This is a genomic window from Saprospira grandis str. Lewin, assembly GCF_000250635.1.
Lineage (GTDB): Bacteria > Bacteroidota > Bacteroidia > Chitinophagales > Saprospiraceae > Saprospira > Saprospira grandis.
The window spans coordinates 3,486,885-3,602,227 of record NC_016940.1; the positions used below are offsets into that span (position 1 = coordinate 3,486,885).

At 46.2% G+C, this 115,343-nt stretch carries 95 protein-coding genes, 3 tRNA genes and 3 pseudogenes (2 of these 101 cut by a window edge); 55 read left to right on the forward strand and 46 right to left on the reverse strand.

The features are described 5' to 3' along the window. The 7 genes and pseudogenes from SGRA_RS15375 to SGRA_RS15405 all read left to right on the forward strand — a co-directional run. Positions 1 to 314 (forward strand): annotated as a pseudogene (locus SGRA_RS15375) (IS256 family transposase) (its annotated part extends 364 nt beyond the left edge of the window); the annotation flags it as partial. Positions 315 to 524: 210 nt separating this feature from the next. Beyond that, a complete protein-coding gene (locus SGRA_RS24145) occupies positions 525 to 1,229 on the forward strand; it encodes a hypothetical protein (RefSeq protein ID WP_015693697.1) in 705 nt (234 codons plus the stop codon). Positions 1,230 to 1,596: 367 nt separating this feature from the next. After that, positions 1,597 to 4,332, forward strand: a complete 2,736-nt coding sequence (locus SGRA_RS15385) for an N-6 DNA methylase (protein ID WP_015693699.1) — start codon at positions 1,597 to 1,599, stop codon at positions 4,330 to 4,332. A 4-nt stretch (positions 4,333 to 4,336) separates the two neighbouring features. Then, complete coding sequence (locus SGRA_RS15390; RefSeq protein WP_041329712.1) at positions 4,337 to 5,281, forward strand: hypothetical protein; 945 nt, start codon at positions 4,337 to 4,339, stop codon at positions 5,279 to 5,281. A 133-nt stretch (positions 5,282 to 5,414) separates the two neighbouring features. After that, the gene (locus SGRA_RS15395; protein WP_015693701.1) at positions 5,415 to 6,860 is read left to right on the forward strand and encodes an IS4 family transposase; all 1,446 of its coding nucleotides are present in this window, start codon (positions 5,415 to 5,417) and stop codon (positions 6,858 to 6,860) included. A 248-nt stretch (positions 6,861 to 7,108) separates the two neighbouring features. Further along, entirely contained in the window at positions 7,109 to 7,594 is a 486-nt protein-coding gene (locus SGRA_RS15400; protein WP_015693702.1) for a hypothetical protein, read from the forward strand. 117 nt (positions 7,595 to 7,711) lie between these two features. Then, the gene (locus SGRA_RS15405; RefSeq protein WP_015693703.1) at positions 7,712 to 8,131 is read left to right on the forward strand and encodes an RNA-binding S4 domain-containing protein; all 420 of its coding nucleotides are present in this window, start codon (positions 7,712 to 7,714) and stop codon (positions 8,129 to 8,131) included. A gap of 226 nt (positions 8,132 to 8,357) precedes the next feature. Here SGRA_RS15405 and SGRA_RS15410 read toward each other — a convergent pair whose 3' ends face one another. Together SGRA_RS15410 and SGRA_RS15415 are read right to left on the reverse strand one after the other, a co-directional pair. Then, on the reverse strand, positions 8,358 to 8,999 hold the full coding sequence (locus tag SGRA_RS15410; protein ID WP_015693704.1) for a carboxypeptidase-like regulatory domain-containing protein: 642 nt from the start codon (positions 8,997 to 8,999) through the stop codon (positions 8,358 to 8,360). Positions 9,000 to 9,084: 85 nt separating this feature from the next. Next, a complete protein-coding gene (locus SGRA_RS15415; protein WP_015693705.1) occupies positions 9,085 to 9,459 on the reverse strand; it encodes a YraN family protein in 375 nt (124 codons plus the stop codon). 113 nt (positions 9,460 to 9,572) lie between these two features. On the opposite strand from SGRA_RS15415, the gene SGRA_RS15420 reads away from it, so the two are divergent. Genes SGRA_RS15420 through SGRA_RS15435 form a run of 4 tightly spaced genes read left to right on the forward strand, consistent with a single transcriptional unit; the run spans position 9,573 to position 12,749 of the window. After that, the gene (locus tag SGRA_RS15420; protein WP_015693706.1) at positions 9,573 to 10,565 is read left to right on the forward strand and encodes a bifunctional phosphoglucose/phosphomannose isomerase; all 993 of its coding nucleotides are present in this window, start codon (positions 9,573 to 9,575) and stop codon (positions 10,563 to 10,565) included. A 29-nt stretch (positions 10,566 to 10,594) separates the two neighbouring features. Next, on the forward strand, positions 10,595 to 11,323 hold the full coding sequence (gene lipB, locus SGRA_RS15425) for a lipoyl(octanoyl) transferase LipB (protein WP_015693707.1): 729 nt from the start codon (positions 10,595 to 10,597) through the stop codon (positions 11,321 to 11,323). Continuing rightward, entirely contained in the window at positions 11,313 to 11,705 is a 393-nt protein-coding gene (locus SGRA_RS15430; RefSeq protein WP_015693708.1) for a hypothetical protein, read from the forward strand. The genes lipB and SGRA_RS15430 overlap by 11 nt, the downstream gene beginning before the upstream one ends. Before the next feature lie 6 nt (positions 11,706 to 11,711). Continuing rightward, entirely contained in the window at positions 11,712 to 12,749 is a 1,038-nt protein-coding gene (locus tag SGRA_RS15435; RefSeq protein WP_015693709.1) for an RluA family pseudouridine synthase, read from the forward strand. Between the two features lie 196 nt (positions 12,750 to 12,945). On the opposite strand, the gene SGRA_RS15440 is transcribed toward SGRA_RS15435, so the two are convergent. The 9 genes from SGRA_RS15440 to SGRA_RS15480 all read right to left on the reverse strand — a co-directional run bounded on the left by SGRA_RS15440 (position 12,946) and on the right by SGRA_RS15480 (position 23,779). Next, positions 12,946 to 13,653 carry a methyltransferase domain-containing protein gene (locus tag SGRA_RS15440; RefSeq protein WP_015693710.1) on the reverse strand — a complete coding sequence of 236 codons (708 nt, stop codon included), beginning with the start codon at positions 13,651 to 13,653 and terminating at the stop codon, positions 12,946 to 12,948. Further along, positions 13,640 to 14,806 carry an NAD(P)/FAD-dependent oxidoreductase gene (locus SGRA_RS15445; protein WP_015693711.1) on the reverse strand — a complete coding sequence of 389 codons (1,167 nt, stop codon included), beginning with the start codon at positions 14,804 to 14,806 and terminating at the stop codon, positions 13,640 to 13,642. The genes SGRA_RS15440 and SGRA_RS15445 overlap by 14 nt, the downstream gene beginning before the upstream one ends. 10 nt (positions 14,807 to 14,816) lie before the next feature. Beyond that, positions 14,817 to 15,182, reverse strand: coding sequence for a CoA-binding protein (locus tag SGRA_RS15450; RefSeq protein WP_015693712.1), 366 nt, complete (start codon positions 15,180 to 15,182; stop codon positions 14,817 to 14,819). A gap of 288 nt (positions 15,183 to 15,470) precedes the next feature. Beyond that, positions 15,471 to 16,499, reverse strand: coding sequence for a uroporphyrinogen decarboxylase (gene hemE / locus SGRA_RS15455; protein ID WP_015693713.1), 1,029 nt, complete (start codon positions 16,497 to 16,499; stop codon positions 15,471 to 15,473). Next, complete coding sequence (ppk1, locus tag SGRA_RS15460; protein WP_015693714.1) at positions 16,486 to 18,573, reverse strand: polyphosphate kinase 1; 2,088 nt, start codon at positions 18,571 to 18,573, stop codon at positions 16,486 to 16,488. The genes hemE and ppk1 overlap by 14 nt, the downstream gene beginning before the upstream one ends. 1,141 nt (positions 18,574 to 19,714) lie before the next feature. Further along, positions 19,715 to 20,164, reverse strand: a complete 450-nt coding sequence (locus tag SGRA_RS15465) for a 5' nucleotidase, NT5C type (RefSeq protein WP_015693716.1) — start codon at positions 20,162 to 20,164, stop codon at positions 19,715 to 19,717. Position 20,165: 1 nt separating this feature from the next. Further along, on the reverse strand, positions 20,166 to 21,959 hold the full coding sequence (locus SGRA_RS15470) for an ABC transporter ATP-binding protein (protein WP_015693717.1): 1,794 nt from the start codon (positions 21,957 to 21,959) through the stop codon (positions 20,166 to 20,168). Between the two features lie 9 nt (positions 21,960 to 21,968). Next, on the reverse strand, positions 21,969 to 22,280 hold the full coding sequence (locus SGRA_RS15475) for a hypothetical protein (protein WP_015693718.1): 312 nt from the start codon (positions 22,278 to 22,280) through the stop codon (positions 21,969 to 21,971). Positions 22,281 to 22,504: 224 nt separating this feature from the next. Further along, positions 22,505 to 23,779 (reverse strand): aspartate kinase, encoded by a 1,275-nt coding sequence (locus SGRA_RS15480; RefSeq protein WP_015693719.1) that lies wholly within the window; start codon positions 23,777 to 23,779, stop codon positions 22,505 to 22,507. Between the two features lie 411 nt (positions 23,780 to 24,190). Between SGRA_RS15480 and SGRA_RS15485 the strand changes: the two genes are divergently transcribed. The 4 genes from SGRA_RS15485 (at position 24,191) to SGRA_RS15500 (ending at position 25,800) form a co-directional block, all read left to right on the forward strand. Next, complete coding sequence (locus tag SGRA_RS15485) at positions 24,191 to 25,357, forward strand: OmpA family protein (RefSeq protein ID WP_041329716.1); 1,167 nt, start codon at positions 24,191 to 24,193, stop codon at positions 25,355 to 25,357. Positions 25,358 to 25,463: 106 nt separating this feature from the next. Continuing rightward, positions 25,464 to 25,555 (forward strand) — tRNA-Ser (locus tag SGRA_RS15490). 20 nt (positions 25,556 to 25,575) lie between these two features. Continuing rightward, positions 25,576 to 25,650, forward strand: a tRNA-Pro gene (locus tag SGRA_RS15495). A gap of 61 nt (positions 25,651 to 25,711) precedes the next feature. Then, positions 25,712 to 25,800 (forward strand) — tRNA-Ser (locus SGRA_RS15500). Positions 25,801 to 25,849: 49 nt separating this feature from the next. On the opposite strand, the pseudogene SGRA_RS24160 reads toward SGRA_RS15500, so the two are convergent. From SGRA_RS24160 to SGRA_RS15515, 3 genes and pseudogenes are all read right to left on the reverse strand, one after another. Beyond that, positions 25,850 to 26,388, reverse strand: a pseudogene (locus SGRA_RS24160) (DUF4276 family protein). A 7-nt stretch (positions 26,389 to 26,395) separates the two neighbouring features. After that, positions 26,396 to 27,466, reverse strand: coding sequence for an AAA family ATPase (locus tag SGRA_RS15510; RefSeq protein ID WP_187288170.1), 1,071 nt, complete (start codon positions 27,464 to 27,466; stop codon positions 26,396 to 26,398). A gap of 201 nt (positions 27,467 to 27,667) precedes the next feature. After that, positions 27,668 to 27,883 carry a hypothetical protein gene (locus SGRA_RS15515; RefSeq protein WP_002656709.1) on the reverse strand — a complete coding sequence of 72 codons (216 nt, stop codon included), beginning with the start codon at positions 27,881 to 27,883 and terminating at the stop codon, positions 27,668 to 27,670. 99 nt (positions 27,884 to 27,982) lie between these two features. Here SGRA_RS15515 and SGRA_RS15520 point away from each other — a divergent pair, with 99 nt between their 5' ends. After that, the gene (locus tag SGRA_RS15520; protein WP_015693725.1) at positions 27,983 to 28,315 is read left to right on the forward strand and encodes a hypothetical protein; all 333 of its coding nucleotides are present in this window, start codon (positions 27,983 to 27,985) and stop codon (positions 28,313 to 28,315) included. A gap of 59 nt (positions 28,316 to 28,374) precedes the next feature. On the opposite strand, the gene SGRA_RS19590 is transcribed toward SGRA_RS15520, so the two are convergent. The 5 genes from SGRA_RS19590 to SGRA_RS15545 all read right to left on the reverse strand — a co-directional run bounded on the left by SGRA_RS19590 (position 28,375) and on the right by SGRA_RS15545 (position 33,870). Next, entirely contained in the window at positions 28,375 to 29,529 is a 1,155-nt protein-coding gene (locus tag SGRA_RS19590; RefSeq protein WP_081477754.1) for a PDDEXK-like family protein, read from the reverse strand. Positions 29,530 to 29,612: 83 nt separating this feature from the next. Next, positions 29,613 to 30,239 (reverse strand): hypothetical protein, encoded by a 627-nt coding sequence (locus tag SGRA_RS15530; RefSeq protein WP_015693727.1) that lies wholly within the window; start codon positions 30,237 to 30,239, stop codon positions 29,613 to 29,615. A 159-nt stretch (positions 30,240 to 30,398) separates the two neighbouring features. Beyond that, entirely contained in the window at positions 30,399 to 31,658 is a 1,260-nt protein-coding gene (locus tag SGRA_RS15535) for a T9SS type A sorting domain-containing protein (protein ID WP_015693728.1), read from the reverse strand. 312 nt (positions 31,659 to 31,970) lie between these two features. Next, positions 31,971 to 32,822: a ComEA family DNA-binding protein gene (locus SGRA_RS15540; RefSeq protein ID WP_015693729.1), complete on the reverse strand. Its 852-nt coding sequence runs from the start codon at positions 32,820 to 32,822 to the stop codon at positions 31,971 to 31,973. A gap of 148 nt (positions 32,823 to 32,970) precedes the next feature. Then, entirely contained in the window at positions 32,971 to 33,870 is a 900-nt protein-coding gene (locus SGRA_RS15545) for an Rpn family recombination-promoting nuclease/putative transposase (RefSeq protein ID WP_041329959.1), read from the reverse strand. A gap of 418 nt (positions 33,871 to 34,288) precedes the next feature. On the opposite strand from SGRA_RS15545, the gene SGRA_RS15550 reads away from it, so the two are divergent. Beyond that, positions 34,289 to 37,687 (forward strand): DEAD/DEAH box helicase family protein, encoded by a 3,399-nt coding sequence (locus tag SGRA_RS15550; protein WP_015693731.1) that lies wholly within the window; start codon positions 34,289 to 34,291, stop codon positions 37,685 to 37,687. Between the two features lie 582 nt (positions 37,688 to 38,269). On the opposite strand, the gene tnpA (SGRA_RS15555) is transcribed toward SGRA_RS15550, so the two are convergent. Continuing rightward, positions 38,270 to 38,698: an IS200/IS605 family transposase gene (gene tnpA, locus SGRA_RS15555; RefSeq protein ID WP_015693732.1), complete on the reverse strand. Its 429-nt coding sequence runs from the start codon at positions 38,696 to 38,698 to the stop codon at positions 38,270 to 38,272. Between the two features lie 523 nt (positions 38,699 to 39,221). Between tnpA (SGRA_RS15555) and SGRA_RS15560 the strand changes: the two genes are divergently transcribed. The 3 genes from SGRA_RS15560 (at position 39,222) to SGRA_RS15570 (ending at position 42,773) form a co-directional block, all read left to right on the forward strand. Continuing rightward, positions 39,222 to 40,727 carry a type I restriction-modification system subunit M gene (locus SGRA_RS15560; RefSeq protein ID WP_015693734.1) on the forward strand — a complete coding sequence of 502 codons (1,506 nt, stop codon included), beginning with the start codon at positions 39,222 to 39,224 and terminating at the stop codon, positions 40,725 to 40,727. A 215-nt stretch (positions 40,728 to 40,942) separates the two neighbouring features. Continuing rightward, a complete protein-coding gene (locus tag SGRA_RS19595) occupies positions 40,943 to 42,037 on the forward strand; it encodes a restriction endonuclease subunit S (protein WP_015693736.1) in 1,095 nt (364 codons plus the stop codon). A 337-nt stretch (positions 42,038 to 42,374) separates the two neighbouring features. Then, positions 42,375 to 42,773, forward strand: a complete 399-nt coding sequence (locus tag SGRA_RS15570; protein WP_015693738.1) for a hypothetical protein — start codon at positions 42,375 to 42,377, stop codon at positions 42,771 to 42,773. Between the two features lie 524 nt (positions 42,774 to 43,297). Here SGRA_RS15570 and dnaE read toward each other — a convergent pair. After that, positions 43,298 to 46,828: a DNA polymerase III subunit alpha gene (gene dnaE / locus SGRA_RS15580; RefSeq protein ID WP_015693739.1), complete on the reverse strand. Its 3,531-nt coding sequence runs from the start codon at positions 46,826 to 46,828 to the stop codon at positions 43,298 to 43,300. 535 nt (positions 46,829 to 47,363) lie between these two features. Here dnaE and SGRA_RS15590 point away from each other — a divergent pair. The 8 genes from SGRA_RS15590 (at position 47,364) to SGRA_RS23455 (ending at position 55,045) form a co-directional block, all read left to right on the forward strand. After that, the gene (locus SGRA_RS15590) at positions 47,364 to 48,944 is read left to right on the forward strand and encodes a leucine-rich repeat domain-containing protein (protein ID WP_015693741.1); all 1,581 of its coding nucleotides are present in this window, start codon (positions 47,364 to 47,366) and stop codon (positions 48,942 to 48,944) included. A gap of 114 nt (positions 48,945 to 49,058) precedes the next feature. Further along, positions 49,059 to 50,444: a DUF1800 domain-containing protein gene (locus SGRA_RS15595; protein WP_015693742.1), complete on the forward strand. Its 1,386-nt coding sequence runs from the start codon at positions 49,059 to 49,061 to the stop codon at positions 50,442 to 50,444. 10 nt (positions 50,445 to 50,454) lie between these two features. Beyond that, a complete protein-coding gene (locus tag SGRA_RS15600) occupies positions 50,455 to 51,651 on the forward strand; it encodes a DUF1501 domain-containing protein (RefSeq protein WP_015693743.1) in 1,197 nt (398 codons plus the stop codon). Between the two features lie 629 nt (positions 51,652 to 52,280). Further along, positions 52,281 to 52,772: a hypothetical protein gene (locus SGRA_RS15610; RefSeq protein WP_015693745.1), complete on the forward strand. Its 492-nt coding sequence runs from the start codon at positions 52,281 to 52,283 to the stop codon at positions 52,770 to 52,772. Positions 52,773 to 52,909: 137 nt separating this feature from the next. After that, complete coding sequence (locus SGRA_RS15615; protein WP_015693746.1) at positions 52,910 to 53,191, forward strand: DUF2158 domain-containing protein; 282 nt, start codon at positions 52,910 to 52,912, stop codon at positions 53,189 to 53,191. 43 nt (positions 53,192 to 53,234) lie between these two features. After that, positions 53,235 to 54,056: a hypothetical protein gene (locus SGRA_RS15620; protein ID WP_015693747.1), complete on the forward strand. Its 822-nt coding sequence runs from the start codon at positions 53,235 to 53,237 to the stop codon at positions 54,054 to 54,056. 46 nt (positions 54,057 to 54,102) lie between these two features. Continuing rightward, positions 54,103 to 54,816, forward strand: a complete 714-nt coding sequence (locus SGRA_RS15625; protein ID WP_015693748.1) for a tRNA1(Val) (adenine(37)-N6)-methyltransferase — start codon at positions 54,103 to 54,105, stop codon at positions 54,814 to 54,816. Positions 54,817 to 54,871: 55 nt separating this feature from the next. Continuing rightward, entirely contained in the window at positions 54,872 to 55,045 is a 174-nt protein-coding gene (locus SGRA_RS23455) for a DUF6435 family protein (RefSeq protein WP_015693749.1), read from the forward strand. On the opposite strand, the gene SGRA_RS15630 is transcribed toward SGRA_RS23455, so the two are convergent. Further along, positions 55,042 to 56,868 (reverse strand): hypothetical protein, encoded by a 1,827-nt coding sequence (locus tag SGRA_RS15630; protein ID WP_015693750.1) that lies wholly within the window; start codon positions 56,866 to 56,868, stop codon positions 55,042 to 55,044. The two genes, SGRA_RS23455 and SGRA_RS15630, sit on opposite strands and share 4 nt — an antisense overlap. A gap of 534 nt (positions 56,869 to 57,402) precedes the next feature. On the opposite strand from SGRA_RS15630, the gene SGRA_RS15635 reads away from it, so the two are divergent. After that, positions 57,403 to 57,795 (forward strand): hypothetical protein, encoded by a 393-nt coding sequence (locus tag SGRA_RS15635; protein ID WP_015693751.1) that lies wholly within the window; start codon positions 57,403 to 57,405, stop codon positions 57,793 to 57,795. A gap of 5 nt (positions 57,796 to 57,800) precedes the next feature. After that, positions 57,801 to 58,871 (forward strand): HU domain-containing protein, encoded by a 1,071-nt coding sequence (locus tag SGRA_RS15640; RefSeq protein WP_015693752.1) that lies wholly within the window; start codon positions 57,801 to 57,803, stop codon positions 58,869 to 58,871. Here SGRA_RS15640 and SGRA_RS15645 read toward each other — a convergent pair. The 3 genes from SGRA_RS15645 to SGRA_RS15655 all read right to left on the reverse strand — a co-directional run bounded on the left by SGRA_RS15645 (position 58,840) and on the right by SGRA_RS15655 (position 62,084). Then, positions 58,840 to 59,364: a shikimate kinase gene (locus tag SGRA_RS15645; RefSeq protein WP_015693753.1), complete on the reverse strand. Its 525-nt coding sequence runs from the start codon at positions 59,362 to 59,364 to the stop codon at positions 58,840 to 58,842. The genes SGRA_RS15640 and SGRA_RS15645 overlap by 32 nt on opposite strands. 229 nt (positions 59,365 to 59,593) lie before the next feature. Further along, on the reverse strand, positions 59,594 to 60,976 hold the full coding sequence (locus SGRA_RS15650) for a hydroxymethylglutaryl-CoA reductase, degradative (protein WP_015693755.1): 1,383 nt from the start codon (positions 60,974 to 60,976) through the stop codon (positions 59,594 to 59,596). Positions 60,977 to 61,058: 82 nt separating this feature from the next. Next, a complete protein-coding gene (locus tag SGRA_RS15655) occupies positions 61,059 to 62,084 on the reverse strand; it encodes a beta/alpha barrel domain-containing protein (RefSeq protein ID WP_015693756.1) in 1,026 nt (341 codons plus the stop codon). Between the two features lie 254 nt (positions 62,085 to 62,338). On the opposite strand from SGRA_RS15655, the gene SGRA_RS15665 reads away from it, so the two are divergent. The 10 genes from SGRA_RS15665 (at position 62,339) to SGRA_RS15725 (ending at position 79,496) form a co-directional block, all read left to right on the forward strand. Beyond that, on the forward strand, positions 62,339 to 63,607 hold the full coding sequence (locus SGRA_RS15665) for a pentapeptide repeat-containing protein (protein WP_015693758.1): 1,269 nt from the start codon (positions 62,339 to 62,341) through the stop codon (positions 63,605 to 63,607). A gap of 1,520 nt (positions 63,608 to 65,127) precedes the next feature. Continuing rightward, positions 65,128 to 66,354, forward strand: coding sequence for a hypothetical protein (locus tag SGRA_RS15680; protein ID WP_015693761.1), 1,227 nt, complete (start codon positions 65,128 to 65,130; stop codon positions 66,352 to 66,354). A 20-nt stretch (positions 66,355 to 66,374) separates the two neighbouring features. Beyond that, positions 66,375 to 66,659 carry a DUF4212 domain-containing protein gene (locus tag SGRA_RS15685; protein ID WP_015693762.1) on the forward strand — a complete coding sequence of 95 codons (285 nt, stop codon included), beginning with the start codon at positions 66,375 to 66,377 and terminating at the stop codon, positions 66,657 to 66,659. A 25-nt stretch (positions 66,660 to 66,684) separates the two neighbouring features. Continuing rightward, on the forward strand, positions 66,685 to 68,505 hold the full coding sequence (locus SGRA_RS15690) for a sodium:solute symporter family protein (protein ID WP_041329721.1): 1,821 nt from the start codon (positions 66,685 to 66,687) through the stop codon (positions 68,503 to 68,505). 343 nt (positions 68,506 to 68,848) lie between these two features. Next, entirely contained in the window at positions 68,849 to 69,046 is a 198-nt protein-coding gene (locus tag SGRA_RS15695) for a hypothetical protein (RefSeq protein WP_015693764.1), read from the forward strand. After that, positions 69,043 to 71,730 (forward strand): sensor histidine kinase, encoded by a 2,688-nt coding sequence (locus SGRA_RS15700; protein WP_015693765.1) that lies wholly within the window; start codon positions 69,043 to 69,045, stop codon positions 71,728 to 71,730. Before SGRA_RS15695 ends, SGRA_RS15700 begins: the two co-directional genes overlap by 4 nt. Further along, on the forward strand, positions 71,727 to 72,095 hold the full coding sequence (locus SGRA_RS15705; RefSeq protein WP_015693766.1) for a response regulator transcription factor: 369 nt from the start codon (positions 71,727 to 71,729) through the stop codon (positions 72,093 to 72,095). The genes SGRA_RS15700 and SGRA_RS15705 overlap by 4 nt, the downstream gene beginning before the upstream one ends. Before the next feature lie 228 nt (positions 72,096 to 72,323). Then, positions 72,324 to 74,225: an acetate--CoA ligase gene (gene acs / locus SGRA_RS15710; RefSeq protein ID WP_015693767.1), complete on the forward strand. Its 1,902-nt coding sequence runs from the start codon at positions 72,324 to 72,326 to the stop codon at positions 74,223 to 74,225. 582 nt (positions 74,226 to 74,807) lie between these two features. After that, positions 74,808 to 77,090 carry an OmpA family protein gene (locus SGRA_RS15720; protein ID WP_015693770.1) on the forward strand — a complete coding sequence of 761 codons (2,283 nt, stop codon included), beginning with the start codon at positions 74,808 to 74,810 and terminating at the stop codon, positions 77,088 to 77,090. A gap of 123 nt (positions 77,091 to 77,213) precedes the next feature. Next, complete coding sequence (locus tag SGRA_RS15725; protein ID WP_015693771.1) at positions 77,214 to 79,496, forward strand: OmpA family protein; 2,283 nt, start codon at positions 77,214 to 77,216, stop codon at positions 79,494 to 79,496. 84 nt (positions 79,497 to 79,580) lie between these two features. Here SGRA_RS15725 and SGRA_RS15730 read toward each other — a convergent pair whose 3' ends face one another. After that, on the reverse strand, positions 79,581 to 81,026 hold the full coding sequence (locus SGRA_RS15730) for an IS4 family transposase (RefSeq protein WP_015693772.1): 1,446 nt from the start codon (positions 81,024 to 81,026) through the stop codon (positions 79,581 to 79,583). A gap of 294 nt (positions 81,027 to 81,320) precedes the next feature. Between SGRA_RS15730 and SGRA_RS15740 the strand changes: the two genes are divergently transcribed. Continuing rightward, a complete protein-coding gene (locus tag SGRA_RS15740; protein ID WP_015693774.1) occupies positions 81,321 to 81,941 on the forward strand; it encodes a 3'-5' exonuclease in 621 nt (206 codons plus the stop codon). Here SGRA_RS15740 and rffA read toward each other — a convergent pair. The 3 genes from rffA to SGRA_RS15755 form a co-directional block, all read right to left on the reverse strand. Then, on the reverse strand, positions 81,922 to 83,061 hold the full coding sequence (rffA, locus tag SGRA_RS15745; RefSeq protein ID WP_015693775.1) for a dTDP-4-amino-4,6-dideoxygalactose transaminase: 1,140 nt from the start codon (positions 83,059 to 83,061) through the stop codon (positions 81,922 to 81,924). The genes SGRA_RS15740 and rffA overlap by 20 nt on opposite strands. Positions 83,062 to 83,293: 232 nt before the next feature. Next, positions 83,294 to 83,917 (reverse strand): NAD(P)H-dependent oxidoreductase, encoded by a 624-nt coding sequence (locus tag SGRA_RS15750; protein ID WP_015693776.1) that lies wholly within the window; start codon positions 83,915 to 83,917, stop codon positions 83,294 to 83,296. Positions 83,918 to 83,946: 29 nt separating this feature from the next. After that, entirely contained in the window at positions 83,947 to 84,657 is a 711-nt protein-coding gene (locus tag SGRA_RS15755) for a pirin family protein (RefSeq protein WP_483475596.1), read from the reverse strand. Positions 84,658 to 85,249: 592 nt separating this feature from the next. Here SGRA_RS15755 and SGRA_RS15765 point away from each other — a divergent pair. From SGRA_RS15765 to SGRA_RS15800, 6 genes and pseudogenes are all read left to right on the forward strand, one after another. Then, a complete protein-coding gene (locus SGRA_RS15765; protein ID WP_015693779.1) occupies positions 85,250 to 85,948 on the forward strand; it encodes a hypothetical protein in 699 nt (232 codons plus the stop codon). A gap of 372 nt (positions 85,949 to 86,320) precedes the next feature. Beyond that, positions 86,321 to 86,725, forward strand: a complete 405-nt coding sequence (locus tag SGRA_RS15775) for a hypothetical protein (RefSeq protein ID WP_015693781.1) — start codon at positions 86,321 to 86,323, stop codon at positions 86,723 to 86,725. A 624-nt stretch (positions 86,726 to 87,349) separates the two neighbouring features. Next, positions 87,350 to 88,470, forward strand: a pseudogene (locus SGRA_RS24335) (IS3 family transposase). A 131-nt stretch (positions 88,471 to 88,601) separates the two neighbouring features. Continuing rightward, the gene (locus SGRA_RS15790) at positions 88,602 to 89,384 is read left to right on the forward strand and encodes a hypothetical protein (protein ID WP_015693782.1); all 783 of its coding nucleotides are present in this window, start codon (positions 88,602 to 88,604) and stop codon (positions 89,382 to 89,384) included. A gap of 117 nt (positions 89,385 to 89,501) precedes the next feature. Next, positions 89,502 to 89,915: a DUF6896 domain-containing protein gene (locus SGRA_RS15795; RefSeq protein ID WP_015693783.1), complete on the forward strand. Its 414-nt coding sequence runs from the start codon at positions 89,502 to 89,504 to the stop codon at positions 89,913 to 89,915. A gap of 163 nt (positions 89,916 to 90,078) precedes the next feature. After that, positions 90,079 to 90,522 carry a hypothetical protein gene (locus tag SGRA_RS15800; protein WP_015693784.1) on the forward strand — a complete coding sequence of 148 codons (444 nt, stop codon included), beginning with the start codon at positions 90,079 to 90,081 and terminating at the stop codon, positions 90,520 to 90,522. Here the strand turns inward: SGRA_RS15800 and SGRA_RS15805 are convergent. Together SGRA_RS15805 and tnpA (SGRA_RS15810) are read right to left on the reverse strand one after the other, a co-directional pair. Then, positions 90,511 to 91,320 (reverse strand): IS3 family transposase, encoded by an 810-nt coding sequence (locus SGRA_RS15805; RefSeq protein ID WP_041329494.1) that lies wholly within the window; start codon positions 91,318 to 91,320, stop codon positions 90,511 to 90,513. The two genes, SGRA_RS15800 and SGRA_RS15805, sit on opposite strands and share 12 nt — an antisense overlap. Next, positions 91,317 to 91,616: an IS66 family insertion sequence element accessory protein TnpA gene (tnpA, locus tag SGRA_RS15810; protein WP_015691370.1), complete on the reverse strand. Its 300-nt coding sequence runs from the start codon at positions 91,614 to 91,616 to the stop codon at positions 91,317 to 91,319. Before tnpA (SGRA_RS15810) ends, SGRA_RS15805 begins: the two co-directional genes overlap by 4 nt. Positions 91,617 to 91,708: 92 nt before the next feature. Here tnpA (SGRA_RS15810) and SGRA_RS15815 point away from each other — a divergent pair, with 92 nt between their 5' ends. Beyond that, entirely contained in the window at positions 91,709 to 91,972 is a 264-nt protein-coding gene (locus tag SGRA_RS15815) for a hypothetical protein (RefSeq protein ID WP_041329726.1), read from the forward strand. A 663-nt stretch (positions 91,973 to 92,635) separates the two neighbouring features. Here the strand turns inward: SGRA_RS15815 and SGRA_RS15825 are convergent. Both SGRA_RS15825 and SGRA_RS15830 read right to left on the reverse strand, forming a co-directional pair. Next, on the reverse strand, positions 92,636 to 94,075 hold the full coding sequence (locus SGRA_RS15825; protein WP_015693788.1) for a NupC/NupG family nucleoside CNT transporter: 1,440 nt from the start codon (positions 94,073 to 94,075) through the stop codon (positions 92,636 to 92,638). 211 nt (positions 94,076 to 94,286) lie between these two features. Beyond that, positions 94,287 to 95,408, reverse strand: a complete 1,122-nt coding sequence (locus tag SGRA_RS15830; RefSeq protein ID WP_015693789.1) for a chorismate mutase — start codon at positions 95,406 to 95,408, stop codon at positions 94,287 to 94,289. 327 nt (positions 95,409 to 95,735) lie between these two features. Here SGRA_RS15830 and SGRA_RS15840 point away from each other — a divergent pair, with 327 nt between their 5' ends. Then, a complete protein-coding gene (locus tag SGRA_RS15840) occupies positions 95,736 to 96,500 on the forward strand; it encodes a cyclase family protein (RefSeq protein ID WP_015693790.1) in 765 nt (254 codons plus the stop codon). Positions 96,501 to 96,536: 36 nt separating this feature from the next. On the opposite strand, the gene SGRA_RS15845 is transcribed toward SGRA_RS15840, so the two are convergent. The 3 genes from SGRA_RS15845 to rpe all read right to left on the reverse strand — a co-directional run bounded on the left by SGRA_RS15845 (position 96,537) and on the right by rpe (position 99,127). Continuing rightward, entirely contained in the window at positions 96,537 to 97,277 is a 741-nt protein-coding gene (locus tag SGRA_RS15845) for a hypothetical protein (RefSeq protein WP_015693791.1), read from the reverse strand. A 49-nt stretch (positions 97,278 to 97,326) separates the two neighbouring features. Further along, a complete protein-coding gene (gene fmt / locus SGRA_RS15850; RefSeq protein WP_071823207.1) occupies positions 97,327 to 98,265 on the reverse strand; it encodes a methionyl-tRNA formyltransferase in 939 nt (312 codons plus the stop codon). 196 nt (positions 98,266 to 98,461) lie between these two features. Next, a complete protein-coding gene (rpe, locus tag SGRA_RS15855; protein ID WP_015693793.1) occupies positions 98,462 to 99,127 on the reverse strand; it encodes a ribulose-phosphate 3-epimerase in 666 nt (221 codons plus the stop codon). A gap of 113 nt (positions 99,128 to 99,240) precedes the next feature. On the opposite strand from rpe, the gene SGRA_RS15860 reads away from it, so the two are divergent. Beyond that, positions 99,241 to 100,224: a potassium channel beta subunit family protein gene (locus tag SGRA_RS15860; RefSeq protein WP_015693794.1), complete on the forward strand. Its 984-nt coding sequence runs from the start codon at positions 99,241 to 99,243 to the stop codon at positions 100,222 to 100,224. A 497-nt stretch (positions 100,225 to 100,721) separates the two neighbouring features. Here SGRA_RS15860 and SGRA_RS15865 read toward each other — a convergent pair whose 3' ends face one another. Continuing rightward, a complete protein-coding gene (locus SGRA_RS15865) occupies positions 100,722 to 101,909 on the reverse strand; it encodes a PepSY-associated TM helix domain-containing protein (protein WP_015693795.1) in 1,188 nt (395 codons plus the stop codon). A 34-nt stretch (positions 101,910 to 101,943) separates the two neighbouring features. Beyond that, positions 101,944 to 102,564 (reverse strand): hypothetical protein, encoded by a 621-nt coding sequence (locus SGRA_RS15870; RefSeq protein ID WP_015693796.1) that lies wholly within the window; start codon positions 102,562 to 102,564, stop codon positions 101,944 to 101,946. A gap of 372 nt (positions 102,565 to 102,936) precedes the next feature. On the opposite strand from SGRA_RS15870, the gene SGRA_RS15875 reads away from it, so the two are divergent. Both SGRA_RS15875 and SGRA_RS15880 read left to right on the forward strand, forming a co-directional pair. Continuing rightward, positions 102,937 to 103,545, forward strand: coding sequence for a DUF4254 domain-containing protein (locus SGRA_RS15875; protein ID WP_015693797.1), 609 nt, complete (start codon positions 102,937 to 102,939; stop codon positions 103,543 to 103,545). Positions 103,546 to 103,547: 2 nt separating this feature from the next. Then, positions 103,548 to 104,588 carry a glycosyltransferase family 9 protein gene (locus SGRA_RS15880; protein ID WP_015693798.1) on the forward strand — a complete coding sequence of 347 codons (1,041 nt, stop codon included), beginning with the start codon at positions 103,548 to 103,550 and terminating at the stop codon, positions 104,586 to 104,588. Between the two features lie 45 nt (positions 104,589 to 104,633). On the opposite strand, the gene SGRA_RS15885 is transcribed toward SGRA_RS15880, so the two are convergent. Further along, positions 104,634 to 105,260 carry a peroxiredoxin-like family protein gene (locus SGRA_RS15885; RefSeq protein ID WP_015693799.1) on the reverse strand — a complete coding sequence of 209 codons (627 nt, stop codon included), beginning with the start codon at positions 105,258 to 105,260 and terminating at the stop codon, positions 104,634 to 104,636. 849 nt (positions 105,261 to 106,109) lie between these two features. Here SGRA_RS15885 and SGRA_RS15895 point away from each other — a divergent pair. The 3 genes from SGRA_RS15895 (at position 106,110) to SGRA_RS15905 (ending at position 108,701) form a co-directional block, all read left to right on the forward strand. Further along, positions 106,110 to 106,838: a DUF4412 domain-containing protein gene (locus SGRA_RS15895; protein ID WP_015693803.1), complete on the forward strand. Its 729-nt coding sequence runs from the start codon at positions 106,110 to 106,112 to the stop codon at positions 106,836 to 106,838. 35 nt (positions 106,839 to 106,873) lie between these two features. After that, positions 106,874 to 107,587 (forward strand): hypothetical protein, encoded by a 714-nt coding sequence (locus SGRA_RS15900; protein WP_015693804.1) that lies wholly within the window; start codon positions 106,874 to 106,876, stop codon positions 107,585 to 107,587. A 100-nt stretch (positions 107,588 to 107,687) separates the two neighbouring features. After that, positions 107,688 to 108,701, forward strand: a complete 1,014-nt coding sequence (locus SGRA_RS15905; protein ID WP_245538568.1) for a hypothetical protein — start codon at positions 107,688 to 107,690, stop codon at positions 108,699 to 108,701. A 59-nt stretch (positions 108,702 to 108,760) separates the two neighbouring features. Here the strand turns inward: SGRA_RS15905 and rpsP are convergent, their stop codons facing one another. From rpsP to SGRA_RS15940, 7 genes are all read right to left on the reverse strand, one after another. Continuing rightward, entirely contained in the window at positions 108,761 to 109,258 is a 498-nt protein-coding gene (gene rpsP / locus SGRA_RS24275; protein ID WP_041329963.1) for a 30S ribosomal protein S16, read from the reverse strand. 275 nt (positions 109,259 to 109,533) lie between these two features. Next, positions 109,534 to 109,833 (reverse strand): rhodanese-like domain-containing protein, encoded by a 300-nt coding sequence (locus SGRA_RS15915; protein ID WP_041329731.1) that lies wholly within the window; start codon positions 109,831 to 109,833, stop codon positions 109,534 to 109,536. Between the two features lie 13 nt (positions 109,834 to 109,846). After that, complete coding sequence (locus tag SGRA_RS15920; protein ID WP_015693808.1) at positions 109,847 to 110,545, reverse strand: DUF4230 domain-containing protein; 699 nt, start codon at positions 110,543 to 110,545, stop codon at positions 109,847 to 109,849. A gap of 311 nt (positions 110,546 to 110,856) precedes the next feature. Continuing rightward, positions 110,857 to 111,360 carry a hypothetical protein gene (locus SGRA_RS15925; RefSeq protein WP_015693809.1) on the reverse strand — a complete coding sequence of 168 codons (504 nt, stop codon included), beginning with the start codon at positions 111,358 to 111,360 and terminating at the stop codon, positions 110,857 to 110,859. Then, positions 111,350 to 112,195, reverse strand: a complete 846-nt coding sequence (gene mreC, locus SGRA_RS15930; protein ID WP_015693810.1) for a rod shape-determining protein MreC — start codon at positions 112,193 to 112,195, stop codon at positions 111,350 to 111,352. The genes SGRA_RS15925 and mreC overlap by 11 nt, the downstream gene beginning before the upstream one ends. 105 nt (positions 112,196 to 112,300) lie before the next feature. Continuing rightward, a complete protein-coding gene (locus SGRA_RS15935) occupies positions 112,301 to 113,335 on the reverse strand; it encodes a rod shape-determining protein (RefSeq protein ID WP_015693811.1) in 1,035 nt (344 codons plus the stop codon). Between the two features lie 529 nt (positions 113,336 to 113,864). Beyond that, positions 113,865 to 115,343, reverse strand: partial view of a T9SS type B sorting domain-containing protein gene (locus tag SGRA_RS15940; RefSeq protein WP_015693812.1) — the 3' portion only. Its footprint extends 9,039 nt past the window's final position; only the last 1,479 of its 10,518 coding nucleotides appear in the window; its start codon lies off the right edge, out of view — the gene reads right to left on this strand; the stop codon is at positions 113,865 to 113,867.

The following is a 115,343-nucleotide window of genomic DNA, read 5'->3' on the forward strand; positions in this document are numbered from 1 at the left end:
TTGAAGAAAAATGGGGTGATCGCTATCCTTACATCATTAAATCTTGGGAGAAAAACTGGGACAATCTCACTGTCTTTTTATACTATCCTCAAGAAATCAGAAAGCTTATTTATACCACAAATATTATTGAAGGCTTTAATGCTGGCCTGAGAAAATATACCAATAACAAACGCTCATTTCCAAATGATGCTGCGGCCATAAAATCTATCTATTTAGCCGCTATGCAAATTCAAAAACGATGGAAGGTCAAACGAGCTGGTTGGACCAAAGTTTTCAGCCAGCTTTGTGTCTGTTTCCCTGACCGGGTCATCTAAATTTTACCACTCGCCTCCTAGTCTCTATTGACCAAATTTTATTCTGATACACAAAATCCTGAACAGTCCCCAGATAGCGGCGCAGCCGCCATGGCCGAAGGACAAATAGCCCAACAAAACCTTTACGCCCTATTCTGCAGCTGCAAAACGGCATCCTACAGTTGCGCTAAGCTATTCGCAATTTGTGAAACGGCAATTGTAAAACGGGTTATGCTATTCGCAATTTGTGAAACGGCAATTGTAAAACGGGCTATGCTATTCGCAATTTGTGAAACGGCAATTGTAAAACGGGCTATGCTATTCGCAATTTGTGAAATGGCAATTGTAAAGCGGGGGATGCTATTCGCAATTTGTGAAATGGCAATTGTAAAGCGGGGGATGCTATTCGCAATTTGTGAAACGGCAATTGTAAAGCGGGGGATGCTATTCGCAATTTGTGAAATGGCAATTGTAAAGTGGGGGATGCTATTCGCAATTTGTGAAATGGCAATTGTAAAGCGGGGGATGCTATTCGCAATTTGTGAAATGGCAATTGTAAAGTGGGTTATGCTATTCGCAATTTGTGAAATGGCAATTGTAAAGCGGGGGATGCTATTCGCAATTTGTGAAACGGCAATTGTAAAGTGGGGGATGCTATTCGCAATTTGTGAAATGGCAATTGTAAAGTGGGTTATGCTATTCGCAATTTGTGAAATGGCAATTGTAAAGTGGGGGATGCTATTCGCAATTTGTGAAACGGCAATTGTAAAGTGGGGGATGCTATTCGCAATTTGTGAAATGGCAATTGTAAAGTGGGGGATGCTATTCGCAATTTGTGAAATGGCAATTGTAAAGCGGGGGATGCTATTCGCAATTTGTGAAACGGCAATTGTAAAGCGGGGGAGGGACTGTTCAGAATTTTGTGTATCCGAATAAAATTTTGAGAGGGACTGTTCAGGATTTTGTGTATTAGAATAAAATTTGGGCCTTTAGCTAGTTAGGATTTGGCCGATAGTCGCCTAGGGGCTTGTCCCTAGGCAGCAAAAAGGGCATACACAAAATTTTCTACAGGCCCATATAGCAGGCGGCGCAGCCGCCATGGCCGAAGGCCAAACGGCCTAGCGATGTGCAGCAGTGCGGCGCAGCCGCAGACCAAGGCCGTCAGGCCGCAGGGCCGAGCGAATAGCGAGCTGCAGAACGTAGCGCCTGCCGCAGGCAGGAGGCCCCAAAACAAGAAGAAGATAGATGTTAATAAAAAACCCTATATTTAGAGACACACTATAACAGACAAGCCAAAATACCTATGGAATCTATCAACTTTGATCAAATACAGATCTCTTCGGGCTGGACGCCCAGTAGCAAGGAGGAGCTAGAAAACCAATTGGACAACCTATTTAGTAGTAGTTTGGATGCTTTGCGAGGGACCTGGGACCTGAGCAACTCGGCCAATGTCTTGCTGAGCCTTATCTTTTATAAGCGCCTGATTTGTCTACAAGAAGAAGGCGAATTGGCCTTCATTAAGATTTCGGAAAAACAACGGCAGATCCTACACAATTTTAGGCAGCAGTTGGCCCAAAACAAACAGCAGGCCTTTGGCGATTTGCGAGATGCCCTGGTGGCGATTTCTAGGGCCAACCCCTCTTTAGAAAATATTTTTGCCCCCCTAATGGTGGCCCTACAAGACAAGGCCGATGCCCAGCATCTGGCCCGAGTATTTGGCCTATTGGAACAGGTCGATTTTTCGCTCAAGCAGTTTTCTATTGCGCAGTTTGGGGCCTTCTTTAATAAGAGCCTGAGCCGAGCGGCCCAAAGAAGGGGCAAGGCGGGCGGTAGCGCCACTACGCCGCTTTTTCTCAATAAACTCATGGCCCTTTTGCTCTCTCCCAAATCGGGAGAATCGGTCTATGAGCCTGCGGCGGGACAGGCCGCTAGCCTAGTGGCCCTTTTGCAAGAAGCCAGCTCCCTAAATATTTTGGCCCAAGAGGTCGATCAAATTACCTGGGCCTTTTGCAAAATGAATTTGCTCATGAATGGGGCCTATGAGGCCGTGGTGGAGCAAAATAATAGCCTGCTTCACCCGCCCCAACCCCCTCAGCAATTTGATCTGGCCCTGGCCAATTTCCCCTTTGGCGAAGAAATCGATCTGCGAGCCGTTAAGCATCGATCTTATGTCAAACTGCCCCTAGATGTGGGCCAAGAAGAGACCGATTGCAACAGCCTTTTTGTACAATTGATGTTGGAGCAACTCAATGAGAATGGGCGAATGATTGCCGTTTTGCCCATGCGGGCCCTCTTCAAAGAGCGGCAAGAGCGCCGTTTGCGAGAGTACTTGCTTCGCCGCGATGTGGTGGATGCCGTGATTACCCTGCCGCCTGGCCTGCTCTATGCCAGCCAAGCGCCCATTTGCCTGCTCTATTTGCACAAAAATAAGCCCGCCAAACGCAAGGGGAAAGTCCTTTTTATCAATGCTTCACAACTGCAACCCACCTCCAAGAGTCGGGTGCGCCATCGTTTGGAGAGTCAGCAAATTGCGGCCATCGTTTCGGCTTATCATAGCTGTGGAGAGAAAGTGCCGCAGGAGCTAGCCGGCTATGTGGTGAGCAAAACGGTAGAGCAACTGCTCGAGCAGCGGGCCAATCTGAATGCCAAGCGCTATGCGGCCCCCTTTATTCAGGAACTAGAGGCCTTGGCCGATCAAAATGCCTTGGTCAAGGTACAAGAAGTGATGGCGGGAGAGTTGCCAGCGCTTTGGGTGCATAAAAAAGAGCAGCAGTTTCATGAATACCCCTTTGTGAGTAGTCGAGATTTGGCCCTGCAGTTTGCCGATTATCAGTTGGCCCTGCCCAAACTTTGTCCCTTTGGCGAACAGGAGGAGGAAGAAGGGCGGATCTTGCAGCATTCGGCCTTTTTGGTCAATCGGAAAGGCAAGCGCTTGCGAGCCAGCTATTTTGAGTATACTGGCCAAGCCATTATTGTCAGCAAATCGGTGCTGGTTTTTGATTTGCAGCAAAAGAAGATCAACAAAGAATACTTTTTGGTCCAATTGCATCAAAAGCTGTTTTTGGCCCAGTTCAATATGTTTAGAACCGATCATGAAGCCTTGCAGATATCGGAGCGGGAATTTGGCCAATTGCAAATGCCTTTGCTCAGCCTAGAGGAGCAAATCAAATTGGTCCAAGAAACCAAATGGTCTTTGCTCAAAGAAGAAGAGCATAAGGTGGAAACCCTGCGCAGCCGCCTCAATCTGGATAAGCAAACGGCCCAAAACCGACAAATGCGCATTATTTCCTCTTTGCAGCATGAACTAGGCAATCGTTTGCCCGCTATTTTGACCGAGCTCAAAAATATTAAGGACTTTCTAGGCGATAAAATTGAGGAGCAAACGCCCCTGAGCTGGAGCGATTCTATTTATCCCCTTTTTGAGGGCGAAGAAGCCGAAGAAGAGGACCAATTGGGTAAGGTGGTGCGCAAAATTGAGAAACAACTCATTTATACCATCAATAGCATTGATGCGGCTAGCAACATCATCTCGGCCGATAAGGAGCGCATGCAATTGGAACATCTATTGTTGCGCGACTTTTTAGAGGATTGGGCCCAACTTTATGCCCAAGAAAAACAGTTCTCTATCCAAATTGAGGTAGAAGACGATGAAAGAGGCCGAGAATTGCCCATTGCCACCCTCATCGACCGAGCACAACTGGCCACGGCCCTGAGCAATTTTGTAGAAAATGCCCGCCGCCATGGCTTTTCTAAGGATAAAAAACATCTGATCCGCTTTTCTGTTTCTTTGCTAGAGGAACAAGAAGAAGTATTGATAGAATATAAAAATGATGGAAAAGCTTTCCCAAATTCTTTTACCTTTGAGGATTTTGTCTCCTACGGCAATTATGCCGGCGATACTGGACATTCGGGTATCGGGGGCTACCTCATCCACCAAATTATTGAGAATCATGAGGGCAGCCTATACTATAAGGAGCAAATAGATAAACGCGACCCCTTTAAGGTGCAATTTGATATTATTTTGCCCTACAGAAAATAAGAATATGAGTAAAAAACGCCGCCGACCAATACAGGTTTTAATGATTGATGACGATCAACAATTTGCTAGCCCCTTTATTAAGCGGGCCCGCAAGTATCAGGTCCTCATTACCAACAAAACAAACTTGCAAGAGGGCCTACACGAGCTACAAAATAACAGTAAATATCAGGCTGTTATTCTAGATGGCAAGGCGCCTATTCATCCACAACAAGCCAAAGGAACCGAGGCTGAAAACTTTGTGCATGAGGCCATTATGCGCCTCCGAGAGATGGAGCTGCGCCAAGAACGCCCCCTGCCTTTTTGCGTGCATACGGCCTGGAAAGTGCAGCTAGAGCCTAGCCTGCGCCAAAGGGCCGCCCTATTCGACAAAAAGAAAACGGCCGTAGATGAAGACGAAATGCAAGCCCTTTTTGAGTTTCTGCATCAGGAGGTGGGCCAACTAGAAAATAGCAAAATCAAACAGCAGTATCCCGAGGTCTTTGACTTTGCCGACCGCTATCTGGACCAAGAAGATGTTTCGCTCTTGCTCAGCATCTTAGCCGATAAATCAATGGCTAAAAGAGAGCAAATGCTGGAGCGACTGGCCTTTGTCCGCCGCCTAGAAGAGTCTATTCTCAACGTCTTTTGCCGAGAGGCCCTCAAGGTCGATCCGCTGCTATATGGAATGGATGGACAAAGCCGAACCAAAGACCTGATCGAGCTCATTAAGGTCCGAAAACTGGCCCCTATGCACGTCTCTTTTCTGACCTATATCATTTATGCCACCCTCAGCAGTATTGTGCAGCATAAAGCCCCAGAATCTAGTGAGTATTACAATTATCCGATCACGCCTTATACCGTCAAAACCTTTATCAATGGGCTTTTAGACATTATTCTCTGGGTAAAGGATAGTATCGAAAATGGCTTGAGAGAAGGCAGTATTATGCACGATTTTCAACCCCCTCGATAAGGATTTGGGGCCTCCGCTGCGGCTTCGCCTTGCGGCGCTATGTTGCAGGGCTTGGGTTGACCCACTTTTAAAAATAAGCTTAAATTAGCTCTAAATCAAGATTTATATGGACAGTACAAATGTATCTTCATTTATGTTAAATAAGCAATCAGTAAGAGTATGTTATAGATTAGTAGAGAGTCTAAAAAATAATCCTAACCCACATTTAACAAATGTAGCAAAAACTGATGCAGACCGTAAGGCTTTCATGAGGTTGTTATCAAACAAAAATCTTACTGAGGAATACATTCAATTTGAGTTTATTGGCAAAAGTAGGGAGTCTATGAAGGTGGTTGAAGAAAAGCTTCTGGCCTTTCACGACACCTCTGAAGTTGTACTGAACAAGCAAAGAAATAGACTAACCGACAAAGAGGGTTTAGGCCCTGGAGGTCGGGAAACAAATTTGTCTGTATTTCTTCACATGGCTCTACTATATGGTCGAGAAAGCTTTCATTATCATGGCTTAGGAGGTATTCAGCTTTATAATCGATATAAAAATAGAGTAACTTGTAAGGAGGCTGAAAATAGAAATACGGGTCATTTTAGAGGTGAAATTACGAGGTGGAAAATAAATGTAGAAGAGACAGAATCTGCGTTAAAAATAATTAACGACCTAATTGATATTTTACATGTTTGTGATCGAGAAGGAGATGTTTATCCTATGATGGAAAGTTTTTTCAGACAGCATATTAAGTTCTTGATTCGGTCTCGAACAGATAGACGAGCAACGATTTGGGAGGATGGCAAAAAGATTCCATTATGTGATGTCTTTGAACATTATCCAGCAGACTTTGAGACGACAGAAACGGTCAAGAGTAGCCGTAAAAAACTTAACGGGAAGAAGCTAGTTATTCGATCTAAAAAAGTGACTTTTGCCGTTCCCAAATCTTGTAAGTATGTTCTTGGCGAACCAAAGCCTAAGTCAATGACAATCAATGTTATTGAGGTTTTTGAAAAGGGCAAAGGTTTTTCAAAATCTGCCGCTAGAAAAAGAAGCCGAACAAAAAAAGATCATGATGATAAAACCATCAGTTGGCGCTTACTCACAAATGAAGAAATCAACAGCGAAGAAGAGCTCTTAGAGCTTGTTCTTTGCTACCGCAAGAGGTGGTTAATTGAAACATACTTTAAATATTTAAAATCAGATGGCTTTGATATTGAAAATATATGTTTGAAAACAGGTAAAGCTATCCGCAAAATGATACTTATGGCAATCAGTGCATCTGACAAGGTCCTTAAGCTTAAAGAAGCTGGACTTAACCAAGATAATGAGACTCCAGCAACCTCTATTTTCACAGAAGATGAAGTAGAAGTCTTAGATCTTATATTTAAACAATATCTAAAAGGCGAAAGCCAAAGCCCTTCTTTGCGCAATCCATTCACCTCTAAATCAATAGCTTGGGCCTATTGGATCATAGCGAGGTTGGGCGGATTTAATGGCGCAGTGAAGAAAACTAGGCATGCCGTATCCGTCAAAAAAATAGGACTAGGATTAGAGAGATTCATATTTATGTATGATGGATATCGATCCCTAAATTGACACCGCTATAAAAAGTGGGTCAACCCAAGGTTGCAGGGCTCGCAGGTCTGCTCGGCCCTTCAGGCTTCACTTCGTTTCGCCTTCGGTCTGGCCTTCGGCCACCCCTTCACAGCGCTAGGCCGCTCCACCGTTTTTTTTGCTTTGGGCGCTTTTCTTCGGCGGTTAATAGAAAGAGCTGGTTATATGTGTATTTTAAGTAAAAATAAAGGTTGTTCTTTTTGAGTCTACCCCCGATTAAAATAAATCCTATGAAAACTATAGTTGGATTAACACATCTCTTGATTGGATTTTCTCTTCTACTAACTGCCTGTACCAATGAAAAGAGGACTCCTGTAGAGAAAGAGGATTGGCATTGTTGTACGTTTATAACTGATATGCCTTCATACAGTTCTGAGGAGGGGGAGTCATTTAGTCATCTTTTAGAAATAGAGAATTATTCTCCAGAAATGTTCGATCAGATTCCATTTATAGAAATTGCAAAAAAATATGTAGATAGCTGCACTCATCATTTACCCATTAAGGGGATCACCTTTTTGATTGATTTGTCGGAAATGAGGGCTATGGGGCAACATCCAGCCAATTATGACTATTTGATTCCTTATTTAGTTGAAAATGATGGCTATATACTAAACCTTTTTTTTGATCTTGATTCTGACACATTTAAGATAAAAAGTGCATTTTTATACGAAAATAGAGACTTTATACCTTATGAAATACCAGGAAATATTAAATAGGGCTGCTAGCCGTTACTTAGTTTTTGCATGAAGCTGCTGGCCAGAAAAATTTGGACAAATGGAACCATCTTTTTAGTTTCCCTTGTTAGAGCTGCTGAAAAAAAGTAAAATTAAATCATGGATAAGGTAAGAGTAGATAAGTGGTTATGGTCGGTCCGTATTTTTAAAAGCCGAACTTTGGCCAGTAATGCCTGCAAAAAGGGGCATGTACGTGTAGATGGGCAAATTCTAAAGCCCTCTTCTTTTGTGAAAAGAGGCGATTTGTTGGAGGTCCGAAAAAACAACTTCAATATGCGCTTTAAGGTGGTCGATCTGATCGAAAAGCGGGTATCGGCCAAATTGGCAGAGCCTTGTTATGAGGACCATACGCCAGAAGAAGAGCTCAATAAATTTAAGGCTTGGTTCATGAATGGCCGAGCGGCAGAATTTAGAGAAAAAGGCGCTGGCCGTCCCACCAAAAGAGATCGCCGCCAAATTGATGGCTTTAAAGAAGGCGATAGCATGCTAGAACAATTGGACTGGGAAGAGGAGGAATAAGCTTTCTCTTGGACCATAAAAAGCCCGATCTACCTTTGTAGATCGGGCTTTTTTATCTTGGCCCCAAGGGCAGCGCTTGGGCTGTGGGGCTGTCCCCACAGCATCGGCCTAGGGATGGTAACTAGTGGCCGCAGGCCAGACCGAAGCGCGCAGCGCTGAAGGGCCGAGCGAGCAGCGAGCTAGTGCACAGCCCGGCCGCCGCAGGCGGCAGGCCCCAAAAAATAAACTACTTATCCTTCTTCTTAAACTGCTTGAAGAATTGGGCCCAAGCCATGGGGTTGAGGACGGGCATAGCCTGCTGTTGTCCCTGATAAGAATAGCTGCTGGCTTGTTGGCGGAGGTAAAGCGAGGCATTTTCTCGGCCATCCATATCCATTTCTTCCTGCATGGCAAGTAGTTGTTGGCGGCTGAGCTTGCCCTCGGCCAAAGCCTGAAGATTTTGGGCTTGGGTGGGTTGCATGGCTAAAAACTCTGCTCTAAAGTTGTTGCGATCGGGCCAAGGGAAAACCAAAACCTCCGCCATATTGATATCCTCGGTTTCTAGTTGGACCACAATAGAGCGATAGAGGCCCTCAAAATCTTCGGGGATCGTAATTTCTTGGGTCGCAAAGCCTACAGCCGAAAACTGCATCGTTTCGCCCTTTTTGACCACAATAGAAAACATACCGTCCATATTGGCATAGGTACCGCGCAGGCCATTTTCTACGGCCACCGTGGCAAAGGGAATCGGGGCCACCTTTCCGTTGGGGCCAGGCGTAATCACAATACCCGTCACCTCAACAATATCATCGACCGAAAGCGGCTGGGCTTGGCTCAACTGAGGCAGGGCGAAAAGAAGAAGGGGGAGAAAAGAAAGCAAGTATTTCATGCGTTTTATATTTAGTAAGTCTTAATGATCAAATTGGAGAAGCTGCTTAAAGGTCCTCTGCCAAAGCAACGCTAATTTGCACTTTTTAGTTGGTCTTTCCATCCCAGATAGGGAAAAAAGCGTCTTCAAAATGTTTGATGGCTTCATGGGCCGAAAGCTGAATGGCAATCACATCAAAACGGATTTCCTCCTCATAGTTTTGAGCATGCATATAGGCTGCAGCTGCCTCAAAAAGAAGCTGTTGCTTTTTGGGGGTAACGGCTAATTCGGGTGGACCAAAAGCGGCGTTTTTTCGGGTTTTGACCTCTACAAAAACAAGGATATTCTCCTTAAAAACAATCAGGTCTATTTCGGCCCGCCCATAGCGCCAGTTTTTTGCCTTTAACTGATAACCTTGCTTCAAAAGGTATTCTAGAGCCATCTTTTCGCCCAAGATGCCTATCTTGTGATGTTTTGCCATAATTTTTTTATCTTTCGCAGCTTTGACAAGCTGCACCGCAATAGAAGTAGTATACTAAAACATACGATATATACATAGCTTGAAAGGGCTATTAACAAAATCTTGAAATTATCATGATGAATGAACTAATCAAAAACTTTGGCGCTCAGTTGACGGAGGCCATTGCAATCGGCGAGAATATAACATTAACTGCTCCTAAGCAGGAATTGCGCAATATTGTGGTTGTGGGAATGGGCGGCTCTGGTATTGGGGCCAACTTTGCCAAGGAATTCACGGCAGAGGAGCGTCCTTTGCCCATGGAAGTGGTTAAGGGCTATGATTTGCCCAATTATGTCAATCCCCATAGCTTGGTCATTTGCTCTTCTTTTTCGGGCAATACCGAAGAGACCCTAATTGGCCTAGAGGCAGCGATTGCAAAAGGGGCCAAAATTGTTTGTGTCAGCTCTGGGGGTAAAATGAAAGCCTTGGCCGAAGAGCATGGATTAGATTTCGTTCAATTGCCACATGCGGGTAGTCCTCCCCGCGCTTGTTTGGGCCTTTCTTTGGTGCAGCAGCTATTTATCCTAAAGTTCTTTGGTTGTGCCAAGGCCGAGCGCATCGAGCAGCTCAAGCAAAGTATCCTTTTGCTAGAAAAAGAGCAGGCCGACATCATGGAGAAGGCCAAGAAAATGGCGCAGTTCATGAGCGGCAAGTTTCCCGTTCTCTATACCCATGATCGTATGGGATCTGTTGTTTTGCGCCTGCGTCAGCAGCTCAATGAAAATGCAAAAATCCTTTGCGGCCATCATCTAATTCCCGAAATGAACCATAACGAATTGGTAGGCTGGCGTAAACAAGAGGGCGATTTTGCTGTCTTGATTTTTAGAAGCAAGTTTGAGCATGAGCGCAATCAAGCCCGTATTAAAATCAATAAGGAAATCATTAACCACTATACCCAAACCTTGATCGAGATCAAACTTAAGGGCGATAGCTTGATTGAAGAGGCTATGTATGCGGTACATTTGGGCGACTGGATCTCTTGGGAGCTTTCTGTTTTGCGCCAAGTAGATGCCACCGAAGTAAAAGTGATTGATTTCCTAAAAGGAGAATTGGCCGGCCAAGCCTAAATAATAAGCTGGTCCAAAAAACAAGCAAGATGAGCAAGAACGTAAAAGTAGAAGAACTCGGCCGCATCAATTATGAGGAGGCCTGGGCCTACCAAACCGAACTTTTCAATGCCTGCATTGATCGTAAAAAGCGACAAAGAGCAGGGGAGGAGCTAGAGCAGTTTGGCCATTTTCTATTTTGTGAACACCCCCATGTCTATACCCTAGGCCGAAATGGCAAAGAAGCCCATTTACTACTCGATGAGGCGGGCTTGCAAGCCCATGAGGCCAGTTTTGTGAAAATTAACCGGGGGGGAGATATTACTTATCATGGCTTGGGCCAAATTGTGGGCTACCCCATTTTGGACCTCGATTGCTTTTTTACCGATATTGGCCGATATATCCGCAGTATCGAAGAAATGGTGATCCGTACACTGAAAGATTATGGCATTACCGCCGGCCGCATCAAAGGTGAGTCTGGCGTCTGGCTAGATGAAGATGGCCCCAATGCCCGCAAAATCTGCGCAATTGGGGTGCATCTGAGCCGCTGGGTGACGATGCACGGCTTTGCCTTTAATATCAATACCGATATGAGCTACTTCGGTCATATCATTCCCTGTGGTATCCAAGATAAGGGCGTGACCTCCCTGGCCCAAGAATTGGGACGGCCCGTAGCAGAAGAGGAGGTCAAAAGTTTGCTTTCTCGGCATTTTGCAGATATCTTTGCAGCCGAATTAGATTTTAGCCTAGCGCCAAATTTACTACAGCATGAAAAATGATATTCCCATTAAAAAAGTAGAAGGGGTGGGCCTCGCTATTGTTCCCGCTGCCGACGGCTTTTGGGATGTCTACCTACTTAACCTCAAAAAAGAACCCATCAAGCAGTTGATCGTCTCGGCTAGAGGCTATGGCCGCCTAAATGATAAGGAGGTGGAAACCGCCAATATCCGATACTATTTTGAGGAGGTACCCCCAGGCTCGTTCCAAAAAATTGAACCCCTGCACAAAGATCTCGTGCAAATGGCCAATGAATATTGGATCAGCTTTTTATGGAAGGATTATATGTACGACCGAAAGTACGTCTTTGTGGCCGGTAGTATTCAGGCCGCTTACTTTACACATATTCCCATTCTTGACGAATTGGGCGTTTTAATCAAGTAAAAATTTATGGACCCTAAAGAGGAAAAGGAATTCGAGGATGAACCCTTGTTCGATTGGTATGAGTATAAAGCCGATCCCGGACAGGAACCCATGCGATTAGATAAGTTTCTGATGCAACGCATGGAGCGCATGACCCGATCTAAGGTGCAACGTGGTATCGAGGCCGGCTATGTGACGGTAAACGATAAGGAAGCCAAAAGCAACCAAAAGATTAAGCCACATGACTTAATTAAGGTGCGCTGGCGCCGCGCTCGCCCAAAAGGAGAGGTGATCGCCCAAGATATTCCCTTAGATATTCGCTATGAAGATGAGGAGGTCCTCATGGTCTACAAACCCGCTGGCATGGTGGTCCACCCCGGTGTGGGCAATTATACCGGCACCCTCGTCAATGCCCTCGCCTGGCACTTTAAAGATTTGCCCCAAGGCAATGGTAGCTACCCCGGCCTGGTGCACCGTATCGATAAATTTACTACGGGAATTCTGGTGGTGGCCAAAACCGAAGAGGCGATCCAACATCTCTCCAAGCAGTTTTTTAATCACACTATTAAACGGAAATATCGCGCCCTAGTCTGGGGCGATGTAGAGGCCGAAGAGGGAACAATCACTGGCCATATTGGCCGCGATCCCAAAAATCGCAAACGCTTCTGTGTGCATGAAGATGAGGAATACGGTAAACATGCCGTGACGCATTATAAGGTCCTCAAACGCTTTGGCTATGTGACTTTGGTCGAATGCCAACTGGAAACAGGACGGACCCACCAAATTCGCGTGCACATGAAGCATATTGGCCACCCGCTCTTCAATGATGAGCTCTATAATGGTAACCGCATCGTCAAAGGAACGATCTTCAGTAAGTACCGACAGTTTGTCGAGAATTGCTTCAAAATCCTTCCTCACCAAGCCCTACACGCTTATTCTCTGGGCTTTGAACATCCCAAAACAGGAGAGGAAATCTATCTGGAAGCCCCGCTGCCCGATTATTTCCAACAAGCCCTAGATAAATGGGAAAAATATACCGAGGGCCGTTTTAAGATTTATGACTAGATCTTTTCTCCCTCACTAATCGCAGTAGAATTTCTATTCTGCTGCGATTTTTTTTTGGGGCCTCCTGCCTGCGGCAGGCGCTACGCTGCGGGGCTCGCAGGTCTGCTCGGCCCTTCAGGCTTCACTTCGTTTCGCCTTCGGTCTGGCCTTCGGCCACCCCTCCGCATCGCTAGGCCAAATGGAAGTCCTTCGCTTCCTATTTCCACCAAAGTATTTTGTGCCTAAAGGCCCAAGCCCAAGCCAAACGATAGTTCCGATAGCCCAAGCGCCCTAGCCGCTCCCGCCACTCTCGACCCAAAAAAGATTTCTGAATGGAAAGCAGTCCATCATAACGGACCATCGGACTAGCGCCCAACAGTTTTGTCACTAAACGAAAGAGAAAATGGGCCAATTTCGAGCGCTCTAAATCATTGACAATGCCGCCCCATTGGGCCTGCGCCTTTAGCTGTAGGAGCAGACGGTCCAAGGCTTCTTCCTCAAAATGATGCAGAAAGAGGGCGCAATGGGCCACATCAAATTCTAAGGTCGCAAATTCTTCCCCAAAAACATCAAGTTGGGCATAACGGATTTCTGGAAAATCACTGGACCACAAACGGGCTTGCTCCAAACAGTAGGCATTGGCATCTATCCCCAGCAAATCTAAGCGGTAGCCTTTTTTTCGGCCCCAAAGGGCAAAGGCGCGCAGGGCATCACCGCCCCCGCAACCCAGATCCACCAAGCGCAAAGGCTTTTCTTTGGGCCAAGTTTGCAGCAGTTGGGCCAAGGCGGCCTGACTAATCGCCAATCCCCCCAATAGTTTATTCACCCAGGCAATTTGCTCCAAAGTGGCCTTGAGCTCTGGCCCCTCCATCTCCAAATCATCCATGATTTCTTCTTTCTCCGACCGCTGTTTAAAGTAGAGCATTCCAAGGCGTTAATGGACGGCCATGCGTCCAGCGAATAATTGTCTTTTGCATAAAGGGCAAGCCAGCAAATAGCTGCACGCCCAAATTGGACCAAAAGGGGCGGCCAAAGAAATGTTGCAGCTTTCGCCCCGCCTGCAACCTCAAGCTATAGTTTTTCTGCCAAGCCGCCGCATATTGGGCCAAAAATTCAGCTTGACTCAGTTGGCCCTCCAAATATTGGGGCACTAAGGCTTGCATAATGGCCGCAGAACCTATGGCCATGGCCATCCCATTGCCCGAAAGCGGATAGATCAGGCCCGCAGCATCGCCCAACATGGGCAGCCCTTGCTCTACCAAAGGTTTGGGCCTAAAATAAATATTGCTAATGCTCAAGGGCCGAGAAAAAATGGGCCTAAACTCCCGAAACGCTTGCTCTAAATAAGGGTTTTGCCCCAAAATAGTACGCTCCAACTCCTTGATGCTACCCGCCCGCTTGAGCTGGACTTGCTCCACCAAATAACAAAGGTTGATTCGGCCATCTTCTACTCTAGATAAGCCGCAATAGCCCCCCTCAAAGTTGTGCAGGGCCACCAAATCTTCCGGGAAATCGCCCTCATAATGGCATTTGACGGCCATAAAGCCCGCCCGCTCTTGCATGAACCCCCGCTCAAGCTGCCGATCAACTAAAGAGCGCTTGCCTTGTGCGCCCAGGACCATTGCGCCTCGGTATTGCTGCCCTTGCTGGCTGTGGAGCAGCCAGTTTTTTGGTCCAATTTCTTGCAGTTGATTGACTTTTTGCCCCAGCGCAAATTCTACCCCCGCCGCCAAGGCCAACTCATAGAGCTTTTGGTCCATCCGATGACGAGACAAACCAAAACCTCCTAAAGGCAAAGTAGTTTGGACCTGCTTCCCCTTTAAGGAGCTTAGGGCAAAACGCCGAATATCAACGGCTCCATGAGCAAAAGGATCAAAGCCCAAGCTGTTGAGGTAGGGCAGTACCTCCTTAGAGATGTATTCCCCACAAACTTTGTGAAAGGGATACTCCTTTTGCTCAATGAGCAGGACCTTTAGCCCTCTTTTGGCCAAAGGAAGGGCGCAGCAGAGGCCAGCAAGACCTCCACCAATGAGGATGACATCATAAAAAGGAGTGGGGGATGGGGAAGATAGGGCCACAGCTTAGGGGTTAGTATTGGTCCAAGTTAATTAAGACAAGGGTACAGGCCGCCATGATTTCCGCTTGGGGCAGAGCCGCTTGCAGACGTTGTTGGAAGGCGGGGTTTTCTGTTCCTGGATTAAAGATAATGCGCTTAGGGGCCAAGGCAACAATCTGCTCAAAGTATTCTTCTTGCAGCTCTGGGCGGAGATAAAGCGTAATGCTATCTACAGCCAAATCGGCTGGAATGCTAGTTAAAATATCTAGCTCTCCAGCGGTTTTTCCCGCTCTGTAGCCCAAGGGATAAACGGTTTCTCCAATGGCTAAAAGGCGGCGGGCGGCCTCATAAGCGTAGCGGTCGGGCTTGCTAGAGGCCCCAATAATTAAGGTACTCATTCTATTTTGGTTTAATGATAGTAATGAAAGGAAATAGCGCCCTAAAAGTTTTGAACCGCCGCCCTTTTTGGTCCTATTGCAGGGGACAGGCGGCGAAGCCGCCGCAGGCTGAGGGGCTGTAGCAGGGCCGCCGAAGGCGGCAGACCCAGGCGGCAAAGCCGCCGCAGGGCCGAGCAGACCTGCGAGCTGCGCAATGGCCCGACCCGCCCGCAGGGCGGGGCAGCCCCAAAAAAAAGAAGTTGTAAACCTACAACTTCTTCTTCTTCGCTTCCATAAAGGCAAAATGGCCTAGTAGCGGAAATTTTTCACGGTATCGACAAAGACCTTGACATTGTCTAGGGGCGTATCGGGATAAACGCCATGGCCAAGGTTGGCAATATGGTGCGGACCAAAATCCTTGAGCATTTGAGTGGCTTGGGCCTCAATGGTTTTGGGGTCGGCATAAAGGGCGCAGGGGTCCAAAAGCCCTTGCAAAACCTGATGCTGACCAAGTTCTTCCCGCAATTGCTTGGGGTTTTGGGTCCAGGTACAGCCCAAGACCGAAGCCGAAGTGGCCGCCATTTGTGACATAGAGTGCCAGGCGCCTTTGGCAAAAATCGTTACGGGAACGCTGCTGCTCAAGCCCTCGGCGATGCGGGCCATATAGGGCAAAGAAAAGGCGCGGAAATCGGCTGGGCGAAGCACGCCGGCCCAAGAATCAAAGAGTTGGATGAGGTCGGCTCCAGCGGCTACCTTTTTCTTGAGGTAGGCCAAAGTCGTATCGGTAATCTTTTGCAAAAGCAGATGGGCTAGCTCTGGCTCTTGGTACATGAGCTTTTTGGCCTTAGAAAAGGTCTTGCTACCTTGGCCTTCAATCATATAGCAAAAAATGGTAAAGGGCGCACCGGCAAAACCGATCAAGGGGACCCGACCATCTAGCTCTTTCTTGGTGATTTTTAGGGCCTCATAGACATATTGTAGCTCCTCGGCAGCGGCATCGCCAACCAACAATTGCTCAATATCTTTGGCGCTTTCAATTGTTTTAGGAAAGCGAGGTCCTTTCTTTTCGACCATCTCATAAGGGAGGCCCATGGCTTCGGGAATAACGAGAATATCGGAGAAAATAATGGCGGCATCTACCCCTAGTTCATCTACGGGTTGGATGGTGACCTCTGCGGCCAATTCGGGCCGTTCGACCAACTCCTTAAAGCCAGAAAGACTATTGCGGATGGCGCGGTATTGAGGCAAAATGCGTCCAGCTTGACGCATCAGCCAAACGGGCGGACGTTCTGTGGCTTCGCCTTTGGCCACCCGGAGAAACAAATCATTTTTTAGCATGCTGAGAAGCTTCTAGTTGTTTTTTATAATAGGCATAGACCTCTAACTGCGAGCGAAAGGGCCTTTGACCTTCATCAATTTTGTAATGGTTGGACAGCTTGGGGTCCAAGATTCGGGCTTTGACATTGTCTTTGAGCTGCAAATTTAGAAAATCTTTAATTTCTTCTTGCAAGCCCTTGTCATAAATCGGAAAAGCGCACTCAATTCGGTAATATAAATTGCGCGTCATCCAGTCGGCAGAAGATAAATAGATCTTGTCCTCTCCCGCATTATGAAAATGATAGATCCGAGAGTGCTCTAAAAAGCGATCAACAATAGAGATGGCCCGAATGTTTTTGGAGTAGCCCTCGATGCCCGTCTGCAAACCGAAAATCCCCCGAACAATAAGGTCGATCTTTACCCCCGCCTCGCTGGCCTCATAGAGTCGGCGAATCATGCGGTGGTCTTGCAGACTATTTAGCTTTACGGTAATTCGGGCTTCTTGGCCTGCCTGGGCCAGCTCTATTTCTCGGTCAATCATGGCATAGATGTTTTTCCGCATCCGAAATTGCCCCACCAAGAGGTGTTTAAAGGGCTTTTTGGGCAGCTCGCCATGTTCTAAATAGTTGAGGACTTTATCGACCTCTTTCGTAAGTCGTTTATCTTTGGTAAAAAAGCCATAATCTTCATAGAGGCGGGCGGTGCCCTCATGAAAATTGCCCGTACTGAGGTAGCAGTAGTCTTGTAGTTTACCTTTTTCTTCTCTAGAAATAGATAGAATTTTGGAGTGCACCTTGAGTTCGGGCAGACTATATTTTACGATAGCGCCCCATTTCTCTAGTTTTTCGGCCCAATCCAGATTGGCTTCTTCATCAAAGCGGGCTTTGACCTCCACAAAGACCATTACCTCTTTCCCTTCTGCAATGGCCGAGCGCAAAGCCGCAATGATTTGCGAATCTTTGGCCACCCGATACTGCAAAATCCGAATGCGTTTGACATCGGGATCATAGGCGGCCTGCTCTAATAACTTAATGACGTAATTGTAGCGCTGATAGGGGTAATGCACCAAATGGTCCCCTTCACTAATGCAATCAAAAAGGACCTGCGCCTTAGATAAGGTAGGATGTTTTAGCGGGGGCAAGGGCTCATCTTGCAGATGCTGTAGCCCAAAGTTGGGAAACTGAAAAAGGTCAAAGTTGTTGTGATAACGGCCCTCGGGTTGGAGGTCGCTGCTCTTCACGCTAAAGGCTTGCATCAGAAAGCGCAACAAATTGGCGGGCATATTTCGGTCATAGACAAAGCGGGTGCTGGCCCCAATATTTCGCTTGTTCAGCCCCTTGCGGATCTTCTCAATCAGATCGCCCGAATATTCATCTTCGAGGTACATTTCTGCATCTCGGGTCATCTTGAAAGAGTAGCTGTTTTCTATACTATAGCCCGGAAAAATCCGAGGCAGGGCATAGCGCACAATATCATCCAACATGATGATCAAGCGCTCGTTTTCTTGCTCGGAGGGCAAGACCAAAAAGCGAGGGAAACGATGAGAGGGGATGCGCACCACGGCATAACGAGGGGTCCGCCCTTTGGTCCCCAATTCTACCCCCAAATAAAGGGCATTATTGATCAGGAAGGTCCGAATCTTATGCTTGACAATCAGCATGGGCTGCAGATAGGGGATCAGCTTTTCTTCAATGTATTTATCCAGAAAATCGGTCTGGGTTTTCTTCAAATCGGCCTCCTTGACCAAATGAATATTGATGGCGGCCAAAAGGGGCAAGATGTGTTTCTGATAAATTTCGGTAAACTCTAGTTGTTGTTGCCGCACGGTTTCATTGATGCGGTCCAAAACTTCTTCTGGCGGAAAGTCAATGGCCTTTTTGGTCCGCTTGCCCAAGCGAATTAGGCTCTTGATCGAGGCCACCCGCACCCTAAAAAACTCATCCAAATTAGAGGAGTAAATCGCTAAGAATTTAATGCGTTCAAAAAGAGGAACCGAAGGGTCTTTGGCCTCTTGTAACACCCGATAATTAAAGGCCAACCAGCTCAAATCGCGGTTGCTGTACGGAAAGTTTTCATCTGTTCTGATCGTTGCCATAACCCAAGTTGTCTGTCTGTTGTTTGTAAAATCGCTTTGCCTACAAATATAGAAACTTGAGGGATAGATTCTGGAATCTGCTTTTTTTTCTTCTCGATTCTATCCTTTTTTTGGGGCCCGCGGCCGGCTAGGCCTTTGGCCTAGGTCGGCCGCCGCTATGCTGCGCCGCTCGCAGGTCTGCTCGGCCCTGCAGCCCTGCGGGCTTTGGTCTGGCCCTTCGGGCCACGGCTGCGCAGCGCTGGGCCAATTGACTCTTGGCCTTTAAGCAGAAAGTCAGCGCATTTTAGCCGCTCAAAATAGAAGCGTCTTCATAATTTAAGCGCTAAGCGCCTCTGGCTAAACAGTAGTAGGGGAGTCCCCGAAAAAAGCAATAGGACAATTTAGATGCCCCCACAGTTAAATGTAACGATCCAGACGGCTGTGGGGAATCCCCACAGTTAAATGTAACGATCCAGACGGCTGTGGGGAATCCCCACAGTTAAATGTAACGATCCAGACGGCTGTGGGGAATCCCCACAGTTAAATGTAAGGATCCAGATGGCTGTGGGGAATCCCCACAGTTAAATGTAACGATCCAGATGGCTGTGGGGAATCCCCACAGTTAAATGTAACGATCCAGATGGCTGTGGGGAATCCCCACAGTTAAATGTAAGGATCCAGATGGCTGTGGGGAATCCCCACAGTTAAATGTAAGGATCCAGATGGCTAGGGGGAATCCCCACGGCTAAATGTAACGATCCAGATGGCTAGGGGGAATCCCCCAGCTTAAATGTAACGATCCAGATGGCCAGGGGGAATCCCCCAGCTTAAATGTAACGATCCAGATGGCCAGGGGGAATCCCCCAGCTTAAATGTAACGATCCAGATGGCTAGGGGGAATCCCCCAGCTTAAATGTAAGGATCCAGATGGCCAGGGGGAATCCCCCAGCTTAAATGTAAGGATCCAGATGGCTAGGGGGAATCCCCCAGCTTAAATGTAAGGATCCAGATGGCTAGGGGGAATCCCCCAGCTTAAATGTAACGATCCAGATGGCTAGGGGGAATCCCCTAAAGCCAAAAAAAGTCCGCAATACAAATTGTACTGCGGACTTTTGTTTCTTGCGATTATCTTTCGCCATAAAAAGAAGTCATTTAGAGCTCTCTAGACCTTTGTTCTCAGATAGGCCACTACTTTTTCCCAATCTTCAAAGGGTGTTTGGCCAAAATGGATATGTTCTCCGCCAAAGCGATCGGCACCATTCTTTAGGCGGTCATCAATAAGGAAGTGGCCCTGATTGAGCTGCTTATTATGAGAGAGAATAAGGCGTTTGTGGGCATTTTGGCCCAGATGTTTTTTCACCCAGAGCAGCTTGTCTGACCAAGCCGAGGGGTTTTCCCAAGGAGCGGTAGACAATAAATAGGCATCAAATAATTGGCTGAGCTCTTCAAAGGCGGCCAAAGCTCCTGATAGGGGCTGCATGAGGGAAAAAATACCGGGTACCTCATCTAGGCGGCCCTCATATTGGGCCAAGGTATCGGCAGAAAGCTGGGCAAAGGCCGAGGGAAAATCCACCAGCACATTGTCCATATCAAAATAAAGGATCTTTTTCATCTTAATCGGTTTGATTGACGCTATAGGCCGTTTCCACTAGGTCACGGTAAAAGCCATCGGTTTTCTGCATTAGGGTTTGGTGATCGCCCATCTCCATTTTTCGTCCTTTATCGAGGACCAGAATTTGGTCGGCATGTTGAATAGTCGACAGGCGGTGGGCAATAATAATAGAGGTTCGTTTGGCAATCAATTTCTCAATAGCATACTGTATGATGCCTTCTGTTTCGGGATCAATAGCCGAGGTGGCCTCATCTAAGATCAAAATATCGGGATCAAAAACAAGGGCCCGAACAAAAGAGATCAGTTGCCGTTGGCCCATAGACAAGGTGGCGCCTCTTTCCATCACCTGATAGTCATAGCCACCGGGCAGGCGCTCAATAAACTCATGGGCCCCAATCATTTTGGCGGCGGCAATCACCTCTTCCTTACTAATACTTTCCTCTCGCAGGCAGATATTTTCATAGACCGAGCCTGAAAAGAGAAATACATCTTGTAGCACAATAGCGATGCGGCTACGCAGGCTACTGAGCTCATAATTCCGAATTTCGGTATCATCAATAAAGATTTGGCCCTTATGGATATCGTAAAATCGGTTAATGATATTGATAATCGTGGTCTTTCCGGCGCCCGTACTCCCTACAATAGCCATCGTTTGGCCTGCGGGCAGCTCAAAGCTGAGTCCTTTCAGAATCCATTTCTCTACTTCTTCGGCTTTTTTATCTTGTTCATAAGAAAAGTGGACCTCATCAAAGCGGATGCTACCAGCCAACTTCTCTACCTTTTGCTCGCCATTATTCTGGATCTGTTTGTTGCTATCAATGAGGTTAAAAACTCGATTGGCGGCCACCAGTCCCATTTGCAGGGAGTTGAATTTATCGGCCAGCATCCGAACGGGGCGGAAAAGCATGCCCAGATAGAGCGGAAAAGCCACTAGCACCCCAATACTTACCTCTTCACTAAGGACCGATTGGGCCCCATACCAGACCATGAGGCCCAAAGAAGCTGCCGAGAGAATCTCGACCATAGGGAAGAAGATCGCATAATAAAAAATAGAGCGAATGTTGGCCTCCGTATAGCGTTTATTGATTGCATCAAACTTTTTGAGCTCTTGCTGTTCGGCATTAAAGATCTGAACGATGCGCATGCCCGTGATGCGTTCCTGCAAAAAGGCATTCATCTTAGACACCTCCGTTCGTACGCTTTCGTAGGCCTTTTTCACGGCCTCCTTAAACCAATAAGAGCCCCAGATGAGCAGGGGCAGGGTAGTTAGGCAGACCAAAGTGAGGCTCCAGCTAGAATAAAGCATAATGCCCAGCACAAAAATGAGGGTCAAAACATCGGCAACAATTGTAATGGCACCTTGAGAAAAGACCGTATTGATCGTTTCAATATCATTGATAGTGCGGGTGGTAGAGTTACCGATTGGCGTGCGGTCAAAGTAGCTTAGCCGCAGGCTATTGATATGTTTAAAAACCCGCAATCGCAGGTCCTTAATTACGGATTGGCCCAAAAGGCCAGTAATATAAGTAAAGAAATATTGCAGGGCGCCTTCAAAGAGTAAGACTCCAAACAAAAGGCCTACTATCCAGAGTAGACCTTGATAATTGCCGGCAAGAATATATTGATCCACACTCAATTGGACCAAATAGGGCCTGAGGATGGCCAGAGGGGCCAAGACAATAGAGAGGGTTGCGGCGGTAATAAAAATAAATCTGTAGGGGCGGACCAACTTGAGCAGCCGAAAGAACAGCTGACGGTCGGCATAATTGCCCCTTTCTTGATTAGCGTTAGACATGCAGTTGGTTTAGCGAATATGCACAATTTCATCATAAACACGGAGAGACTTCAAAAGGTTGAAGTCCTGTTCGCTTTTACAAATGAGCTGCAAACCGATAAATTTCTGATTTTCGTGTTGGTTAATAAAGTCCATTTTCAGGACCTCTTCAATTTCCCAGCTGCCCAGCTCTTTGCCCAGCTTGGTCACTAGTTGCATACCGGCCTGAACCTGGCCTTCTTCTACATCGCCCAGAATGACGATGCGAAGTTTTTTTAGAAATCCGTAGACCACACGAACGCGGAAGCGGTTTGCTGTGGGTTTAGCTTGTTTTTTAGACATAAGGTTGTTGTTTAGTAGTTGTTTTTTTTGGGGCTGCCCCAGCGCGGAGCGCTGGGTCGGGCTGTGTCAGGGCTCGCAGGTCTGCTCGGCCCTGCGGCGGCTTTGCCGCCTGGGTCTGGCCTTCGGCCCCCCTTATCCATCCCTCAGCCGATAGGGCAAGGTGGGCACTGAGGGGCCGAGCCCCTCAGGAGAGCGGGCGCAAAGCGCCCGTCCTGCCTAAGTCATTAGGACCAGTTGGTCTCTGCGGCAATGAGTAGTTGGCTGGTGCAGCCAATATGCTCTTCGAGTAAAATTTCTTTATTTTCTCTAAGCATATTGAGGGCTTCATCGGTTTGGTGGCGCAGGCTAATCAGTTGGAGATCGCTGCGCAGTTCGGTCATATAGGCTTGGGCCAGTTCCTCGAGCAGGCCGCCTAGCTTTTGGGGTTCATAATTGATACAGACCGAAAAAGCCAGGGCGGTATTTTGGGTCATATTGACCTTAATACGGTGTTTTGCAAAGCTAGCAAAGAGGGCCGAGAAGCGGGCTTCATCTACAAAATGAAAATCTTTGGCCTTAATTTTTAGTAGGGCTTGATTTTTTTTGACCACAAAAATCGGCGGGTATTGTTCGACCTCTTCGGCAGAGACCAGGCTTCCTCTTTCTTGGGGTTGGACAAAGGACTTTACCCAGAGGGGAATATTTTTATTTTGGAGGGGGCGTAATGTTTTGGGGTGGATCACTTGTGCCCCATAATAAGTCATTTCTATGGCCTCGGCATAAGAGATATTATCGAGTTGGATGGTATTATTAAAGATGCGGGGGTCTGCATTGAGCAGGCCGGGCACATCCTTCCAGATGGTTAGTTCTTGGCTATTGAGGCAAGAGGCAAAAATAGCGGCGGTATAATCGGAGCCTTCACGGCCCAGGGTGGTGGTGAAATTCTCGCTACTACTGCCGAGAAAGCCTTGCGTAAGGACCAATTGATTTTGGAGTAGGGGGGGGACGATCTTTTGGATGCGGTTTTGGGTTTCGCTCCAATCCACTTGAGCGTCGCGATAATTGTTATCGGTGAGGATACAATCGCGGACATCCAGCCAATGTGTTTTTAGTCCTTCTTCATTGAGGTAGGCGGCAAGGATGCTAGTAGAGAGTAGTTCGCCTAGAGAGACAATCTGGTCATATAGGTAATCATAGCCATCTTGGGGTTCTTCTTCAAGGATCCATTCTACATCGACAAAAAGGTCATTGACCTCATCATAGATAGGGTGTTGGGGGTTATTGAAAAGGCCTTGGAGTAGTTCTAAATGTTGTTGGCGGACGGCTTGGAGCAGAACCTCTGCTTGGCCTGTTTGTTGCACATAAGCCAGCACTACTTTCTCTAGGGCGTTGGTTGTTTTTCCGGAGGCGGAGACGACGACCAATAGATTTTCTTGTTGATATTGGCGAAGGATTTGGACCACATTTTTGATTGCGGGCACATCTTTAATAGAAGCGCCACCAAACTTGAAAACAGGCATAAGGGCAATTTATTAAATAAGGTAAAACTTGTACTTATCTACTTTAGGTAAAGTGTATAAGGCAAAGACTGCTTGATCTGTTTGCAAAAGTACAATGAACTAGGCTAAAAACTAGGCATCTTCTAGTTGAAATGCTAATTTTACGCAGCTGGGCCTTAAAAACGGCTATCTATGCGGAGGAAAGGGCCTAATATTATTATGCCTTAAGTTGCTTTCAGCTTTCATCTGAGGAGTGTAAAAGCGGAGGAGGAGCATTTGGCCTAGCGATGCGAAAGGGGGCGGCGAAGCCGCAGACCAAGGCCGTTAGGCCGCAGGGCCGAGCAGGCTTGCGAGCCCTGAAGCGTAGCGCCGCAAGGCGAAGCCGCAGCGGAGGCCCCTAAAAAAAAGAAAAAATAGACCAAAAAATAATATATGAATCGATCGACATTAGTGGCTTTAGCATTAGTTGCATTTTGCGGCATGTTAGGGGCTCAGACAGAAATCATTTATTTGGAGAACCCTTCATTTGAGGACGAGCCACGGCCGGGTTGGCAGCCTAGGGGCTGGATAGACTGTGGATTTGCGGGAGAGTCGCCGCCCGATGTGCAGCCCTTTGGGGGATTTGGCGTGACGCAGGCGGCGCATGATGACAACACCTATTTGGGGTTGGTGGTGCGAGACAACAAGACCTGGGAAGCGGTGAGTCAGCGATTGGCACGGCCGATACGGGAGGGGCAATGTTATCGTTTTAGCATATACTTGGCACGGTCGGCGCAGTATGTGAGTCCGACCAAGCGCAAGCCCAATGAGTTGACCAACTTTAACAAGGGGGCGATATTGCGGATATATGGGGGGAACTCTCCGCGGGAGAAGGCGGAATTATTGGCCAGTAGTGATATGGTGAGTCATACGGATTGGCGGCCCTATAAATTTGAGTTTACGCCTAAGAAAAGCTATCGATACTTTGTGTTGGAGGCCTATTATAAGACGCCGACTATGTTTTACTACAATGGGAACTTGTTGTTGGACAATGCCTCGGAGATTTACAGTTGTGAGATTCCGGAAGAAAAGCCGGACAACCCCATATTGGCCCAGGTAGATCCGGAGGAAAAGAAGACCAATGTCAAGCCCTCGCCCAAGGAAGAGCCGGTATTGCCGGAGGCGAAAGAGGAGCCTAAAGAGGAGGTAAAAGAAGTGGATCGTGGGGACTTCAAGGGAGATTTGAAGGCGGAGGATTTGGCCTTGGGGGATAAATTCCGTTTGGACAACCTTTATTTTCAGGCGGATTCATCGAGCATTACGCCTGCGGCGGCATTGGAATTGAATGAATTGGTAGCCTTTATGAAAAAGAACAAAGGCGTATCGATAGAAGTGGGGGGGCATACTAATGGCTTGCCCACGCATGACTACTGCGACAAACTATCGCGGGCTCGGGCCAAGAGCATTTCGGCTTATTTGACGGCCAAGGGTGTAGATCGTCGACGGATCAGTTATCGGGGATATGGTAAGCGCAAGCCCATAGCGGATAATGAGACTCGGGAGGGGCGGAAGCGCAACCAGCGGGTAGAAATAAAAATTACAAAATTGGAGAGGAACTGACTCTTTGATTAACAATATATTAGCGAGCCTCCTTAAAAAAGGGGGCATTTTTTTTGCAAAAAGGTTTGGACAAATCAGAAAGCCGTCTTATATTTGCAACGCACTCGGAGGAATGGGTGAGTGGCTGAAACCACCAGTTTGCTAAACTGACGTACTTCGAAAGGGGTACCGCGGGTTCGAATCCCGCTTCCTCCGCCAGATTTTGGCTTTGGCCAATTCGGGGTTTGGCGCAGTTCGGTTAGCGCGCCTGCTTTGGGAGCAGGAGGTCACAGGTTCGAATCCTGTAACCCCGACAAAAAGGTCCTAATTATCGTAGAGATGATTGGGGCCTTTTATACTAAGTTTATGATATATGGAGGAATGGGTGAGTGGCTGAAACCACCAGTTTGCTAAACTGGCGTACTTCGAAAGGGGTACCGCGGGTTCGAATCCCGCTTCCTCCGCTGCGAAAAAAACCCGACTACTGGGAAGTAGTTGGGTTTTTTTGTGGGTTTAGCTATTTTCGATAGCTGCTATCCAGTGATTAAATCGAGTACATTTTTGTCTAATTTGATTTAGCGTAATATGTTCGGCGATCATTGGACCATAAAGTGTCTTTTGGTATCCTTTAATATAGTAAAGAGGTCGTCAAAAGTTTCTATATTATTAAACAGGAGTCCTTCAAATTCATGAAGTTGGTAGTAGGGGATAAAATTTTGATTTAATGGATCAGGGATATCATTTTTCATTTCCTGTTCTAAGAAATCCATTCGTTGATATTTATCATTGATTTCTTTTGCTTCTATTCAGGCGGGGTAATTATAGCTATCTGGAATTCCGTAGTAGTCTATGAGGGTAGTGACAATTGCGTTTTGGTGTAGATAGTTTTGAATTTCTTTTTTTAGGGTTCCCCATTTAACGATACCTCCTTTAGAAGCTTTGATTAAGGGGGAGTCGATGTAGATATTTTTGGGCAAAAAATAGGGTTGTAGAATTTCTCTACAAAATTCAAGTTCTGTTGGTCCTTCGCAAATAATAATAACTCGTTTCATAGAAAGTTTACTTATTGGGTTGTCCACTAGAGAGGATATTTCTTTGCCATAATTCGCCTAGGCCATAATCTTCCAGCCATCTTTCTAGTTCTTGGGAGTCAAGTCGATTAAATTGGCTTTCGCCATTTACTAAATCGACAGTGATAATATCTTCAGGTAGAAAGTGATTTACTAAATCGCTAGATTGTGTGGCAAGAATAACTTGAATATCTCTAGCTGCAGCGCTTTTAATCATTCCTGCAAGTTTTGCTATAGCGAAGGGGTGTAATCCTAGCTCAGGTTCGTCAATAATGATCGAAGAAGGTGGTTCGGGCTGAAGGAATAGGGTAGTGAGAGCAATAAAGCGAATGGTGCCATCAGATAAGTCGTTGGGGCCATAAATGGTATCTGAAAATTTACTTATCCATTGGAGGCGGATATAATTGTTAGGATTAGGATTAAAATAGAAGTCGGCAAAAAAGGGGGCAATACTTTGGATTGTTTTTACAATTCTGTTGTATACTTTTTTGTGATTCTCATGGATGTGGTATAGAAAAGCAGAAATATTTTCCCCTTCCGAGTAGAGGAAATAGCTGTCATTTTCAGTATGAGCCATTTGTGTAAAAGGGGAGCTTTTAGCTGTGTCATGGAAATGATATTTCCTATATGAATTGAGGTAGTTGATAACATGCTTTGCTCTGAAATTATCGGTAGTTTTTATAGCGGCTTCTGTAGCATGATTGGCAATGTTCCAACTTTTTTTGCCTTGATATAGCAAATATTCATCTTGAAACACAAAGTTTTCCCCGCCGTTTTTTATTCGAACGGAGTAACCATTTTGTTCTTGATCGAAACTGATTTCAAATCTTATCTCATCTGTATTTTTTGCGCCATTAAAAAGGAGTTTATTGGCTCCTCCTTTTAGGTTTACATATTGTGTTAGCTTTCTTTGGTATAAATTGCTTAGAAACTCAAAGAATGTAAGAAAGTTACTCTTTCCTGCACCATTGGCTCCGATGAAAATATTGATAGGGGCCAGGTCAAGCTGTATGTTTTTTATAGACTTATACCCTTTTATTTTTATGAAATCCATTGCCATGGCAGTTGCATATAGTTTTTTGAGAAAAAAGAATGTTATGCAATGTAGATTTTTTAGGCGGGGATCAAGCTATGTTTGCTTAAAATAGTATTGGGCCTAATGTTAAAGGAGAAACAGAAAAAACAGTTGAGTACTACATTTTGCAAGGAATACTAATGTAGGGATTTAATGGCTATTTTCATACTGAAAATTCATTTGGGGTTAACGTATGCTTTCCCAGTCGGCCAGTATTTTTATAAACTTCAGGCGGAGTTCTTCTAGCTCTGGATCATATCTTTTGCGAGAATCTAATTGATACAATCCTAGATCAACATCTATTGCTGTGGCAAACTCATCAATTTCCGTTTCATCGTAATAGTCTTCTCCCCAAATCATATCGGCGAGGCGGTTGATGTCTGTGGCAATTTTTTTTAGCATGGGCTTGTTGTTTTTTGGGCTAAGCCTTGGTAGAATAATTGTATTTTGTTGAATCAATGGCTGAGCAAGGAGCTTTTGTGGCCAATAAAACAATTGACTATGGAATTTGTGAATTTGCAGCCCCTTCAAACTAATTATAAGGTAAAAGAGGGGCAGGAACTAAGGTATAGTTTCACTCAACATAGCTCTGTAGGCAATACTGGCGAGTTTGAAATTGTGGATCCCTGCATCATTGAATTTAAAGAGAAAATTGTAGACTATAAACTGAAAATTGATGAAAGCGCCGGGGAGATCCGGCCTACTGGTGGCGATGAGGCCAGGGCTACTTTTATTTTTGTGGCCAAAAAGAAGGGAAAGACGAAGTTGAAGATTAAGCAGCTTTTTCGGGGGGCAGTGATAGAGGAGTATGTGATGAAAGTGGTGGTGGAGTGATGGGATTTTGTGTTTGTACAGACTTAAATCTATTGGGCTCCTTCTTTTTTAATGCCTAGCTAATCTACCAAATCCTCTTTTATCTTATCTAAAAAAGCCTCTGTCGCTCTTTTCTCCTGAGCAATCAATTCTTGAACAAAGGAGTCGAGCAAATCTACATCACTACCAAGTTCCAAAATTTTCTTGATATCTAGATTTTCATATTTTTCTCCCGATTTGAAACCCTTCGGGGTAAACCAACCTATATGATGTTCATTTGGATTGAATTTAATTTCTGATTCCTTCATGATGTCTTGATAACGCAGACCTAAGGCTGAATTACTGACATTTCTATCCCCTTCATACAAGCTATACCCAATATATAAACCATCTTCATCTTCATCCCAATAAACCTTAATATGACAGCCATTCTTCAATTGATATTTGTTGTTTTTACGATTAAATTGTTCCGTAAATCGTGTTTTAAAACTAGTCTCTGATTCCTTAATTAAAGTTTGAAGCGTATGATAACTTAGATCAATAGCTTCTGCATATTCTGGATTCTTGATAATTAGTTCTTTAATGTCATCTTTCATTGTTGTTATTGAGGTTTGGTTAGTTAGTCGTTTTAAAAGATTGATATATTGAGCTATTGTTTCACGAATAATGGGTAGAGCTACAGCTTCTTTCCTACAGCTTTCTAGCCATAAAATAATATCATGTTTATAGGATATTATCTTGTAATTCTCAGAATCGAGGGACCTATCTGTCGGATCTTCTCCAAATAGATTTAAGTAATACAAACGAGCTGTAGGGTCGAAATTATGATAACGCAGAAGCTGATTTTTCTGATCTTCAGCATAGATTTTGTTCTCAATAATAATTCTCTTGTTATCTGCATCTGTGATGACAATATCAATTCGCCCCCCTTCTGTTTTATCATCATTCAGAAACCCAGCAAACTTCTCAACTTCAACAATAGCTGACTTAGAATCAAAATTTTGAATGCTCTCTTGTTCCAAAAAAAGTCTAAGGAATTTATCTTCCTGTCCATGAGTTCCAGATGGATTAAGGAATTCGGCTAGTATTGAAGAATGTAGACGAACTTCTTTCTTATGTAATTTAAGTGTCTCAAAGATATTGAAGTTTTCCCCCAATAACCTAGACATTTTTTTATAATGTCTAGACAAATGACTGACTTGACTAAAGAACAATTCTACTTTTGCAATATTCATATAAAATGAGTCCAATAATTAAAGATGTAATGTATCTAAAAATTCAATAACAACTTTTAAAAAAGCCGCTAAGCTTGGCAGAATTAGCGATAAAATAAGACTACCCCCCCCACAACCGCCTCAAAGCGAGCTTTCAAATCACTATATTTTACAGCCTTCAGCCCCAGTTTTTTGAGGCGAGCCAGCGACAAACTCTTTTGAGGACCTAGTTCTTTATCCAAAAGGGAAGTTGGAGCCAGATAAAAACACCATTGGTCCATATCCAGCGGGTTGATTGTTGCTTGATCCTTATGATCCAACAGGCAGAAAATATAAATATCTGCCTGCCTTTTGTATGTTTCCGAGTAATTTCCATCCTGCAGCAGCCCTTTAGTAGGTGCAATTCCAAAGCTAATACTAGATAGCTTTTTCTGCGCCCATGCTTGGATATAAGCAGCAGATTTCACCTCAATTTTGACCTTCCCTTTTTCTGTTTGGGTTTCAAAATCATAGGCATCCCACTCTAAACGGCTAGGGGAATTTATGTCTAGCGCCATTTTTACAATGAATTCCGCCAGAATGCCTCTAGTTCGGTTCTCTATTAAGTTCGATTGATTCCATTTCCAGAAATCAAGCAGCTTAAATGCTAAGGATTTGGAGTTGGCTAGAAAAGCGGTATCCTCTTCTAAGTTAGGGGGAGTATAGTCTGTTTGGTAGGTTTTTTTGTTCATTTGAGTGGGGGATATAGTTAAGGGATAAGGCGCTTTTCTATTTATTATGGAATAGAGTATAAGATAGTCATCCTTCCTATAAAAACAAAGTCCAGCGGTTAGAGCAAAAAAAAACGCCTAGCTCTCACTAGGCGTTTTTTATACTTTTCACTAAGCAATCTATCTAAAAATTACTTTCCGTTCCAAACGCTGCCCATTTTCTAGTTGCAGACGCAGAACATACAAACCTGCAGGCAATTGCTGACGCTGAATCTCAATTTGCTGAGCGGGCGTTTCGGCCCACTGACGCAACTGACGTCCCTGAAGATCATAGAGCGAGAGCTGTAGCTGCCCCGCTGGCCAGTTGTTGAGGCGAAGGAATACCCGCTCTTGAGCAGGATTAGGAAAAACTTGGCCTTCTACCAAAGGCACCGAAAGTTCGTCTACTCCAGCCGCCAAACCACAAACCTCATTGTGCAAAAACAAAAAGCTGTTGTCAAAAACAGAGTCTTGCCATGTAGGCACATTAGGCCCACCAGACATATAACTAACGTGGTCGTTGCTATTCGGAATGGTAATCAACCCATTGGTCAAGCCCAAATCATTGGCCTTTTGCGTAATCGTTTCGCTGCCCTCTACATAGACAATGTCCACGCTGAATCCCCCTGCACTAATAGAGGCATAACCAGGACCATAAGGCACTACATCATCGCCATCATCATGCACCGAAAACACGGGCGGGTCGTTGGCATCCATCCAACTCGTACGAGCCAAAGCACCAGAATAGTTAATTACAGCATGAATCTCAGAAGAATACTGATAGTTAGAAGAACTGTTGCCTTCTAAGCCACCATTATTCTGAATAATCGTGTCAATATGAGCCGGAATGGGATCCGTAGCATCTACAAAACCCGCTTGCATGGCCGTAATTGCCCCCGCAGAAACACCTCCCGCAAAAATATAGTTGGTGTCAATCTGATAAGGGTTGCCATTGGCCGCATCTTCCCGCAATTTACGGACAGAGGCTTTCATGTCGCCCATTGCCTTGATGGCCACATCCAAAAAGTCAAAAGAGTCCGGAAGTGAAGTAAATGGCCCATCATACAAACGATAATCAATGGCTACAGCCACATAGCCCTGCTGCGCCGAGTAATGGCAAAGACTAGCCAATTGCTCCCGATCGCCAGAAATAAAGCTGCCCCCAAAGGCCCAAATAATAGCCGGCCGATTGCTGATTTGATCATTCGCCGGATAATAAATATCCATATACAATTGCTGTGTATCGCCATTAAAGGTAATATTCTCCCCAAATTGTACCGCCAAAGCCGTGTCAATATCAGTGAAGATCAATTCCCGATAACGCTGCCCATCACAGCCGTTTTGAGCCATCAGGCTCGACCCAAAAAACAGGGCCATAAAGAAGTAAATTAGCTTTTTCATAAAATATGATGTTGTTGGTTACTGCAATACAGCAATATTACAAAAAAAATTCTTTTGTAAAATTATTGTTAAGCCGCAAGCTCTCCTCAATATCACTTAGTTTGAAGAACTAATATTTATTTTTTGGGGCCTCCGCAGCAAAGCTGCGGCGGTTACTCCCTTCGGTCGTCGAACTGCGGCCTAAAGGCCTTGTTGTCGCTTTGGGGCTCGCAGGTTTGCTCGGCCCTGCGGCGCTTGCAGCGCCTGGGTCTGGCCCTTCGGGCCACCCCGCCGCATCGCTAGGCCAAATGGAATTCCTAGACTTCAAGCAGCTTACCAACTCAAATAAGGCAATAAGCGTTCGTAGTTTCCACTCCCATCATCAAACTCAAAAAAGGTTTGTAGTACATGCGGACCATCAAATGGTTCTTGCTCTTCTCGCCAACGAACAATCGCCTTGGCTTGCTTCCAATTTAAGTAGGGGTGGCTTTTTAGTTCTTCCTCTGTAGCTGTATTCAAGTTGATTTTCTTAATATTATGCGGCCGGCAATGTAGCTTCCCCTTGATTTTTTGGTAGGTAGAATCAGGTAAACCATAAAGCTCGGCTACTTGCTCTACCTTATAAAATCCCCCCAAGGCTTTTCTAAATTTTACAATTCTTCGGGCATAGCCTGGCCCAATTCCACGCAGCTCTTGCCAGTCTTGCTCATTGGCCGAATTGATCTCTAAACGATCAAACTTAGGCCGCCTTTTCTGCCTTTTCTTTTTTCGCTTGTAGGGCACAAAATTAGCTGGCCGCTCTGGCAACTGAATATAGGGCCTTAGGCGAATATAATCTGTACTGTCTAAGGTGTAAATTTTGGCCAAATCTTCTTTGTAGCGATACTTTCCCCCCTTAGACCGATAGTTAATTATGGACCTAGCTGTCCTCGCCGATAAGCCCAGTTGCTCTAGCTCCTCTTGCTCTGCCAAATTAGGGTCAAATGGAGCCAATACAATTTCTTCTGGGGCCAGACTGTCTACTTTGTCTTGCTCCAAAAGTAAAACTTCCATCTTTAATGGTGGCTCTGAATTAGGCCGCCAATACAAATAACTATTGAGCCCAAAGAAAAATAAAATCAAGATAATTAAGGTCAGGGCCGCAACCCGCTCTGAACGACTGTAGTAAAAGTAATCTTGTAACATAGATGAGAGAAATTGAAGGTGACAAAATCGCTCATTTTGTTTTGGCCCTTAAAGATAAGATTTAAGGTTGTAAACGCAAATTTATTTTAGCGTAGTGGAAAAGAAAAAGCTTGAACCTCAGCAGATTCAAGCTTTCTATTGTTTAGGGCTAATCCTCTAGCCAGTTTTTGATTTGTTCTAGAGAGCAGCCCGTAATTTGGGCAATTTGTTCTAGGGCTAAATTGGCCGCTTGCATTTGTTTAGCCATGGCTTTTTTGGCGGCTAATGCGCCTTTTTCCTCTCCTTTTTTTAGTCCTTCTTCCAGGCCCTCTGCTCTGCCTTGTTCTAGGCCCTCTTCTAGGGCGGTATCAATTGCATTTTTAATATCTCGATGCTTTTTGAGGGAGACCTCATAATTTTGGCGCTCCTCAATAGAGTAGCTGGCAATTTCGGCGGCATGGAAAAGCCCAGTGAAAATGCGCTCTTGCAAGGCCGCTGGCCGATCTTCTAATTTGGCCAAATAACGGAAAAGATAAAGCCATTTATCCTGTAGATCTTCTAGCTCATCTAGGGTTTTAGTGAAATTAGGCAGCTCGATATAAATATAGGTAAGGTCTTCAAAGAAAAGCTCTTTATCTTGGTCCTTGAGCTGTACATAGCGAATCACTCGATTATGCGGGTTGGGCTGATTGATCTTAAAATCAAGAATACAGATCGTATAAATGGGCCAAAGCTTAAAATTCCAATCGCCCCTTTCAGATTGTTCTTGAATGGCGAAGGTGCTATAAAAAATAGAGCGATCGATGAAGTGATTTTGCTTACTGCGTTGCAGCTCAATAATAAACTGCTCGCCTCGGCTGCTGGTGCAATAGATATCAAAAATAACTTTTCGGTCCAGAAAGCTGGAGGGTAGGCGTTCGCTAGGGAGATATTCGAGATCCTCCACCTGATGCTTTTCGGGCAGCAGCTGATTGAGAAAATGGATGAGTAGCTCCTTATTGGCGGCCTCGCCAAAAAGCTTCTTAAATCCAAAATCGGTGAGTGGATTGATATAGCGATCCTTGATCATCTTTTTTTCTTCTTTTCCCAAAATTAAGATATTTAAATGAGGTGGTAAAAAAATGCAGTGCTAAAAACTGCGTATACCACTAACTATAAAGACTAAAAACTAAATAGTCAACAGTTTAATACACTTAAATTGAAATTTGGGCCAAATTTGCGGTTTGGGGGCGCGAAGCGCCTGGCCACTGTGCAGTAGGGGACGGCCTAGCGATGTGCAGCAGTGGCCCGCAGGGCCAGACCAAAGCGGCGCAGCCGCTGCAGGGCCGAGCGAATAGCGAGCTGCGAAACGTAGCGCCCGCCGCAGGCGGGAGGCCCCAAAACATAAAAAAAAATATTAGATTCTAGATAGGCTGGACAAAAGTCAGTTTTATTTGTAGTTCTTGATACATTTTAATTATTTTCAGGGCAGAACAAAACAGACAAACATGAGTAATTTCCACTTCCTCAAAAAGGAATGGCCCCAGCTCTATACCCAAGCAAGAGAGGCCGAAAAACACCTATTAACCGCTCCTCGGACGGCTGCTTTTTATAGCCGATTGACTTTAGAATTAACGGTTTATTGGCTTTATGACCATGATGAAGATTTGGGTCAGCGCTATGCCGATGAAACCCTTTTTGGTCTTTTGCAAAAGCCCAGTTTTAAGCAAATGCTGCGGCCTTCTATGCAGCGGGACCTCGATTATATTCGCAAAATTGGCAATGCGGCTGCCCATAGCGCCCAGGCGGTCAGTGGAGAAGAGGCCAAAGAAGCCCTAAAAAATGTTTTTCGCTTTATGAATTGGCTGGCCCGAAGTTATTCGGCCAATGAAGCTATGCCCATTCACAGCTGGTCCGATGAGCATTTGCCCCTAGGCGGAAGCGCCCAAAAGGAACTGAGCCGAAAGGAATTGGCCAAACTAGAAAAAAGCTTTGAGGAGAAACAAAAAACTATCCTCAAGGAGCTCGAGCGGCTCAAGAAAATTGAGGAGGAAAACCAGCGATTAAAAGAAGAAAACGCACAGTTTAAGGCGCAAAAAGAACGCAACCGCGCCAATATGCTGAAAAAAGGCGAGGAACCTGGTCTAGCTCCAGAAGTGCGGACCGAAAAAGAAAGTCGCGAACTCTATATTAACCAGATGCTGCGAGAAGCGGGCTGGAATCTCAAGGACCATCGACAAGTTGTTGAAGAATATACCATTCATGAGATGTATCCTGGCCGTAAGGGCTATGCCGATTATGTATTCTTTGATGAAAAAGGATTGCCCCTAGCTATTCTCGAAGCCAAATCCATTACGAAAGACCCCGAAAAAGGGAAGGAGCAGGCCAAACTATATGCCGATGCCCTAGAACGAAATACAGGCCGTCGTCCCATTATCTTTTTGAGTAATGGCCTCGAAACCACAATCATCGACGATCAATTTTATAAGGCCGAACGCCGAATTTTGGGCTTTTATAGCCGAGAAGAGCTAGAGAGTCTACACTATAAGCACAAAAACAGAAAAGCCATTGAAAGGGTAGGGCCCGACCCCCAGATTGCGGGCCGCCCCTACCAAATGCAGGCCGTGCTCAGTGTGAACCAAGCCCTAGAAAACCGAGAGCGGGCGGTGCTTTTATCTATGGCCACAGGTAGTGGAAAAACCCGTACGGCTGCCGCTTTAGCTAAGGTCCTTTTTGAAAATAACTGGGCCAAACGGATCCTCTTTTTAGCCGACCGCCGCACTTTAGTCAAACAAGCCCAGCATGCCTTTAAAGATCATCTAGAAAACTACAGCAGCATTAGCCTGCTCGATAAAAAGGAAGAAGGGGAGGAGCATGCCCGCTTGGTTTTTTCGACTTATCCCACTATGCTCAATTATCTGAATAGAACAGAGGAGCGAAAATTTGGCATTGCCCAATTTGATTTTATTGTGGTGGATGAGGCCCACCGTTCGGTCTATAAAAAGTACAAGGCCATCTTTGATTATTTTGATGCAATTTTAATTGGTCTAACGGCTACGCCCCAAGATCAGGTAGATCGCGATACCTATCAACTCTTTCATTGTCCAAAGAATAATCCCACCTTTGAGTATCCGCTTCAAGAGGCCGTAGCGGCCAATTATCTGGTTCCGCCCATCATTATAGATGGTAGCACTCAAATTACTACAGAAGGGGTGCATTATAAGGACCTCAGTCCCGCCGAAAAAGAAGAGTATGAAGATAGTTTCATGAATGAAGAAGAGGAGGAAATGCCCGAATCTATCGCCAATAGCGAGCTAGATGTTCGACTCTTTAATGCCCCCACAGCCGATAAAATCCTCCATCTCTTGATGGAAAAGGGCCTCAAGGTAGAGCAAGGCGATAAACTGGGGAAAACTATCATCTTTGCCAAAAATATTAAGCATGCTAAGTTTCTCAAAAAGCGCTTTGATTTGCTTTTTCCGGCTCAGGCCGACTTAGCCGAAACCATTTATGGCAGTAAGGACCATGTAGAATCGCTTTACGATCGTTTTAAAGACCCCAGACAGCTTCCCCAAATTGCCATTTCGGTAGATATGCTCGATACGGGGGTAGATGTGCCCGAAATTGTCAATCTGGTCTTCTACAAAAAGGTCCGTTCTCATGCCAAGTTTTGGCAGATGCTGGGGAGGGGAACTCGTTTATCTCCCGACCTCTTTGGTCCCGGCCAAGACAAAACCTTCTTTTACATCTTTGATGTTTGCGATAATGTGAGCTTCTTCGAAGAGAGTTTTGAGAAGGGCCAAGGCAGCCGCAGCCCCTCTATGGAGGAGCGGGCCTATAAGCTTAAACTAGAAATTGCCCAAGCTCTCAATCATCTAGATTATCAGGATGATGAACGCTTTTTGGCCCATCAAAAGGCCCTAAGAGATGAGGCCTGGCAGGCCCTCATGGCCCTAGACCAACACCAAATTGAGGTCAAAGCCATTTATCCGCTCTACAAAAAGTATGAGCAGCGCAGCCGCTGGGATCAGCTCAACAGAAAAGATCTGAAGGAGATTGTCGAAGAATTGGCCCCTATTGCCGCGCAGGTAGATCAGGATAGCGATCTAGGCGCTCGCCGCCTTGATCAAATGATTTGGCAACTGCAATTGCTTTTCCTGAAAAATAAAGACCGAAGCAAAAAGGCCAACCGCCTGCGCGAAAGCCTCGATCTGCTGGCCCAAAAAGGCAATATCAAACAGATTCGAGAAAAAGCGCCACTCATCAAACAGTTGCGCCAGCTCGGCGCTATTGAGGCCCTCGATTTTTGGGGCCTAGAGGAGGCCCGCCTAGAACTGCGGGAACTGCTCCGCTTGCTCGATAAAAAGCAAAAACAAGCCATTTATAGCCATTTTGCCGATGAGCTGACTGGAGCCGAAGATAGAGAAATGCAAGGCTATGGCGGCTACTCCGAGCCCTATAAACAACGACTCTACCGCCTACTGACCGAAAATAAGGAGCAGCTTTATCTACAAAAGCTGCATAGCAATCAGCCCCTAACCCTAGCCGAGGTAGAAGCCCTAGAACGCTTTATCCTCGAGCAAACCCAGGGCAAAAAAGAAGAGCTGCAAGCCGAACAAGGCGAGCTCTCTTTGGGCCGATTTATCCGCTCGATTATTGGGCTAGACCCCGCCGCCGTCCAAAGCACTTTTGCCGATTATCTGCAAGAACAAAAATGGAATGCCCAACAACTGGCCTTGGTCCAATTGATTGTGCAGCATTTTGTAACCAATGGCTATTTGCAACCCGAAGATATTACGGGCGAGCCCTTCAATCGCCATGGCAATTTGGTCGACCTCTTCGGTGGGCATGTTAAAGGCCTAGTAGAGCTGATTAAAGCCATAAATAAGAATACGGAGCCAGCTTAGCGGGAAATCGTCCCCCTTTCGACGCCTAGGGACAAGCCCCCCTTTCTGCGCCTAGGGACAAGCCCCTAGGCTACCTTTTCAGACAGCCCTCTAAAGAGGGCCTTTGGATGCAGCTCTCTTCGCTACAATGATTTAGCAAGGAAATACAAACAATTGAGGCCCTTTAGGGCTGACTCCATTGGATTAGCCTAGGGGCTTGTCCCTAGGCGACTAGCTGCGGCCTTTGGATGCAGCTCTCTTCGCTACAATGATTTAGCAAGGAAATACAAACAATAGAGGCCCTTTAGGGCTGACTTCATTGGATTAGCCTAGGGGCTTGTCCCTAGGCGACTAGCTGCGGCCTTTGGATGCAGCCCCTCTTCGCTATAATGACTTAGCAAGGAAATACAAACAATTGAGGCCCTTTAGGGCTGACTTCATTGGACTAGCCTAGGGGCTTGTCCCTAGGCGACTACCTACAGCCTTTGGATGCAGCTCTCTTCGCTACAATGATTTAGCAAGGAAATACAAACAATTGAGGCTCTTTAGGGCTGACTCCATTGGATTAGCCTAGGGGCTTGTCCCTAGATGACTATCGGCAGTTCATCTTACACCATATCGACTTTTTAAAAGCTTTAGTTCTAATTCAAAATCTCTTGTCTCATGATGTTTCTTTTGATTGAGAATGTAGTTTACCAATAGATTGATATTTTTGGGGTCTACAGAAAAAGCAGCATATCCTGCCTGCCAATAAAAATTAGCTACAAATAAAGGCTCTCCTTTTATCCAATAACTAGACTTTGATTTTAATGTTTCTAGATATGCGCTAAGAGCTATTTGCTTAGATAAATTACACAAAATATGAAGGTGGTCAACACTGCCTCCTATTGCTAAAATAGGAGAATCCATATCTTTACTTAACGCAATTATTTTTTGATGTAAAAAAAGCTCGATTTCTGGCAAAATCCATGGCTGCCTATATTTAGTTGTAAATATAATGTGGATGTAATTCTTCACTAATGATTGTCCCATGAAATTGTTGTTTAAAGTATAGCAACTAGCTAGTTAGCAAGTATTTACTTAGCCTCAATATAGGTAACTTACAGATAAAACTATTTTAATAAACAAATTTTTAACGAAAGATGTATTGGGAATGTCTCTAGGCGATTATGGCCTCCCCCTTTCTGCGCCTAGGGACAAGCCCCTAGGCTACCTTTTCAGACAGCCCTCTAAAGAGGGCCTTTGGATGCAGCTCTCTTCGCTACAATGATTTAGCAAGGAAATACAAACAATAGAGGCCCTTTAGGGCTGACTCCATTGGATTAGCCTAGGGGCTTGTCCCTAGGCGACTACCTACAGCCTTTGGATGCAGCTCTCTTCGCTACAATGATTTAGCAAGGAAATACAAACAATAGAGGCCCTTTAGGGCTGACTCCATTGGATTAGCCTAGGGGCTTGTCCCTAGGCGACTAGCTGCCCCCCCACAAAAACCCCCCAACAAAAAAAACATCCCAACAAAAAACTTCCTATATTTCCCCCTCACAAAAATAGCTTTATGATTACTGGAGAATTACGCAACGATATAGATAAAATTTGGAATTACTTCTGGTCGGGTGGGGTGACCAACCCCGTGACCGTGATCGAGCAACTGACTTACCTGATGTTTTTGCAGGAACTCGATAACCGCCAAAATGCACAAGACCAACTGGCCGCCCTCTTTGGCGAAGGCTATGAGAAAAAGGTCTTTTTTGAAGAGGATCAAGAAAGCCTCCGCTGGTCCAACCTCAAGGAGATGACCCCAGAAGCCCGCTTCGAAAAGATGCGCGATGAGGTTTTTCCCTTTATGCGAGAAGAACTCTCTCAAGGAAAGTCTAAGGAGAATGTCTCGATTTTTGCCCGATATATGCAAAATGCTAGCTTCATGATCCCCTCCGCTAAGTTGCTGGATCAGGTGGTGTTGGCCCTTTCTTCGGTCAATTATAAGGACTCAGATACCAAGGGTGACCTCTATGAATATCTCTTGTCTAAACTCTCTTCGGCTGGGAAAAATGGGCAGTTCCGCACGCCCCGACATATCATCCGCCTGATGGTGGATATGATGCAACCCAATGTACAAGATACCATTTGCGACCCCTCGGCGGGTACTGCGGGCTTTTTGGTGGAGGCCGCCGATTATGTCCGCAAAAACCATCAAGAGGCCTTGGTCAAAAGCGAAAACCAGGCGCATTTCCGCAGCAAGATGTTCTCGGCCCTAGAGTTTGACCCCACTATGGTCCGTGTGGGCGCCATGAACCTTTTTGTGCACGGCATCGAGCAGCCTTTGTTGCGCGATATCAATGCGCTTTCGCCCCGAAATGCCGACCTAGAAGAGAGTTGCTCGCTCATCCTCGCCAATCCGCCTTTTAAGGGGACGGTGGACAAGGATGATTTGGATGAGGAACTGACGAAGGTAGTCAAAACAAAGAAGTCGGAGTTGCTCTTTTTGGCCCAAATTCTTCGCCTACTCAAAAATGGCGGTAGAGCGGCGGTCATTATCCCCGATGGCGTCCTCTTTGGCAGCAGCAAGGCCCATAAGGAAATCCGCAAGCAGTTGGTGGAAAATCAGGAGCTACAGGCCGTTATTTCTATGCCTTCGGGCGTTTTCAAACCCTATGCGGGGGTCAGCACGGCCATCCTAATTTTTACCAAAACCAATGCGGGCGGCACCGATAAGGTCTGGTTCTACGATATGCAGGCCGATGGCTTTTCGCTAGATGATAAGCGGCAGTTTTTGGGCAAAGAGGGCCAAGCCCAGAGCCATGAAGAGAATAACCTGCCCGATATTTTGCAACGCTGGGCCAAGCTGGAAGAGGAGGACAACCGCAGCCGTACCGATCAGTCCTTTATGGTGCCCCTTGCTGAGCTACAAGAAAATGATTATGATCTCTCGATCAACCGCTATAAGGAGATTCAGTATGAGGCGGTGGCCTATGATCCGCCCCAAGAGATTATCCAAAAGATTCAGCAGGATTTACAAAGCAGCCTAAAAGAACTTTCTGATTTGCAGCAGCTTTTAGATTAGTTTTTTTTGGGGCCCGCGGCCGCCCTTCAATTTGGGGCGGCCGCCGCTATGCTGCGGGGCTCGCAGGTCTGCTCGGCCCTGCGGCGGCTTCGCCGCCTGGGTCTGGCCTGACGGCCACCCGCTCCGCAGCGCTGGGCCAACGGCCCTGTCGGGCCCAAGGGGGCTGCGCCCCCTTGCTGCTGAGGCCCAATTGTTTAGCCAAATAAATCAAAGAAATGAAGAAGAGAGATTGGAAAAAGGTAAAGCTGGGGGATTTAATGCTGAAGCGAAATAAGTCTGTAAATCCTGCAAAGTTTAAAGAGGAGTTTTTTGAGCTATATAGTATACCCGCTTATTCCACAGAACAAGCTGAAATAATCCAGGGCAGTAGCATAGGTTCGTCCAAAAAAACTGTAGAGGAAGATGATGTATTACTGTCTCGTATTGTTCCACATATACAGCGTTGTTGGATTGTACCTGAGAAAAAAGAGTTAAGACAAATTGCTTCTGGAGAATGGATAGTTTTTAGATCAGAAAAGGTGCTTTCAAATTATTTGCGCTTCTTTCTACTATCAAAGCCATTTCATAAAAGGTTTATGGGAACTGTAAGAGGTGTAGGAGGCTCTTTAATGAGGGCAGACCCTAAACAAGTTGCAGATTTCCAAATCCCCCTTCCCCCCTTAGCAGAGCAAAAGGCCATAGCGGCCCAGCTCGATCGGGCGGATAAGCTACGGCAGGCCTTGGCCCAAAGCCTAGCGGATTATGATCGTTTGCTGGCGGCCAGCTTTCTGGATATGTTTGGGGATCCTGTGCTCAATCCTAAGGGCTGGGAGGTTGTGAAGTTTACAGATGTAGTTGTTTTAAAGAGGGGGTTTGATTTACCATTGAAGTCTCGTATAAAAGGTAAATATCCTATTATAGCATCTAATGGTCCTTTAGATTACCATAATGAATACAAAGTTAAGGGGCCTGGTGTTGTTACTGGACGTTCTGGTACGATAGGAAATGTATTTTATATTGAGGATGATTACTGGCCTCTTAACACTTCACTGTATGCAGAGGATTTAAGAGGGAATAATCCAATATACTTATACTTTTTATTACAGTTTTTTAGATTAGATCGCTTTAAAAGAGGGTCTGGAGTTCCAACACTTAATAGAAATCTTGTTCATCGAGAAAATTTATTTAATGTTCCACTCTCTTTACAGCAGCAATTTGCGCAATTGGTAGAGCGGATAGAGCGGCAAAAGGCGCTCATTCAGTCGGCCCAGCAATCGGCGGAGGATTTATTTGGGGCCTTATTGCAGGCCTACTTTTATGAGGGAAAATAGGATAGACATGCAGGAGGTCCAAACCGAGGGGTTTGGGCCTTTTTTGTTGCCTGCGGCCCCTTCCTGCGCCTAGGGACAAGCCCCTAGGCTAGCTTTTTCAGACAGCCCTCTAAAGAGGGCCTTTGGATAAGGTTCTTCTCTGCTATAATCATTTATCAAGACCTTATACATCAATAGTTGAGGCCCTCGCAGAGGGCTGACTCCATTAGATTAGCCTAGGGGCTTGTCCCTAGGCGACTATTGGCCAAATCCTAACAAGCTAAAAGCCCAAATTTTATTCTAATACACAAAATCCTGAACAGTCCCTACAGTCTCCCTGAACCAGTTCGGTCTGGGGGTGAACCAGTTCGGTCTAGAGGTGAACCAGTTCGGTCTGGAGGTGAACCAGTTCGGTCTAGAGGTGAACCAGTTCGGTCTGGAGGTGAACCAGTTCGGTCTGGAGGTGAACCAGTTCGGTCTGGAGGTGAACCAGTTCGGTCTGGAGGTGAACCAGTTCGGTCTGGAGGTGAACCAGTTCGGTCTGGAGGTGAACCAGTTCGGTCTGGAGGTGAACCAGTTCGGTCTGGGGGTGAACCAGTTCGGTCTGGAGGTGAACCAGTTCGGTCTGGGGGTGAACCAGTTCGGTCTGGAGGTGAACCAGTTCGGTCTGGGGGTGAACCAGTTCGGTCTGGAGGTGAACCAGTTCGGTCTGGAGGTGAACCAGTTCGGTATTTTACCGAACTTTTGCCCTTTTTGATTTTGTTACATTATTTTCATTTTTAACAATTTCCTAACAATTGGGGCAAAAATCCCTATTTCTGCAGCCTAAAGGCCGCAGGGCCGAGCTGTAGGTTGAAACCTACAGCCAATTAACGAATGCATTTTAATATAGTATGGAGGGTTAAAACCCTCCATAAATAAACATCTTTTGGGCTGTTAAAAGCTGTGAAGATGATCAGGGCGTATAGACCAGAATGGGAATGAGTTAATTGTATGAGGGTTTCAACCCTCATACATATATCATTGCGTAGCAATACCAAAGGTTGTCTGGCTGTAGGTTTCAACCTACAGGCCCAGATAGCAGGCCCGAAGGGCCGCAGGCCTAGCGATGTGCAGCAGTGGCCGTCAGGCCAGACCCAGCGGGCTAAGCCCGCGCAGGGCCGAGCGAGCAGCGAGCTGCGGAACGTAGCGCCGCAAGGCAAAGCCGCAGCGGAGGCCCCCAAAAAACAAAAACGCCTGAGCAAGTCGCCCAGGCGTTTTTTCTTAAATCGTCTAGCTCTCCTAAGAACTCAACTTATACTCTAGCCCCAATTTTTTCAGAGCATCCACAAAGGCGTCATCGGCACTAATGCGGCGATTTTTGGACAGTAGTGTAAGTTTTAGCCGTTCTTCTAGGTCCAGCAAATTGACCTCCAGCTCTTGTTCGCCGGGGTGTTTGCTACAGACATAATCCAGTTGTTCCATCAGTTGCTCATTGAGTTGTTGGATGGGCAAATTGATGGTCACCCCACGGATTTTCTCCTCAGAAACGGCATCCATCAGGCGGATTTCATTGATGCGGAGCTCAAACTCATGCGGATTATTCCAGCGGGGTTGATATTTCCCTTTGATATAAATGACGGCATCCAGATTGAGCAGATGGCGGAACTTCAGGTAGTTTTCGCCAAAAAGGCCCATGCGGTAGCGGCCCGTATAATCCTCTACGGTAACAAAGGCAAAGGATTTCCCTTTTTTAGAGACTCGATGCTCTACCTCATCTACGATTCCGCCAATGGCCATTTCTCGGTTTTTGTATTGGTCCATCTCATTGATGGGCTTACAGAGTCGCTGCACGGCTAGTTTGTAGTCATCTAGCGGATGGCCCGAAAGATAGAAACCGGCCACCTCTTTCTCCTTTTTCAGGCGGGTCAACAAGGGCCAAGGATCGGCCTCGGGGACCTTGGGTGGGGGCATGCTTTCCTCCATGGCGGTGGCGCCAAAAAGCGACTGACTAAAGTCGTTTTTCTGCTTCTGAAAGGCGTTACCATACTTAATCACGGCCTCCAAATAGCTTTGGCGCTCATCATAGGGGGCAAAATAAGCGGCTCGAGGCAGGCCAAAGGCATCCATGGCGCCGCCCAAGACCAAACTTTCAAAGCATCGGCGGTTGGCAGCCCGCAGATTGATGCGCTGGGTCATATCGACCAGATCCGTGAAAGCCGCTTCTTCTCTGGCTTCCAAAATAGCTTCTACGGGGCCTTGGCCCACCCCCTTTAGGGCCGAAAGCCCAAAGCGGATGCGCCCCTTGGGGGTGGCATAGAAGTCGAGCTTACTTTCATTGACATCTGGCCCCAGAACATCTACGCCCTGCGCCTTACATTCGGCAATGAAGAAACTCACACTCTCCATATTATCCTTGTTGTGGGAAAGGACCGAAGCCATAAATTCCGCAGGATAATGCGCTTTGAGGTAGGCCGTCTGAAAGGCCACAAAGGCATAGCAGGTAGAATGCGATTTATTAAAGGCATAAGAGGCAAAGGCCTCCCAGTCTTGCCAGATCTTTTTGAGGACATCCTTGGGGTGGCCCCGTTCTACTCCGCCTTTTTCAAACTTGGGAAACATCTGATCAATGAGCTTTTTCTTCTTTTTTCCCATCGCTTTACGCAGGGTATCGGCTTCGCCCTTACTAAAGCCAGCCAATTTCTGCGAAAGCAACATCACTTGCTCCTGATAGACGGTAATTCCATAGGTTTCGGCCAGATATTCTTCCATATCGGGCAAATCGTAAACAATGGGTTTGCGGCCATGCTTCCGATCAATAAATTCGGGGATATACTGCAAGGGCCCCGGACGATAAAGGGCGTTCATGGCAATAAGATCCGCAAAGGTGGTGGGCTCCAAGGCCCGCATATGCTTTTGCATACCCGCGGATTCATACTGGAAAATCCCCACAGTTTCTCCTCGCTGAAAGAGCTCATAGGTTTTGGGGTCATCCAAGGGCAGTTCATCGGGCTCTATGTCTACGCCATGGTTTTCCTTAATCATGGCCACGGCATCTTTGATGATGCTCAGGGTTTTGAGGCCCAAAAAGTCCATCTTGAGCAAGCCGGCATCCTCGGCCACGGAGTTGTCAAACTGCGAGACCAGGAGGTTAGAGTCCTTGGCTACGGTCACCGGGACGTAGTTGGTAATATCGTCGGGCGTAATCACCACCCCACAGGCGTGAATGCCCGTACTTCGGATAGAGCCCTCTAGCTTTTTTGCATTGCGGATCATCTCGCCAATAGTGTCTTGGCCTGCGGCCAATTGGCGGAACTCCTCGGCCTGGGCTTTTTCATCACTATTGAGCTTGCCCAATAGCTTGGGATCTACCCCATCTTTGCCCAATACCTTTTTGAGGGTGGCGCTCAGATGAGAAGGGAAGGTCTTGGCCACTCGATCCACCTCGGGCAGGGGCACATCCATTACTCGACCCACATCTCGCAAAGAAGAGCGGGCCGCCATAGAGCCATAAGTAATAATTTGGGCCACTTGGTTTTGGCCATATTTATCAATGACGTACTGAATCACTTTCTCCCGACCCACATCATCAAAGTCAATATCAATATCGGGCATAGATACCCGACTCGGATTGAGGAAACGCTCAAATAGGAGGTCGTACTTAATGGGGTCCACATTGGTAATCCCCACACAATAGGCCACGGCAGAACCCGCAGCAGAACCCCGACCTGGCCCCACCGATACCTTTAATTCTCTGGCTACGGTGGTAAAATCTTGCACAATTAGGAAGTAGCCAGGATAACCCGACTGCCGAATCACCTCCAGCTCAAAGTCCAAACGTTCCTTAATGGCAGGCGTGATGCTTCCATAACGACGCTTGGCGCCCTCATAGGTCAAATGCCGCAGATAATCATCCTGCGTCTTAAACTCTTGGGGCAGGGGGAAGGCCGGCAAAAGGACATCTCGGGCCAGCTTGAGCTTGTCAATTTTGTCATAGATTTCCATGGTGTTCGCAATCGAATCGGGCCGATCTAAGAACAAGTTGTTCATCTGCTGCCGACTCTTAAAATAGTAGTCAGAACTGGAAAACTTAAAGCGTTTTTCATCCTGTACCAAAGAGCCCGTATTGATACAAAGCAACATATCGTGGGCGGTCCAATCGTCTTCTTCTACATAATGAGAGTCGTTGGTAGCAATGACTTTTACATCGTATTTTTTGGCAAACTTCAAGAGCTGCTGATTGATGTCTTCCTGGCTAATGCCCAGACCATCAATATTTTCTAGCCCTCGGTGTCTTTGGATTTCAATGTAGAAATCCTCCCCAAAAAGGTCGAGCCACCACTTGAGTTTTTGCTCGGCCTCCTCCACTTTGCCGTGCATAATGGCTTGGGGAATCTCGGCCCCAATACAGCAGCTAGTGGCAATCAGGCCCTCATGATATTTTTCAATCAGCTCCTTATCAATTCTAGGGAATTTGGAGTAGAGCCCTTCAATAAAGCCCAGCGAACAAAGCTTGGATAGGTTTTGATAGCCCTGCTGGTTTTTGGCCAATAACAACTGATGAAAACGGCGGTCTCGCTCGCCTTTGGCCTTAGAAAAACTGCGGCGATGCCGGTCTTCTACCAAATAAAATTCACAGCCGACAATGGGTTTTAGGTTTCGTTTTTCGGCCTCGGCCACAAACTTAAAGGCCCCAAACATATTTCCATGGTCGGTCAAAGCTACGGCTTTCATCCCATCTGCAGCCGCCTTATCCATCATCACCCCAATGTTCGAAGCCCCATCGAGCAAAGAAAATTGCGTATGACAATGTAGATGTACAAAATCTTCCATCCTTCCTATTTTTTTGAGTGCTACACAACATACAAAAGCACATTTGGATGGCCAAAGGCTTGCAACTTTTTGTTTTTTTTATGCCTTCAGACTTGATTTCTTCCTTTTTTTGGCTTTCTATTTTTCGGTTTTTTTTGGGGCCCGCGGCCAGCAAGCTGGCCGCCGCTATGCTGCGGGGCTCGCTCTTCGCTCGGCCCTTCAGGCTCCACTTCGTTTCGCCTTCGGTCTGGCCTTCGGCCACCCCTCCGCAGCGCTGGGCCGCTCATCCTGAGTTCTTGCTTTTGGGCTGTTTTCTTCGGCGGCTGGGCCTTGCTCCAAGAAATGGCCGAAGGCCATTCGGCCTAGGGGCCTGAAAGGGTGGCCGCAGGCCAGACCGAAGCCCGAAGGGCTGAAGGGCCGAGCAGACTTGCGAGCCCTGCAAGGGCCCGGCCGCCAAAGGCGGCAGGCCCCAAAAAAATAAAAAGAGATGAACTAAAATGCAGAAGGTGTAGTTTTCGACCCTTTAAAACATGGCCAAAAGGCTAAAAAAGATCAGATGAAAAAAATATTACTTATTAGTTATTGTCTTTCTTTGTCTATGTATTTGTTTGGACAGGAAAAGCCCGTTATTCTCTTTTTACTTGATGACCCAATGATTGAAAAAACGGAGGAGATTCAGGCAAAAATTGAGGCACAGTCTCTTTCTTTTGAGCTAGATACGATTCTGTATAGTACTGAGTTGTTTAAAGAACATTTTTTGGGCAAAAAAGGGGATCGCTTTTATCTAATGAATTTTGCTGGCCAACAATACCTATTTGCAGAAGATTTGGCCCAGGCAGATACGGCCACAGAAGCCCTTATTTTGCGGGAGCCAATGGATTTTCCCAAGGAAATTGGGCAGCTCAAAAATTTGAAGTATTTGCAACTCAACCTCAATGGAGATATGGGGGCCGAAATTGGCCAATTGCAAGAATTGCAGACCCTTCAGCTTTGGCAAAACCAAGGCGGGCGCTTTTCTTCGGCCATCAGAAAGCTACCAAAACTCGAAAACTTGATACTTTCGGGCTGCTCTACTTTGCCTTGGCCGCTTTATCAGCTTAAATCTCTGAAAAAACTAAGCATTGAGCTCAATACAGAAATAACTTTGTCTAGAAGCATCAATCAATTGAGCCAATTGGAGGAGCTCTCTTGGACCTACAGCAGTTTGGAGCGTTTGGATGGAAATATGGCGATATTCAAAAGGCTTAAACGCCTTAATTTAGAGCGGAATAGTTTGAATAGTCTTCCCCCTACAATTGGAACTTGGAAGAATTTGAGGGAGCTGAGGCTCTCCGAAAATAATCTAGAAACTTTGCCCAAGGCCATCGGGCAATGCCAAGCCTTGGAGCAGCTGATTATTCAGGATAACGCTTTGGCGACTTTGCCCGAAAGTATGGGCCAACTTAAGCAGCTCAAAACCTTAGCATTGCAAGGAAACCAATTGGAGCGCCTGCCCGCTGGCCTTATGCAGGCAGAGGCTTTGCGCATTTTGCGTTTGGGGGATAATCAGCTTAGGCAATTGCCCGAAGAGATAGGAAATTTAAAGCAGTTGAAGGTCCTTAACTTGGGGGAAGATCCCCTTTCGGAGGGGAACCAATTAGTGAGTCTACCCAATAGTTTGGGGCAGCTGCAGCAGTTGGAAGAGTTGATCGTGAACAACAATAGACTAAGCAGCTTACCCAAGAGCCTGGGAAATTGTCAATCAATACGAAAAATAGAGTTAATCAATAATCAATTGAGGACTTTGCCTAGCAGTTTTGGACAGCTTGAAAAACTAGAGGTTTTGCTTTTAAGAGGAAATCGCCTCCAAGCCTTGCCCGATAGTTTGTCTGGGCTCCGCTCGCTAGAATGGTTAGATCTGTCTAACAATAACCGCTTGAGGGCTCTACCTGAAGATATAGGAAGGCTAGATCAGTTAAAAAATCTCGATATTTCTGGAACGGGAATTAAGCATCTGCCCAAAAGTATAGAAAATTTATATTCACTGGAGTTTCTAGTTATCCATAAAGGACAAATTTCAGAAGAAGAGCTAAGGCGGATTCATAAGTCTCTGCCTTCCTTAACGACTTATCTCGTTGAAAAAGAAAATCGACTTTAATGTAGCCTAGGGCGGAGATTTTTCTCCGCCCTTTTTTTATGCCCTTCCCAAAATTGGCACAAAATAAGGTAAGCTTATGGCCAAAATGGACCTACCCTCAAAATAGAGAACCGCATGAAAGCAACAGAAAAAATAAAGCACCTTCATCTTCGGGCGGGCTTTGGCCTGCGGCCCGAAGAATGGGCCAAAAAAAGAAAGGAACCCCTAAACCAACAAATAGACGCCCTTTTCAAACAGACAGAGGCCCAGCCTTTTCGAGCCCTAGATTTCCCCTTTCCCAAAGATCCCAAAAGCCTGAGCAAGAAAAAACGCAGAGAACTGCGCAAAAAGTCGAGAAAACTCCGCAATCAGGTCAATAACCAATGGATAGAGCGGATGATTCGGCCCAAAAAGGAGAGTCCTTTACTCGATAAAATGGCCTTGTTCTGGCATGGGCATTTTGCCTGCGAGCCTAAATTGCATCATCATGCAGAGGAGTATTTGGCGGCCATTCGGCAGCATGCCTTGGGCAATTTTAAGGATTTGCTTCTGGCGGTCTCCAAATCTACCGCCATGATTTTGTACCTCAACAATCAGCAAAATCGCAAGAAAAAACCCAATGAAAACTTTGCCCGAGAACTGATGGAGCTCTTCACTTTGGGGCGGGGCCATTATAGCGAGCAAGATATTAAGGAATCGGCTAGGGCCTTTACGGGCTGGCATTGCAACGCTCAAAAGGCCCAATTTAAGTTCAAGGAGCGGCAACATGATGCGGGCAGCAAAACCTTTATGGGCCAAACAGGCAATTTTGCTGGGGAGGACATCATCAATATCATTTTGCAGCAAAAGCGCTGCGCCGAATTTCTGGCCGAAAAGCTCTACGCCTTTTTTGTCAATGAGCGAAAGCCCAATAAAAAACATATTTCGGCCCTAGCCGATACGATATATAATAGCCAATACGATTTGCAAACCGCTTTGCGCTTTTTGTTTTCAGCCGATTGGTTTTATGATCCTAAGCATTTAGGCGCCAACATTAAGAGCCCCGTCCTTTTGCTGGTCCAATTGGCCCGCATTCTGGACCTTCGGGCAGAAAACGAGCTAGCCTGGCTCCAACCGCAGCAGGCCTTGGGCCAACTGCTCTTCAAACCGCCCAATGTGGCGGGCTGGCCTGGTGGCCGTAGCTGGATCGACCACAGCCTGCTGCTGATGCGCCTCAATTTGGCCGCGGCCATTTTTGAAAAAACGAATATTGTCTTTCGGCCCAAAGACGACCCTAAGGCCGCAGGCCGTGGCAAGGGCTTTCGGAAGCTGGCCGTCAGGGCCAATTTGGTCCCACTGAATACGCTTTGTGCCCAAGAAAAGGATATCCTGGCCGCATTGAGCGATTATCTGCTTTTGCAGGCGCCCAAGTTATCGGCCCCCAATTTTCAGGCATATTTGAGCTTGGCCCAAACGAAAGAAGAAAAAATTAAGGCCGGCAGCCTCTTGCTTTTATCTACTCCCGAATTCCAAATTTGCTAAATCTCCCCCTATGTTGAATCGAAGAAGTTTTCTAAAAAAATCGGCAGTCGTAACGGCGGGCGCTATGCTGTTGCCGGCTTTTCTCAAGGCCTATCAAAATGATTGGAAGGGCAAGACCGAATTTAAGGGCCGCCGCCTGATTATCCTACAACTGACTGGCGGCAATGATGGCCTCAATACCTTGGTCCCTTTTGAAGACGATATTTACTACCAAAAACGTCCCCGCTTGGCCATTCCCAAGCAGGAGCTCATCAAATTGGATGAGTTGCAGGGCTGGAACCCCGCTATGCAGCCCCTACAGGCCCTTTGGGAAGAGGGAGAATGCCTAATCTTGAATGCCGTGGGCTATCCCGATCCCGACCGCTCTCATTTTCGGTCCATGGATATTTGGCAGACGGGTTCTGCGGCCAATGAATTTTGGTCCAAAGGCTGGTTGGGCCGCTATTTGGAGCAATTGCCGCAGCCCAAACCTTATACCGCCCTAGAATTAGACAATCAACTGAGTTTGGCCCTCAAAGGAGAAAAAATGGCGGCCTTGGCGGTCAATAATCCCAAGCAGTTCAAACGACAGCTCAAGAGTCCCATTATTCAGGCCCTTTTGGAGCAGCAACATGCCGCCGAGCACGAGCAATTGGCCTATTTGTACCAAACTTTGGGCGAAACCGAATCTTCGGCCAACTACCTAATGGAAAAAGCCCAGCTCTATACTTCCTCTGGCGATTATCCCAAAACGGGTTTTGGCAAGGACCTCAAGCAGATCGCTGAGTTGATTTCGGCGGGCTGTGAAACCCAGATTTATTATGCCAGTCTGACGGGCTTTGACACCCATGCCAACCAAAAAAATAAGCAGGCCCAGCTTTTGGGGCAATATGCTCAGGCGGTGGCGGCCCTTCGCCAAGAGTTGCGCAAAGCAGGGGAGTGGGAAAACACCCTCATTATGACCTTTTCGGAGTTTGGGCGGCGCTTGGCCGAAAATGGCAGTGGCGGCAGCGATCATGGCACGGCCAACAACCTCTATTTGATGGGCGGGGGCCTCAAAAAGGCGGGGATTTATAACGCCCCGGCTTCTTTGAGCCAACTCGATCAGGGCGATTTGATTTATGATATTGATTTTCGGCGGGTCTATCAGGCCATTTTATCCGATTGGTTGCAGGCCGATGCTAAGGCGGTATTGGGCCGCAGTTTGCCCAAGCTAGATATTTTTTAGGAGGAGGGTTTGGGGCTGCCCCAGCCAAAGGCTGGGTCGGGCCATTGCGCAGCTCGCAGGTCTGCTCGGCCCTGCGTCGCTTTGCTCCTTGGTCTGCCGCCTTCGGCGGCCCTGCTACAGCCCCTCAGCCGCGGGCCTTCGGCCCTTTACAGGCGGCTTTGCCGCCTGTTCTGGACCAAAAATCGCCACCGAAGCCCAAGGCCAAAAGCAAAAAAGAGGGTGGAGTGGCCCAGCGCTGCGGAGGGGTGGCCGCAGGCCAGACCGAGTTTTTTGGGAGCGTTAGCGAGAAAAAACGAGGGCCGAGCAGACCTGCGAGCCCCGCAGCATAGCGGCGGCCAGCTTGCTGGCCGCGGGCCCCAAAACATTAACTAAAAAAGAAGCAAAAAAAAGGCGGAAAAAGGGAGGAGAATAGAAAAAGAGTAGTAGCTTTATTAAAAATAAAGAGCAGCTAATCTTAAATTTATAAATTGCTCTTAGGATTCTGTTAATCAGTTTGTTGTATAGTTCTTTGACAGTGCTAGGAAAGCGAAAAGACAGGAGCCCTGGGCTCCCTAGCTTGGCCGGAAACGGCTGAACGCCCAACTAGCTTAAAAAGCATTTTTTACCCTAGAATTTAATCTTTTTAAGCCATGCGTATTTTCCTAATTTTGGCCTTGATGGCCCTACTACTGCCCCAGATTTGGGCCCAAGAAGAAGAAGCCGTAGAATTAACTGCGGAAGACTTGCTCAATGCTCAGTTAGATGTACATTGTTTTTGCCTCAATGACCTTTACACGGCAGCAATTTCGCAAGAATTGCAGGACCTAATTGGCAATTTGGCCTATGCAGAAGGGGAGGAGGAAGTGAAGGCCGTTTTGGCCGATGTTTCTGCCGAAGATGCAAAAAAATGGGCCGAAGACATCAAAGCCTACCTAAAATCGACCAAAGAAAACTGCTCGCTTAAAGAAGCGCAGGCGGCTATTTTGGAAGATTATCCCAACTATTGGGAGGTTTTGGCTGCAGAGCAACTCCAAGACGAAAAGAAATTGGCTGCCAAACTGGCCGAACTCAAAAAAGAAAGCTATAGCTGTTCCTTTTTAGAAGAAGCCAGAGCCGCCGCCCTGCTTTTGATGAAAAAATAAATTTGTAGAGCGTCCAGAATTTAAATTCTGGGCGCTTTTTTTTTGTACACTAAAAGTCCACAGAAAAAAATTAACATCTCCTTTGTAAATCGTGGGCGAATCTTCTATATTTAGAACCGCAACAAAAAAATAAAAATATGGCTGAAATAGGAGATGTGGTCCTCTTAAAATCTGGAGGCCCAGAAATGATCATTAAAAATATTTTGACGGGTAGTGGAAGTAGCCGAGAAAAGGCCGCTTTGCTCAAGGGATTTAAGAAAGGAGACATCACCTGCGAGTTCCAGACCGAAGATGCCAAGGGAAACACCAAAAGAAAGGTCCAAACCTTTAAGGCCGTTTGCCTCAAAACGCCCGATGGTAAGTTTTTGGCCGAAGTAGGAGCCGGAGGCGATGATGACGACGATGATGACGACTGGTAGCCCCAGCTTTTGCTTAGTTTAATCCCTGTTTAAACCAAAAAATATGCAAGTAGGAGATGTGGTTCGCCACAAAGAAAATGATATACTCATGACCGTCGTTCGCCTGATTGGAGACAATCATGATGATGATGGAAGTGGACAGCTTTTTAAGGCCATGGATCGCCGGCTCGAATTACAAGGCTTTAGCTTTGGCGACCCCAACTGTATCTGGTTTGAAGGCCGCCAACTCAAACAAGGCATCTTCAAGCAAGAAGATCTAGAACTCGTACAACTCGAACAAGCCGGAGGCTCGGGAGTTGCTGTAGCGGCCGTGGGTGCCGCGGCGGCTGGCGCCGCCGCTGTTATTGAAGAGGACGACGACTTTGATCTAGATGATTTGGACCTCGACCTCGGTTTGGATGATGATGATTTGGACCTCGACGATTTGGATTTGGGCCTAGATGATGATGATTTAGACTTGGATCTCGATTTGGATCTGGATGAAGATGATCTCGATCTTGGCGATTTGGACCTCGACCTCGATGATGATGACGATCTGGACCTTGGTTTGGATGAAGATGATCTCGACCTCGATCTCGATGACCTCAATCTAGACGAGCTAGCCGATGATTTGGACCTAGATGATCTGGATTTTGACGATGATGATGATGATCTCGGCTTTGATATGGATGATGATATCGATGACCTCTTTGGAGATGATGATGACGATTTATTCGGAGACGATGATGATGACGATGACGACCTCGGTCTAGATTTGGATGACGAGGATGATGACGATGACGACGATGATGACTTCGACTTTGGAGACGATGATGATTTAGGAATGGATGATGAGGATGACTTTGATCTGGACCTAGATTTTTAATAGATAAAGCAGGAAGCGAGAAGCTCCTGCTTTTTTATTTTTGCTTATGCAAGACTTTCAATTTAAGCAATTTGTAGTTCGGCAGCGATTGGCGGCTATGAAAGTGGGGACCGATGGGACCTTATTAGGGGCTTGGGCGCATTGTTCGGGCCAGCGGATTTTAGATATTGGGGCAGGGACGGGTTTGCTGGCCCTCATGTTGGCCCAGCGTTTTGCTCAGGCCCAAATTGATGCGGTAGAAATCAATTTGCAGGCGGCAGAGGAGGCCCAAAAAAACTTTGCGGCTAGTCCCTGGGCCGACCGCCTCAGCCTGTATGCCCAAGGGCTGCAAAGCTTTAGTGCTAGAGCTCCCTACGATTTAATTGTAAGCAATCCTCCTTTTTATCCAGAAGCGCAGTTTTCTAAGGCCCTGGATCAAGATCGCCGACAAGCCCGCTCGACCCTAAGTTTGCGTTTTGAAGAACTGCTAGAACACAGCCTAGCGCTTTTGGCCCCAGCGGGCCAACTGGCCATTATTTTACCCACTGCCCAAGCTCTTTATTTTCATGAATTGGCCCAAGAAGCAGGCTTGTTTTTGCATCGCCGCTGCGATTTTATCAGCCGCTTGGGCAAGGCGCCCAAGCGACTGCTTTTGCAATGGGGGCAAGCGCCCATAGAAAAGCCCCAACAGCAAGAGATTATCATGCGTCAGGGCCCCCCAGATTATGCCTATGCCGATAGCTATCGGCAGTTATTAAAAGACTTCTTGATTATTTTTTAAACGCTTTCTTAAGGCTGCTGTTAAGCTCCTATATCACCTTTTTAACAGTATGCCTATGTTTTCCTTTTTCAAAAAAGACCCCATCAAAAAACTCGAAAAGCAATATGAGGAATTGATGAGAGAAGCCAGAGATATTCAACGATCTGGCGATTTGCGCCTCTATGCCGAGAAAATGGCCGCTGCCGAAGCGCTACAACTAAAAATTGAGGCCTTGAGGGCCAAATCCTAGTTTTTGATAAACTGATGATTTTTGAGCAAAAAGCGCAGGCCACTCAGCTCAATTACATCTCCATCATCCTTTTTTGATAGGTCCCAGAGGTCTTTGGTTAGCGTATGCACCGAGCCTCCTGTTCGGTGGGCAATCGTGAGGTACTCTGGATTGGGCAATGGGGTTTTCGGATAAAACTCATTGCCCTCTTCCCAGCCACAAAGAATCACCCGAATGGGACAATTGAGCTGATAGAGTAGGGCCATATCGCGAACAGGCGAAAAAGCATCGGCAATTAAAATAATTTCTTCCAAGCTATCGGTCCGAAGCGCTTGGGCCGCCAGAAGGGCCTCAATATCATTTTCGGGTGCATCTCCACCTGCCCGGCGAACACCAGAGGCCTCTTTCAAGCGGCCAATAATTTGGTCCAACTGAATGACCTTTCCTTGGCAGTAGTACAAGCCGCCTGTGCGCCCCAATACCTTATGGCTGTTCATCTCATTGTCGCCATCATTAAAAAAGACGTACTTATTATCGGTGGCTTTCATGAGGTTGAGGCTGTGCCAAAGCAAAATTTCCTCAAAATAAGGCGACATGCTAGCCGTGACATCCGTAACAATAATTCGCTTTTCCCAAGCATCTTGCAAACGGAGCAAACTGGCCAAAATGGGCTTTTTGTAATGATGCTCTAAAACCTTGGGATTGAGTTGGAGGCTGTCTTTGAGTATTTGGCTTTTTCGCTCAATCAATTTTCGAATCCTAAAGGTTTTTATTCCTCTTAGGTCTAGCTTACTAAGCATGGGGTCTAAAGCCTTTTGCTTTTCTTCGGCCGCTTGTTGGGCCTTCAAATTGGCCGCTGCTTTGGCCAGCAAATCGGCCCGCAAAGAGTCATTGAGTCGGTTGAGCGCCGCCTGCTGCGCAAAGCTTTTTAGCCAATCGGCAGAGCTAGGCGCCTGATAAAGCAAATCCAATTCATAAAGGGCATAGCCCTCGGCACAAACAATTTCTCGCTCCTCAAAATGCGGATTATAAGCGGTGCTGAATAAATAGGTCCGCCCCAAGGGCAAGAGCAACTGCGCCAAACCGCCTTTGTTCGTAAAGGCCGTAAAACGCTCGCCACTTGCCCGATCCAAGGCTTCTACAGGCTCGTTCGGCACACTATTGCCCTCTAAATCTACATACCTGAAGTTGACCAAACCATGGCTGCGACTCGGAAATTTATCATAGCCTTTTTTACGCTCAAAAAGCACCTGCTCCTCCCAATAATCCTGCCCGCCCAGTACAATTTCGGCATAGTTGGGCGCCTTGGCAAAACTCAAAATATAACGACTGTGCTTGGGCAAATCAATCTCTAAACGCCCCCCCTCTATCCAAAGCAATGAGTCTTCTCCCGTAGCCTTGTTTTGCAAACGCAAACGCTCCCTAGCCGAATAAGGCCGCTGCTGATGGTCAATCAACTGAATCTTCAAATGACAAAGCTCCTCTTTGCGCTCTACCACCGGACTGCCCTCCCCATCAAAGGGAATCTGAATGCGGTGCTCCTGAAATTCCCCCGCCTCAATATTGATGTTGGCAATCAAATTACTCTCCCGAACATACAATTCATAACGACTGTTAATGGGCAATAAACAGTTGGCCTTGCCCTCTTTGTCTGTCGCAAATTGCCAGCTCTCACCAGTCTCCACTCGCTGCAACCTAAAGGGCAAAGAAGGAAAACGAACCCCACTCTCCGGATGCACAAACTCTAAGGTCAATAGGGCTTTGGTCGGAGAAGGACCCGGCTGCCCCATCAAGCTAAAACCGAAGAGCATAAACAAAAAACTAAGGGTGTATACTTGATGCATAATATTCTATTGCTTTGGTAGTGTGTTTTGGATCGGTCTAAACTGCAAGCTTCAGACCAAAGCGGGGAGCTTATCATAGGCCAGTACATTCAAAAATATAAGAATTTTATAGGCCAGAGAAAAAGAATCTAAGGGAGGAAGATGCAGTATACTTATAAACTGTTTTCTGCTTATTTTATTTTGGGGCCTCCGCCTCCCTTCGGTCGTCGGCGCTACGTTGCGCAGCTCGCAGGTCTGCTCGGCCCTGCGCCGCTTTCAGCGGCTGGGTCTGGCCTAACGGCCACTGCTGCACATCGCTAGGCCAAGCCTGCCCCAACTGTAGTGCTCAGCCTTAATCCGCAAAAGGACAAAACAATTCCCCCAAAAGAGACGTTAATTTATCCTTATTCTGGACCTTTTTAGCCAAACTTTTTGTAATTATTATGGGCTTTTCTTATTATCAAGCTCGATTTAGCAAAAAATTACCGCTAAATTCAATAGCTATAGCCCACAACAAGCCAACTAACAAAAAAAATAATTTCAACGCTCGCCACTATGAAAGCATTCTTTCTATCTAGCTTACTATGCCTTGCCTTTGGCTTCTCTGCTCAAGCACAACAAACTGCCGAACTAGAACAAAACGAGGAGAGTATTAATTGGGCTGCCTTTGAAACAGAACTAGACGAAAGCTCAGAAAATTGGAGCCTGCATATAGACCAAAACCGCAGAAAATTATATATCGATTTTGAGGCCCTAGGAGGAAAAATGAGCCGACTTAGCCTCTCTTCTGATGAAAATCAAGAAATTGTAGCTATTGATGATCATCTCTTTGATTTGCCTAGCAATACGATCTATGAGCTAGATTTGTCTAAATTGGAAAAAGGCAATTATACTTTGGTTTTGCATAGCTATACCGAACGCATCCAAAAAGCCATTTCAATCGATTAACCGCTATGTCTACCCCCAATTTACTCCCCCTAATGGCCGAAATCTTGGAGCGCTACCCCCGCCTGATTGTTCCAGGCCTAGGCGCCTTTGAGTGGCAATACCAATCGGCAAGTTTAGAAAATAAGGGCCAGCTTTTACTGCCCCCTAGCTATAGCCTGGTCTTTAATCCCGACCTCAGAGAGGACCCCCTGCAGCTATTAGAAAATAAATTGGTCCAAAAAGAGTTTTTAGCCGCTACGGAGGCCCAAAAAACAATTGAGCAGTTTGTGGCCCAACAAGCCCCCCTGCCCATTATGGCCAAGGAAGGACTGCTCCCTACACTAGAAGCGACCTTTAAGGAGCAAGCCGTTTTGGCCCAAAATCACTATCCCGAAATTAACTGCCAACCCATTTTACGCAAAAAATCTTACCTAGAAAAAGGCGTAATCTTAGAGGGGCGCAAAAAGAAAACCGCAAAACGCTGGTATGCCATGGCCGCTTTGGGCCTACTTTTAGCCACTGGCCTAGCTACCGCCCCTTGGTGGGGCCCACAACCAGAAGCCAATACGACGCCCATGCCGTCTATTTTGCCGCTGGTCACAGAACAACAAGAAACTTATTTTGGCCTTATTCAGATGCAACGTCAACAGCTGAAAAATGAGATGGCCAGTCAAGCATTAGCCGAGGCAGAGGCCCAAGGGCAAATGGGCATTGCCCTAGAAGAAAATATCGCCGAAGAACAGACTTCTCCCCGGCAAAAGAATTCGGCCGGAAGCTTGAGCAGCCCCCTGGCCCAAGAAGAAAAAGAGGAGGAAGTTGTGGCCGAAAAAACAGCCAAGGAATTTCAAGAAGAAATATCGCCTAAACATTTGGACCAAAAAATTGTGGTCATTGGCGTCTTTAAAGAAGACTTTAATACAGAACGGAATAAGGCCCAGTTAGAAGCTATGGGCTATAAGGTACAGGTCAAAAAACTCTATACTGGCCTCGACCGTGTAGCGGCTCTGCTTCCCGCTCATCCGCATAGCCGCTTTGAGCAAGAGCTAAGCCGCATCCGCCAAGAGGTTATTGCTCAGGCTTGGGTGGCCGAGGAATAAGGGCCAATAATTCATCTAATTGCTCCCCACTAAAGCGATAAGGGGCCTGTAAGTAATAAGGCCGCCTTTGGGTCCAGTACTGCGCAATAAATTTTTGCAGTGCTGGACCTTTTTTTTGGGCCAATAGGGGCCGCCCCTCGGCTTCTTGGGCTAGGCGATTTTGCAATACAGCCAAAGGCGGGTCGATAAAAATGAGCTGTAGCCCTTTTTGCTCCAATAAAAGAGGCAAAATGCCTGCTTGGCAGGGCGTGCCCCCACCCAAGGCTAAGACTAAGGGCGCTTTCTGCTCCAATAGGTCTAATAAATAGCTTTTCTCTTGGGCCCGAAAATAAGCCTCGCCTTTTTGGGCAAATAGTTCGGGAATACTACGGCCTTCTTGCTGCACTATATATTGGTCCAAATCAATAAAGGAGTAGCCCAAGGCTTGGGCCAGTTTAGGGCCCCAATAGCTTTTGCCAGCGCCCATAAAGCCCATTAAAACGACTTTTTGCATACTTAATTTTTTTGCGTCTAGTAGGCGCGAAGCGCCTCGGCTGAGGGATGGATAGCAGTGGCCGAAGGCCAGACCGAGCAAAAATGCGCAGCATTTTTTGCGAAGGGCCGAGCAGACCTGCGAGCTGCGACACAGCCCGACCCGCCCGCAGGGCGGGGCAGCCCCAAAAAAGAAAAAAAGCCCCAAACCAACTAAAGGTCTGGAGCTTTGAGGGCCAAAGGCCTATTTTTTAGGATTTCTTGCGCTCAATCATAATCGGAAGGGGGAGAGGCATTCCCTCTGGCGTACTGCGCAAAAGCTGGATAAACTCCCGAACCGAGCTGAAAGAAACCAACTTATCGGCAAAGTAGACCAAGGCCTCTTTTACCTCTTTTTCGGTGGCTTCCAAATGGTTGAGGATATTCATCAGGTGCATTTTCATATGGCCCTTTTGGATCCCGGTGGTGACCAAAGAGCGGACCGCCGCAAAGTTTTGGGCCAAGCCCGTAGCGGCAATAATCTGCATCAATTCTTCGGCAGAAGGCTGGCCGAGCATTTCTAGGGAGCGCTTGGCCATAGGGTGAAGGGCCGTTAGGCCGCCAACAGTACCCACCGCTAGGGGAATATCTAGCCAAAACTTAAAGATGCCATCCTTGCATTCGGCAAAAGAGAGCGAGCGGTACTTGCCATCTCTAGCGGCATAGGCATGTCCACAAGCTTCTACGGCTCTAAAATCATTGCCCGTAGCAATGACCACGGCATCAATGCCATTGAAAATTCCTTTATTGTGGGTGGTGGCTCTGTAGGTATCGATGCGAGCAATATTAAGGGCCTTTTCAAATTTGCGGGCAAATTCTTCGGCGGGCATATCGCCATCGCAGAAATTGCCAAGCTCCTCAATGGGACATTCTACACTAGCGCGGACGAGGCATTCTGGTGTATAATTCGACAAAATGGCCATAATAATGGTCAATTCTCTTTCTTCTGCGGGCAGTTGTTCTTGGCTGCCAATAAACTGTTTGAGGCTGCGGGCAGATTCTTCAAGGACCGAGTTGATAAAGTTGGCCCCCATAGAATCACAGGTCTCAAAAGTCATTTGGAGCTGAAAATAGTTAGGCTCTAAATCACTCATATCGAGCAGCTCAATGTCTAGAATCCCGCCCCCTCTTTTGCGCATATTAGCGGTAATATGCGAGGTTTCGGTATGAATGAGCTGTTTGATTTTGGGCATTAGCGCTTCTAGGGTTTTGCGCTTGCCTTTCCAGTCAAAATGTACTTGGCCCACCTTTTTGGTAGTTAGAACCTCTGTTTTGAATCCACCCCGATTGAGCCAAAATTTGGCTGCGGCAGAAGCGGCGGCCACTACCGAGCTTTCTTCAATGACCATGGGCACGCAATAGACCTCATCGTTAATTTTGAGGTTGGGCAGCACACCATAAGGCATATAAAAGTTGGTGATGGTATTTTCGCTGAACTCATCAAATATTTTTTGTTTTTGAGGGTCGCCATACCAAAAGCTTTTGAGCTCTCGGGCTACTTCTTCAGGATGCTTGAAAAAGTTTTCGACCAACCAGCGTAGTTTTCCTCGTTTCGATTTTTTAGAAAATCCAGAAACAATTTTTGGATTTTTCATAGGCTATATTTTTTTATAGAGAATAGTCTTGTTTGCTTTAGAACGACAAGCTTGTCTAGAATGCTTCCTCTTAGAAAAGGGATTAGTCTAGAACCCGCAAAAACTGATGGGCCAATTCTAGTCCCTGAATTTGCTGTTGTAAAAAGAGTTCTAAATCTTCATAACTGCCACGGGCGTGCTTGAGTAGGGCAGAGGCCTGACCATAAACGGCGGGGAGCTTAGATTTTTGGCAAAGATAATAACCATCGAGAAAGTTTTTGACTCCCCCAGAGATGATTAACTGTTCGCAGCGCAATTTATCGCCGAGCTCATCCACTAATTCATTGACAAACTCTAGCATTTGCGGGGCCGAATGCCCAATGTAAGTTAGGGGCTCATAGGCTGTTTTCAGGCTTAGGTCGGCCCGAAGTAGCTCTAAAAGCGCAAAATTAGTGCCGCCACTGGCTGCAAAATCTATAGCGGCTAGAGGGAGTTGGAGCAGCTGCCGCAAACTTTCTTTACCCATACCTTGGCCCACCTCCTTGACAATAAGTGGAATTTGCGGTAATTGATCGAGCAGGCGCTCAATTGTATCTATAGGAGCATAACGAAAACGGTCGCCCTCTGGTTGCAACCACTCCTGAAATGGATTGACGTGTACAATCAGTCCATCGGCCTGAAGTTTATCGATAAGGCGGAGAATGAGCTCCGTCTTCTTATTATCTAGCAGTTGTTCTAGCTGGGCAATGCCCAAATTGGCATAAAGCGGAAGCTCGTAGCCTAAAATGGGACGCATCTGAAAGTCGGCCAGAAAGCTATCATCGGTCAAGAGACCCCGGCAGCTGCCTAGGCCCATTCCAAAACCGAATTGTTTGGCTGCTCGGGCCAAGTTCTCGTTAATTGTTTTGGCCCAATCGGTACCGCCAGTCATGCTAGAGACCCAAAGCGGCGCTTGAAAGCGCTTGCCCAAAAACTCTTGTTCAGGCAGGCCTTTAGCCTGATGGCTAGAAAGCAAGGGCTCATAACTAAAGCGGGGGTCGAGCTGATTGGCCGCTACTTGGGAAGAGAAAGCCAGCGCAATATGGTCCTGTTTGCGGCTTACTGCGGTTTTGTCTTGGTCTTCAAACAAATTAGTAGGTATTTGGTCGTTTTTTAATCAGTTTAACGCTAAGAACAACAAATTTAGTTTTTTTAGCTTATCTTTTGGGCCTTTGGGCTCAGGAAGTCCATGCAGCGAATAAAAAAGCAGAGAATTAACAATAAACTCTCTGCCTGCGGTTGCTGAATCAACAATATTTGGGGCTTTAACAAGTACATTAAATATAATGTTTAGTCCGCTAGCCATTTCTTTTTCGCAGAAAAAACAGAATATTAAGCAGTAGCATGTCACAGTTTGAAGAATTTAGGCGCTTAGCTCAAGAGCTGGCAGAGGAAGAAGCGATTAGGCTCCTTAGTTTTGAAGTTTTTTCGCCCGCCAAGGCCGAGAAAATAGAAGAGTTGGAGGCCGAAAAGGGGATCCTTTTAGCCCCAGAGCTCAAGGCCTTTTATCTACAAACTAATGGCCTGCAGTTGCGTTGGGCTTTTAAAAATAATGCTTTGGCTGGGCCAGTAGGTCTACAAGATTGGGATTATCCGCTGCAGCAGTTTAGAGAGGAGGAAGGCTGTTTTTTTCTCTTGCCCATAGAGCGGCTTTTGGCTCCTAGTCCCTACCTCCAAGAGCTACTGCGCCCCCAAGAGCAAATTCAGTTTGCAGGCCAATCGCTTTCGCTAGCGCAGTTTTATCGCCAGATGTATCCTCTAGACGCCTTTTCTTCCTATTGTATACAGGCTATTTATTTTGGCCAAGCAGGGGCCCCGCTCTATTTTGCCGATGAATATGGCCTGAACTTCGAGGCCTCTTTTCCCCTTTCGGTGGACCAGTATTTTCAGTTTGTTTTGCAAACAAAGGCCCTCAGCAGTGCCCGACAAGCTTATCTGCAGGCGCCCAGCCGGCCTCTTAGCCAATGGAGCAAAAAAGATTGGCGCAGTTTGGCCCAAAAACATCAGCTCAAACAATTGCTTTTTGAACAGGAGTTTCCCTTGGCGGGACAAGCCGCTAGCGATTGCTCAACCATCAAAAGTGCAGCTATGCGCCAAAGGGCCGAGCAGTCGCCAGCCATAGAAGAAGAAGAATGGCAGCGCATTTTGTTGGCCCATCAAGATTTTTTGCGGGCGGGTGGGGCCGGCGGCCAATGGAAGATGATGCAACTGATGGGGCAGGTTTTTGGCGCCTACCAATTGGGCAGAGAGCTAAGCAAGGGCCAACAAGCTATTTTAGATATGCGGCGACTTTCGGCAGAGTTGGACCTTGAAGAGTTGCAAATGCCTTATGCCTCTTTTTGTGGCGCTTGGCTCAAATATCTCAATTTTAGCGAGGCCCAATTGCAGTTTTCACTCTTTACCGATGCCATGCTGGAAAAAGCCATCTTTGCTGAGGCCCAACTGGCCGGTAGCGATTTTTCTCGGGCTTGCCTCCGTGGCGCCAGCTTTGTCAATGCCAATTTACAAGGGGCCGATTTTGAACTAGCCGACCTTAGAGGGGTGGACTTCCGTGGCGCTATCCTTACCGATGCTCGCTTTCCCGGTGCCCAACTAGAGGGCGTCCTCCGCTAATTGGATACTATATATATATAGGATGAGTTTTTTTGGGGCCTGCCGCCTTCGGCGGCCGGGCCCTTACAGGGCTCGCAGGTCTGCTCGGCCCTGCGGGCTCATTTCATTTCGCCCTGGGTCTGCCGCTTCGCGGCCCCCTTTCAGGCCCCTAGGCCGACGGGCCTTCGGCCCTTTGCGGCGGCTTTGCCGCCTACAAAATGGTATTGCTTCGCAATGATCTCTAAATGAGGGTTGAAACCCTCATGAATTTAACTTCTCGGCCATCCTTTGATAAAAATTTCAGGCTAGTCAAGGCCTTTAGGCGGTTTAGCTTTCGTTTTTTATTTCCCATCATTTTCATAGGCACCCCTAGGGCTAAGGCCCTAGGCTATAGAATCTGTCATCCCCTCGAAGGAGGGGATTTTTTGTTTAGCCAGCCTCTAGTTTTATTGGCGAAGCAAGTAGATTAGGTAAAAAGCCCCCTCTGTTGCTACGGGTTGAAACCCGCAGCCAATTTCGGGACAGATTAGCTGACATTTAGCCGCCCTTTGGCCTGCAGCTTAAAAGCCGCAGGGCCTGAAAAACCGAATAGCTCCTTTCTTAACTAAAGCAGGGGCTTTTAAACCGCTGCGGCGAGAAAAATGATGGCCCAAGCAAATTGGCTGCGGCCTTTAGGCTGCAGAAATAGGGATTCTGGCCCCTAATTGTTAGGGAGTTGTTAAAAACGAAAATAATGTAACAAAATCAAAAAGGGCAAAAGTTCGGTTTGGAGGTGAACTAGTTCGGTCTGGAGGTGAACTAGTTCGGTCTGGAGGTGAACTAGTTCGGTCTGGAGGTGAACTAGTTCGGTCTGGAGGTGAACTGGTTCGGTCTGGAGGTGAACTAGTTCGGTCTGGAGGTGAACTAGTTCGGTCTGGAGGTGAACTGGTTCGGTCTGGAGGTGAACTAGTTCGGTCTGGAGGTGAACTGGTTCGGTTTGGAGGTGAACTAGTTCGGTCTGGAGGTGAACTAGTTCGGTCTGGAGGTGAACTGGTTCGGTTTGGAGGTGAACTAGTTCGGTCTGGAGGTGAACTAGTTCGGTCTGGAGGTGAACTGCTTCGGTCTGGAGGTGAACTAGTTCGGTCTGGAGGTGAACTGCTTCGGTCTGGAGGTGAACTGCTTCGGTCTGGAGGTATTATAAAACATTTGGCCTAGCGATGTGCAGCAGTGCGGCGCAGCCGCAGACCAAGGCCGTCAGGCCGCAGGGCCGAGCGAATAGCGAGCTGCGAAACGTAGCGCCCGCCGCAGGCGGGAGGCCCCAAAAAACAATAAAAAAGAATGATTTTGATAGGCGAGGGCTAGAGAGTAGACAAAATTTGCTAAAAAGTTTACCAAATAATTATTAGCCTAATGTAGTATTGTAAAGGATAATTTGGCCTAAAAGCATTTTTGTAGAAAAAAATTGGCCCAAATGGCAAAAAAAGTTGAGTATAGACTTTTATCTATATAGATATTTATATACATTTATACCTAGATGAAAGAACGCACTCAAAACATTGCCTATGAAAACCTTATCTCGCTTAATTGTACTGCTGCTAATCATGAGCAGTTCCAGCCAATTGTGGTCTCAGGAAGTGGACCATAGCTATAAGCCCTTGAAATTGAATTTGAATGAAGACGGCAGCAAATACATTCGTTTTATCACTTGGCATCAGGTCTGGGGAACGGCCCAGATGAACAGTCAGGACCAAGTAGAAGTAGATTTAATGCTGCGTCGTTCTCGGTTTTTGGCCTATGCGCAGGTATCTCCTCGTTTTTTGATTTTGACGCATTTTGGATTGAACAGCCTAACGGCCTCGGGGCTGCATCCTGTGGGCCAATCGACCAAAAGCAGTTTGTTTTTGCATGACGCCTGGGCCGAGTACAAGGTCTATAAGGATTATCTATCGCTGGGGGCTGGTCTACACTATTGGAATGGGATTTCGCGCTTGACTAACCAGAGCACCCTGAACATGCTCACGATAGATGCGCCTCGTTTCAATTGGCCCACGATTGGGACGACCGACCAATTTGCTCGGCATTTGGGCGTTTATGCCAAAGGAAAAATTGACCGTTTGGATTATCGTTTGTCGGTCAATCAGGCTTTGGTCAATAACTTGGACCAAGGCATTGCGCCAGATACCGCCCAAGCCACCTACCTCAATGATGGGGGCTATGTCTATGCGGGTTATTTGAACTACCAATTTTTGGATAAAGAGTCGAACAAACTGCCTTATATGGTGGGGAGCTACCTAGGTAAAAAGAAGGTCTTTAATGTTGGGGCGGGCTTCAATTTGCACCCCAAGGGCAGCAGCAGTTTAGACTTGCAAGGCGACACCGTGTCTCATAATGTCTCTCTTTTTGGTGTAGATGCCTTTTATGATGCGCCGCTAGGAGAGGGCAAGGGGGCGATTACGGCCTATGGGGTCTATTATCGCTACAATTTTGGACCAAATTACCGCCTAACGGGCAGCAGTGATGTAATTGGAACTGGAAATATTGTCTACCTACAGACTGGTTACCTCTTGCCTGAATTTACGGATTTGGGTCGACTACAATTTTACTTGGCGGGCTCTTATCGCCAACTCGAAGCCTTTGAAGAGGCGGCCAATGGGCTGACCGTTGGCGCCAACTGGTTTATCCAGGGGCATCATGCAAAAATCTCATTAGAATATCAATCCAATAAAGCAGCCGCTACGGGCTCCGAGCGCAAAGGCTTGGTTCGTATGCAGGCTGCCGTATTCCTCTAACCCTTAAATATTTAACTCTTATGGAAGAGAACAACTTGCAAAATAAAGAGGCCCATAACAAAAAAATGCAGGCCTATTGGCGCGAGAATTTGCGCTACCTACTCATTCTTTTAGTGATTTGGTTCTTGGTCTCTTTTGGGGCTGGAATTCTATTCGCTCCCAGTCTAGATAGCATCCGATTAGGGGGCTTCAAACTAGGGTTTTGGTTTGCCCAGCAGGGCTCTATCTATGCCTTTGTGGTTTTGGTTTTTGTCTATGTTTGGTTGATGAATCGCCTAGACAAAAAGTATGGACTAGACAAATAAATTACTGCCTTAAAATCTTAGAACAATGATGAATTATCTATTTGCTGGCTTACCACTTTTATCGGTGCAAAGCTGGACCTATATCTTAGTTGGGCTGACTTTTAGCCTCTATATTTTTATCGCCATTTGGTCAAGAGCTTCTTCTACCAAAGACTTCTATGTCGCTGGCGGAGGGGTTTCTCCCCTCACCAATGGGGCGGCCACTGCTGCCGACTGGATGTCTGCCGCTTCCTTTATCTCTATGGCGGGACTGATTTCCTTTATGGGCTATGATGGTGGGGTGTACCTCATGGGCTGGACTGGTGGATACGTCCTGTTGGCCCTGACCATTGCGCCCTATCTGCGTAAGTTTGGTAAGTTTACGGTGCCCGATTTTATCGGAGATCGCTATTACTCTGGTACCGCTCGTTTGGTGGCTGTTTTGGCCGCTATTATTGTCTCATTTACTTATGTAGCTGGACAAATGCGTGGGGTAGGAGTGGTCTTCTCTCGCTTTCTAGAAACCTCTATCGAATGGGGGGTAGTGATCGGGATGTTGATCGTATTTTTCTATGCCGTTTTGGGCGGTATGAAAGGAATTACCTACACGCAGGTAGCCCAATACTGCGTTTTGATTTTTGCTTTTATGGTACCTGCTATCTTTATTGCGATTCAGATGACTGGAACGCCTATTCCCCAGCTTGGCTTTGGCGGAACCCTAGAAGATGGCACTTTTCTACTAGATAAATTAGATAGCCTGCATCGAGACCTCGGTTTTCATGAGTATACCTCGGGAAAAAAGAGTATGATTGATGTCTTTGCCATTACTTGTGCCCTTATGGTGGGTACGGCTGGACTCCCTCACGTAATCGTGCGCTTCTTTACGGTTCCCGATGTGCGTTCGGCTCGCCTTTCTGGCGGTTATGCACTGATCCTAATTGCTATTCTATACACTACGGCTCCTGCCATTTCGGCCTTTGCTCGTACCAACCTTTTGCAAACGGTCTATAATGAAGATACCAAAGAGCATGTAGAGTACAAAGCTATGCCCGACTGGTTCAAGAAGTGGGAAGAAACTGGCCTAGTGGCTTGGTCCGATAAAAACAATGATGGTCGCATTCAGTATGTGGCTGGTCCCGCTATCAAAGGCAAAACGCCTACTTTTGCCGAAGACAATGGAGCCAATGGCGAACGTCTGGTGACCAACCCCGATGAGTCGAGCAAAAACGAACTCTATATCGACCGCGATATTATGGTGTTGGCCAACCCTGAAATTGCAGACCTCCCCAACTGGGTAATTGCTTTGGTGGCTGCCGGGGGGCTAGCCGCGGCCCTTTCTACGGCTGCAGGTCTACTACTCGTCATTTCAACTTCTATTGCGCACGATTTGCTCAAAATGCAGCTCATGCCCAACATTTCTGAAAAAGGAGAGCTTTTGGCTGCCCGAATTAGTGCTGCTTTTGCGGTGGTCGTGGCCGGTTATTTTGGCATCAATCCTCCCGGCTTTGTGGCGGCCGTTGTGGCCCTCGCCTTTGGTCTGGCTGCAGCCTCCTTCTTCCCCGCCATTATTCTGGGGATTTTCTACAAACGGATGAACAAAGAAGGCGCAATCGCTGGTATGGTCGTCGGTTTGAGCCTTATGCTTTTCTATATGCTCAGCTACAAATTTAATATGTTTGGCCCCACTACTGCCGATGATTGGTGGTTTGGCATTTCGCCCGAAGGTTTCGGAACAGTCGCTATGGTCGTCAACTTTGTCGTCTCTATCGTGATTTGCCAGTTTACGCCGGCTCCCCCTCTAGAGGTGCAGCAAATTGTAGAAGAGATTCGCATCCCTTCAGGAGCTGGAGAAGCGCAAGATCACTAATACTAAGGATTTGGGGCCTCCGCCTCGCTGCGCTCCTCGGCGCTACGTTTCGGGGCTCGCTGTTCGCTCGGCCCTTCGCTGCCTAAAGGCAGCTTGGTCTGGCCTTCGGCCACCCCTACACATCGCTAGGCCTGCGGGGGCTTCGCCCCCTGCAAAACCCCAAAAAAAACTGGACCAAAAAGTTCTTATTCTGTTTAGTAGGTTTGTAAGGAGAATAAAGTAGTGGAGACTACTTTATTTCTTCTTTTTTTTCGGTCTCCAACTATTTATGGCCAATAAATCTTTTCCCTAAAATTATATAGGTATCTAATTTTTTATATATTGGGAAAAATGATTTTAACCTATGCAAAAGCAGCGATTGATTAGTTGGTTTGGCTGTTGTTGTTTGCTCTTCAGTTATCCTATTGTCAAGAGTTTCAATCAGCCAACTTTGGTGTTTGGGGTGCTACCGCTCTTCTACGCCTATGTGCTTTGTTTGTGGCTGCTCTTATTGCTAGGTTTATATTGGATCTTAAAGCAAGAAGACGAAACCACTAAATGAGCGCAGCCCAACTTGCCATTCCGGTGGCTCTAGCCTATTTGGCTTTGCTGTTTGTGCTGGCCTATTGGGCCAACCGAAGGGCAGAGAAGGGGCAGAGCTGGACCGATAACCCCTTGGCCTATAGCCTGTCCTTAGCTGTATTTTGTACAGCCTGGACCTTCTACGGCAGTGTGGGTAAGGCGAGTAGCAGTGGGCCCGTTTTCTTAACGACTTATTTGGGACCGCTTTTGCTTTCGCCTGTTTGGTATTTGCTTTTGCGCCAAATGGTTCGAGTTTCCAAAAAGCAAAGAATAAGTTCTATTGCCGATTTTATCTCGGCTCGTTACGGAAAAAGCGGTTTTCTGGGTGGTTTGGTCGCCTTTATTGCCTTTGCTTGCGTGGTCCCTTATATCTCGCTACAGCTAAAGGCGATTACCGTTAGCCTAAATACCTTAATTGGCTATGATCCGGCTACCACAGACTTTAGCCAGATGACCATTTTGGGCGATACGGCTTTTTTTATTGCAATCATTCTAGCCATTTTCATCATCTTTTTTGGTACGCAAAATCTAGATAGCAGTAAACGCCGAGATGGGCTCATGGCGGTCATCGTCTTTGAGTCGGTCTTTAAGTTAGTGACCTTTTTGGCCCTTGGCTTTTATATAGCTTATGGGCTGTACGATGGACCAGGAAGTATTTTTCAGGCGGCACTGGAAAAAGAGGAGTTAAGGCCATTACTCAGCATGCAGGGAAATGACAATTTGGGCTATTGGGATTGGTCTTGGTTTATCCTCATTTCTATGTCGGCCATTTTGTTTCTGCCTCGGCAGTTTCAGGTGGCGGTAGTAGAAAATAGCCATGAGCAACACCTCAAAATGGCCAGTTGGTTTTTTCCGCTCTATTTGTTGCTGATCAATCTTTTTGTACCAATAATCGCCATTGCTGGCCGGCTCTATTTTGAGGGCCAAGCCTATGATGCCGATTCTTTTGTGCTGAGTCTGCCTTTGGCAGAGGGCCAAGATGCCTTGGCTTTGCTCTCTTTTTTGGGGGGCTTGGCCGCCGCTACCGGGATGATTATTATTGCTACTTTGGCCCTTTCGACTATGGTCACTAGCAATTTGCTGATTCCTATCTTGATTCGGACCAAAGCCATTGATTTGAATAAGGCGCAGCAGCTGAGCAGCAGCATTGTCTTTGCTCGAAGAGCAGCCGTTGCCTTTACCATTCTTTGGGCCTATATCTATTTTAAGATTATTGCTAATGCAAGGCCTTTGGTCGATACGGGTTGGGTTTCTTTTGTGGGCATTGCGCAGTTGGCGCCAGCTATGTTGGGTGGACTCTTTTGGCGGTCGGCCACAAAAGCCGGGGCCAAGGCGGGTATTTTAGCCGGCTTTATTGTTTGGGGAGCTATGCTTCCGCTGCCAGCAGTTTGGCCCGATTGGGCCGCTTTGCTTGCCGATAGCGAACAGCATCCGGTGCCTAGAGCTGCTTTTTGGAGCTTACTGACGAACCTCATTTTTTATGTGGGCGTTTCGCTCAGAAGTAAACCTTCTGCTTTGGAGCTGACGCAGGCGGCCCTCTTTATTGATGATGAGGACCATTCGCCTTTTGCCGAGCCCGAAGAAGATGACCACAGCCAAATTCTCAACCACGATATTGTGGCCCTTTTGAGCCGCTTTATGAGTGAACAGGCCCTAGAGTGGGCCGAACAGTTCTTTGAAGAAAAAGGAAAGCCTTATCTCCCGATGAGTTTAGCCAATAATCAATTTATTCAGGCGGCAGAAAATACCTTGGGGGGCGTGCTAGGCACAGCTTCTGCTCGGGCCATCTTTGCCAGTATGGTCAAGCAAAAGCCCATTGGCCAAAAGCAACTCTTTAAGATGTTGCAGGAAACCGAGGCCCTTTTGCGCTATACCCGAGAAATCGAAAGTAAATCGGCCATTTTGCAGCGCACCCAAGCCGAACTCCAACAGGCCAATGAACAGCTCAAGGAATTGGCCCAGATGAAAGATGATTTTGTGAGTACGGTAACGCATGAACTGCGCACCCCGCTTACCTCTATCCAATCCCTGAGTCAGATCTTAAAAGAGCGGAAAGACAGCTTGCCCGCCGAAAGGCAGGCGCAGTTTCTGGCCGTTATCTTTAAGGAAAGCCAGCGGCTAGGCCGCCTAATTGATGAAGTTTTGGATTTTCAGCGCCTAGAGCAACGCAAAATGAGCTTTAGCTACTCCCGCTTTTTGGTCCAAGAACTCCTAGCCGATGTCTTACTGATCTTGGAAGAGTCTATGGAGCAAAATGGGGTGACCGTAGAAAATAAACTCCAAAGCCTTCGGCCCAACTATATTGTTGAGGCCGATTATGACCGATTAAAACAGGTCCTGATTAACCTCATCTCTAATGCCATTAAGTTTAAGCAGGCCGGTCGGCCTTTGCGCATACAAATTGATGCTGAAAAAAATGGGAAAGAGCTCATCTTTTCGGTCTCTGATAATGGCATTGGGATTCCCAACGAGCTGCACCAATCTATTTTTGAGCAGTTTAAACAAGGGCAAATGCCCAGCCGCGACAAGCCCAAGGGCAGCGGCCTAGGCCTAGCCATCTGTAAGCAAATTATTGAGCAGCACCGAGGCCATATCTGGCTGAGTAGCCAGCCCAATTTTGGCTCTACCTTTTATTTCTCCATACCGCTAACAACAAAAAAATGAACGCTAAAATCTTAATTGTCGATGATGAGAGCAGCATCCGCCTAGCCCTAGAGTTTCTGATGCAGGACCAAGGCTATACGGTAGCTACTGCGGCCAATGGCCAAGAAGGCCTAGCCAAAGTAGCCGAATTTGGTCCCCAACTCATCATTCTAGATGTTATGATGCCCATTATGGACGGACTAGAAATGGCCAAGGAAATGCGAGCGCAGGGACTATCTCCCGATACCGTTATCCTTTTCCTGACCGCCAAGGGCCAAGAACAAGACCGATTGGCTGGTTATGCCCATGGTGGCGATGCCTATCTGGCCAAACCCTTTGATAACCAAGAGCTGGTTGAACTGATTGCAGAAATGCTAGAAGATTAAGCAGCCCTTGCGACCTACAGGCGGCTTAGCCGCCGCAAGCGAGCGAAGCGAAGCGGCTGAGGGATGGATAGCAGTGGCGCGCAGCGCCAGACCGAGCAAAATGAGCGAAGCGAAATTTTGCGAAGGGCCGAGCAGCCCTGCGAGCTGCGACACAGCCCGACCCGACCATAGGAAGGGGCAGCCCCAAAAAAATATAAATTTCACATACCTGACAAAATAGTTTCTAATATGGAACACCAAATCAATAGCTGGGAAGAATACGAAAAAGTATATGCAGAAAGCGTAGCTAATCCAGAGGCTTTCTGGGCCAATGTAGCCGAAAGTTTTTCATGGAAAAAGAAATGGGATAATGTCCTTTCTTGGAATTTTGATGGCCCCGATGTCAAATGGTTTGAGGGGGCCGAATTGAATATTACGGAAAACTGCCTAGACCGTCATTTGGCCGAAAGAGGCGATCAGACGGCTATTATTTGGGAGCCCAACGGACCCAAAACCCCTGAAATTCGCTTGACTTATAAGGAGTTGCATGCCAAGGTTTGCCAGATGGCCAATGTGCTCAAGTCTTATGGCGTAGTGAAGGGCGACCGAGTTTGTTTGTACATGCCGATGATTCCAGAATTGGCTATTGCCACTTTGGCTTGTGCCCGTATTGGGGCCATTCACTCGGTGGTTTTTGCTGGTTTTTCGGCCAATGCTTTAGCCGACCGCATCAATGATGCGCAGGCCAAGGTAGTGCTTACTGCTGATGGATCTTTGCGTGGGGCCAAAGTGATTCCCTTAAAAGATATTGCCGATGAGGCGCTCAGTCATTGCCCTTGCGTAGAAACCGTTTTGGTGGCTAAGCGCAGCGATAAGTTTTGCCATATGCAAGCGGGCCGAGATGTTTGGTTGGGAGAGGCGATGGATGCGGCTAGTACGGACTGTCCCGCCGAAACGATGAGCGCAGAAGATATGCTCTTCATTCTCTATACTTCGGGCTCTACGGGTAAGCCCAAAGGGGTGGTGCACACTACTGCGGGCTATATGGTCTATGCCTATTATAGCTTTGTGAACGTTTTTCAGTATCAGCAGAATGATATTTATTGGTGTACGGCTGATATTGGCTGGATTACGGGCCACACTTACATTGTTTATGGGCCTTTGTTGGCTGGTGCCAGCTCGGTAATGTTTGAGGGCGTGCCTACTTGGCCCGATGCTGGCCGTTTTTGGGCCATTTGTGATAAATATCAAGTAAATCAGTTCTACACGGCCCCCACGGCCATCCGCGCTTTGATGGCCAAAGGCCTAGAATATGTAGCGCCTTACCGTCTGAACTCGCTCAAGGTCTTGGGTTCTGTTGGCGAGCCCATCAATGAAGAGGCTTGGCAGTGGTACAATAAGTATATTGGTAAGAATCAATGCCCTATTGTAGATACTTGGTGGCAAACGGAAACCGGCGGGATCATGATTTCTCCTCTACCCAATATTACGCCCCTCAAACCCACCTATGCCACTCGTCCCTTGCCGGGTATTCAGCCTTGTTTGCTAGATGCAGAGGGCAATGAATTGGCTGAAAATGATGTAGAGGGTTTGTTGGCGGTTAAGTTTCCTTGGCCCTCAATGTTGCGCACCACTTATGGCGATCACGACCGCTGTAAACAGGTCTATTTCTCGATGTTTAAGGACAAATATTTTACGGGAGATGGCGCCAAACGCGATGCCGATGGCAATTATCGGATCATTGGTCGGGTAGATGATGTGATTAACGTTTCGGGCCACCGTTTGGGCACCGCCGAGCTCGAAAATGTGATCAATGAGCATGATATTATCGTAGAATCGGCTGTGGTAGGCTATCCGCATGAGATTAAAGGCCAGGGCATTTTTGCCTTTGTGATTGTTCAGGAAGCATGCAGCCAAGAGGCTTTGGAGGCCGAGCTCAAAGAACTTATCAATACCGAAATTGGTCCTATTGCCAAACCCGACCGCATTCAGGTGGTTTCGGGCCTTCCTAAAACCCGCTCGGGTAAAATTATGCGTCGTATTCTGCGCAAAATTGCTAGCGGAGACGTGAGTAACCTAGGAGATACCTCCACTTTACTTGATCCCTCTGTAGTGGAGGAAATTAAGGAGGCTGTGCTTGGAACAGCATAAGCCCAATAGTATTTAGTTTTGTAGTTAGTTGTAGCGCCATGTAGTGAGGAACTGCATGGCTTTTTTGGTAACTATTTTTCAGATTTTGTTTTTTTGGGGCCTGCCGCCTTCGGCGGCCGGGCCCTTGCAGGGCTCGCAGGTCTGCTCGGCCCTGCGTCGCCTTCGGCTCCTTGGTCTGCCGCTTCGCGGCCCCCTTTCAGGCCCCTAGGCCGACTACTGTGAGTTGAAACCCACAGCAAGAATGGTATTGCTTCGCAATGATCTCTAAATGAGGGTTGAAACCCTCATGAAATTAACTTATCGGGCATCCTTTGATAAAAATTTCAGGCTAGTCAAGGTCTTTAGGCGGTTTAGCAGGCGGCGAAGCCGCCGCAGGCTGAGGGGCTGTAGCAGGGCCGCCGAAGGCGGCAGACCAAAGCGGCGCAGCCGCTGCAGGGCCGAGCAGACTTGCGAGCTGCGCAATGGCCCGACCCAAGGCCGAAGGCCGCAGGGGCAGCCCCAAAAAAGAAGAATTGTAACCATTAACATTTTTATCCTTATAATAAGGTATAGAATAATTCATCCCCTCCTAAACGCTAAGTTATGCGAAATTTACTTTCCCTCAGTTTATTTTTCTTTTTGCCTGTTGTGCTTTTTGCGCAGGACAAATACCAGCTTTTTTACGCTCCCAATGCCTATAGCTTGACCGCAAAACAGCAGGCCGATTTGAGCAAAATATTGCAGGCGCGCCCCTTATCGGTGCTAAAAATCCAGCCTTTTACAGATGATTTGGGAAGCGATATTGACAATGAGGTTTTGGCCGAGAATCGGGCAAAAACTATCATTCAGTTTGTGCAAAAACAGGGCTTCGAGCAACTACAATTTGAGCAATTGCCCTATGAGCGTCAGCCTTTGGATGCCAGCTTGCCTATAGCCGAAGCTCGGCAGCAGTTGCGCCGCATCGACCTTTATTTTTATAATGCAGAGGAATTTGAGGAGGTCAAAAACAAGGATGTCTGGACCTCTTTTTACAGCAAGCAGCGCAAAGAAGCACAGCAGTTCTTTAGCTTTTCGGCCCAAAAAGGAAAGTTTATTCAGGGCAAGGAGGGGATCCAAATTGACATTCCAGAAAATAGTTTTTTGGGGCCAGATGGTCGCCCTTATCAGGGGCAGGTCAGTCTAGTTTTGCAAGAGGCCCTAAGCATGAAAGACATGATTTTGCAAAACCTGAGCACCACCTCCAACGGAGAATTGATTGAAACTGGGGGCATGATTTACTTGGCCGCCAAGGGAGAAAATGGCGAGGAACTGAGTCTGGCCGAGGGCAAAGACTTGACCGTTGGTTTTCCGGGGGCAGCGGCCGCCTTGCCGGGTATGCAAATTTTTCAGGGCCCCAATACTGCTGACCCACATGCGGAGATCAACTGGCAGCCCGTTGGGAATCCTTTGGAGCTTTTTGTAGAAGAAAAACTGGATAGCACAATGAGCTTTAGCAAGGATTATTTTGGCTATAAGGAGGAATTGCTGTACTTGCTCAAAGAGCCCTTTTTGGCCAAGGAGAAAAAAGAAGTCCCAAAATCCTTTAAGCTAAGGAGTCCTCGACTAAAAGTGGAGCGCACTTTTGTCGCTTTTGAGGAGTACTTGGCCCAAAAATATCCACAAAAAGCAGGAGAGACCGAAGCGAGCTACCAGCGTCGAATCAGAAAAAAGAAGATCAAGCTGCGCAAGAAGTATAATAATAAAAAGCGCAGCTGGCGAAATAAATATAGAGCCTATCAAAAGGATAGCAGCCGCTATACCAGAGCCCGTAGCCGCTACGAAAAAGAGCAAAAGGCCTATAATGAGTTTTTGAACAGAGAACATCAGGAGGCCCAGGAATTCCTAGCTTATTTGGAGGCCCTTAGCCATGAGCATTTACATGAGCTGCTAGATAGTTGTCTCCAAGAAATCCGAAGGAGCTACAACCCAAAAAGATATAATCAGGCAGGAAGCACAGTAGGTGGTTTTATGGAGTTGCTGCCTTTTTATCAGTATGATGCGCTGGGCGATTTTAAATTAGAAATAGAGAAGACCAAAGAACTCAATCCTGAGTTCAGTTACAAGAAAATTGATGCCTATGAAGAGGCTTTTAATCGTGCACTTGGTTTGTTTGAGAAACAGCTAGAACAGCAAAAAAACAACTGGGCCAAGCCGTTGAAAGATGAAAAAAAACAGGAATATTGGGACTGGCCCAAGGATATAGCGCAAGAAGAAATTCGCCTAAAATTAGCCGCTTTACTTAAGGATGAACGAGGCGGATTTACGCCCTTGGGTCAGAAAAAATATGCGGAAATCAAAAAAATGTTTTGGGCCAAAAAGGAGTATGTCAGCTATAAACAATGGAAGACCAAAGCTTATAGCAACTGTATTTTGAATATGCAGAAGATCGAAGCCGAGCAGCAAAAGGCCAGTAAAGCCTGCAAAGATGTAGATAGTCTAGCCGCTGAGGTTTTGGCTAAAAAAGAGCGCTATGGTTTATTGCAAAAAGAGGAGAAATCAAGAGAAGTAGTGAGGCAAATGAAGATTTCTAATCTTGGCTGGATCAACTGCGACCGATTTTTTATGGAAAAGGGCGCAAAAATGGATTTGATCTTGGCCTCGGCCTCTACCTATGCACAATACTTCCTAATATTTAAAAATATCAATGGAATTATGCGGGCTAACCATCGGGCTACCTTTAAAAATGTCCCAGAGAACTATGAGGCTAAACTGATTGGCATTAAGCAGTTTGGCGACCAAATAGAATTTATGGAGGTCGAAGATAAAGTGCTTGAATTAGACAAAAAATATTTCCCTTTCCAAAAAGTGAGCGAAAAAGAATTAGCGGCCAAATTGGAGGCCCTCTAAAGTTTTAGCCATCCCTAGGGATGGCTTTTTTTGGGGGCTGTCTCCAAAAAAAACTGTAACAAATCGCAGCTTCACCCACTATATCTTAGAGAAACATCATCTTATAGCTAAAACAGTGAGCCTATGCCCTATCTACTCAGTTTCAGTTTATTTTTCTTTTTGCCTGTTTTGCTTTTTGCGCAGGACAAATACCAGCTTTTTTACGCTCCCAATGCCTATAGCTTGACCGCAAAACAGCAGGCCGATTTGAGCAAAATATTGCAGGCGCGCCCCTTATCGGTCCTAAAAATTCAGCCTTTTACAGATGATTTGGGAAGCGATATTGACAATGAGGTTTTGGCCGAGAATCGAGCAAAGACCATTATTCAGTTTGTCCAAAAACAGGGCTTCGAGCAACTACAATTTGAGCAATTGCCCTATGAGCGTCAGCCTTTGGATGCCAGCTTGCCTATAGCCGAAGCTCGGCAGCAGTTGCGCCGCATCGACCTCTATTTTTATAATGCAGAGGAATTTGAGGAGGTCAAAAACAAGGATGTCTGGACCTCTTTTTACAGCAAGCAGCGCAAAGAAGCACAGCAGTTCTTTAGCTTTTCGGCCCAAAAAGGAAAGTTTATTCAGGGCAAGGAGGGGATCCAAATTGACATTCCAGAAAATAGTTTTTTGGGGCCAGATGGTCGCCCTTATCAGGGGCAGGTCAGTCTAGTTTTGCAAGAGGCCCTAAGCATGAAAGACATGATTTTGCAAAACCTGAGCACCACCTCCAACGGAGAATTGATTGAAACTGGGGGCATGATTTACTTGGCCGCCAAGGGAGAAAATGGCGAGGAACTGAGTCTGGCCGAGGGCAAAGACTTGACCGTTGGTTTTCCGGGGGCAGCCGCTGCCTTGCCGGGTATGCAAATTTTTCAGGGCCCCAATACCGCCAACCCCCACAACGACATCAACTGGCAGCCTACAGGCAGTCAGCAAATTTGGAATGAAGCGGAAAAAAAGGGCCGAATAGCCCCCCTCGATAGCAGCTATTTTGCAGAGAAGGAAGAGCTGCTGTATTTACTGAAAGTGCCTGTTTTGTCTCAGTATAGCCGAGACCGACTCAAGCCGTTCAAGCAGCCTCTACCTCGCTTTAAGGGGGAGCAAAGCTTTATGGAATTTGAGGAGTACTTGGCCCAAAAATATCCACAAAAAGCAGGAGAAACCGAAGAGAGCTACCAGCGTAGAATCAGAAAAAAGAAGATTAAGCTGCGCAAGCAGTACAATAAGAAAAAGAGTAGTTGGCGAAAAAAATATAGAGCTTATCAAAAGGATAGCAGCTACTATGTCAAGGCCCTCAGCCGCTATGAGGCTGAGCAGCAGGCTTACCATGAATTTTTAGACAAGGAGCATCAGGAAGCTAAGGAACTTTTGGCTTATTTAGAGGTCTTCAGCCATGAGCATTTGGCCATGCTTTTTTTTAGAGAAAAAGAGCGTTTGTATACGGTTTTTGATTTAGATGATTATGGTCGACATAGTTCGATTTTAGGCGGTTTTCAGGAGCTTTTACCCCTCTATCAGCTCAAAAAAAAGGTCGATTTTAGCCTAGAAATAGCTGCTACCAAGGAGTTGCAGGCGGAATTAAATATGCGGGCTTATGAAAAAACCATGACTATCTTTATTGGATTTTTAAATAGACATTACAAGCATGAAAAAGAAGGCTGGGCCAAAGAAATTAGAACGGGAACTTCTGGCTCGAATGTTTGGCTGCGTTGGGATGAAGGCAAGGAGATGCAGGCCTTAGTGCTCAAGTTGGAGAGCTTGATTCGGGGAGAAGGCGATAGATTTAGCCCTAAGGGACATAAGGACTACCTGAAGCTAAAAAAGGAGATAAAAAAGATATTTGAGCTCGATAATAAGCATTGGGGGTTTCGTACAACTGCCTACAGCGACTGTCTGCAGCTGAGTCTAGAAGCAGAGGCCGAACAGCAAAAGGCAACTCAGCTTTGCAAACGGATAGATAGTCTAGCCGCCGAAGTTTTGGCCAAAAAAGAGCGCTATGGCATCTTGAAAGAAGAGAAGGCATACAGAAAAATGTTGAGCCAAATGAAGGTTTCTGGCCTCGGCTGGATCAACTGTGATCGCTTTCGGGAAGAGGGCATAGAAAAAATGAATCTGACGGTTGCCAAGGCCTCTAGCAATGCACAGTATTTCCTGATTTTTAAAAATATCAACGGAATTATGCGGGCCGATCATCAGGCAAGATTCAGAAATGTACCTAAAAACTATAAGGCTAAACTTATAGGTATCAGGTATTTTGGGGATCAAATGGAGCTTATGGAGGTGGAGGACAAAATTTCTGATTTATCCTATACGGCTGCGCCTTTCAAAAAGCTGAGTCCAAAAGAGTTAGCCGCCAAATTAGAGGACCTTTAAGATTTTATTTTTTTGGGGCTGTCCCGCCCTGCGGGCGGGTCGCTACGCTGCGGGGCTTGGGTTGACCCACTTTTTATAGCGGTGTCAATTTAGGGATCGATATCCATCATACATAAATATGAATCTCTCTAATCCTAGTCCTATTTTTTTGACGGATACGGCATGCCTAGTTTTCTTCACTGCGCCATTAAATCCGCCCAACCTCGCTATGATCCAATAGGCCCAAGCTATTGATTTAGAGGTAAATGGGTTACGCAAAGAAGGGCTTTGGCTTTCGCCTTTTAGATATTGTTTAAATATAAGATCTAAGACTTCTACTTCATCTTCTGTGAAAATAGAGGTTGCTGGAGTCTCATTATCTTGGTTAAGTCCAGCTTCTTTAAGCTTAAGGACCTTGTCAGATGCACTGATTGCCATAAGTATCATTTTGCGGATAGCTTTACCTGTTTTTAAACATATGTTTTCAATATCAAAGCCATCTGATTTTAAATATTTAAAGTATGTTTCAATTAACCACCTCTTGCGGTAGCAAAGAACAAGCTCTAAGAGCTCTTCTTCGCTGTTGATTTCTTCATTTGTGAGTAAGCGCCAACTGATGGTTTCATCATCATGATCTTTTTTTGTTCGGCTTCTTTTTCTAGCGGCAGATTTTGAAAAACCTTTGCCCTTTTCAAAGACCTCAATAACATTGATTGTCATTGGTTTAGGCCTTGGTTCGCCAAGAACATACTTACAAGATTTGGGAACGGCAAAAGTCACTTTTTTAGATCGAATAACTAGCTTCTTCCCGTTAAGTTTTTTACGGCTACTCTTGACCGTTTCTGTCGTCTCAAAGTCTGCTGGATAATGTTCAAAGACATCACATAATGGAATCTTTTTGCCATCCTCCCAAATCGTTGCTCGTCTATCTGTTCGAGACCGAATCAAGAACTTAATATGCTGTCTGAAAAAACTTTCCATCATAGGATAAACATCTCCTTCTCGATCACAAACATGTAAAATATCAATTAGGTCGTTAATTATTTTTAACGCAGATTCTGTCTCTTCTACATTTATTTTCCACCTCGTAATTTCACCTCTAAAATGACCCGTATTTCTATTTTCAGCCTCCTTACAAGTTACTCTATTTTTATATCGATTATAAAGCTGAATACCTCCTAAGCCATGATAATGAAAGCTTTCTCGACCATATAGTAGAGCCATGTGAAGAAATACAGACAAATTTGTTTCCCGACCTCCAGGGCCTAAACCCTCTTTGTCGGTTAGTCTATTTCTTTGCTTGTTCAGTACAACTTCAGAGGTGTCGTGAAAGGCCAGAAGCTTTTCTTCAACCACCTTCATAGACTCCCTACTTTTGCCAATAAACTCAAATTGAATGTATTCCTCAGTAAGATTTTTGTTTGATAACAACCTCATGAAAGCCTTACGGTCTGCATCAGTTTTTGCTACATTTGTTAAATGTGGGTTAGGATTATTTTTTAGACTCTCTACTAATCTATAACATACTCTTACTGATTGCTTATTTAACATAAATGAAGATACATTTGTACTGTCCATATAAATCTTGATTTAGAGCTAATTTAAGCTTATTTTTAAAAGTGGGTCAACCCAAGGTTGCGCAGCTCGCAGGTCTGCTCGGCCCTGCAGCCGCCTTTGGCGGCTGCGGTCTGGCCTGCGGCCACCCGCTCCGCATCGCTCATCCGCTCCTCTTTTTTCCTTGGGCTTAGGCGGGTGGCTTCGGCCCGCTTGGGCAACAAAAGTTGGCCTTTTCTTGGCCCTATTGCCAGTTTTTTAATAGCTTTAGCGCTCATAAAAAAAACAAAGATGAACTATCTAGTATTTGATTTGGAGATGACGGGCACCGAGCCTGGCTGGCATGAGATTGTACAAATTGGGGCCGCCATTTATGATGAAAATTGGGAGAAAAAAAGCAGCTTTTTAACCAATGTCTATCCCGAAAATGAGGAGAGCTTTTCGCTACCTGCCTTAGAAGTACATGGCCTAACCCTAGACATTCTAGATGAGGCCCCTATGCTACATGAGGCCATAGAAGCTTTTGAAAACTGGGCCGTAACTACTGTTTTGGGCCACAAAAAATGGCAGGAACATCAAAAGCCGGGGGCACTCAAGCGCCTAGTGGTCTGCGGGCAAAGTGTGCATTACGATATCAACTTTTTGCGTTTTGCCTATATGGACCTCAAGCAGCCTTATCCCTTCTCCTTCAAAACCATTGATTTATATCAGCAAGCCTATTTCTTGTTTCGTTTGCTCCGAGAAAACGGACAGCCTACTTCTAAGGGCCTTAGCCTAGGCGCCCTATCCGAGTATTTTGGTTTGCAAAGAGAGGGCGATATGCACAACGCCCTAGAAGATGCAGAATTGACCGCAGCCTGTTTGAAGGAAGTCTTTAACTATTTGCCCAAATTTAAGTACGATCCAGCTTAAAGAACTGGAAAATCTGATCGATAATAAATTGCTGTTCTTGAGCTTGGAGCTCAAAAAAGAGGGGGAGCCGCAGCAGGCGGTCGGCATAGCGCTGGGCCTGTGGCAGTTTGCGGCCATCGTGTTTTGGTCCATAAAACGGACTAGCATGTAGGGGGAGATAATGAAAAACAGCATGAACGCCAACGGCTCTGAGCGCTTGTATCAGGGCCGTTCTTTCGTCTAGGCTCCTGCAAATAAGGTAAAAGAGATGGGCGTTATTGCTGCTGTGTTCTGGAATATTAGGCAGTTCGATTAGGCCTTTTTGGGCCAAAGGGAGTAGGGCTTCAAAGTAGCGGTTCCAGCGTTCTTTGCGGGCATTTTGGATCAGGTCGAGCTCTTCCAATTGGGCAAAAAGGAAGGCGGCCACGGTTTCGGAGGGCAAAAAAGAAGAGCCGAGGTCCACCCAGCCATATTTATCGACCTCTCCCCGAAAAAAGGCGGCTCGGTTGGTGCCTTTTTCCCAGATGATTTCGGCTCTTTGGGCCAGTTTTGGGTCATTGATGGCCAGCAGGCCGCCTTCTCCAGCAATAATATTTTTGGTCTCATGAAAAGAGAAGCAGGCCAATTGGCCAAAGCTGCCGAGGGGCTGCCCCTGATAATAGCCATCAATGGCTTGGGCGGCATCTTCGACCAGGGCAATTTGGTACTTTTGGCAGAGGGCCATAATCTCTTGCATGGGGCAGGCCATGCCCGCATAATGGACCAGCACCAGGGCTTTGGTTTTCTCGTTAATCAGGGGTAAAATCGCTTGGGGATCGAGGTTGGGGTGTTGGGCCTGAGAATCGACAAAGCGGATAATGGCCCCACGGAGCACAAAGGCGTTGGCGGTAGAGACAAAAGTATAGGAGGGCATAATAACCTCATCGCCGGGCTGGATATTGAGGAGCAGGGCAGACATTTCGAGGGCATCGGTGCAGGAGGTGGTCAGCAGGCATTTGTGGAAGCCATAGCGGTTTTCAAAAAAGCTTTGGCAGGCCTTAGTAAACTGGCCATTTCCAGATAATTGGCCCGATTGGACGGCTTGATAAAGGTAGTGGGCTTCTTTGCCGGTGAGGTAGGGCTTATTAAAGGGTATTTGCATTTTGGCGAGAGATTAAGAGCAGGGATGGAATTGGCCCAGCGCTGGCCGCAGAAGGCCTCTTTCGGTAGGTTAAAACCCACCGCAAAAATGGTATCGCTTTGCGATGATCTATGAATGAGGGTTGAAACCCTCATGAATTTAACCGCGGGCCCCAAAAAATAAAACTCAAGATAAAAAAAGGGCTGACCAAAAATGGCCAGCCCACAGACTATTCACAAAAATCAAACTATCCTTATTTGGTCTCGAAGAGGACGGATTTGGCTTTACGCACCTTAGCGGCATGTTGCAAACCGTCTTCTTCATGGCGGTAGCCGAGGGTCGCGATCACAGAAGTGGTCCAGCCCTCTAGGCCCAAAATCTCATCAAATTGGGCGGCATCGAAGCCCTCCATGGGGCAGGCATCCACCTTGAGTTCGGCAGCGGCGGCCAGCAGATTGCCTAGAGCAATATAGGTTTGCTTGGCCATCCAGCTTTTGGCGCCTTCTTCGGTTTGCTTCAAAAGGGCGCCCTTCATAAAGTCGCTATAATCGTTGAGTACAGCGGGATCGAGGCCGCGAGTATCGGCAGTGAGTTGGATAAACTCCTCGATATGTTCGGCAGTCAGTGTAGTGGGCGTAGTGAAAACGAAGAGCTGAGAAGCGTCTACGATTTGGCTTTGGCCCCAGGCTGCGGCTTGGAGTTTTTTGCGTAGTTCGGGATCTTGGACATCAATAATTTTGTACAACTGTAGGCCATAAGAAGAGGCCGACAGCTGGATGGCCGTTTTGATTTCTTCTAGGGTTTCGGCAGCAATTTTTTTGCTCGCATCAAATTTTTTGGTGGCATAGCGCCATTTCAAATTTTCGACTAAAGACATCTTGTTATTTTTTAAGGAGGTAGAATATATTAGTGCATTGGGACCTCCATGAGGAGGATTTTGGCTTCTTTTGTGGCTTGGAGTTCCAGCTTTTGGGTATTCCAAACGCCAAGGCCATCTCGGCGATCTAAAACTGTTGTGCCGGCCTTAATTTGTCCTTCGAGAACAAAAATATAGAGGCCATTTTCGGCTCGTTTAAAGTTGTATGTTTGTTGGTGGCCGGCCTCCCAATGGCCTAGATGAAACCAGGCATCTTGATGCACCCAGACGCCCTCATCATTTGGGGAGGGCGAGAGGACCTGTAGGAGGTTGTTCTTCATTTTTGCCCGATCCAGCTTAATTTGGTCGTAGCGGGGGCTAACATTTTTCTTATTGGGCAGCAGCCAAATTTGCAGAAAGCGGACCTCTTGGTCGAGCTTTTTATTTTTTTCGGAATGGAAAACGCCTGTGCCGGCAGACATCACTTGGAGGTCGCCTTCTTGGATCAGGGCAATATTTCCCATACTATCTTGATGCTCAAGGTCGCCAGAGAGGGGGATCGAGATGATTTCCATATTATCATGAGGGTGGCGGCCAAAGCCTCGGGCGGCGGCTACTTTATCGTCATTTAGCACTCTGAGTGCGCCAAATCCCATGCGTTCGGGGTTATAGTAATTGGCAAAACTAAAACTGTGGTAGGTGTCGAGCCAGCCGTGATTGGCATGTCCGCGGCTATTCGCTTTATGCAAAACGGTTTTCATTTTTCCTATTTTTTGTTGTTCGCCAGCATCTGCTGGAAGGTGATTAAACCCTAGCTGTTCTGGCCCCTTTGGCTCAGATTGACCTATTTTGGGGGCAGCAAAGAGCCCCAAACTGCCCAATCCTAATGCTTTTAAAAATTGTTTTCGTTTCATCTGCTGCTAATTTAATGTATATACATCAATTGTAATAACAATCTTGCGAAAAAGTTGAGGAGAGCTTCATTTTTTTTAAAATTATTTGGGGGAGGTTGTTATTTTGGGGCCCGCGGCCGGCTCGGCTTCGCCTCGCTTGGCCGCCGCTATGCTGCGGGGCTCACAGGTCTGTTCGGCCCTTCAGGCTACACTTCGTTTCGCCTTTGGTCTGGCCTACGGCCACCCCTGCGCAGCGCTGGGCCGCTCAGCGGTCTTTTTTCTTTTGGGTGTTCTTCTTCGGCGGTTTGGGGCGGTTTTGGGCTGAAGCCCATGGTTGCTATAAATGATATGGGCCGATGGTTTGGGCACACACAAAATTCTGAACGGTTTCTCTTTTTTTTTATTAGCTGCTTGGACTTATATTGGATGGCCGATAAAAACTATAAAATAGGTGGTTAGAATGAAACTGTTAAAAATAGCAATTTTAATATTTAGCTTTTGGGGCCTCCAATGCTGTAGTAGTCCTTCAGGAATAATTTACGCTACAACAGCAAACTATGTTCTTGAAATAGTTTGCGGTAATAATATTGCAGTTTCTCATGGAAATGTCATTAACTTAAATCACTCCAGTTGTGAAGATTGTTATATCAAAATAAAATCTAAAAAGGCTTTAATTGCTACCGTTAATGGCTGTGAAAAGGCTGAATTGCGACAACTAGTAAGCAATAATATTTTAACTAGCGGTTCTTTATGGAGTTCTAAAGAGCAAAAAAAGATCTCTTTTAGAAGATTTAATGGAGACTGTAATATGAATTTATATAGTATTATTGATTTAAATGTAGGTGATTATAATAAAAAGTTTTTAATAAAACATTTTGAAGATATTGTTTGTTTTGGTGAAGAAACCAAAAAGGTAAAGACATATAGTAGAAATAGTTTTTGTGCAAATGGACTGTTGTATTTTGTCTTGTTTGATGAACAGCTAGAGGTTTACCTAGAAAAAATAATAAATAACAAGAGTAGCCTAATTAAGAAATATGAATTTCATAGTACCGAGCCTAAAATTTTGATTAGTAATTATGATGTAGGAGAGTATGTAATGAATTTTTACCTTGAAGGGAAGAAAAAATATACATATCATTTTTATTTGAATAATTAGGTGCTTTTTTATACTAGGGGCCTCCCGCCTTCGGCGGGCGGTTACTCTCTTTGGTCGTCGAACTGCGGACTAAATTCCTTGTTGTTGCTTCGGGGCTCGCTGCTCGCTGCTCGCTCGGCCCTGCGCGGGCTGCGCCCGCTGGGTCTGGCCTTCGGCCATGGCGGCTTTGCCGCTATCTGCAGCCTAAAGGCCGCAGCCAATCTTGTTGGGCCATCATCTTTCTTGCCGCAGCGGCTTAAAAGCCCCTGCTTTGTTTATGGAAAGAAGGTATTATGTTTTCAGGTCCTGCGGCTTTTAAGCTAAAATTAGAGGTTGCTAAGGCTACTAATATGGGATAAATAACAATAATGCAAAATCTAAAGAAATAGGAGCATGGAATTTCTAGACGTAGAATATAAGTCTTTAATTAGGGCAAATAATGGTAAAGTCCATCGTGCTGGAATTATTTTTTCATTTGGTGCGGACTATAATGCAGCGAATATGGACAAAGAGGAAACTACTGTGTTTTTTACTTCAGCCCTTGAGTTTAACTACGGAGGAAAATGGTCTGGGGCAATATCCTCAGCCGTAGCGTATTTTTCAGATGTTTTTTTTAAAAGGGAGAAATACAATGAGTTATGGTTTGAAGTAGTAGATGTGAGTTGGTATCAAGTAGATACACACTTCAATATTATGATGTATACAACAATAGCTGCTTTGTGTAGAGAAACCTCAATTTCAATTCCAGGCCTAGCGTTTAATGCTGAAACAGGAATGCTTAATTTACCTAGCCAATAGCTTTATTACTTATCTTGTAAGTGATTGATTGTTAGTGTTTATTTGGGCTGATAATGAAAGGAGCTGTTCAAAATTTGAATAGGTATCATCAATACTCCTTACTTATTCATTTTAAAGTTTAAGGCCTAAGCCTTATTGCAAAGTAGCTTACTGGCCGCTCGGCCCTTCGGCCACCCCTGCAGTTCAGTTACTCCCTTTGGTCGTCGAAGACGCCCTAAAGGCTTTGTTGTGGTCGTTTGGCCTTCGGCCATGGCGGCTTTGCCGCCTGCCATTCATCGCCTAGGGACAAGCCCCTAGGCTAACCCCATGGAGTCAGCCCTAAAGGGCCTCAACTGCTTATATAGCTGGCCTTGCTCATCTGTTTTGCAGAGAAGGGCTATATCCAAAGGCCCTCGCAGAGGGCTGTCTGAAAAAGCTAGCCTAGGGGCTTGTCCCTAGGCGCAGGAATGCGAAGGCTGAGATTTTAAAATTCATAAAAGGTACAATTACAGATAAAGAACAGTATGATTTTTTTCTTAAAAATCTAGAGGTAAAATGCCCTTACCCCCAAAATTAGGACAGTAGTTTAAGGTGGAAAAACGCAAGAAAAAAAGTCGTATAATGAAGCACTAAATTACAAAAGAGATGAGAAAGAAGCGCCGTAATTTCAGTTCTAAATTTAAGGCAAAAGTAGCCTTAGAAGCGCTAAAAGAGCAATTGACCTTGGCAGAATTAGCGACAAAATATGAGCTACATGCAAATCAAATATCGGCCTGGAAGAAAGAACTTTTGGCCAATAGTTTTTTGCTTTATGAAAAAAAGCGAGGGCCCAAAGTGGATGCTGATGAAGAAAAAGAAGCCCGTTTATATGAGCAAATAGGCAAGTTGCAGTTTGAGCTAGACTGGCTTAAAAAAAAATATAGAGGAATGTGATGAAGCTTTAAGACTGAGCCAAATAGCAGTATTAGAAGGACTTAGCATAGCTCGGCAATGTGAGTTAATGTCGGTTTCCCGATCAAAATACTACTATCAAGCTGTGGGCGAAAGTGCAGAAAACTTAAAGCTGATGCGTAAAATTGACGAGTTTCATCTGTCACATCCAGAATGGGGCTACCCTAGGATGACCGAGTATTTAAGGGCCTCAGGCTTGACTTGTAACAAAAAACGAGTTGCTCGCTTGATGAAAAAGATGAATATTCGATCTGTTTTTACCTAAGCCAAACACCTCATTATCAGCTAAAAGCCATAAGAAATACCCTTATTTACTTTCGAGGCCTAAAAGTGAGCCGTTCAAATGAAAGTTTGGGCAACTGACATTACTTATATTCCTATGCAAGCGGGTTTTATGTACTTAACCGTTTGTCATGGATTGGTATAGTCGATATGTTTTGAGCTGGCGGATTTCGAACAGCATGGATAAGCGATTTTGTCTAGAGGCTCTGGACGAAGCTTGGAAATGGGGGCAGCCAGAAATATTTAATTCTGATCAAGGAGCCCAATTTACTTCTCTAGAATTTACGTCTGAGTTGCTCAACAGAGGAATTAAGATCAGCATGGATGGAAAAGGCCGCGCCTTAGATAATGTGTTTGTAGAAAGATTATGGTGGTCCGTAAAATATGAGCATATTTATTTGAGAGCTTATGAAAATGGTTTAGATTTACACAAAGGACTTAAAGAGTATTTTAATTATTATAACAATCACAGGCTTCATAGTTCTTTAGGATATAAAACTCCTCAAGATATTTTTCTTCAGCATCTTCTCTAGGGAGGGGAGCTAGCTCCCCTCCCTGAAGAACCTCCACCTTAAACTAAGGGACTTTCTGTTTAAGCATTGGGGTAGGCGCAAAATATGTTGGAGAAGATGGACTTTTAAAAACCTTTTAATAGAAATATAGCATGGAATTAGGAATAGATTATATGGTAGAACCTTCAGTAGAAGTACTAACCAAAATATTAGAAAAACTCTATCATAATCCATTTATAGAGCAATGGGAAAAGGTGGCATTCAGTAATCCAGACTATAGTGTGGATACCATTTGTTATACAAAAAAAACACATCAAACAGGAGAATGGGAAGTTTTAGAGAATGCACCTGTTGTGGAAGATTTGGATGATATCAATTGGGCCAAAGAACATGATGTTCAACTTATCGCCAAAACAATTTATCTTCCTCAATGGGAGGCTTGTTCATTTAAGATGTATGGAGACTTTGGGTATATTAGAATGATGGTAAACAATAAAAGTAAATTCATTCGGTTTGATTTATTTTTTGAGGATGATTTTGCCAAAGATAAAACAGCAGCCATCTTAGACTATGCTTGGGAGATGTATCGAGTTGTGGAGGGCGATAATATGTTTCTTATACATCATAATTTTAAGCGATTCTATCATTTTGCAACGAATGATATTATCGAACCTCCTATGGGAATGGGGCTTTTTTGGGCAGTGGTCAAGAAAAAGTCTTCTTATCAGAAGTATGTGGACAAATCAGCCCTACTCTCTATGCCAGCCTATAAGGTGAAGGAGTTGGAGAATGATTCGGTTTTTATTCAATATTATGAAGACCCTTGGGAATATAATAGTCCAGAGGCGATTGAGTATCAGCGGCAATGCTCGGCACATATTATAGAGCATCTTAATTCGGATTGGGATGAGTGGAAGGCCTTGCTGCCTTCTTGAGGGGAATAGCTCGGCAGTGGTCGGGCTTTTTTATTTATGAATAGTCTGCTTATCTTGAACAATCCTGCCCTTACCCCCAAAATTAGGACAGTAGTTTAAGGTTGAAAAAATGATGAAATGTCAAAAAAAGAACTTATTAACTTGATTAAGCTTTTTGAAGCGATGGCACCTCTTATGAACAGACTACTCAAAGAGACTTACAAAGAAGATATTTCGCCAATTCTTGCTTATACAAAGCATTTAATTCCGCGTTCAGGGTTTATAGAAACTGATGAATTATCTTTTAAATACCAGTTTCATGGGAGAGGCTGTAAATTTATGCTAGGTGATAAAATAATAGATATAAATTATTATGGAGATGAATTTACTTATCAAGGATTTAGCTCTGGGGGCTTATACCGATTCTACGAAACTAGTAGTAAAGGTCCTATTTTAGGTAGAGAGGAATTTTACGATTTATTCAATAAATTGAAAGATCAAGGTTTTATAGGCCAGAAAATACCTCCTCTAGGAACATACTATTTGAAGTAGTTACTACAAGTTGTATCTGACGATTTTAGAAAAAGGAGAGGTAAAGAAAAGCGTCTTTTAGCGGCTGGGCCGTTTTGGGCCTATGCAAGCTGGGGGGCTAAAGCCCTTCTTTGCTTTCTTTATGGAAAAGAGGGGAGTGGGTTTTAGCTAAAAAATACTAAGGATGAAATATTTACCTCTGTTTATAGCTCTATTGTTCCTTGCAGTAACGCTTAGTTGTGAAAATAAAAATAATAGCTCAAATCAACCTAAACCAGACAATAAACGCTATGACCAAACGGAGCATGAAAAAAAATCAAATTGGGTTGGAAATGGAGGGATTGCAAAACTAGACTCTTTTGTAAAGGAGGAAGTTCCTTTACTAATTGGCTCGGATTCTATTTTTTATAAAAAAAATGATATCGCTCAGGATTGGACTGCTGTTAGACTGGATTTAGAAAGAAAAACTGTTCTTGATGGCAGGCTGAATTTCCAACACAAATTTTTTGTAGCAAGTAAAGATACTATTATATGTTATGGGATGACTTATCTGGGGGCAGTAGCCAGTAAAGAAGGAGAGCTCTGTAGCCTACCCGTAAGGTGCAACCAAAAAATACTATACATCTAACATCGTCCTTTCAAAGTCATATGGGCTAATATTTCCCAGACTTTGGTGGGGACGATTAAAATTGTAGTGCTGAAACCAATTTTGAATTTCCTCATTTAGTTCTTCTAAAGAGTGGAACCAAGATAAGTTTAAACACTCTGTTCTCAAAGTTTTATTTAATCGCTCAATAAATGCATTTTGGGTAGGTTTTCCTGGCTGGATGAACTTTAATTCAATATCATGTTTTTGGGCCCAAGCAGCTAACTTTTTAGAGATGAATTCTGGCCCATTATCGCAACGAATATAGTCAGGTTTACCTCTGTAATCCAGTACTTTATCAAGTACATCAGTAAGCTTTTTTGCAGAGATACTTTGATGGGCTTCTGTCCACAAAGCTCGCCTTGAGGTCTCATCCATAATGTTGATAATTCGGACCGATTTCTTATCTGAGCTCATGACCCAATCGCTTAAAAAATCCATAGACCAACCCTTATTTACCTCCTTGGGCAAAGAGATAGGTTCAAATTTTCGGCGAATACGCTGACGCTTTGGGCGCTGTCTTAAGTTTAATTTTTCTCTCTTCCAGATTCTATACACCTTCTTATGATTGAAGATAACACCTTGATTTCTAATGTAATGAAAAACCTTCCAAAAGCCCCAAGCTAAATATTCTTTCGTGACTTCATGCAGTAATTTAGCGATTTGATCATCGACTACTTCTGGCCGATGACCTGACTTTCGTTTATAGTATGTTTGACGACGAAACCCCAAAACGACACAGATTCGACGCACACTGTACTTCTTGGACAGCTCGTCTATGACTCTTTCTTGTCTTTTGGGGTTAAGTGCTTTTTTGCCATTACATAGCCCTCTTCTAAAATTTCATAATTCATGCTTAAGTCTGCATACATCTTTTTTAAACGAGTATTTTGGGCCTCTAATTCCTTGATTAAACGCTCTTTATCGTCAACTTCTTGCTCTTTGGATCTTTTCCATTTATAGAAAGTGGCTGGGCTTATTTGGTGCTTTCTACACAAATCTGCCACGCTAAGGCCGCTGTCGTGCTCAGCTAAAATTGATAACTTCTGCTTTTCCGTGAATTTACTTTTTCGCATCCTTTTAGTTTTTGTTCTTTAAGATAATTATTTTCTATAACTAATGGTTGCTTTTTTGGGCAGGCTACAAGCTCCATTTTGTAGATGGCAATATGAGTAATAACATTAACTACAGAGCGTACAGTTGGTTATTTATAGGAGATGAAGCTGGGAAAAAAATAGGTCAATACAATACGGGGACAAGAATGCAGCATCCACAAAGATTTTTAAAAGACGGAAATATTATTTTTCAAGATACCACCGACAATTGTTATTTGAGAACATGGATAAATTTCAGAGATTCTATTCCAAATGAAATTTATATTTTATGTACATTTGAAAATGGGGGGGACCTTTACGCTTTTGAAAGACCTTAATGGATGATTTACTTTAGTAAAGTATTAGGATTTAGAGCAATTTATGTTTTTTGGGGCCTCCCGCCTTTGGCGGGCGCTACGTTTCGGGGCTCGCTGTTCGCTCGGCCCTGCGCGGGCTGCGCCCGCTGGGTCTGGCCTTTGGCCACCCCTGCACATCGCTAGGCCTGCGGCCCTAGGGGCCTGCTATATGGGCCTGTAGGTTGAAACCTACAGCCAATTAACGAATGCATTTTTGTGTTCAATGGAGGGTTGAAACCCTCCACAAATAAACATCCTATAGGCTGGCTAAATTATAAATGTAGCTGCTATGGATGTAGGATGTTTTTTGTTGGATAGGGCTGGTTTTTAGCCTGATAACCCAGCTCGTAGGCGGTTCAATTAATGAGGGTTTCAACCCTCATTCATAGATCATTGCGAAGCAATACTGCTGTTGTATGGCTGCGGGTTTCAACCTGCAGCCACAGCGAGCAGGCCCGAAGGGCCGCAGGCCTAGGGGCCTGCAAGGGTGGCCGCAGGCCAGACCGAAGCCCGAAGGGCTGAAGGGCCGAGCAGACCTGCGAGCCCTGAAAGGGCCCGGCCGCCGCAGGCGGCAGGCCCCAAAAAAAACAGCCCCAAAACAAAAAATTGCTTTGGAGCTGCATCCTGAAATTCAATAAATGGAGCTTAGCTGCCAATGAGCATACCCGCAATAGTAGCCGTTAGAAAACAAGCAATTGTTCCCCCAATTAAGGCCTTAACGCCAAAGGTAGAAAGCTCTTTGCGGCGAGCCGGAGCAATGGCGCCAATTCCCCCAATCTGAATACCAATAGAGGCAAAGTTGGCAAAACCACAAAGGGCGTAAGTGACAATAATTTTAGATTTCTCACTGATAATATGCTCCACTTTGGGAATATCGGCATAGGCGACAAACTCATTCAGAATCGTCTTTTTACCCAACAACTGCCCAATGACTACCATATCCTCTGAAGGGGTGCCCAAAAGCCAGGCAATAGGAGAGAGCAACAGCCCCAACATATACTCCAAATTGAAGCCCGTAAAACGGCCAGCCGTACTTTTTTCAATGTACATATTGAGCGTGATGCCCTGTACATCAAAGGCTTTTCCAGCTACTTCTGGATTGTTTTCCTCCATCAATAACCAATTGGCCGCCTCGGCATTCCAACGTAAAACGGTATTGGCTGGTAGGTCATTTCCGCCAAAAAACTGAAAGCTTCCGCTGTCCGCAGACCAAGCCACCAACTCGCCAACGCTGCCACTAACCATGCTGTTGAGCAAGGCCATGAGGGCCGTAAAAACAAGCAACATGGCCCCTACATTAACCGCCAAACGCAGCCCGTCTGTGGTGCCCTTAGAAATAGCGTCGAGTAGGTTGTCGCCCACCTGCTCTCTAGGGATAGTAATCGTTCTGTTGATGTCTTCCGAGGTTTCTGGATAAAGCATTTTGGCCGCCAAAATAGCCGCCGGTGCCGACATGATCGAGGCCGTGAGCAAATGCGTGGCAAATTCCTGACGAGCCACCGGATCATCGCCCCCCAAAAAGCCAATATAAGCCGCAAGTACGCCCCCGGCAATGGTCGACATCCCGCCAACCATTAAGCACATAAGCTCCGATTTCGACATTTTGTCCAAATAAGGCTTGATAATCAAAGGGGCCTCGGTTTGCCCAATGAACACATTGGCCGCAGCGGCCAAACTCTCGGCCCCCGTCAAACGCATGATTTTGCTCATCCCCCAAGCCAAAACATAGATAATGGCCTGCAAAATGCCCAGATAATAGAGAATAGCCGAAAGGGCCGAGAAGAAAATAATAGTGGGCAATACCTTTACCGCAAAGATATAACCCACCGATTGTGTATCGAGCAAGCCCCCAAATACTAAGGCCGCTCCCTCATCCGTAAACTCAATGACCATCACAAAAAAACCAGAGAGAAAGTCGAAAATACTCCGAACTTCATCCACATACATAATGAGGGCCCCTAGTGTAATCTGAGAAACGAGAGCGACGCCCACTAGCCGCCAATCAATCGCTTTGCGGTTGTTGGATGCCAAAAATAGAATGAGTAATAAGACCGAAATCCCCAAAAGGCCTCTTAAAATATCCATGTTGCTTTGACTCTAAAAGAGGGAAATCCCTCCTGTGAATGTAAATAAAATGTAAAAGCCTCTAATTTATTATTATTCAATAAATTAGAGGCAATTTAATTAGTCCCCTAATCAACTTCTTAACATTGGCTTAACCCTTTGTTAAAAGTTGTTCGGAAAATAGGAAACTATCATAAAAGCAACAAAAAAACAGCTGTAAAACAATGCGCCTTTAAGCTTTTTGCAAGCGGTCCAAAATTCGACTGCTGGCAAAAACAGCCTCTTGCTGGCGTATGGACTCCTGATGAATGGCTTGAATTAACAAACTGATGAATTCTTGGGCCAGTTGCAAATCCTGCGCCTGCCCACAACGATCTTTGTAAATTTCGGCCCAACGCTCCAATTGCAAAATGCTAATTTGCTTCTCATATTTGTATTCCCCAATCTGCCGAACGAGCTGCATCCGCCTAGCCAAAACCTTCAATAACTGATGGTCCAAATAATCAATTTCTTTGCGCAGCTCATTCAAATGGCAAAGGAAATCAGGATCAGAAGATGCCGCCCGCAAGGGCTCTAAGTTCCCTAAAAGTTCCTCCAAATCTGCAGCATTAACTTGCTGGGCCGCATCACTCCAAGCTTGCTCGGGCTGGCAGTGACTCTCAATCATCAAGCCATCAAAGTTCAAATAAAGGGCCTGCTGGGCCAATTCGCCCAATAATTCTCGCTTGCCCGCAATATGACTAGGGTCCCCAATCAATTCCAAATTGGGCCACTGCCGCTTCAACTCAATCGGCAATTCCCAAATGGGCGCATTGCGGTAACGCTGCTCCCCATAAACCGAAAATCCCCGATGAATAGCCGCTATTTTTCGAATCCCCTGCTGGTAAAAACGCTCAATCGCTCCCATCCAAAGCTTTAAATCTGGATTGATCGGATTTTTGACCATCACCGGCACATCTTTGCCCGCCAAGGCCTCGGCTAAGGCTTGCACCGCAAAAGGATTGACGCTGGTCCGCGCCCCAATCCATAAAATATCTACCCCAGCCGCCAAGGCCAATTCTACATGCTCCGGCTGCGCCACTTCCACACAAATCGGCAATCCCGTCAATTCCTTGGCCTTTTGCAACCAAACTAATCCCTCTTTTCCCACTCCCTCAAAGGAGTTGGGCCGCGTCCTAGGCTTCCAAATTCCCGCCCGCAAAATATGTACCTGCCCAGTTTGCGCCAACTCCAAACAACTGCGCAATAACTGCTCTTCGGTCTCGGCACTACAAGGGCCCGATATCAAAATCGGCTGCTCTTCCGCAATCGCCTCCAATCCAATTCCCCAATCTCTTATCTGTATAAAATCCATAGTTCTCAGTTTAAAATCCGCTGCTTTTCTTCTTTAACGTTCTGCTTAGCTGCAAGTTTCAATTTTTATTGAAAGTAGTGAAACTTTAAATTTTTTTCCCCTTTCGACAAGTTTTTTCCAATTTTTTTAAGGATTTTTAGGGGCTGCCCCTCCTTGCAGTCGGGTCGGGCTGTCTCGCAGCTCGCTGATCGCTCGGCCCTGCAGCGCTTCGCGCTTTGGTCTGGCCTGCGGCCACTGCTGCCCATCCCTCAGCCGCGTCGCTTCGCTCCTTTGCGGCGGCTTCGCCGCCTGTAGGACGCCCACAAAACTAGAAAAAAGAAACCGATAATGATTGCTAAAATAGAACATCCCGAAAAAGGATCGCTAAAGATAGATTTTCAATTTTTTTACGATTTGGCCCGCCCACTTTCGGCCTCAGCCCAAAATCCCCGCGCCTGGCATTGTGGCTGGCCCGAAATGCAGCCCGTTAGGGCCGGTAGTTTTGTCGGCTCGGTCAAAATGGGCAGCTCGGTCAATTTTTTTAATGTCTCTTTTAATCCCCACGGCCATGGCACGCATACCGAATGCCTGGGCCACATTTCGGCAGAACAGCATAGCCTCCGAACTTGTTTAACTAATTTTAATGGCTGGGCCCGCCTGCATTCTTTTTTGCCCAATCCCAAAAATGGCCAATGGCAAATCACCGCAGATCAATTGGCGCCCAAACTGGAAAACTGGCCCAGCAATACGGCCCTCATTATTCGTACCCTCCCCAATGAGGAAGAAAAAATTAGCCGAAATTATTCAGGCAGCCATCCCGTCTTTATCGAAGAGGAGGCTATGCTGCTCATCCGCCAAGCCAATATCCCACACCTCCTTATCGATACGCCCTCTGTAGATCCAGAAGAGGATGGGGGCGCCCTTTTGGCCCATAAAGCTTTCTGGAATTATCCAGATGCACCCCGCTTTGGGGCCAGCATCACCGAGCTAATCTATGTGCCCAATGCCGCCCCAGATGGCGATTATTGGCTGCAACTGGGCGTGCCCGCCTTCGAGCTAGATGCCGCCCCCTCTCGCCCCCTTATTTATCCCGTCTTGAGCGAGGACCAATAAAAAAATGGCTGTCGATTTTTCGACAGCCATTTTTACTTATTCTCGGACAATTTCCGCATCTCGCAGCAAATAGGCCATTTTTAAGAAGTCAAATTCATTCAATTCTAAGCGCCCCCGAATCTTTACTTTGCTCTGACTGTAAGGAATAGGCGATTTTGGATAAACCTCCATCACAGATTCTGGTCCAGCTCCCTTACAAAAAAAACAACTGGCGGTGGGAAAGGCCGAAAGCATAAACATTGTTCCATCATCTCCAGGGCCCATAGCTTGGGCCACAATATCATGCGGAATAATAAAGCCCTCTATTTCTATAATCTGTTGGTCATAGGCCCGAATGGCTTTGGTAAACAGCGGTTGCATAATTACTTCTTCCAAACTTTGGTCAAGCCCCAAATCAAAATCTAGTTCCAGAAAAATATCCCAAAGTCCACCCACCGATTGCTGGGCCGCTCCACCCTCAATCTCAAACATATTTTCAGGCTCTTCAAAAGCGGCAAAATCATCCTCTTCATAGCCATCGGCATACATCACAATACTGCCATCATCTTGGCGCTCTGCCTCCAAGTCGGTTTTGCGCAAGCTGGGCCGCCGAGGATCTACATAATCGGCATCTCGCTTTTTTTCTCCTCCTCGATTTTCATTGAGCTCTTGACTAACGGTCGTTTCGGCTAGAGGGGCCGTTTCTTGGGCCATGCCCAAAAAATCAGGTCGAATAAAGAGGATGCTAAGGCCTACCGTAAGCAGGCCCGTAGCGGTCCAAAGTATTGTTTTTGACATATTGCTTTTTTTTATGCGTTCAAATCAATGATTGGGCGCAAAGCGAACTTTAGTCGAGCTCATCGACCTTGCTAGCGCTCAGTTCCTGTCCATTGAGGAAGGTTTGCACATCCATGCGTTTGCGCTTTTCGGCTTGCAGCTCTAAAATATCGAGCCAAGCGCCTTGGGCGGCAATCCGCAAAAACTTCTTGCCATCGGTCCAGATGCTGCCAGGACTAGCATTTTGTTCTGCAAAGATGATTTGACTGCGGTAAATCTTAAGTTTTTTGCCCCCCACTTTGGTCCAAGCAACAGGGTAGGGGCTAAGGCCACGAATAAAGTCAAAGACTTTTTGGGCCCCTTGCTGAAAGTTAATCTGGCAATCTTTATGAAAGATTTTGGGCGCATGACAAACTTCTGTCTCTGCCTGCGGCTGCGTTTGATAATCGCCAGTTTTGAGAAGGCGGACCGAGCGCAGCACCAAATCGCCCCCAGCAATCATTAGGCGGTCGTGTAGCTCGCCTACCGTTTCGGCTGGACCAATAGGGGTCTTATATTGTAACAACAGTTCTCCGGTATCAATTTCATGTTGGAGCAAAAAGGTGGTCAGGCCAGTTTCTTTTTCTCCATTAATTACGGCCCAGTTGAGGGGGGCGGCCCCTCTGTATTTGGGCAAAAGAGAACCGTGTAGGTTCATACTTCCCAATTTAGGCATATCCCAAACCATTTTGGGCAACATCTTAAAGGCGACCACCACTTGTAGGTCCGCCTTATAGCTGCGGAGCTCCTCCAGAAAATCGGGATTTCTAAATTTCTCAGGTTGTAGGACGGGAATATTTTGGCTTTGGGCGTATTTCTTTACCGCCGATTGCAGCAGGGTTTTATTGCCTCTGCCGCCCCATTTATCGGTACTCGTCACAACGGCAACTACCTCCAAATCGGGGGCTTCTACTAAGGCTTGCAGGCTAGGAACCGCAAAATCGGGGGTGCCCATGAATATAATGCGCATAAACTAAAGAATCAAATTGAAGAATTAGAGAATAGGGCTCGGCTCCTTGGCTGAAGGCCAAATGGCCTAGCGATGTGCAGCAGTGGCCCGCAGGGCCAGACCGAGGCGGCAAAGCCGCCGAAGGGCCGAGCGAACAGCGAGCTGCGGAACGTAGCGCCGCAAGGCGAAGCCGCAGCGGAGGCCCCAAAAAATCAACTTAAAGGGCTAAACCGCCAATATTTTTAAGCTGCTGAATGGCTTTTTTAGGATCGGGCGCTTTGAAAACGGCGCTGCCCGCCACCAATACATCGGCCCCAGCTTGCAAGAGAACCTGGGCATTTTGCATGCCTACGCCGCCATCTACCTCGATCAGGGTGGGTAGGTTGCGGATCGTAATTTCCTCCTTGAGTTTTTTGATTTTCTCGATGCTGTGGTAGATAAACTTTTGGCCGCCAAAACCGGGATTAACCGACATAATAATGACCAAATCAATTTCTTCCAGTACGGGAAAAAGGGCCTCGACGGGCGTATGTGGATTGATGGCCACCCCAGCTTTGGCGCCAGTAGCCTTAATCTGCTGAAGGTTGCGATGAAGATGAGGACAGGCCTCGTAATGCACTGAAATCCAATCAGCTCCAGCCTTTTGGAAGGCCTCCACATAGCGTTCGGGCTCCAACATCATCAGGTGTACATCTAGGGTTTTATCCGTTAGGCGATTGATGGCCTCGACCAAAGGCATACCGAAAGTGAGGTTGGGAACAAAGCGACCATCCATGACATCCAGATGGATCCAATCGGCGGCAGAATCATTGAGCAGGGCAATTTCTTCGGGCAGGCGAGCAAAGTCGCAAGCCAAAACAGAGGGGGCGATAAGGTGTTTCATGCGTAAAATTCCTAATTTAGGTCTAAGAATGGGGCAAAGGTACGGCTTTTTAAAACAAGATTGGGCCCGCCCTGTTTTTTGATTTTATTTTAATGTAATCAACACAACCACAAATGGAATATCGCAGATTAGGAAAATCGGGTTTGCAAGTCAGTGCACTTTCTTTGGGCTCATGGCTTACTTTTGGAAATCAAATTGGGGATGATGTCGCCGAAGAATTGATGAAAATGGCCTATGAACAGGGCGTCAACTTTTTTGATAATGCCGAAATTTACGCCAATGGGCAATCGGAGATCGTGATGGGCAATATTTTGAAGAAAATGGGCTGGCGTCGCTCTTCTTATTTGGTCTCTAGCAAAGCCTTTTTTGGCGATGGCAACAAATTGCCCAATGAAAGAGGCCTAAGCCGCAAGCATTTGGTAGAAGCCTGTGAGGCCGCCTTGAAGCGCTTGCAGGTCGATTATTTGGACCTCTTTTACTGTCATCGTCCAGATAAAGAAACGCCCATTGAAGAGACCGTTTTGGCCATGAATACCCTCATCCAACAGGGCAAAATTTTATATTGGGGAACCTCAGAATGGTCGGCCCAAGAAATCATGGAAGCCCATATGGTGGCCAAAGATTATCGCCTGATTGGGCCTACAATGGAGCAGCCACAATACAATATGTTTCATAGAGAAAAAGTGGAGGTAGAATATGCCCAAATTTACAAAACAGTGGGGCTGGGCACCACCATTTGGTCGCCTTTGGCCTCTGGGGTTTTGACCGATAAATACCTCAAGGAGTTTCCAGATAATACCCGCCTGAGCTTGCAGGGCATGGACTGGCTTAAGGAGCGCTCATTAACACCCGAACGCTTGGATAAGGTGCGTGAACTCCAAAAACTAGCCGATCAATTAGGGACCTCTGTGGCCAAATTGGCCGTGGCTTGGTGCGCCAAGAACCCCAATGTGAGTACCGTTATTTTAGGGGCTTCTAAGCCACATCATTTAGCCGAAACCTTGACCGCCTTGGAGCTTTTGCCTCAATTTACCGAAGACCTAAACAGCCAAATTGAAGCGATCTTAGGCAATCAACCTGAGTTTCCTATGTTCTAAAACGAGTCTGTTTAAAATTTTGTGTATGCCCTTTCCTGCGCCTAGGGACAAGCCCCTAGGCTAGCTTTTCAGACAGCCCTCTAAAGAGGGCCTTTGGATAAGGTTCTTCTCTGCGACAACAACTGAACAAGGCCTTGTGTATCAACAGTTGAGGCCCTCGTAGAGGGCTGCCTCCATTGGATTAGCCTAGGGGCTTGTCCCTAGGCGATGAATGACTGAATCTTGCTTTTGAGCACTAAGCTAAAGGGCCAAATTTTATTCGGATACACAAAATCCTGAACAGTCTCCCTAATGAATTGGGTTGTGAAGCTAATGAATTAGTACTGGGACCTAATGAATTGGGTTGCGGAGCTAATGAATTAGTACTGGGACCTAATGAATTGGGTTAGGGCCCTAAATCAAGGCATTTTTGTTTTTGTTTCGTTTGGGAGCTATTTTTATTGTTCTGAACAATAAAAAAAGAGGAAGCTAGCAATTTGCTAGCTTCCTCTTTCCAATTACTTCACTTTCTTCCACCAGAAAATAAAGCCCGTAATGGGTAAAGAACAGCCGATTAGGGCCATAATAAAATAGAGAATAATGCTTTTGATGCCCAGAATTTCTCCAGTATGCAAAGGCTTGGCAATTTCGATAAACTGCTTGTGCAAAGCCTGATCGGCAAATAGCGCCTGATTTTTCAGTTCTCCTTTTTTATTGAAGGCCAGTTCATCGGGTAAAATCGCACCTAAAAAATTGCTCGTATTGAGCTTGGTCACCTTAAATTCACTTTCCTTATCGTTAGGCCCCAGAATAGAGATCGCCCCAGCATAAGGCAGTTGTTTATTGGTCAACTGATAAATCGAATCAAAGGAAACCGCCGATAGCTCCGCCATTTGCTTTTTATCTTGCTCTTTGGCCAGCATTTGCTTCAAAACGGCATCAAAATCTTCCGACAATTCCTCTTTGGCAGCTTCACTGGCCACCGCATGTCCGCCCAAACTCACAATAAAGACGTTTTTCATCCAAGGGTAAGTGATATAGGCCCCCGTCAAAGCGATAAAAAGCAAGAATAAGGAGCTATAAAAGCCAAGCACCTTGTGCAAATCATAATTGATGCGGTAAAACTTCGCCTTGAACTTGATGTAAAAGCCACGCTTTAAATTGCGCATGTTTTTCGGAAACCAAAGGACCAAACCAGAAAGCAAAAGCAGACAAAATATCAAACTGCTAATGCCCACAATTTGCTTTCCGATGCCCGGAATCCATAAACTTTTGTGCAAACTCAAAATCAACTCAAAAAAATCATCCAATTGAATGGACCGATACCCCAAAAGTTGTTGCCGATAAGGGTCAAAATACTGAGTTTTGCTTTGTTCTTCGCCTTGCTCCCGAAAACTAATGCTATAACTCCTATTGGGCTGTTCGGGAATCACTATGGCCGTGATTTCTCGCCCCTGCCGCTCAAATAAAGCCTCTATAGCCGCTATATTTACCTGCGGATGGGCGGGCAGCTCTACAAAAACTTTCTCCGCATTGTAATAGTCATTGATCTGCGTCTTAAAGGCATAAATACTGCCCGATAAACAGATAATAAAAACAACCAAAGAGGAGAGGAGCCCCAACCAAAGGTGCAAAATTCCAGAAATGTATTTAAACCAAGATTCCTTCTTCCGCTTTTTGGGAAATAAGGCTTTTTTGAGTTTCATGCAAATGAGTTCTATCGTGAATATTTACTAAGGCTTACTCCTTGATTTTGCTCCGATCAAAAGGCTTGACCAACTCCAAAAATTGCGCATATTGCTCTTCCGAAAGTACGCTTTTCATAGCCTTTTTGCGCTCTTCATCAAATTTTATCCAATACTCTTGAGCCAGTTCTCTATTGCCATGATAAATATCATGCGCATCCTGAAAAGATTTCTCAAACGCATTGTTGGCCGCCTCCAATACATTAGCTTGCTCTTCGGTCAAAGCCAAATCTGCCTTGATTTTGGCCAAGGTCTCATCATTATATCTAGGGCGCTTGCGGGCATGCTTTTCCATAAACGCTTTGTAGGTACTAAGTTGCCCCTCATCTAAAAATGCCGCCATCTCTTCGGTCTGCTGCTTGTTGCGCTCCTCCATTTTCTTAAAGGCCTCGACACGGTCAAATTTTCCGCCCTCAGCCTTGGCCGCCGCACGCATTTCCTCCCCAATTTTCTGATACTTGGCCCTAACCGCATCAAATTGACTGCTCTGCTCTTCCGTGAGCTGCAAATTGCCCTTCAATTCTTCATAATTTATCCCTCTGCGGCCCTCCTTTTTTTCGCCACAAGAAATTGCTAAAATAGAAATCGCCAAGAGGATAAATAACAGTTTTTTCATTTGATTATTTTTTTGATGTGTGCTTAGAATGCCTAAAACTAAAAGTAGCTTAATCCGCATTTTTGTATAAACATGAAATGGCTGCCAAGCTAAGTTTTTACCTGTTATTTATTATTAGTCTAAATAAGTTTTAGAGTATTTTTAACAATTTGGGGCTGCCCCAGCCTTCGGCTGGGTCGGGCTATGCGGCAGCTCGCTATTCGCTCGGCCCTTCAGCGCTTCGCGCTTCGGTCTGGCCTGCGGCCACTGCCTACTATCCCTCAGCCTGCGGGGGCTTCGCCCCCTGCTAAACCTAAAAAACTAGATTAGGCCCTGCTTTTTGCGGGAGTTCATTATCTTTGCGATCATTCTAGGAAATAAATACTACAATATATGTCATCATTCAGTCAGTCAGCCAACAAAATCTTTGATGAGGTGGTCGCTTTTTACCATGTTTTGGACCAAGTGGACCAAGAAGGAAAAAACCCCTATGCTACCGATACTATCGACTATTTACTCTACCAAAAAAACTGGATCGATAGCGTTCAGTGGCATGTAGAGGACCTTATTCGCGAGCCCGAAATTGAGCCCAGTTTGGCCCTGAGCTACAAACGCCGTATCGATGCCCTCAATCAAGAGCGCACCGATACCGTAGAACGCATTGATGATTATTTCTTGGCCAAATTTGCAGCGGTGCCCGCCAAAAGCAATCGCCTAAATACCGAAAGTCCCGCTTGGGCCATCGATCGCCTGTCTATTTTGGCCCTAAAAATCTACCACATGGCTATCGAGGCCGAGCGAGTAGATACGCCTATAGACCAGCAAGCCCGCTGTAAGCAAAAATTGGCCATCCTGCTCGAACAAAGAGAAGATCTCTCTACCGCTATCGATCAGCTGCTAGAGGAGTTGGCCCAAGGCGAAAAACAAATGAAGGTCTACCGCCAAATGAAAATGTATAACGATCCACAGCTCAACCCTGTGCTCTACCAGAAAAAGGCCTAATTTTGAAAGAAATTTTGCTCCTGCGCTTCTCGGCTATGGGAGATGTGGCCATGTTGCAACCCATTTTGCGACAAGCCCTGGCCCAATATCCCGATTTGCGCTTTCGGCTATTGTCTAGACCCGCCTTTGCCCCCTTTTTTGCTCCCATCGATCGCCTAGAGTTTGTCGGCATTGATCTGGAGAAAGATTATCAGGGCTTGGGCGGGATTTGGCGCTTGTCTAAAGAATTGCAAAAAGGACCAAAACCGCTAGCCATTGCTGATATGCACAATGTGTTGCGCACGCAGGTCCTTGGCCCATTACTCTCTTGGTCTTGGGGCATCCCCTTGGCCAAAATGCAGAAGGAAAGAGGGGCCAAGAAAAAATTAGCCGCCCCAAAAGCCCATAAAAATATTCAGTATTTGCGCTCGCATCATCTGCGCTATGCCGATGTTTTGGCCAAATTGGGTTTTCCCATCGATTTATCCGCCGAGCTCGCTCCCCCCATTTTTGAGGGAAGCACCGCTTTGGCCCCTTTTCTAGCCCCCCAAGGACCCAAATTGGGGGTGGCGCCCAAGGCCCGCTATGCTGGCAAAACTTATCCTTTGGAACTCATGCAGCAAAGCCTAGAAGCTTTGTTGGCCGCCTGCCCAAATTTGCAAATCTATTTGTTTGGTGGACCATCTGAAGGGCAGGAGTTTAGCCAATGGCCTATTGCCCAATCTAAACAGTTGCATATTGTCGCTGGCCAGCTTCCCCTCTCTGATGAATTGGCCCTAATGAGTCAATTAACGGCCTTTTTGGCCATGGATTCTTCCAATATGCATATGGCCGCCTTTTTCGAAAAGCCCATTGTTTCGCTTTGGGGAGCCAGCCATCCCGCTTTTGGGTTCTACCCCTGGCGCCAACCTTTAGAATATGCTCTTTTACCCGATTATGAGCAGTTTCCCATGCTGCCCAGCTCCAGAAATGGCAGCAAAATGTTTAAGGGCTATGAAAATGCTATGGCCAGCATTTCTCCCCAACAAATTGTCGATAAATTACTGCCGCTTTTGCAGGCATAAAAAAAACCTAATCGCAAAACGATTAGGATTTTTTTGTGGACCAACTTATTTTTTAGCCTCTAGCAAGTTTTCTAAGGGCAAGTGATCATCCAAGGTTTTGCCATAATAGGCTTCCAAGATATTGCCTTTATGGTCCAAAACAAAGTCAGCGGGAATCAAAGCATCGGGCTTTTCTCCTTTGGCCATATAACTTCTAAAGTCTTTTTTATAGCTCTTTTTGCCCTTTTCAATATGGGCCAAGGTTTTTTCATCTTGCATGGCCGCCTTCAATTTCTCGGGGTTGCGTTCTATCTTATAAGAGCGGTACAATTCTCCAGAAGGATCGGCTACTACTTTAAAGGGCAGTTCGTGGTCTTCTACATATCGAATGAGCTGCTCCTGAGGCGATTCATAAACGACGACCACCTCATAATTAGCGGCTTTGAGCTCTTCGTAGCGCTCCATCAATTCATGCGAACGAAGGTTGCAAACGGGGCACCAAGCGTGACGCATAAAAACCAACAGAACACGCTCTTGCTCTTTGAGCAATTTGCGCAATTTTAGCTTTTCGCCTCGAACATCTCTGGTGTTGAATAGAGGTGCTTCATCACCATTGTGCAAACGTTCTGAAAGAGGTGTTGCTGGATTAGCAAAAAGAAAAAGGCTAGTTAAGATTAAGATTAGATTGTTCATTCGTACTTGTTAATTTTAAGAACTGTGTGCTGTATAAATAATTTTATTAAACTTTTTGGTTATAATATAATTAACTTGTTAATTGTTTGTTAGTGCTCTGCTAAAGTAGTTTAATTTGTTCTGTCCTATAGATACCATAGTCACAATAAGGTCACAATTTTATTATTTTTTTTGAGGGGCTGCCCCGCCCGCTGGGCGGGTCGGGCTGTGCGGGGGGCTCGCTGCTCGCTCGGCCCATCGCTTTTTTTCGCTTTGCTCAAAAAAGCTTGGTCTGGCCTTCGGCCCCCCCCTGCCATCCCTCAGCCGCGTCGCTTCGCTCCTTTTTGGGCCAAAAAAGAACCAGCTCTTAGGGTGAGCTGGTTGGACTTGGTTCTTCTAAACATTTTGCAGGTTGAGTACCTAAGAATATTTAGAGGGGAGATCGACTAATGGGAATTCTTCTTTTTGAGAGTAGGGAGCTGTATCTAAGGTCTTTTCTGTGATTGAGATCACAATATTAAGCTCTTTTTTTGTCAAAAAAAATTAAATTTGTGATAAAAGTCTAAAAAACAGTGCTCCAGCCAATAAATTGTTCTGCCATTGAACAAATAGCCAATTTTGGCTGTATCTTGAGGCAGTCTATTTTGGGTAGGACAGGCGGCGAAGCCGCCGCAGGCTGAGGGATGGATAGCAGTGGCCGAAGGCCAGACCGAGTTTTTTGAGCGTAGCGAAAAAAACGAAGGGCCGAGCAGGCCTGCGAGCTGCGACACAGCCCGACCCGAGCGAAGCGAGTGGGCAGCCCCAAAAAGAGGAATCACTATTTTATCAAACCAATAGAGCCTTGGGCTCAAATAGAAAACAGAATTATTCATGCGAAAAGCGCAATTAGCTATTTTTAGTCTTATTTTTTTCCTTGCTTTGGGCAGCACGAGCTTGATGGCCCAAAAGAAGATGGAGGAGGGCTATATTAAGTATACGATGAACATGGCTGGGGGAGAAGAGAACCCTATGGCGGGGATGCTGAATGGCTCGGAGATGAAGGTTTATTTTTTGGGCAGCCAAGTGAAAACCTCGATCAACATGATGAACGGCATGATGAACATGAATATCATTATGGATAATGAGGCGCAGGAGGGGCTGATGTTGATGTCGATACCGATGATGGGCAAAAACATGGCGGTAGAGCTCAGCAAAGAGCAAATGGAGGAGCTCAAGGCCAAGCAAAAGAGCAATGCGGCCGCTAGCCAGCCTACATTTAAGTATTATAAGCGCAAGCGGAAAAAAATTGCGGGTTATAGATGCCATAAGGTAGAGGTCCAAATGCCTGGCGTTTCAGAAACCTTGACCATGTATGTGACCAAAAAAATTCAGCCTGTAGGGCAAAGTCAGATTCAGGAGCAGCTACCTGGTTTGGAAGGTTTTCCACTTCGGTACGAAATTAGCCAAGGAGGAATGAAGTTAGTTTTTGAGGCCGATGAGATTTCTAACAAACCCCCAAAAGCCGAGGTTTTTGACAAAAGCATTCCAGAAGGCTATGAAAAAACAACCCTAGAAGAGCTGGGCGGAATGCAAGGCTTAGGCGGTGGTTTTGGCCTCTAAAACAGATATTTTACTACCATTTTATACTCCATTCTATGAGAAATTCAGTTTTATTCCTGCTCTTTGCGGTTGTTTTTGCCCTTCCTTCTACCCAAGCGCAGCTATTTCGTTCTAAGAAAATGAACAAAGGGAGCATTACCTACACCCTTAATGTAGAAGAGAGCAAGGACCCCAATGTGGCCATGGTCAATAATTCTACGCTCAAGTTGGTTTTCCTCAAGGGCGACCTCCGCGCAACGGGGGCAGTTATGGGTGGCCTCATTATGGGCGACCTCATTATGAATAGTGGGGACAGCAAAGGCTTGGCGCTTATCCAGATGATGGGCGAAAAAACAGCCATGAAAATCCCTTCGGAAGATGTGAAGAAGGCCCAAAAGGAAATGACCAATTTGGATGAAATTACCACTCAGTTTAAAGAGGTAAAAGGAGGGGATAAAGAAATTGCGGGCTACAAATGCCGTAAGGTGTTTGCCAATAACCCCAAAGATCCCACAACCAAAGTGGCCATTTATTTGACCGACAAAATTGATGTGAGCGCCGTTTCTTTTATGAACGAAGTGAGCGAAAAACTAGGCGGTTTTCCCCTCGGTATCGAGGTAGATAGCCCCGATGGTAAGTTTTCTATGCTAGCCACAGAAATTGACAAGTCTACGCCTGTAAGCAGCAATTTTGATTTGGTTATTCCCGAAGGTTATACCGAAAAAACAAGCGAAGAATTGCAGCAAACCTCTCCCGCTATTGGCGGATAACGTTTTTATCGCTTAATTTTATAATTACCTCTAGGCTGGGCTTAGGGGTAATTTTTTATTTTGAGCCAAGCGGCTTATTTTGTCCCGCTCCCTCAAAAAAGTGCTTAATCAATTATTACTTATGCTAGTTCGCCACCTTAGTTTTCTCCTCTTATGTCTGGGCTGCTCGCTCAGCCTATGGGCCCAGCCCCAACGCTTCAATGGGGGATTCCCAATTTGTACACCAGATGATAGTCCCGCCGAAGTTGAACCCGAATTAGAGCAAACGCTCAAGGCCATTTATGGAGGCTGCCAATTGGCCCAAGATGAACGAGTCCTGAAAAAAAGAAAAGACCCCGAAGCCTATATCATTAGCGATTATCAGGAGCAAATGCAGGCCTTTGTCGCCTATGCCCAAACGCTAAACGATAAACTCAATGGGAGTCCCCGAAAAAAGCTATTGGACCAACTTGAAAAGTTGCTGAAAAAAGGCAAATTTGAAGATGCTCAGCTTCTGCTCAAAAAAGAAAAATTGCCCGGCCAAGGGCAAGAAGATTGGCAGACGCTCTATTTTGCTTGGGCCAATTATCGCTATGAAGCCCAGGCCGAAGCGCCCTGGCTAGACCCCATGAACCGCCGCGTCAATCGCCGCTATCGGGCCATTATCAACTATGTGACCCAACGCTTTGAACAACCCTTTGGCCAACAGGCCCAAATGGGTGGGGTAGTGGCCGATGCCGCCCAAGCCCTAAGTAATTGTATGGCCTATCCCGAAAACCTGGCCTGGCAAGGAGAAGGCGGCTTCAATATGAAAAAAGAAGACGAACTCCGCCGCCTCGCCTCCGATATCGCTTATCTCGAATGGCGCACCCAAGAAAAAATTAACGGCCGAAGAGCTTATGATATTGACCGAAAAGCCATCATGAAAATTAAATTGGCCCTCTTTGATGTGATCCGCAGCATGGAACGCCAAAAAAGAAACTGGTATACCGAACCCCAACATGGCGAAAACCTCCAAATTCTCTATAACCTCAGTTTCGAAAATGGCTGGCGAGTAGACGCTAGCAACGCCCTGAAAGAAGAAGAACCCCAAAACGAAAATAACCCAATTTTACCCAGCCGAATCGAATACTAACAAAAAAAAAGGGGATAAGCCTAAAGCTTATCCCCTTTGTCCGTTTAAGTCAAAATGACTTAGGCTTCTGCATCAGTTCCTTCTTCTGTAGAAGCTTCAACCTCAGTGGCTTCAGGAGCTTCCTCTACCTTAGGCTCAGGCTTGGCAGGAGGAGTTCCAAAAATCATCTGACGTTGCTTTTCTAGACGCTGCTTGGTTTGCTCACGACGAGACTCTACCACCGCTTCTTTACCTTCAATCCATTGCGCTAGTTTAGCATCAGCCTGCTCTTGAGTAAGAGCACCTTTGGCTACACCACGCTGAAGATGCTTCTTGTAGAATACACCTTTGAATTTCAAAATGGCACGAACAGTGTCGGTAGGTTGTGCACCTTTCATCAACCAGTCAAAAGCGGCATCACGGTCCACATTGATTGTAGCAGGTACAGTCAAAGGGTTGTAAGTACCAATGCGCTGAATGTACTTACCGTCACGGGGAGCACGAGAGTCAGCAATAACGATGTGATAAAAAGGCGCTTTTTTGCGTCCTTTGCGTTGCAAACGAATCTTTACGGGCATGTCTGTAAAATTTAAGCCTGTGATTTTGATCCCCCACTGAACTTGCTGAACAAGCGGTGGGGCTTTACGAAAGCACAAAGATACACTCTTTTCCGAGTTTTTACCCTTTTCTTTTTCTTTTTTTGGGGCTGCCCTGGCCTTTGGCCAGGTCGGGCTATGCGGGGGCTCGCTGCTCGCTCGGCCCTTCAGGCTCCACTTCGTTTCGCCTTTGGTCTGGCCTGCGGCCACCCCCTACTATCCCTCAGCCAAAGCGGGCTTTGCCCGCTTTTCTGGACCTACATCAGCTCGTAGATGCCCCCACTGAGGTTGTAGCAATCTAAATCTTTACGCTGCCGCCTAATTCTTTGTATGGCCAATTGGCTGCGCAGCCCTTTGCGGCAATAGAGGACCAAACAGCTATTTTGGGCCACTCTTTCTATAAAAGGTCCCAAATCAGATAAAGGGACCAGCTGCCCACCAATATTAAAGGCTTCATGTTCGTGCGGCTCTCGAACATCCACTAGGATAAAGTCTTTGTTTTGGGCCTGCCACTTTTTTAAGGTCCGTAAATCAATTTGCTGAATACTATTCATCATGGGGGAGGAGATTTTAATCTGAGCCTTTGCTGCCCTTGGGCTCAGCGAGGGGAGGAATTTTAATTTTGATCATAGAATCAGCAGAAGGAGGTGTAGTCTGCTGTTCTTCTATATTTTTTTGAGGGGCTCTGATGGCCTCAAAGGTCCAGCCATTTTGCTCTACCAATAGTTTGATTAGGCCCAAATTGCGCAGCCCTTCTCTGCGGGCTTTGCCCATCAGCTCACTTTCTTGGGCCTCTTCTCGGAGCATTTTCTTAACGACCACATTGATGCTCGTCAATTCATCTTCATTAAAGGCGTTAAATACCCCTTCTTGGATGTCGTAATACTCTAAGTCGTGGTCAATAGATAAGATTTGTGGATCGGGAAGGTTGCGTACCCGAACAATTTTCTGGACCTCATCTACTTCCCAATCTAACTGACTGAGGTCGTAGCCTACGGCTACTTTGGCCTTCACTTTGACCAAGGCTTTTTTCCGTAAGGGACTAATATCGTAAGCATAAAAACTATTATACTCATGCACATTAGAGAATTCGCCCTCTACGGTCACTAACTTGGCTACTTCTTTAATGCGTTCTAGCAAAATTTGTTGCTTAGCCTGAGGCATTGGGTCTTTTTTCTCCAAATTTTGGCCCAAAATAAAAAAGTGGTAGCCTGCGGCTCCACCTAATGCTCCTAAAAACATAAAAAGAAGATAATCGAAAAAACGCATAACAATAAAAGCTTTGGTGAGTTGATTAAAACTAAGCTTTTATTTTAATATTTTTCTTGAAATAAGCGCTTTTAAGTTGGACCTAGAGGAGGGCAGCAATGGCTATAGCCAAAATTATGAGGGGCTCCACCCTCATTTATATATTATTGCGAAGCAATACCGCTCTTGCTGTAGGTGTCCACCTACAGCATCGGCCTAGGGGCCTGAAGGGGTGGCCGCAGGCCAGACCGAGGCGCGCAGCGCTGAAGGGCCGAGCAGACCTGCGAGCCCCGCAAGGGCCCGGCCGCCAAAGGCGGCAGGCCCCAAAAAAATTAGACCCTAATTTTAAAAATAAACTGATAGAGCAGCACAAAAAGAGAGGAAATGATAAAGCTCAGGATATAACGAGCTAGCCACAACCAACTGATGCTCAGGTCTTCTAGTAGGGTGGCCATAATCATGTAGGCGCCCATCATCAGGGCGGTATAGCGGATAATCCAGCTGCGGCCCAAGCTCTCTTTGCTTAGCAGTTGGCCTGGCTCATAGCCCGAAATAGGCTCTATGATAGCGCAAATGAGGGGGCGTAAAAAGGCCAAGGCCACCATAACGGCCGCATGCAAGCCAAAACTATTGAGAAAAGTATCGACGCCCAAGCCTAGGGCAAAGGCCAAAATCAGGGCCAACACCATAGGGATTTCTAGGGGCAGCAAGAGCACAAAAAGCGGATGAATGTAAATATCAATCAGCTTAAAATCTACATATTTGAAGAGCAGACCCTGCAACAACAAAACAAAGATAAAGCGGAAAATATTGATGCCAAAAAGGTTATTGCTCATGGATAGAAGCTTCTAATTCAAGTTGTTCGTCTCTCAGAATATTGTCTACAATATATACCTTATCGGCTTTGCCCAAGTCATTGACCAATTGGACCGAAATATTGTAGAAATTACTGCCTGGCTCTATATAAAAACTATCAATTTTGCCCAAGAAAATATCTTTGGGAAAAACCGTAGAAAAGCCGCTGGTCAATACGCTATCGCCTTTTTGCAGGCCCAAATGTTTGGGAATATCGTGCAGCTGCATATAGCGAGGATCTTGGCCATCCCAACGCAAAACGCCAAGGTAGTTATTGCGGCCAATTCGGCTGCTAATTCGGCTATCGGTATTGAGAATAGACATGACCAAAGCATAATGGGTAGAAACGGCCCGAATCACGCCCACCACCCCCTCTTGGGTATTGGCCAAAACCGCCGTATTCTTTCGCACCCCATGCTTGCTGCCTCGGTTCAAGGTGAGGTAGTTCTTCTGCCGATGCACACTATTATTGACCACCGTTGCGGCCAAATAATGATACTGCTGCTCCGATAAACTGTCTTCGGCCCCCACTGTGGCCGAATCGAGCAAATGCGAAAAGGTTGTGCTGGGCAGTTGCATCTTGAGCCGGGCGTTTTCTTGGGCCAAAGAATCATTTACCGCAGAGAGGTTCCAATAGCGCGACCAACGATTCTGATAATCATAAATTCCGCCCACCATCCGATTGGCAGAACTCAAAAAGGCGGTCTTCTCTGGCGTAGCATTTTGGCTAAAGTAAAAGTTTAGCGCAATCAACTCCAAAATGAAGAAGGCAAAAACACCATGATAACGAATAATTAGCTGGCTAAACTTATTCATAATAGTTGGGCAATAAATAGGGCGTGTCGGACCAGCCTAACCGCTCCGACACGCTTTATTTTTAGAAAGGCATCACAACAACACCTCCCTGGCTATAGCTCTGTTTTAGAGGCTTTTCTGAGAGATGAGGAAGGAGAACTTGGCAATGTTCTGCAAGGCAATTCCCGTTCCGCGAACCACCGCCCGTAGGGGGTCTTCCGCAATGTGTACCGGCAATTTGGTCTTCTTACTAATCCGATTATCCAAGCCGCGCAAAAGGGCGCCACCTCCCGTCAAATAGAGGCCCGTCCGATAAATATCGGCCGCCAATTCTGGAGGCGTACTCTCCAAGGCCTTCAAAATAGCCTCTTCAATTTTAGCCACCGATTTATCCAAACAACGGCTAATTTCTTTATGCGAAACCATAATCTGCTTGGGAATCCCCGTCATCAAATCTCGGCCATTTACCGGATAATCTGCAGGCGGTTCCTCTAGGTTCTGCTCGGCAGCCCCCACATGAATCTTAATCTGCTCGGCGGTGCGCTCCCCAATCAATAGGTTGTGCTCCCGACGCATATAGTTCACAATATCAAAGGTGAATTCGTCTCCAGCAGTACGGATAGATTGGTCGCAAACAATACCGGCCAAGGCAATTACGGCAATCTCCGTCGTTCCGCCCCCAATATCAATAATCATGTTCCCAACCGGCTCCGTCACGTCCAAACCAATCCCCAATGCAGCCGCCATAGGCTCGTGAATGAGGTAGGTTTCGCGAGAACCCACATGCTCGGCAGAATCAAATACGGCCCGCTTTTCTACCTCGGTAATACCCGAAGGAATACAAATAACGGTGCGCATACTCCGAAGCAATTTTCTGCGGTTCGGAATCATGTCAATCAAACCCTGAATCATGCGTTCAGCCGCCTCAAAATCAGCAATTACGCCATCCTTCAATGGGCGAATCGTCTTAATTTTTTGGTGGGTTTTTTCGTGCATCATCATCGCTTTTTTTCCTACAGCGATAACGTCATTGGTATTGCGGTCTACGGCCACAATAGAAGGCTCCTCTACAACTACTTGGTCGTTGTGGATGATCAGTGTATTAGCAGTCCCCAAGTCGATGGCAATCTCTTGGGTAAAGAAGTTGAAGAATTTTTTCATAAGGAGTGGCAAGCTTTATACTTGGCTAGTAGGTTGGGCAAAATGGCTTTGCGTTTTAGGCTTTGCTTAGCTTTGGCGCAAAAATATAATTTTTAATCTATTAAAGTAAATTTATAAGGAGTCAAAATAAGTAAGTAGCTATTTTTTAGGGGCCTGCCGCCTTTGGCGGCCGGGCCCTTGCGGGGCTCGCAGGTCTGCTCGGCCCTTCAGGCTTCACTTCGTTTCGCCTTTGGTCTGGCCTGCGGCCACCCCTTCAGGCCCCTAGGCCGATTGTAAAACCCTGCGGGCGAGCGGCGGCCCTAGGGCCGCCCAGCAATTCCGCCTAGATGTTTTGGCGCCCTACAGGCCCGAAGGGCCGCAGGCTGAGGGATGGTAGGGGGTGGCCGCAGGCCAGACCCAGCTTTTGAGCGTAGCGAAAAAGCGCAGGGCCGAGCAGACTTGCGAGCCCCCGCACAGCCCGACCCGAGCCCTTGGGCGAGGGGCAGCCCCAAAAAAAAGGACTTCCCTAATGGAAAGTCCCTTTTCAAATTTATCGCAAGAGCTGAATGCTGCCCTTTAAGACCAAAATATGGCCATCTATAAATTCTAGTTCGGCATACCAAGCATAGACCCCAGAGTTCATTGGGCGGCCCTTAAATTGACCATCCCAACCCGCCTGTGGATCATTGGGCGCTAGGTTTTGGCCCTCAAAGACCAACTCGCCCCAACGGTCATAAACCCTAAAGAGTTTGACCAGCTGCAGGCGCTCATCACCCTGAATAAAGAAGCGGTCATTGGCCCCATCGTTATTTGGCGTAAAGGTATTGGGGGCCGCAGCAATCCGCTCCTTGTCAATAAAGACCGTAATGCTGCTGTCTAAGCGACAACCTCTTTCGTTTTGGGCCACAAATTCATAAATCGCCCGATCAAAAGGCTGCACCCATAGCTGATAACTGCTATCGCTCAATAATTGATTGCTCAGGCTTTCGCTCCAACTGAAGCTAACCCCCAAACTATCATTGAGCAAGGCATAAAGCAATAAGCTATCGCCATAGGCCAAGGTTGTATCATTTGGACCAAATTGCTGCAAGAAGAAGGGCAAGCCCGCTTCTACCTCCACCAAAGTATCGGCCACACAATCGTTGGCATCTCTTAGGTAAATCGTATAATCAGCCGCCGCCAAGTTCGGGAAGAAAGGCGAGGCCTGCCAGTTTAGACTATCTAAACTATAACTATAGCCGCCCAATGCAGTAGAACCACCCTGAGCCAGGGCCAAGATACTTCCATTGCTTTCGCCCAAACAGCGCACAGAATCAACCTCTGCCGATAGCTCCAGCGGAGCGGGATCGACAAACTGAATGCTGTCTGTTTGCTGACAACCATTGGCGTCGGTGGCGGTCACGGCATACCAGGCCGCCCCTAGGTTTTGGGCCAAAGATTGGGTGTCGCCATTGGACCAAAGATAGCTGTAGGGCGCAGTGCCCGAGCTCGCCAAGGCTTCTACACTAGCGCTTAGCTCTCCTGCACAGCGAATATTGCTTTGCGGCTTGAGGGTCAAGCCCAAAGCAGGCGGTCCACCCAAAACATACTGAAAGTCAGCACTACAGCCATTTTGATCTACCACTGTCAAATTGTAAATACCCGCTGCCAAGCCCGTCAAAGGCTGGCCCACTTGGCCATTGGACCAAAGGAAGGCATTGACTGGAACCGAAGAAGATTGATAGCTAATGCTGCCATCATCGCCTCCGGCACAGGCGGGCATATTCAATTGCATATTTAGCTGTAGTGGAGCGGGGTCTGTAATTTGGACCGATAAATCAGCCGTACATCCATTTCTGTCCGTTACGGTCACGCTATAGCTTCCTGCCCCTAGGTTTTGGGCCGTGGGAGCAGTTTGTCCATCCGACCACTGATAGCTCAAGGGCGAAGTTCCGCCGCTAGCCTGTAGTTGAGCTTGACCAGTTAGCTCGCCTGCACAGCGAGGATCTTGGCTACTCACTAAGGTCAGTTGTATGCCGGTAGGCTCGCC

Coding starts and splice junctions, on each gene's coding strand:
- SGRA_RS15620 (WP_015693747.1), top strand. CDS start 53,235: ATGCAAGTAGGAGATGTGGTTCGCCACAAAGAAAATGATATACTCATG.
- tnpA (WP_015691370.1), bottom strand. CDS start 91,616: ATGCGAAAAAGTAAATTCACGGAAAAGCAGAAGTTATCAATTTTAGCT.
- SGRA_RS15720 (WP_015693770.1), top strand. CDS start 74,808: ATGCGAAATTTACTTTCCCTCAGTTTATTTTTCTTTTTGCCTGTTGTG.
- SGRA_RS15750 (WP_015693776.1), bottom strand. CDS start 83,917: ATGTCTTTAGTCGAAAATTTGAAATGGCGCTATGCCACCAAAAAATTT.
- SGRA_RS15730 (WP_015693772.1), bottom strand. CDS start 81,026: ATGTTAAATAAGCAATCAGTAAGAGTATGTTATAGATTAGTAGAGAGT.
- SGRA_RS15560 (WP_015693734.1), top strand. CDS start 39,222: ATGATTACTGGAGAATTACGCAACGATATAGATAAAATTTGGAATTAC.
- mreC (WP_015693810.1), bottom strand. CDS start 112,195: ATGAATAAGTTTAGCCAGCTAATTATTCGTTATCATGGTGTTTTTGCC.
- SGRA_RS15600 (WP_015693743.1), top strand. CDS start 50,455: ATGTTGAATCGAAGAAGTTTTCTAAAAAAATCGGCAGTCGTAACGGCG.
- SGRA_RS15610 (WP_015693745.1), top strand. CDS start 52,281: ATGCGTATTTTCCTAATTTTGGCCTTGATGGCCCTACTACTGCCCCAG.
- SGRA_RS15815 (WP_041329726.1), top strand. CDS start 91,709: ATGAGTAATAACATTAACTACAGAGCGTACAGTTGGTTATTTATAGGA.
- SGRA_RS15420 (WP_015693706.1), top strand. CDS start 9,573: ATGATGAATGAACTAATCAAAAACTTTGGCGCTCAGTTGACGGAGGCC.
- SGRA_RS15920 (WP_015693808.1), bottom strand. CDS start 110,545: ATGCGTTTTTTCGATTATCTTCTTTTTATGTTTTTAGGAGCATTAGGT.
- SGRA_RS15915 (WP_041329731.1), bottom strand. CDS start 109,833: ATGATGAATAGTATTCAGCAAATTGATTTACGGACCTTAAAAAAGTGG.
- SGRA_RS19590 (WP_081477754.1), bottom strand. CDS start 29,529: ATGAATATTGCAAAAGTAGAATTGTTCTTTAGTCAAGTCAGTCATTTG.
- lipB (WP_015693707.1), top strand. CDS start 10,595: ATGAGCAAGAACGTAAAAGTAGAAGAACTCGGCCGCATCAATTATGAG.
- SGRA_RS15860 (WP_015693794.1), top strand. CDS start 99,241: ATGGAATATCGCAGATTAGGAAAATCGGGTTTGCAAGTCAGTGCACTT.
- SGRA_RS15705 (WP_015693766.1), top strand. CDS start 71,727: ATGAACGCTAAAATCTTAATTGTCGATGATGAGAGCAGCATCCGCCTA.
- SGRA_RS15640 (WP_015693752.1), top strand. CDS start 57,801: ATGTCTACCCCCAATTTACTCCCCCTAATGGCCGAAATCTTGGAGCGC.
- SGRA_RS15800 (WP_015693784.1), top strand. CDS start 90,079: ATGAAATATTTACCTCTGTTTATAGCTCTATTGTTCCTTGCAGTAACG.
- acs (WP_015693767.1), top strand. CDS start 72,324: ATGGAACACCAAATCAATAGCTGGGAAGAATACGAAAAAGTATATGCA.
- SGRA_RS15865 (WP_015693795.1), bottom strand. CDS start 101,909: ATGAAACTCAAAAAAGCCTTATTTCCCAAAAAGCGGAAGAAGGAATCT.
- rpe (WP_015693793.1), bottom strand. CDS start 99,127: ATGAAACACCTTATCGCCCCCTCTGTTTTGGCTTGCGACTTTGCTCGC.
- SGRA_RS15790 (WP_015693782.1), top strand. CDS start 88,602: ATGGAATTAGGAATAGATTATATGGTAGAACCTTCAGTAGAAGTACTA.
- SGRA_RS15440 (WP_015693710.1), bottom strand. CDS start 13,653: ATGCTCTACTTTAAACAGCGGTCGGAGAAAGAAGAAATCATGGATGAT.
- ppk1 (WP_015693714.1), bottom strand. CDS start 18,573: ATGGCAACGATCAGAACAGATGAAAACTTTCCGTACAGCAACCGCGAT.
- SGRA_RS15680 (WP_015693761.1), top strand. CDS start 65,128: ATGAAAACCTTATCTCGCTTAATTGTACTGCTGCTAATCATGAGCAGT.
- SGRA_RS15775 (WP_015693781.1), top strand. CDS start 86,321: ATGGAATTTCTAGACGTAGAATATAAGTCTTTAATTAGGGCAAATAAT.
- hemE (WP_015693713.1), bottom strand. CDS start 16,499: ATGCTAAAAAATGATTTGTTTCTCCGGGTGGCCAAAGGCGAAGCCACA.
- SGRA_RS15595 (WP_015693742.1), top strand. CDS start 49,059: ATGAAAGCAACAGAAAAAATAAAGCACCTTCATCTTCGGGCGGGCTTT.
- SGRA_RS15385 (WP_015693699.1), top strand. CDS start 1,597: ATGGAATCTATCAACTTTGATCAAATACAGATCTCTTCGGGCTGGACG.
- SGRA_RS15825 (WP_015693788.1), bottom strand. CDS start 94,075: ATGGATATTTTAAGAGGCCTTTTGGGGATTTCGGTCTTATTACTCATT.
- SGRA_RS15700 (WP_015693765.1), top strand. CDS start 69,043: ATGAGCGCAGCCCAACTTGCCATTCCGGTGGCTCTAGCCTATTTGGCT.
- tnpA (WP_015693732.1), bottom strand. CDS start 38,698: ATGGGACAATCATTAGTGAAGAATTACATCCACATTATATTTACAACT.
- SGRA_RS15400 (WP_015693702.1), top strand. CDS start 7,109: ATGAAAACTATAGTTGGATTAACACATCTCTTGATTGGATTTTCTCTT.
- SGRA_RS15480 (WP_015693719.1), bottom strand. CDS start 23,779: ATGCCTGTTTTCAAGTTTGGTGGCGCTTCTATTAAAGATGTGCCCGCA.
- SGRA_RS15740 (WP_015693774.1), top strand. CDS start 81,321: ATGAACTATCTAGTATTTGATTTGGAGATGACGGGCACCGAGCCTGGC.
- SGRA_RS15450 (WP_015693712.1), bottom strand. CDS start 15,182: ATGAGTACCTTAATTATTGGGGCCTCTAGCAAGCCCGACCGCTACGCT.
- SGRA_RS15840 (WP_015693790.1), top strand. CDS start 95,736: ATGATTGCTAAAATAGAACATCCCGAAAAAGGATCGCTAAAGATAGAT.
- rpsP (WP_041329963.1), bottom strand. CDS start 109,258: ATGCCCGTAAAGATTCGTTTGCAACGCAAAGGACGCAAAAAAGCGCCT.
- SGRA_RS15925 (WP_015693809.1), bottom strand. CDS start 111,360: ATGAGCAATAACCTTTTTGGCATCAATATTTTCCGCTTTATCTTTGTT.
- SGRA_RS15695 (WP_015693764.1), top strand. CDS start 68,849: ATGCAAAAGCAGCGATTGATTAGTTGGTTTGGCTGTTGTTGTTTGCTC.
- SGRA_RS15390 (WP_041329712.1), top strand. CDS start 4,337: ATGAGTAAAAAACGCCGCCGACCAATACAGGTTTTAATGATTGATGAC.
- SGRA_RS15690 (WP_041329721.1), top strand. CDS start 66,685: ATGATGAATTATCTATTTGCTGGCTTACCACTTTTATCGGTGCAAAGC.
- SGRA_RS15795 (WP_015693783.1), top strand. CDS start 89,502: ATGTCAAAAAAAGAACTTATTAACTTGATTAAGCTTTTTGAAGCGATG.
- SGRA_RS15635 (WP_015693751.1), top strand. CDS start 57,403: ATGAAAGCATTCTTTCTATCTAGCTTACTATGCCTTGCCTTTGGCTTC.
- SGRA_RS15550 (WP_015693731.1), top strand. CDS start 34,289: ATGAGTAATTTCCACTTCCTCAAAAAGGAATGGCCCCAGCTCTATACC.
- SGRA_RS15485 (WP_041329716.1), top strand. CDS start 24,191: ATGAATCGATCGACATTAGTGGCTTTAGCATTAGTTGCATTTTGCGGC.
- SGRA_RS15435 (WP_015693709.1), top strand. CDS start 11,712: ATGGACCCTAAAGAGGAAAAGGAATTCGAGGATGAACCCTTGTTCGAT.
- SGRA_RS15415 (WP_015693705.1), bottom strand. CDS start 9,459: ATGGCAAAACATCACAAGATAGGCATCTTGGGCGAAAAGATGGCTCTA.
- SGRA_RS15935 (WP_015693811.1), bottom strand. CDS start 113,335: ATGAAAAAATTCTTCAACTTCTTTACCCAAGAGATTGCCATCGACTTG.
- SGRA_RS15615 (WP_015693746.1), top strand. CDS start 52,910: ATGGCTGAAATAGGAGATGTGGTCCTCTTAAAATCTGGAGGCCCAGAA.
- fmt (WP_071823207.1), bottom strand. CDS start 98,265: ATGCGCATTATATTCATGGGCACCCCCGATTTTGCGGTTCCTAGCCTG.
- SGRA_RS24145 (WP_015693697.1), top strand. CDS start 525: ATGCTATTCGCAATTTGTGAAACGGCAATTGTAAAACGGGCTATGCTA.
- rffA (WP_015693775.1), bottom strand. CDS start 83,061: ATGCAAATACCCTTTAATAAGCCCTACCTCACCGGCAAAGAAGCCCAC.
- SGRA_RS15510 (WP_187288170.1), bottom strand. CDS start 27,466: ATGGCAATGGATTTCATAAAAATAAAAGGGTATAAGTCTATAAAAAAC.
- SGRA_RS15545 (WP_041329959.1), bottom strand. CDS start 33,870: ATGATCAAGGATCGCTATATCAATCCACTCACCGATTTTGGATTTAAG.
- SGRA_RS23455 (WP_015693749.1), top strand. CDS start 54,872: ATGTTTTCCTTTTTCAAAAAAGACCCCATCAAAAAACTCGAAAAGCAA.
- SGRA_RS15625 (WP_015693748.1), top strand. CDS start 54,103: ATGCAAGACTTTCAATTTAAGCAATTTGTAGTTCGGCAGCGATTGGCG.
- SGRA_RS15405 (WP_015693703.1), top strand. CDS start 7,712: ATGGATAAGGTAAGAGTAGATAAGTGGTTATGGTCGGTCCGTATTTTT.
- SGRA_RS19595 (WP_015693736.1), top strand. CDS start 40,943: ATGAAGAAGAGAGATTGGAAAAAGGTAAAGCTGGGGGATTTAATGCTG.
- SGRA_RS15530 (WP_015693727.1), bottom strand. CDS start 30,239: ATGAACAAAAAAACCTACCAAACAGACTATACTCCCCCTAACTTAGAA.
- SGRA_RS15410 (WP_015693704.1), bottom strand. CDS start 8,999: ATGAAATACTTGCTTTCTTTTCTCCCCCTTCTTCTTTTCGCCCTGCCT.
- SGRA_RS15765 (WP_015693779.1), top strand. CDS start 85,250: ATGAAACTGTTAAAAATAGCAATTTTAATATTTAGCTTTTGGGGCCTC.
- SGRA_RS15875 (WP_015693797.1), top strand. CDS start 102,937: ATGTCATCATTCAGTCAGTCAGCCAACAAAATCTTTGATGAGGTGGTC.
- dnaE (WP_015693739.1), bottom strand. CDS start 46,828: ATGGAAGATTTTGTACATCTACATTGTCATACGCAATTTTCTTTGCTC.
- SGRA_RS15430 (WP_015693708.1), top strand. CDS start 11,313: ATGAAAAATGATATTCCCATTAAAAAAGTAGAAGGGGTGGGCCTCGCT.
- SGRA_RS15830 (WP_015693789.1), bottom strand. CDS start 95,408: ATGGATTTTATACAGATAAGAGATTGGGGAATTGGATTGGAGGCGATT.
- SGRA_RS15755 (WP_483475596.1), bottom strand. CDS start 84,657: ATGAAAACCGTTTTGCATAAAGCGAATAGCCGCGGACATGCCAATCAC.
- SGRA_RS15540 (WP_015693729.1), bottom strand. CDS start 32,822: ATGTTACAAGATTACTTTTACTACAGTCGTTCAGAGCGGGTTGCGGCC.
- SGRA_RS15885 (WP_015693799.1), bottom strand. CDS start 105,260: ATGAACAATCTAATCTTAATCTTAACTAGCCTTTTTCTTTTTGCTAAT.
- SGRA_RS15535 (WP_015693728.1), bottom strand. CDS start 31,658: ATGAAAAAGCTAATTTACTTCTTTATGGCCCTGTTTTTTGGGTCGAGC.
- SGRA_RS15520 (WP_015693725.1), top strand. CDS start 27,983: ATGGAATTTGTGAATTTGCAGCCCCTTCAAACTAATTATAAGGTAAAA.
- SGRA_RS15470 (WP_015693717.1), bottom strand. CDS start 21,959: ATGTCTAACGCTAATCAAGAAAGGGGCAATTATGCCGACCGTCAGCTG.
- SGRA_RS15900 (WP_015693804.1), top strand. CDS start 106,874: ATGAGAAATTCAGTTTTATTCCTGCTCTTTGCGGTTGTTTTTGCCCTT.
- SGRA_RS15630 (WP_015693750.1), bottom strand. CDS start 56,868: ATGCATCAAGTATACACCCTTAGTTTTTTGTTTATGCTCTTCGGTTTT.
- SGRA_RS15870 (WP_015693796.1), bottom strand. CDS start 102,564: ATGAAAAAACTGTTATTTATCCTCTTGGCGATTTCTATTTTAGCAATT.
- SGRA_RS15515 (WP_002656709.1), bottom strand. CDS start 27,883: ATGCTAAAAAAAATTGCCACAGACATCAACCGCCTCGCCGATATGATT.
- SGRA_RS15725 (WP_015693771.1), top strand. CDS start 77,214: ATGCCCTATCTACTCAGTTTCAGTTTATTTTTCTTTTTGCCTGTTTTG.
- SGRA_RS15590 (WP_015693741.1), top strand. CDS start 47,364: ATGAAAAAAATATTACTTATTAGTTATTGTCTTTCTTTGTCTATGTAT.
- SGRA_RS15685 (WP_015693762.1), top strand. CDS start 66,375: ATGGAAGAGAACAACTTGCAAAATAAAGAGGCCCATAACAAAAAAATG.
- SGRA_RS15845 (WP_015693791.1), bottom strand. CDS start 97,277: ATGTCAAAAACAATACTTTGGACCGCTACGGGCCTGCTTACGGTAGGC.
- SGRA_RS15665 (WP_015693758.1), top strand. CDS start 62,339: ATGTCACAGTTTGAAGAATTTAGGCGCTTAGCTCAAGAGCTGGCAGAG.
- SGRA_RS15895 (WP_015693803.1), top strand. CDS start 106,110: ATGCGAAAAGCGCAATTAGCTATTTTTAGTCTTATTTTTTTCCTTGCT.
- SGRA_RS15650 (WP_015693755.1), bottom strand. CDS start 60,976: ATGAAAAATCCAAAAATTGTTTCTGGATTTTCTAAAAAATCGAAACGA.
- SGRA_RS15475 (WP_015693718.1), bottom strand. CDS start 22,280: ATGTCTAAAAAACAAGCTAAACCCACAGCAAACCGCTTCCGCGTTCGT.
- SGRA_RS15645 (WP_015693753.1), bottom strand. CDS start 59,364: ATGCAAAAAGTCGTTTTAATGGGCTTTATGGGCGCTGGCAAAAGCTAT.
- SGRA_RS15395 (WP_015693701.1), top strand. CDS start 5,415: ATGTTAAATAAGCAATCAGTAAGAGTATGTTATAGATTAGTAGAGAGT.
- SGRA_RS15465 (WP_015693716.1), bottom strand. CDS start 20,164: ATGAAAAAGATCCTTTATTTTGATATGGACAATGTGCTGGTGGATTTT.